Source organism: Catelliglobosispora koreensis DSM 44566 (genome assembly GCF_000379685.1).
Taxonomy (GTDB): domain Bacteria; phylum Actinomycetota; class Actinomycetes; order Mycobacteriales; family Micromonosporaceae; genus Catelliglobosispora; species Catelliglobosispora koreensis.
Genome location: NZ_KB903259.1, coordinates 1 through 90131 on the forward strand (window position 1 = coordinate 1; position 90131 = coordinate 90131).

At 64.6% G+C, this 90131-nt stretch carries 75 protein-coding genes, 1 tRNA gene and 1 pseudogene; 49 read left to right on the plus strand and 28 right to left on the minus strand.

The features are described 5' to 3' along the window. The first annotated feature begins 463 nt into the window (after positions 1-463). Both A3E1_RS0118630 and A3E1_RS0118635 read left to right on the plus strand, forming a co-directional pair. Complete coding sequence (locus A3E1_RS0118630) at positions 464-3832, plus strand: discoidin domain-containing protein (RefSeq protein ID WP_026208577.1); 3369 nt, start codon at positions 464-466, stop codon at positions 3830-3832. A gap of 79 nt (positions 3833-3911) precedes the next feature. After that, the gene (locus A3E1_RS0118635; protein ID WP_020522312.1) at positions 3912-4964 is read left to right on the plus strand and encodes a LacI family DNA-binding transcriptional regulator; all 1053 of its coding nucleotides are present in this window, start codon (positions 3912-3914) and stop codon (positions 4962-4964) included. On the opposite strand, the gene A3E1_RS40890 is transcribed toward A3E1_RS0118635, so the two are convergent. Continuing rightward, the gene (locus A3E1_RS40890) at positions 4965-5300 is read right to left on the minus strand and encodes a LysM peptidoglycan-binding domain-containing protein (RefSeq protein ID WP_020522313.1); all 336 of its coding nucleotides are present in this window, start codon (positions 5298-5300) and stop codon (positions 4965-4967) included. Between the two features lie 72 nt (positions 5301-5372). On the opposite strand from A3E1_RS40890, the gene A3E1_RS46195 reads away from it, so the two are divergent. The 14 genes from A3E1_RS46195 to A3E1_RS0118710 all read left to right on the plus strand — a co-directional run bounded on the left by A3E1_RS46195 (position 5373) and on the right by A3E1_RS0118710 (position 19596). Then, a complete protein-coding gene (locus tag A3E1_RS46195; protein ID WP_020522314.1) occupies positions 5373-6491 on the plus strand; it encodes a GyrI-like domain-containing protein in 1119 nt (372 codons plus the stop codon). Between the two features lie 609 nt (positions 6492-7100). Beyond that, positions 7101-7721 carry a DUF305 domain-containing protein gene (locus A3E1_RS44890; protein WP_020522315.1) on the plus strand — a complete coding sequence of 207 codons (621 nt, stop codon included), beginning with the start codon at positions 7101-7103 and terminating at the stop codon, positions 7719-7721. Continuing rightward, a complete protein-coding gene (locus A3E1_RS0118655; protein ID WP_020522316.1) occupies positions 7721-9082 on the plus strand; it encodes a DUF1996 domain-containing protein in 1362 nt (453 codons plus the stop codon). The genes A3E1_RS44890 and A3E1_RS0118655 overlap by 1 nt, the downstream gene beginning before the upstream one ends. Before the next feature lie 80 nt (positions 9083-9162). Then, complete coding sequence (locus tag A3E1_RS0118660; RefSeq protein WP_020522317.1) at positions 9163-9729, plus strand: YceI family protein; 567 nt, start codon at positions 9163-9165, stop codon at positions 9727-9729. An 81-nt stretch (positions 9730-9810) separates the two neighbouring features. After that, positions 9811-11046, plus strand: coding sequence for a serine hydrolase domain-containing protein (locus A3E1_RS0118665; RefSeq protein ID WP_026208579.1), 1236 nt, complete (start codon positions 9811-9813; stop codon positions 11044-11046). A gap of 50 nt (positions 11047-11096) precedes the next feature. Continuing rightward, on the plus strand, positions 11097-11399 hold the full coding sequence (locus tag A3E1_RS0118670; RefSeq protein WP_040391184.1) for an ArsR/SmtB family transcription factor: 303 nt from the start codon (positions 11097-11099) through the stop codon (positions 11397-11399). Positions 11400-11404: 5 nt separating this feature from the next. Further along, the gene (locus tag A3E1_RS0118675; RefSeq protein ID WP_026208580.1) at positions 11405-11905 is read left to right on the plus strand and encodes an SRPBCC family protein; all 501 of its coding nucleotides are present in this window, start codon (positions 11405-11407) and stop codon (positions 11903-11905) included. 51 nt (positions 11906-11956) lie between these two features. Next, on the plus strand, positions 11957-13246 hold the full coding sequence (locus A3E1_RS0118680) for a condensation domain-containing protein (RefSeq protein WP_020522322.1): 1290 nt from the start codon (positions 11957-11959) through the stop codon (positions 13244-13246). A gap of 34 nt (positions 13247-13280) precedes the next feature. After that, positions 13281-14417 carry a tRNA dihydrouridine synthase DusB gene (gene dusB / locus A3E1_RS0118685; RefSeq protein ID WP_026208581.1) on the plus strand — a complete coding sequence of 379 codons (1137 nt, stop codon included), beginning with the start codon at positions 13281-13283 and terminating at the stop codon, positions 14415-14417. 39 nt (positions 14418-14456) lie between these two features. Then, entirely contained in the window at positions 14457-16115 is a 1659-nt protein-coding gene (locus A3E1_RS44895; protein WP_051105068.1) for a serine/threonine protein kinase, read from the plus strand. Positions 16116-16228: 113 nt separating this feature from the next. Then, entirely contained in the window at positions 16229-18301 is a 2073-nt protein-coding gene (locus A3E1_RS40905) for a sensor histidine kinase (protein WP_020522324.1), read from the plus strand. Continuing rightward, positions 18298-18708 (plus strand): roadblock/LC7 domain-containing protein, encoded by a 411-nt coding sequence (locus A3E1_RS0118700; protein WP_020522325.1) that lies wholly within the window; start codon positions 18298-18300, stop codon positions 18706-18708. Before A3E1_RS40905 ends, A3E1_RS0118700 begins: the two co-directional genes overlap by 4 nt. Next, positions 18705-19046, plus strand: a complete 342-nt coding sequence (locus A3E1_RS0118705) for a DUF742 domain-containing protein (RefSeq protein WP_020522326.1) — start codon at positions 18705-18707, stop codon at positions 19044-19046. Before A3E1_RS0118700 ends, A3E1_RS0118705 begins: the two co-directional genes overlap by 4 nt. 16 nt (positions 19047-19062) lie before the next feature. Next, the gene (locus tag A3E1_RS0118710; protein ID WP_020522327.1) at positions 19063-19596 is read left to right on the plus strand and encodes a GTP-binding protein; all 534 of its coding nucleotides are present in this window, start codon (positions 19063-19065) and stop codon (positions 19594-19596) included. Here the strand turns inward: A3E1_RS0118710 and A3E1_RS0118715 are convergent. From A3E1_RS0118715 to A3E1_RS0118725, 3 genes are read right to left on the minus strand one after another with little or no spacing between them, the layout of a single operon-like run. Then, the gene (locus A3E1_RS0118715; protein ID WP_020522328.1) at positions 19574-20143 is read right to left on the minus strand and encodes a TetR/AcrR family transcriptional regulator; all 570 of its coding nucleotides are present in this window, start codon (positions 20141-20143) and stop codon (positions 19574-19576) included. The two genes, A3E1_RS0118710 and A3E1_RS0118715, sit on opposite strands and share 23 nt — an antisense overlap. Then, on the minus strand, positions 20136-20969 hold the full coding sequence (locus A3E1_RS0118720; RefSeq protein WP_020522329.1) for an alpha/beta fold hydrolase: 834 nt from the start codon (positions 20967-20969) through the stop codon (positions 20136-20138). The genes A3E1_RS0118715 and A3E1_RS0118720 overlap by 8 nt, the downstream gene beginning before the upstream one ends. A 27-nt stretch (positions 20970-20996) precedes the next feature. After that, a complete protein-coding gene (locus A3E1_RS0118725) occupies positions 20997-21221 on the minus strand; it encodes a DUF2630 family protein (protein WP_020522330.1) in 225 nt (74 codons plus the stop codon). Positions 21222-21371: 150 nt separating this feature from the next. Here A3E1_RS0118725 and A3E1_RS0118730 point away from each other — a divergent pair, with 150 nt between their 5' ends. Then, positions 21372-22247, plus strand: a complete 876-nt coding sequence (locus A3E1_RS0118730; protein WP_020522331.1) for a hypothetical protein — start codon at positions 21372-21374, stop codon at positions 22245-22247. A 51-nt stretch (positions 22248-22298) separates the two neighbouring features. On the opposite strand, the gene A3E1_RS0118735 is transcribed toward A3E1_RS0118730, so the two are convergent. Then, a complete protein-coding gene (locus A3E1_RS0118735) occupies positions 22299-24914 on the minus strand; it encodes a VWA domain-containing protein (protein ID WP_020522332.1) in 2616 nt (871 codons plus the stop codon). A gap of 60 nt (positions 24915-24974) precedes the next feature. Here A3E1_RS0118735 and A3E1_RS0118740 point away from each other — a divergent pair, with 60 nt between their 5' ends. After that, positions 24975-26177, plus strand: coding sequence for a cation:proton antiporter (locus A3E1_RS0118740; RefSeq protein WP_020522333.1), 1203 nt, complete (start codon positions 24975-24977; stop codon positions 26175-26177). On the opposite strand, the gene A3E1_RS40910 is transcribed toward A3E1_RS0118740, so the two are convergent. Then, positions 26135-27067, minus strand: a complete 933-nt coding sequence (locus A3E1_RS40910; protein ID WP_020522334.1) for a hypothetical protein — start codon at positions 27065-27067, stop codon at positions 26135-26137. The genes A3E1_RS0118740 and A3E1_RS40910 overlap by 43 nt on opposite strands. A 68-nt stretch (positions 27068-27135) precedes the next feature. Here A3E1_RS40910 and A3E1_RS40915 point away from each other — a divergent pair, with 68 nt between their 5' ends. Continuing rightward, positions 27136-27750, plus strand: a complete 615-nt coding sequence (locus A3E1_RS40915) for an HdeD family acid-resistance protein (protein ID WP_020522335.1) — start codon at positions 27136-27138, stop codon at positions 27748-27750. A 201-nt stretch (positions 27751-27951) separates the two neighbouring features. Here A3E1_RS40915 and A3E1_RS0118755 read toward each other — a convergent pair whose 3' ends face one another. Beyond that, complete coding sequence (locus A3E1_RS0118755) at positions 27952-28857, minus strand: hypothetical protein (protein ID WP_157631598.1); 906 nt, start codon at positions 28855-28857, stop codon at positions 27952-27954. Between the two features lie 51 nt (positions 28858-28908). Then, positions 28909-29520, minus strand: coding sequence for a class I SAM-dependent methyltransferase (locus tag A3E1_RS0118760; protein ID WP_020522337.1), 612 nt, complete (start codon positions 29518-29520; stop codon positions 28909-28911). A 134-nt stretch (positions 29521-29654) separates the two neighbouring features. On the opposite strand from A3E1_RS0118760, the gene ppdK reads away from it, so the two are divergent. The 9 genes from ppdK (at position 29655) to A3E1_RS46200 (ending at position 39695) form a co-directional block, all read left to right on the plus strand. Next, complete coding sequence (gene ppdK / locus A3E1_RS0118765; RefSeq protein ID WP_020522338.1) at positions 29655-32216, plus strand: pyruvate, phosphate dikinase; 2562 nt, start codon at positions 29655-29657, stop codon at positions 32214-32216. A gap of 9 nt (positions 32217-32225) precedes the next feature. Further along, positions 32226-32552, plus strand: a complete 327-nt coding sequence (locus tag A3E1_RS0118770; protein ID WP_026208584.1) for a VOC family protein — start codon at positions 32226-32228, stop codon at positions 32550-32552. Between the two features lie 13 nt (positions 32553-32565). Continuing rightward, a complete protein-coding gene (locus A3E1_RS0118775; protein ID WP_020522340.1) occupies positions 32566-33726 on the plus strand; it encodes a deoxyguanosinetriphosphate triphosphohydrolase in 1161 nt (386 codons plus the stop codon). 13 nt (positions 33727-33739) lie between these two features. Next, positions 33740-35587, plus strand: coding sequence for a DNA primase (dnaG, locus tag A3E1_RS0118780; RefSeq protein WP_020522341.1), 1848 nt, complete (start codon positions 33740-33742; stop codon positions 35585-35587). Beyond that, positions 35587-36201 (plus strand): hypothetical protein, encoded by a 615-nt coding sequence (locus tag A3E1_RS40920; protein ID WP_020522342.1) that lies wholly within the window; start codon positions 35587-35589, stop codon positions 36199-36201. Before dnaG ends, A3E1_RS40920 begins: the two co-directional genes overlap by 1 nt. 10 nt (positions 36202-36211) lie before the next feature. Then, positions 36212-37141, plus strand: coding sequence for an ABC transporter ATP-binding protein (locus A3E1_RS0118790; RefSeq protein ID WP_020522343.1), 930 nt, complete (start codon positions 36212-36214; stop codon positions 37139-37141). A gap of 2 nt (positions 37142-37143) precedes the next feature. Further along, positions 37144-37899 carry an ABC transporter permease gene (locus tag A3E1_RS40925; RefSeq protein ID WP_020522344.1) on the plus strand — a complete coding sequence of 252 codons (756 nt, stop codon included), beginning with the start codon at positions 37144-37146 and terminating at the stop codon, positions 37897-37899. 2 nt (positions 37900-37901) lie between these two features. Continuing rightward, the gene (locus A3E1_RS0118800; protein WP_020522345.1) at positions 37902-38714 is read left to right on the plus strand and encodes an ABC transporter permease; all 813 of its coding nucleotides are present in this window, start codon (positions 37902-37904) and stop codon (positions 38712-38714) included. Between the two features lie 147 nt (positions 38715-38861). Continuing rightward, the gene (locus A3E1_RS46200) at positions 38862-39695 is read left to right on the plus strand and encodes an apurinic/apyrimidinic endonuclease family protein (protein ID WP_020522346.1); all 834 of its coding nucleotides are present in this window, start codon (positions 38862-38864) and stop codon (positions 39693-39695) included. Here A3E1_RS46200 and A3E1_RS46205 read toward each other — a convergent pair. Further along, positions 39692-39889, minus strand: coding sequence for a hypothetical protein (locus tag A3E1_RS46205; protein WP_020522347.1), 198 nt, complete (start codon positions 39887-39889; stop codon positions 39692-39694). The genes A3E1_RS46200 and A3E1_RS46205 overlap by 4 nt on opposite strands. 132 nt (positions 39890-40021) lie before the next feature. Here A3E1_RS46205 and A3E1_RS0118815 point away from each other — a divergent pair. Continuing rightward, positions 40022-40094, plus strand: a tRNA-Asn gene (locus tag A3E1_RS0118815). Positions 40095-40377: 283 nt separating this feature from the next. Here the strand turns inward: A3E1_RS0118815 and A3E1_RS0118820 are convergent. From A3E1_RS0118820 to A3E1_RS0118830, 3 genes are all read right to left on the minus strand, one after another. Beyond that, positions 40378-41679: a DUF1254 domain-containing protein gene (locus A3E1_RS0118820; protein WP_020522348.1), complete on the minus strand. Its 1302-nt coding sequence runs from the start codon at positions 41677-41679 to the stop codon at positions 40378-40380. Between the two features lie 1003 nt (positions 41680-42682). After that, entirely contained in the window at positions 42683-43297 is a 615-nt protein-coding gene (locus tag A3E1_RS40940; RefSeq protein WP_020522349.1) for a class I SAM-dependent methyltransferase, read from the minus strand. An 83-nt stretch (positions 43298-43380) separates the two neighbouring features. Then, the gene (locus A3E1_RS0118830) at positions 43381-43707 is read right to left on the minus strand and encodes a hypothetical protein (protein WP_157631599.1); all 327 of its coding nucleotides are present in this window, start codon (positions 43705-43707) and stop codon (positions 43381-43383) included. A 93-nt stretch (positions 43708-43800) separates the two neighbouring features. On the opposite strand from A3E1_RS0118830, the gene A3E1_RS0118835 reads away from it, so the two are divergent. Both A3E1_RS0118835 and A3E1_RS0118845 read left to right on the plus strand, forming a co-directional pair. After that, positions 43801-44226 (plus strand): hypothetical protein, encoded by a 426-nt coding sequence (locus A3E1_RS0118835; RefSeq protein WP_020522351.1) that lies wholly within the window; start codon positions 43801-43803, stop codon positions 44224-44226. 376 nt (positions 44227-44602) lie between these two features. Then, positions 44603-45703: a CapA family protein gene (locus A3E1_RS0118845; protein WP_040391208.1), complete on the plus strand. Its 1101-nt coding sequence runs from the start codon at positions 44603-44605 to the stop codon at positions 45701-45703. A 35-nt stretch (positions 45704-45738) separates the two neighbouring features. On the opposite strand, the gene A3E1_RS0118850 is transcribed toward A3E1_RS0118845, so the two are convergent. Continuing rightward, positions 45739-46560 (minus strand): universal stress protein, encoded by an 822-nt coding sequence (locus A3E1_RS0118850; RefSeq protein ID WP_157631600.1) that lies wholly within the window; start codon positions 46558-46560, stop codon positions 45739-45741. 111 nt (positions 46561-46671) lie between these two features. On the opposite strand from A3E1_RS0118850, the gene A3E1_RS48475 reads away from it, so the two are divergent. Beyond that, entirely contained in the window at positions 46672-46794 is a 123-nt protein-coding gene (locus tag A3E1_RS48475) for a universal stress protein (protein ID WP_245571266.1), read from the plus strand. 106 nt (positions 46795-46900) lie between these two features. On the opposite strand, the gene A3E1_RS0118860 is transcribed toward A3E1_RS48475, so the two are convergent. Further along, entirely contained in the window at positions 46901-48010 is a 1110-nt protein-coding gene (locus A3E1_RS0118860) for a Glu/Leu/Phe/Val family dehydrogenase (protein WP_020522356.1), read from the minus strand. Between the two features lie 207 nt (positions 48011-48217). Between A3E1_RS0118860 and A3E1_RS0118865 the strand changes: the two genes are divergently transcribed. From A3E1_RS0118865 to A3E1_RS40945, 3 genes are all read left to right on the plus strand, one after another. Further along, positions 48218-49072: a universal stress protein gene (locus A3E1_RS0118865; RefSeq protein WP_020522357.1), complete on the plus strand. Its 855-nt coding sequence runs from the start codon at positions 48218-48220 to the stop codon at positions 49070-49072. Between the two features lie 204 nt (positions 49073-49276). After that, positions 49277-49573: a DUF1540 domain-containing protein gene (locus tag A3E1_RS0118870; protein WP_026208586.1), complete on the plus strand. Its 297-nt coding sequence runs from the start codon at positions 49277-49279 to the stop codon at positions 49571-49573. 49 nt (positions 49574-49622) lie between these two features. Further along, a complete protein-coding gene (locus A3E1_RS40945) occupies positions 49623-50324 on the plus strand; it encodes an HhH-GDP family DNA glycosylase (RefSeq protein WP_157631602.1) in 702 nt (233 codons plus the stop codon). Between the two features lie 249 nt (positions 50325-50573). On the opposite strand, the gene A3E1_RS0118880 is transcribed toward A3E1_RS40945, so the two are convergent. Further along, positions 50574-51011: an Hsp20/alpha crystallin family protein gene (locus A3E1_RS0118880; RefSeq protein ID WP_020522360.1), complete on the minus strand. Its 438-nt coding sequence runs from the start codon at positions 51009-51011 to the stop codon at positions 50574-50576. Between the two features lie 150 nt (positions 51012-51161). Further along, on the minus strand, positions 51162-52199 hold the full coding sequence (locus A3E1_RS0118885) for an NAD(P)-dependent alcohol dehydrogenase (protein ID WP_020522361.1): 1038 nt from the start codon (positions 52197-52199) through the stop codon (positions 51162-51164). An 84-nt stretch (positions 52200-52283) separates the two neighbouring features. Between A3E1_RS0118885 and A3E1_RS0118890 the strand changes: the two genes are divergently transcribed. After that, positions 52284-52631, plus strand: a complete 348-nt coding sequence (locus tag A3E1_RS0118890) for a nuclear transport factor 2 family protein (protein ID WP_020522362.1) — start codon at positions 52284-52286, stop codon at positions 52629-52631. Between the two features lie 357 nt (positions 52632-52988). Here the strand turns inward: A3E1_RS0118890 and A3E1_RS48480 are convergent, their stop codons facing one another. The 3 genes and pseudogenes from A3E1_RS48480 to A3E1_RS0118900 all read right to left on the minus strand — a co-directional run bounded on the left by A3E1_RS48480 (position 52989) and on the right by A3E1_RS0118900 (position 54502). Beyond that, complete coding sequence (locus A3E1_RS48480) at positions 52989-53636, minus strand: dienelactone hydrolase family protein (protein ID WP_245571269.1); 648 nt, start codon at positions 53634-53636, stop codon at positions 52989-52991. A 45-nt stretch (positions 53637-53681) separates the two neighbouring features. Beyond that, positions 53682-54299 (minus strand): annotated as a pseudogene (locus A3E1_RS48485) (phosphoribosyltransferase); the annotation flags it as partial. After that, positions 54299-54502: a DUF1918 domain-containing protein gene (locus A3E1_RS0118900; protein WP_020522364.1), complete on the minus strand. Its 204-nt coding sequence runs from the start codon at positions 54500-54502 to the stop codon at positions 54299-54301. The gene A3E1_RS0118900 and the pseudogene A3E1_RS48485, both read right to left, overlap by 1 nt. Positions 54503-54677: 175 nt before the next feature. Between A3E1_RS0118900 and A3E1_RS40950 the strand changes: the two genes are divergently transcribed. The 3 genes from A3E1_RS40950 to fdhF all read left to right on the plus strand — a co-directional run bounded on the left by A3E1_RS40950 (position 54678) and on the right by fdhF (position 60446). Continuing rightward, a complete protein-coding gene (locus A3E1_RS40950) occupies positions 54678-55811 on the plus strand; it encodes a baeRF2 domain-containing protein (RefSeq protein WP_020522365.1) in 1134 nt (377 codons plus the stop codon). 457 nt (positions 55812-56268) lie between these two features. Continuing rightward, positions 56269-57825: an NAD(P)H-dependent oxidoreductase subunit E gene (locus A3E1_RS0118910; RefSeq protein WP_020522366.1), complete on the plus strand. Its 1557-nt coding sequence runs from the start codon at positions 56269-56271 to the stop codon at positions 57823-57825. Then, positions 57822-60446 (plus strand): formate dehydrogenase subunit alpha, encoded by a 2625-nt coding sequence (gene fdhF, locus A3E1_RS0118915; protein WP_020522367.1) that lies wholly within the window; start codon positions 57822-57824, stop codon positions 60444-60446. Before A3E1_RS0118910 ends, fdhF begins: the two co-directional genes overlap by 4 nt. Positions 60447-60532: 86 nt before the next feature. On the opposite strand, the gene A3E1_RS0118920 is transcribed toward fdhF, so the two are convergent. The 4 genes from A3E1_RS0118920 to A3E1_RS0118935 all read right to left on the minus strand — a co-directional run bounded on the left by A3E1_RS0118920 (position 60533) and on the right by A3E1_RS0118935 (position 64917). After that, positions 60533-61207 carry a BON domain-containing protein gene (locus tag A3E1_RS0118920; protein WP_020522368.1) on the minus strand — a complete coding sequence of 225 codons (675 nt, stop codon included), beginning with the start codon at positions 61205-61207 and terminating at the stop codon, positions 60533-60535. Then, positions 61204-61590, minus strand: a complete 387-nt coding sequence (locus A3E1_RS47735) for a hypothetical protein (RefSeq protein WP_020522369.1) — start codon at positions 61588-61590, stop codon at positions 61204-61206. Before A3E1_RS47735 ends, A3E1_RS0118920 begins: the two co-directional genes overlap by 4 nt. 258 nt (positions 61591-61848) lie before the next feature. Then, positions 61849-64710, minus strand: coding sequence for a helix-turn-helix transcriptional regulator (locus A3E1_RS0118930; RefSeq protein WP_020522370.1), 2862 nt, complete (start codon positions 64708-64710; stop codon positions 61849-61851). A 27-nt stretch (positions 64711-64737) separates the two neighbouring features. After that, entirely contained in the window at positions 64738-64917 is a 180-nt protein-coding gene (locus tag A3E1_RS0118935) for a hypothetical protein (protein ID WP_020522371.1), read from the minus strand. A 136-nt stretch (positions 64918-65053) separates the two neighbouring features. On the opposite strand from A3E1_RS0118935, the gene A3E1_RS40955 reads away from it, so the two are divergent. Then, positions 65054-67270: a transglycosylase domain-containing protein gene (locus tag A3E1_RS40955; protein ID WP_051105071.1), complete on the plus strand. Its 2217-nt coding sequence runs from the start codon at positions 65054-65056 to the stop codon at positions 67268-67270. A 3-nt stretch (positions 67271-67273) separates the two neighbouring features. On the opposite strand, the gene A3E1_RS0118945 is transcribed toward A3E1_RS40955, so the two are convergent. Continuing rightward, complete coding sequence (locus A3E1_RS0118945) at positions 67274-68062, minus strand: class I SAM-dependent methyltransferase (protein WP_157631604.1); 789 nt, start codon at positions 68060-68062, stop codon at positions 67274-67276. Between the two features lie 96 nt (positions 68063-68158). On the opposite strand from A3E1_RS0118945, the gene A3E1_RS0118950 reads away from it, so the two are divergent. The 3 genes from A3E1_RS0118950 to A3E1_RS0118960 all read left to right on the plus strand — a co-directional run bounded on the left by A3E1_RS0118950 (position 68159) and on the right by A3E1_RS0118960 (position 76323). Beyond that, complete coding sequence (locus A3E1_RS0118950) at positions 68159-69391, plus strand: MFS transporter (protein ID WP_026208589.1); 1233 nt, start codon at positions 68159-68161, stop codon at positions 69389-69391. A gap of 183 nt (positions 69392-69574) precedes the next feature. After that, entirely contained in the window at positions 69575-75853 is a 6279-nt protein-coding gene (locus tag A3E1_RS40960; RefSeq protein ID WP_157631605.1) for an RHS repeat domain-containing protein, read from the plus strand. 5 nt (positions 75854-75858) lie between these two features. Continuing rightward, the gene (locus A3E1_RS0118960; protein WP_020522374.1) at positions 75859-76323 is read left to right on the plus strand and encodes a hypothetical protein; all 465 of its coding nucleotides are present in this window, start codon (positions 75859-75861) and stop codon (positions 76321-76323) included. A gap of 61 nt (positions 76324-76384) precedes the next feature. On the opposite strand, the gene A3E1_RS0118965 is transcribed toward A3E1_RS0118960, so the two are convergent. Beyond that, positions 76385-77272: a LysR family transcriptional regulator gene (locus tag A3E1_RS0118965; protein WP_020522375.1), complete on the minus strand. Its 888-nt coding sequence runs from the start codon at positions 77270-77272 to the stop codon at positions 76385-76387. 84 nt (positions 77273-77356) lie between these two features. Between A3E1_RS0118965 and metE the strand changes: the two genes are divergently transcribed. From metE to A3E1_RS0118985, 4 genes are all read left to right on the plus strand, one after another. After that, entirely contained in the window at positions 77357-79696 is a 2340-nt protein-coding gene (metE, locus tag A3E1_RS0118970; protein WP_020522376.1) for a 5-methyltetrahydropteroyltriglutamate--homocysteine S-methyltransferase, read from the plus strand. A 94-nt stretch (positions 79697-79790) separates the two neighbouring features. Next, positions 79791-80813 carry a Bug family tripartite tricarboxylate transporter substrate binding protein gene (locus tag A3E1_RS0118975; protein ID WP_020522377.1) on the plus strand — a complete coding sequence of 341 codons (1023 nt, stop codon included), beginning with the start codon at positions 79791-79793 and terminating at the stop codon, positions 80811-80813. Beyond that, positions 80813-81298, plus strand: coding sequence for a tripartite tricarboxylate transporter TctB family protein (locus A3E1_RS44900; RefSeq protein WP_051105073.1), 486 nt, complete (start codon positions 80813-80815; stop codon positions 81296-81298). Before A3E1_RS0118975 ends, A3E1_RS44900 begins: the two co-directional genes overlap by 1 nt. Continuing rightward, positions 81295-82821: a tripartite tricarboxylate transporter permease gene (locus A3E1_RS0118985; RefSeq protein ID WP_020522379.1), complete on the plus strand. Its 1527-nt coding sequence runs from the start codon at positions 81295-81297 to the stop codon at positions 82819-82821. Before A3E1_RS44900 ends, A3E1_RS0118985 begins: the two co-directional genes overlap by 4 nt. On the opposite strand, the gene A3E1_RS0118990 is transcribed toward A3E1_RS0118985, so the two are convergent. Together A3E1_RS0118990 and A3E1_RS0118995 are read right to left on the minus strand one after the other, a co-directional pair. Next, positions 82818-83486: a response regulator gene (locus tag A3E1_RS0118990; protein WP_020522380.1), complete on the minus strand. Its 669-nt coding sequence runs from the start codon at positions 83484-83486 to the stop codon at positions 82818-82820. The two genes, A3E1_RS0118985 and A3E1_RS0118990, sit on opposite strands and share 4 nt — an antisense overlap. Then, positions 83483-85042 carry a sensor histidine kinase gene (locus A3E1_RS0118995; protein WP_020522381.1) on the minus strand — a complete coding sequence of 520 codons (1560 nt, stop codon included), beginning with the start codon at positions 85040-85042 and terminating at the stop codon, positions 83483-83485. The genes A3E1_RS0118990 and A3E1_RS0118995 overlap by 4 nt, the downstream gene beginning before the upstream one ends. A 34-nt stretch (positions 85043-85076) precedes the next feature. Here A3E1_RS0118995 and A3E1_RS0119000 point away from each other — a divergent pair, with 34 nt between their 5' ends. Beyond that, on the plus strand, positions 85077-86033 hold the full coding sequence (locus tag A3E1_RS0119000; RefSeq protein WP_026208591.1) for a Bug family tripartite tricarboxylate transporter substrate binding protein: 957 nt from the start codon (positions 85077-85079) through the stop codon (positions 86031-86033). A 72-nt stretch (positions 86034-86105) separates the two neighbouring features. On the opposite strand, the gene A3E1_RS40970 is transcribed toward A3E1_RS0119000, so the two are convergent. Next, positions 86106-88682, minus strand: a complete 2577-nt coding sequence (locus A3E1_RS40970) for a glycoside hydrolase family 9 protein (RefSeq protein ID WP_083929548.1) — start codon at positions 88680-88682, stop codon at positions 86106-86108. Between the two features lie 83 nt (positions 88683-88765). On the opposite strand from A3E1_RS40970, the gene A3E1_RS0119010 reads away from it, so the two are divergent. Next, positions 88766-89755 carry a hypothetical protein gene (locus A3E1_RS0119010; RefSeq protein ID WP_020522384.1) on the plus strand — a complete coding sequence of 330 codons (990 nt, stop codon included), beginning with the start codon at positions 88766-88768 and terminating at the stop codon, positions 89753-89755. The last annotated feature ends 376 nt before the right edge of the window (positions 89756-90131 follow it).

The following is a 90131-nucleotide window of genomic DNA, read 5'->3' on the forward strand; positions in this document are numbered from 1 at the left end:
CCTTTGCCCGCCCCCCGCCCGCTGACCCGCCGCTGCCCGCCCGCGCCTGCCCCGCCGTCCCACGTGATCCACAGCCTGGGGGACGTGATCAACAGGCAGTTTGATCACGTCCCAGCGGATGTGGATCTCAAGTAGGGATGTGGTTCTTGAGCCGAGGCATACCTGATCACTCGACCCGCCCGCGAAGTGTCGTCATTGGAGCGACGTGTCCAGGACCAAGTAACCGCATTTCGTTGAGGGAGGAAATCCTCCACAGTCAGGCGGAGGTGTGGAGGATTTCCTCCCTCACCAAACTTGTGCCTATAACGCCCGTGCGGCCCTGGCTGTGGATCTCAAAGCGGAGACGGCGGCAGGGCTGGGGAAAGTGCCGCGGGTATTGACATGTACGAAAACCCGGCGTAACACTTCGTGCAAATTGGAGAGCGCTCTCCAAACATCGAAACCGTCCCCAACGGGAGTCTGAGTGAAAAGGAAGCTGTCCCTCGCTGCTGCCGTGCTCACGGTGGCATACATCCTGGTAGCACCGGTGTCAGCGACTGCCGCTGACGTGCTGCTGTCACAAGGAAAGCCCACGACCGCGTCATCGACTCAGGGCACAGGATTGGAGCCGTCCAAGGCCACAGATGGCGACGTGAACTCTAGGTGGTCGAGCCAGTGGAGCGATCCGCAATGGATTCAAGTCGATCTTCAGCAGCCAAACGCGGTCAGTCAAGTGATCCTCAGGTGGGAGGGAGCGTATGGCAGAGCGTTCCAAATCCAGACCAGCCTCAACGGCACCGACTGGACCAACGCGTACACCACCACGACGGGAACCGGTGGCACACAAACGATAGCCATCACCGGCACGGCACGCTATGTCCGGCTCTATGGCACGCAGAGAAACAGTGGTTACGGCTATAGCCTCTGGGAGTTCCAGGTCTACGGAACCACGTCAAGCGAGCCCGGAACGTGTGAAGGCAACGCGGCCCTGAACAAGCCAGCGACGGCCAGCAGCACGGAGAACGCAGCCGCCAACCCGGCCAGTGCCGCGTTCGACGGCGACGCCAGCACCAGGTGGTCCAGTGTCTTCAGCGATCCACAGTGGATCAAGGTCGACCTCGGCACGCCACAGGCCGTCTGCCAGATCGTTCTGCAATGGGAAGGCGCCTACGGCAAGGCTTTCCAGCTGCAGACCAGCAACGACGACGCCACCTGGACCGACATCTACACCACGACGACCGGAACTGGTGGCACGCAAACGATTACGGCAACCGGCACCGGTCGCTATGTCAGGCTTTATGGCACGCAACGGGGAACGGGCTGGGGCTACTCGCTGTGGGAGATGACGGTCCGCACGGGGAACAGCACGCCGCCGGACCCGGGCTGGACGCCGGTCTGGCGCGATGACTTCACCGGTTCAGCCAACACGAGCCCGAGTGCCGCGAACTGGATTCTAAGAACTGGCACGCAGTATCCCGGCGGCCCAGCCAACTGGGGCACGGGTGAAGTCGAGACAATGAGCGCCAGCACCGCCAACGTTTACCTCGATGGCACGGGGAAGCTGAACATCAAAGCGATTCGCGACAGTGCCGGGAACTGGACGTCAGGCAAGGTTGAGACGCAGCGGACAGATTTCCAAGCCGCGCCCGGCGAGCAAGTCAAGTTCACGGCTGTCCTGCAACAGCCCAATCCTGCCAACGGTTTAGGTTACTGGCCCGGTTTCCGCGCGACCGGGGCAGCCTATCGTGGCAACTGGAACAACTGGCCGGGCATCGGCGAGACCGACATCATGACAAACGTCAACGCCCGCGGTCAGCTCAGCCAGACCCTCCACTGTGGAACGGCGCCTGAGGGCGTGTGCGCTGAGTACAACGGCCGGTCGAGCGGATTCGCCAGCTGCACTGGCTGCCAGACCGGCTACCACGAGTACACGCAGGTCATCGACCGCACCAAGACAGACGAAGAGATCAGATTCTATCTCGACGGTGTCCAGACGTGGATCGTCAGGCAGAGCGAAGTTGGCGTCGCTGCCTGGCAAGCCGCCGTGCATCACGGGTTCTACCTGCGCTTCGATCTGGCCATCGGTGGCTCGCTGCCCAACGCGGTCGCGGGACGCACCACGCCCACGGCTGACACGACTAGCGGCGGTGTCCTGAGCATCGACGAAGTCAGCGTGAGCAAGAAGACCGGCACGGCACCGCCAGCGATGACCGACCCGCCGATCCTCAGCGGCCCAAGCGTTGTCAGGGTCACGGGATCGCAGGGCAACTGGCAACTGACCGTCAACGGTTCGCCCTATGAGATCAAAGGCATCACCTACGGACCGCCTCAGCAGTCCCTCGACGCCTACATCCGCGATCTGAAAGCCATGGGCGTCAACACGATTCGCACGTGGGGCGTTGACGACACCAACACACCTATCCTGCTCAACACCGCCGCACGTCATGGCGTCAAAGTGATTGTCGGGCATTGGCTCAATCAGGGCGCCGATTATGTCAACGACACCGCGTACAAGACATCGGTCAAGAATGAGATCGTCGCCCGCGTCAACACGCTCAAGGGATACAACGGCGTTCTCATGTGGGACGTGGGAAATGAAGTTCTGTTGACGATGCAGGATCACGGGCTCCCAGTCGATGTCGTTGAGGCGCGGCGAAACGCTTACGCGGCATTCGTTAACGAGGTGGCGGTCGCCATTCACGCCGCCGACGCGAACCATCCGGTGACGTCAACGGACGCGTGGACCGGTGCCTGGGTCTACTACAAGAATCACTCGCCCGCGCTCGACCTGCTCGCGGTCAATTCCTATGGCGCGATTGGCGGTGTGAAACAAGCCTGGATCGACGGTGGTTACACGAAGCCTTACATTCTCACCGAAGGTGGCCCCGATGGTGAGTGGGAAGTGCCCAATGACATCAATGGGGTACCAACGGAGCCGTCAGATCTCGCGAAGAGAACCGGATACACGGCAAGCTGGAATGCCATCAAGGCACATCCGGGTGTCGCGTTAGGAGCCACGGAGTTTCACTACGGGCTGGAAAACGACTTCGGCGGGGTATGGCTGAACGTCTTCACCGGCGGCTGGCGCCGCCTGGGCTACCACGCCCTGCGGCAGGCCTATACCGGGGCGGCCGCGGCGAATACGCCACCCGAGATCACGAGCATGACGGTCTCGAACCAAACCAATGTGCCCGCGGGCGGACAGTTCACCATCAGCACCGCGGTCACCGATCCGCAAGGCGACGCTATCCGGTACAACCTGATGTTTTCGAATAAGCACGTCAACGGAAACCGGGGCTTCGATCACGTGAAGTTCACCCAGACCGGAAACGGCCAGTTCACGGTCACGGCTCCGGAGCAGATGGGCGTGTGGAAGGTTTACGTCTACGCGTACGACGGTCACGGCAACGTGGGCATCGAGCAGCGGTCGTTCAAAGTGGTGCCGCCGACCGTTCCGGGGACGAATATCGCTCTGGGCAAGCCCGTCACGGCGTCGTCGCATCAGCCGACTGGCCCCACCGGCCCGCAGCTGCCGTCCTATGTCAATGACGGCAACTACAACACCCGCTGGGCAAGTGACTGGAGCGATCCACAATGGATTCAAATCGACCTCGGCAGCGTGCAGACGTTCACTAACGTCCTGCTCGCCTGGGAGGCCGCGCACGCGAGTGGTTACCAGATTCAGGTCTCGAATAACGGCTCGGATTGGTCCACCCTTTATACGACGGCATCAGGCGATGGGGGATTTGATCTCGTCCCGGTTAGCGGGTCGGGCCGGTATGTTCGGATGTATGGCACCACCCGGGCGACCGGATATGGTTACTCTCTCTGGGAATTCGGTATTTATCGGTAAGTGAGACGCGCTCTCCGCTCGGACCTTTACGCGGATCATGAGCGGAGAGCGCTCTCCACTATGTGCTATAAAGGCTGCCATGAGCTCCTCAACCCCTGAGGCTTCACGGTCTCCCACGCTCGAAGACGTGGCGCAAGTCGCCGGCGTCTCGCGGGCGACCGTCTCCCGCGTCATCAACGGCGTGCGCAACGTCGATCCGGAGCTCCATGAAGTCGTGTGGCGTGCGGTCAGCTCGACCGGCTACGTGCCCAACCGCGCGGCCCGTTCCCTGGTCACCCGCAAGACGGGCAACATCGCGCTGGTGCTGTCTGACTCGGAGAGCCACACGGCCAACGATCCGTTCATGGGACGGTTCTTCACCGACCCGTACTTTGGACGGGTCGTCGGCGGCGTGCTCAGTGAACTTCGCCCACGCGGGCTGCACCTGGCTTTGATGCTCGCCGGTGACGATGACCAGCGCGTCAAGGTGGTCGGTGACCTGCGTCAGGGGCACGCCGATGGTGCCGTGGTCATGTCGCTGCACCCGGGCGATCCCTTGCCCGCCCTCATCGCCGAGACGTCCATCCCGGCTGTCCAATTCGGACGCCCCGCTGCTCCCATTCCCATCAGTTACGTGGACGTCGCCAACGACAAGGGTGCGGCAATGGCCGCTGAACTGCTCGTCGAGCGCGGGTGCCAGCAGATCGGCGTGATCGCTGGACCGTTCGAAGTGCCGGCCAGCGCTGACCGTCTCGCGGGGTTCCGGCAGGCAATGGCCCGTCACGGGGTCGCCTATGTGCCCACTGCCGTCGGTGGGTTCACGCACGAGAGCGGCGACAAGGCGATGCGTGAACTCCTCGATCAGTACCCGGATCTGGATGGGGTCTTCGCCTTTAACGACCTCATGGCTCAAGGAGCGGTGGTCGCCCTGCACGACATGGGCAGGCGGATCCCCGAAGACGTTGCGGTGATTGGGTTTGACGACAGCAGCCCAGCACTCGCGGCCCGGCCCGCCTTGACGACGATCCGTCACCCGCTCGAAGACATGGCCGCCGAAGCGATTCGCCTCCTCGTGGCGCGAATCGACGATCCGGCGGCCAAACTGACCTCGGTGATCTTCGAACCTAGGCTGATCAAGCGCGACTCAGCCTGATCAGTCAGGGATCGTCAGCTCCATCCCGATGTTGATGAGGTTCGGGTTCGGAATGTTGTTCGCCTGCGCGATTTTGGTGTACTTGCGGCCATCGCCGTAGTACTCCACCGCGAGATCCCACAGCGTGTCCCCTGAGCGGACCGTGTGCGTGCGCGCGGTCGGCACCGGCGTCGGCTCAGGCGCGGCTGGCGGCGGAGTGGGCGTAGGCTCGGACTGCACGACAGGCGGGTTGGCCTGGGCTTTCTCGGCTTTGGTCTCTTCCTTGTCCTTCTTCTTGCCCCACTTAAAGGGGTTCAGGAAGCCGGCAGCCTCAGGCTGGTTCTTCTGTTCGGTCATGGTTCCCCCAAACCTTGACGATGATCCTCAGCCTAAACCGCTGAGCAATTATTCTAGTGCTAGAATAGAAAGGTGACTCCAGCGGAACTGATCCTGTTAGGCCTGGTCGCCGAGCGCCCACAGCATGGCTACGAGCTCGAAGAGGTCATCGTGGCGCGGGGCATGCGCGAGTGGACCGAGATCGGATTCAGCTCGATCTACTACGTGCTCGGCAAGCTCCGTGAGCGCGGGCTCGTCATCGAGACCTCGGCGCCTTCGGCGAGAGGCAAACCCCGCAAGGTGTACTCGCCGACGCCGGCCGGATTAGCGGAGTTGGCAAAAGCGGCGGAGGCCGCGATCGCCGAACCGCATCCGGTCTATCCCGCCCTGCTCGCCGGTTTGGCGAACTCACCAGCCATCCCGCCCGAGCGTCTCGCTGCCGCACTGGAGACGCGCCGTTCCTTGATTGGGAAGCGCATCGTGACGGTCCGTGCGGCGATTCCGCCTGGGGCGCCTGACTTTGTGCAAGCCATCTTCGATTACAGCCTGGGCCAGCTTGAAGCCGAGCGGGCCTGGTTAACGCACTACCTGGGAGGCAAGACCGTGACAGCATATGACGTCAAGAAGGAACTCAAGGCGTTCTATGCGCCTAAGAACACGTCGTGGGAACTCGTTGAGGTGCCACCGCTTCGCTATATCGGCGTTGATGGTGCGGGCGATCCGAACACGGCACAGTCCTATAAGGACGCTGTCGAAGCGTTGTATCCCGTGGCTTACACGCTGAAGTTCGCTGACAGGGAGCGTCCGTTCACGGTTGCGCCGCTGGAAGGGTTGTGGTGGGCTGACGATCCGTCCACGTTCGTGTCCCGCGATAAGACGGCGTGGAAGTGGACGATGCTCATCAGCTTGCCGCCATGGATCACCGATGCCGACGTTGAGTCGGCTTGCTCTGTCGCGCTGGCGAAGAAGAAACTTCCGGCGATCTCCCTAGTTCGTGTAGTGACTTTGGAGGAAGGGCTCAGTGCCCAGCTGTTGCACACAGGCTCCTATGACGACGAAGGCCCGAAGCTGGCGGATTTGCACGACACGTTCTTTGCCGCTGAAGGCTTGACGTTCAACGGCCGCCATCACGAGATCTACCTCAGCGACCCCAGGCGGACCGAGCCCGCGAAGCTCAAAACGATCCTGCGGCAGCCCGTCAAGAAGGTGTAACCGCTGTTTGCCGCCTGTGCACCGCTCGCCGCTGCGCGAACGGTGCACAGGCTTTTTCGTCGCCGGTGCCGTCCGGCAGTGGAATGGAGAGCGCTCTCCATGTTGGTCCAAAGTGTTACGCGCATGCGACGGTTCGTCAATATGACCGTCCTCTTTGCACAGAAAACTCCCCGTTGACGAGTCGCCCCGCGAAGGCGCACTATCCATTTCGGATAGCGCTCTCCCATCGCGTCACCCGCTCGCTTCCAGCCTGTCCCGCTTCTGCTGGAGCTTGGCCTTGTCGCACTCAGGTCCTTGGGACACGGCCGGGCGGCGGCAGCGGTCGCGTTCGCGCCTTGGGGCTGCAACCGCTGCCGCGCCTCGGCGGCCACGGGTCGCACCTCGGGCCGCGACGGTACCGGGCCGTGTGCGGCAACAGAGCCGCTGCCGCGCCTGATCGTGATCCACATCCACGGGCGTGATCGGCATCCCTGGAGACGTGATCGACAGGCGGTTTGATCACGTCCCCTGGGATGTGGATCTGCAAGAAGGATGTGGATCAAGACGAAGTGTGAGCGGAAGGCGCGAAAGGGGAGGGAAGGAATGTGTTGGCGGGTAAGGAGTTTGGGCGTGCTGCTCACGGTCCTCGTCGCGGTCGTGACGGTCGTCGCCTGCGGCGGCGGGCAAGGCGAGCCGGGCGGTGGGCCGGGCGGTGGGCAAGGCGAGCCGGGCAGTGGGCTGGGCGGTGGGCCGGGCAGTGGGCCGGGGCAGGGCGGCAGCGGCGAGGGGGAGGGGGAGGGGTTTAACGGGACCGATATCGCGTGGATTCAGCTGATGATCGCGATGAACGAGCAGGTGCTGCCGCTACTCGACCTCACCACGGGCGAGCTCAGGACGCCAGCTATGACGGTCCGTGCGGGGCACGTGGAAGAGCTCACAAGGCTGAAAGCACTGCGAAAGCAAGCAGGGCTAAGCGAAGTCAACCTGCACGCGGGACACGTCATGCCGGGACTGGTCACCGAGGATGACCTCAGAGCGAGCGCCACCGACAAAACGAGACTGGTCAGCGAAGTCATCGAGCACTTGGAGCAGCGGATCCTTCTCGCCAAGGGGGTGAGCTCATCTGGTACCAGCAAAGGGGTTAAATCTCTTGCCCAAGCGATTGAGCAAGGGAGCATCGATGCGTTAGCATCTTGGAGAGCGCTCTCCATGGAATGGGTTCCATCCGTCCACCCATCCAAGGAGATCTGATGAAACTCCTGCCGGCCGCAATGACGGCCGTCATCGTCGCGTCTCTGGCGACGATCGCACCAGCGCCAACGGCGGCCCTCGCGGCCGATGTGCTGCTGTCGCAAGGGCGTCCAGCCACCACGTCAAGCAGTCAGGGGCAAGGGCTGGAGCCCTATCTCGCCTTTGACGGCAACAGCAACAGCCGATGGTCAAGTCAGTGGAGCGATCCACAGTGGATCCGGGTCGATCTGGGGGCGGCCGCTCAGGTCAACCAGATCGTGCTGCAGTGGGAGAGCGCTTATGCCAAAGCGTTCCAGCTCCAGACGAGCAACGACGGCACCAACTGGACCACCGTTTACAGCACTGCCAACGGCAACGGTGGCACGCAGACAGTCAACGTGAACTCCAGCGGACGATACGTGCGAATGTATGGCACGCAACGCAACAGCGCCTATGGCTATTCGCTGTGGGAGTTCAAGGTCTACGGTGTCGCGGGCACGCCTCCCATGGGCGGGCCGGGTTATGTGCTGGCGAATCCGCCGGTGACCGGGGTTGTGCCGTCGACCTACAACCCGCCGCACCGCTATTTCCACGAGTTCCAGGCCAACTGCAACGTGACGCGCGATCTGCCGGACGACCCGATTGTCTACCCGGGTCTGGCGGGTGCGTCGCACATGCACACGTTCATGGGTAACACGACCACTAACGCGGGCAGCACCACGGCGAGTCTCCAAAGTGGAGGGACGAGCTGCATCGTGCCAGGGGACAAGTCGGGTTACTGGATGCCGACGATGTACAACGGCAGTCAAGTCGTTTCGCCCATCGGACCGCAGGTGATCTATTACAAGACGGGCGTGAACGACTACACGAGTGTGCGGCCGTGGCCGACCGGGTTGCGGTTCGTCGTGGGGTCGCCGACGGCGAGCGCGAGCGAATTCCTCGACGCGAGTGTTGAGGGCTGGGAGTGCGGGGAGAGCTTCTTCAACGCGGACTTCCCGGCGAACTGTCCCGCGGGCAGCCAGCTCAACGTGCGCTATCAGTCCCCGAGCTGCTGGGACGGGCTGTACCTCGACACTCCCGACCACAAGAGTCACATGGCGTACCCCATCAATGACATCTGCCCGGCGACCCACCCGGTGGCGGTGCCGATGATCGAGTTCAAGATGGCGTTCCCCGTGTCGGGCAACATGTCCCAGGTGAGGCTGTCCAGCGGGCGGGGCTACTCGTTCCACTACGACTTCTTCAACGTCTGGGAGCCAGCCGTACTCGCGCGGATGGTGGGCCACTGCATCGTCGGCGGTTTGCAGTGCGACGCGCGGGGGTATGACCAGTCTCACCCTGAGCGCGGAGCAGCGCTTAACGAGCAATACCAGCTGCCATAGCGGCGTGTCAGTAGTTGACGGTTCAACAACAAGCTGTATAGTGGCAGTTGTTGAACCGTCAACCATTTGGAGTTTGAGCCATGACCACCACCGCAACGCAGCCGTCACTAGCAGAGCTCACCGGCGAGTACGCGCTGGACCCATCTCACTCGCGCCTCGGCTTCGTCGCCCGGCACGCGATGGTGACCAAGGTCCGCGGCGCCTTCAATGACTACGAGGGACACGGCGTCCTCGACGGCTCGGACGTAGCGAAGTCGCGCGTCGAGGTCACGATTCAGGCCGCCAGCATCGACACCCGTAACGAGCAGCGCGACGGCCACCTGCGCAGCAACGACTTCCTCGCGATGGAAGAGTTCCCGACGATCACCTTCACGTCGACCAAGGCCGAGCAGGCTTCGGACAACGTGTTCGAGCTGACCGGTGACCTGACCATCCGTGGCGTCACCCGGTCGATCACCGTTCCGTTCGAGTTCCAGGGTTCGGCTACCGACCCGTTCGGCAACCAGCGCATCGGCTTTGAAGGCTCGGCTGAGATCAGCCGCAAGGACTTTGGCATCACCTGGAACGCGGCCCTCGAGACCGGTGGCGTTCTGGTCAGCGACAAGATCGTGCTGGAGTTCGAAATTTCCGCCATTAAGAAGGCCTAAGACCTCCCCTCGCTGTCATCGCCCGCCGAAGTATTCGGCGGGCGATGGCGTTCTTGTGGGCAAGGCTGCAAGGATCTCCCGGTGCCACTGACTCGCCGTGCGCTCCTGGCTTTGCCCGCTGTCCTATCGGGATGCGGGGGCAGTCCGCCCTCGGCGACGTGGAATGACGCTCATGGCTCGCCGTCCGCCGAGCCGTCATTAGGCGCGAGTGAGATTCCCAGCGCCAGCCCGAGTGCGAGCCGTGCGCCGTCCGCGGTGAAGCTTGCCATGGACAAGGGCTTAGGGATCAAACCTCATCCCTGGTACGCCGGAGCCGTCGTCCTCGCGATGGTCAACGGCAAGGTGACGGTCCATGAGACGGCCGGTGACGCGTTGCGGTTCAAGGCCGGCCCGGTCGAACTCCCCGCAGGGCAACGGATCGCGATGCGCCCCGACACGATCTTCGATCAGGCCTCGGTGACGAAGGTCTACACCGCCGTCCTTGTGTTGCAGCTCGTCGACGAAGGCAAAGTGGCGCTCGACGCAACGGTCAAGTCCTATCTGGACGAATTCCCGCACGGCACCGTCACGGTGCAGATGCTGCTCGCGCACACGAGCGGGCTTCCCGTGGGCGCACCGTCTCGCACCTGGTCAGCGGTCATGACCTGTCCGCTGGTCAGCGGTGCCACTCCGGGCACGGTCTTCCGGTACTCCAGTGTGGGTCTCATGGTCCTGGGCAAGCTGGTGGAAAAGCTGACGGGACAGACCCTCGATCAGGCCGTCAAGAGCCGGATCACGGGACCGCTTGGCTTGAAGGACACGGGCTTTCATCCGCTCAAGTGGGCGCCGAAGGAACGCATCGCGGCCACGGACGCGAGATCTGGCCGCGGTCTGCTGCACGGTGTCGTGCACGACGACGTGTGTAACTCGCTCGGTGGCGTAGCCGGGCACGCCGGCCTGTTCAGCAGCGCGATGGATCTAGCTGTGTTCGGGCAGGCGCTCCTGAACGGTGGCCAGTACCAAGGCACGCGGCTGCTGTCGGCGTCCATAGTGGACAAGATGGTGACCAACGTGAACCCGGGTCTGCCGTCGATTGACGCGGAGCGGCCGTACCGCACGTCTGAGCACGGGCTCGGTGTCGTGCTCAATCAGCCGTGGCTCATGGGCAAGCTCAGTGCGCCGGACACGTTTGGGCACACGGGTTTCGCGGGCACGAGTCTCGTGGTCTCCCGCAAGCGCAAGACCGTGCTAGTCGTGCTCACGAACCGGGCGCACCCGAACTGGAGCTGGGCCAACCCCGACCCGATCCGGCTCGAAGTCGCCAACCTCATGCCTTGAGTTAGCCTCATGCCTTGACAGGCATATAACTAGCAGGGCATATTAGCTGGGTGGATGCATTTACGGTGCTCGCTGAGCCATCAAGGCGGCAGATCTTGCACCATCTGCGCCGTCGCGAACGCAGCGTCAGCGATCTCGTGAACGCGCTGTCGATGACGCAGCCCGCGGTCTCCAAGCACCTCAAGGTGTTGCGCGAGGCCGGTTTCGTGTCCGTGCGGATGGCGGCGCAGCAGCGGATCTACCGGATCGAGCCGGAGCCGTTTCAGGCCATCGAAAAATGGTTAGCACCCTATCGGCGGCTCTGGACGGAAAGCCTTGACGCGCTTGAGCGCCACCTCGACGAGATGAAGTGATCATCATGACTGTCAGTGCACGGGCGACGGGTGAAGACTGGACGCTCACGTTCATGCGCGATCTCAAGCACCCGCCCGAAAAAGTCTGGGAGGCGCTGACCGATCCCGCTCAGGTGAGCAAGTGGGCTCCGTTCATCACGACCGGCGATCTTTCGGTGCCGGGCGAAGCGACGCTCGTGATGGTCGATGGCGACACACAGGAGCCGTCAAAAGCCATCGTTCGCGTCGCCGACAAGCCGTCGTTGCTGATCTACGCGTGGGGTGACGACCTGCTTCGATGGGAATTAACACCCATCCCAGGTGGTACCAGGCTGAGCCTGCACCACACAATGGGCGACCGGGACTGGCTGTCCAAGACGGCCGCTGGCTGGCACCTGTGCGTTGACGTGATGGAACAAATCCTGGCGGGCGAGAGCCCGGAACCGGTCCGGGGACAGGATGCCATGAAGCACGGCTGGCAAGAGCTAAATGACCGATACGCCGAACAGCTCCAAGACATAGGGTGATCCGCATCCGCTCGCTCCAGTTATCAACTCTCCAGCACAGAGGTTGTGGCGATGCATGCTGTTGCGGCGGAACGGATCGTGGTGCCCTTCAAGGGTGAAGGCGCTGGCGTCGATGAGCTTTCGTGGGGCCAGACCGAAAACTGGTCGGCCATCGTGGCACAGAAGACCTGGATCCCTTTAGGTGGCGTAAAACCGCTGCCTCCCACCACGACGATCGAAGAGATCGCTGACGAGCTGGCCTACCTGATGGGCCGCTATCAGCCGATGCGAACGAAACTGCGTTTCGCGCCAGACGGGCACCCGAGGCAAGAAGTGTTCGAGTCAGGCGAGATCGTGCTGTCCATTGTGGACGCTGGCTCCAGCGATCCGTTGACGGTGGCGGAGGCGATCTGCGACGGGTGGCGCGACGACACGCTTGATTTCGCTAGCGAGTGGCCGGTGCGGATGGCCTTGGTGCGCAAGGACGGCGTGCTCACGCACATGTCCGTGCTGATGAGCCACTTCGTGACCGACGCCGCCGGGGCACTGGTCATGATGTCGGAAGTGGCGCAGCGGGTCAGTGCACCGGTCGCCGGAATGCAGCCACTAGAGCAGGCACGCTGGCAGCAGTCGCCAGCCGGACAGCGGCAAAACGAATCGTCGCTGCGGCACTGGGACAACATCCTGCGAACCGTTTCCCCGCACCGGTTTCCGCCGGTCTCGTCGCCAGCGGAGCCCCGTTACTGGCACGGGGAGTTCAGCTCACCGAAGTTGCTCAAAGCGGTGCTGGATATCGCGGACCGTCGCGGGACGGAAACGTCCACGGTGCTGTTCGCCTTGTACGCCGTCGCGCTCAACCAGATCACCGGCATCAGCCCGGTCGTGATCCGTCCCATGGTGAGCAACCGGTTCCGGCCCGGGATGTCCAACGTCGTGTGCACACTCGCTCAGGCGGGCTTGTGCTCATTCGACATCGGCGGACTGTCGTTCCCGGACGCTCTCACAGTGGTGCAACGGTCTGTCATGGCGGCCTACAAGCACGCCTACTTCAACCATCACGACATGGTGGCGTTTCGTGAGCGGATCGCCCTCGAACGCGGACAGGAGATCAACATCGCGTGCTATTTCAACGACCGCCGGTCCTCGTCTAGAGGTTCATCCTTCGTTAGTGACGCCCCAGCGACGTTCCGCTGGGTCGCCTCGCAGGACGCTCCCTCGTTTGAGCCGCTGTTCCTGCATATCGATGACGTTCCCGGCACGGCGCAGATCACGCTCTACCTGGACAGCCATTACTTCTCCCCGGCTGACGGCGAACGCCTCGTACGCCTGATGGAAGAAGGTGGCGCTGAGCACTCGGGTTGAGACCGGGAGTGCCCGGTATGTCATCCTCGAAGACGTGACTTATCCCGCCTTGACGCTCGGCCGGCACGTGGTCGACCCGCCTGTGGTGCTCGCACCGATGGCGGGCATCACGAATGTCGCGTTTCGGCAGCTTTGCCGGGAGCAAGGGGCGGGAATCTACGTCTGCGAGATGATCACGACGGTTGCCCTTCACCATCGCAACCCCAAAACCGACAAGATGATCGAATTTGGGCCGGATGAGCATCCCCGCAGCATGCAGCTGTACGGGGTGGACCCCGATATCACGGCCAAAGCGGTCCGCCGGGTGGTCGACGAGAATCTCGCTGACCACATCGACCTGAACTTCGGGTGCAGCGTCCGCAAGATCACCAGCAAGGGTGGCGGGTCGGCGATTCCCTGGAAGCGAAAGCTCTTCGGTTCGATCGTGAAAGCGGCCGTGGACAACGCGGCCCCGGCGGGAATCCCGGTCACGATCAAGATGCGCAAGGGCATCGACGACGACCACCTGACCTATGTGGAGGCCGGGCTCATCGCCCAGGACGCTGGCGTGGCCTGGGTCGCCCTGCACGCCCGCACGGCCGCTCAGCGTTATTCCGGCGAGGCCGACTGGGAGTCGATCGCGGTTTTGAAGGACGCGCTCGACGTTCCGGTGCTCGGTAACGGTGACATCTGGGAAGCCGAAGACGCGCTGCGCATGGTGAATCAGACCGGATGCGACGGCGTTGTCGTCGGCCGTGGCTGTCTGGGCCGGCCGTGGCTGTTCGCCGACCTGGCCGCTGCTTTCGCCGGCCGGCCGGAACGGGCCATGCCCAGCCTCGGCGAGGTCGCCCACGTGATGCGCCGCCACGCCGAACTGCTCGTGCAGTGGTGGGGCGCCGGTCTTGAGCGCGAAGCCGTTAGCGACTTCCGCAAACACGTCGCCTGGTATCTCAAGGGATTCCCCGTCGGCTCCGAACTACGCCGCTCGATGGCGATGTCATCGTCGCTGATGGAGCTCGACGATCTGCTCGGCAAACTCGACTTCAGCGCGCCCTTCCCGGCAGACATCCTTGGTCAGCCTCGCGGGCGTACCAACGCCCCGGCGAAGGTCGTGCTGCCGCACGGCTGGCTGTCCGATCGCGACGATCTGACCGTTCCGCAAGACGCCGAGCACGACGACTCGGGCGGCTAGGTATCATCACCGCGCACTCATGACGAGGGGGAGCGCTGAGTGAATACTGCCGATGACATCATTTCGACCCTGCCTGTGCTCGGGATTGACCTGATCCCGCTAGGGGAGGGCGATCCCACCGAAGCTGGCGACATCGTCCTGCTCGGCCGCATCGGCGAAGGCGGGATGGGCCAGGTCTACTTAGGCACCACCGTCTCGGGGCGGCCCGTGGCGGTGAAAGTCGTCAAGGCGCCCTTCGCTGACGATCCAGCGTTCCGGGCCCGCTTCGCGAGGGAAGCCGCGATCGCTATGCGGGTCAACGGGATTTTCACCGCACCGGTGCTCAGTCACGACTCCAATGCCGAACGTCCTTGGCTGGCAACAGCTTTCGTGCCCGGGCCCAGCCTCGCTGTCGCCGTCGCGCGGCACGGAACGTTTTCGGCGGATGGGGTGTGGCGGCTAGCGGCCGGCCTTGCCGAAGCGCTGAAGGCGATTCATGCCGCGGGGATCACCCACCGCGACCTCAAACCGGGCAACGTTCTGCTCGCCTCGGACGGTCCACGCGTCATCGACTTCGGCATCTCGCGCGCCGAGGATGAGCTCGACCTCACCCAGACCGGCATGCGGATGGGCACACCGTCCTACATGGCGCCAGAACAATTGCGGGGCGAACGGCCCACTCCGGCGGCCGACGTGTTCTCCCTCGGTGCGGTCATCGCGTTCGCGGCGACGGGCAAGGCACCGTTTCCCGCAGCGAGCCTCGCTGAGCTGGTGAGCCGGGTAATTCAGGGCGAGCCGGATCTCAGCGGCATCACCGATCCCGGCCTGCGGACGCTCGCGGAGTCGTGTTTGGACAAAGATCCGTTGCTGCGCCCAGCGCCACAAGACATCATCACCGCGTACACCCGGCGTTCGGCCAAGCCAGGCGACGCGTGGATTCCGGCTAGCCTCGCCAAGGAGCTGACTCCGGCCAAGCCGGTTATTCCCGAAGCCGCCAGTGTTGTCAAGGAACCCGCGCCAAAGAAGCGCACCAAACGGCGAGTGCTGGCGCTTGCGGCGGCGGCAGCGGTGGTGGTGGTGCTCACGGGAGTTCTCTTCGCGGTGAACGGTCCGCGATCGGGCGCGCCCAGTGCCGCCGGGCAAAGCTCAGCGGCGGTGGCGCCGTCGTCAGCGGGCGCCGTCGTGACGCCCGTGGTGATTAACCCGGGCACGGGCGCGACGGTGGGGACCACGCCAACGCCGGGAAGTCCCCTCGCCTCAGCGCATCCGGGCCCGGCGACCACGAAGCCCACGAACCCGGGCGGACTGCCCAACGGTCCGCTCAACCCGGAGAACATGGTCATCGTCAGCGCGGCGGATGACACCGTGCTGAGCACGACCGGCACGGGCGATGGCGCCGCGATCGTGACCGACGCCTGGAAGGATCAGCCCGGTCAGCGCTGGAAGTTCGAAAAGGCGATCGACGCCGACTGGAGCGACACCAAGATCATCGTGGTGCGCAGCCTGCCCTCCAAACAACTGGGGCTCGACAACTACGGAAACGCCCTGTTGCAGGTGGCTCGCTCCGGCAACTACGCCTGGTACTACGAACCGGCGACCAAGCAGATCCACAACATCAACGGGGTCGGCTGCCTGACCGCCAACGGTGTGGGACGGCAGGCGACTTACGGCTTCTGCGATGGTGCCAATAGCAGTCAGCGGTGGAATGTCGTGTCCTAATGAGACGGCGGCTGCCCGATCGGGTAACCGCGTCTAAGCCGGGTGGACTAGGTTTCCCTCCGTCGCACTAGCGGTGCGATTCGCGCTGCTCGCGCGCTGTTAGAACCGCCAGCGTGCCTTTGAATTACACCGCCCAACCGGGGAAGTCCGCGCTGCGGAAGCGCATTCTCGCTGTGCTCGCGTCCCTCGTGGCGCTGTGGGCGTTCGCCGCCTATGTCACGGTCGGCGAAGGCATCAGCCTCGTGTGGCTCGCCACCTTGGAACAGCAGGTGGCCAAACCCACCGAGACACTGGTCGCCGCGTTGCAACAGGAGCGCCGGGCGGCGGCGGAACGGTCCGGTTTAGACAGTGCCCGCGCGGCCACGGACGCGGCGATCCAGCGGCAGCTAGAGGGCATGCGGGGGCAGGCCGCTCAGTGGGCGACTTCCAGCGCTAGTGACGAACGGCTGGAGATTCTGCTGCGGGCACTGGACGGCCTGCCGGAGATCCGTGCCGCGGAAAACGACGTGACCGATCGCTACACCGCGATCATCCAGTTAGGACTGGACGTCTACGACACGTATACGGCCTGGGACGACGACGAGGTCATCTATCAAACCTCCACCCTGGTGCTGCTAACGCACAGTCAGGAGATGCTGTCGCGAGCCGACGCCTTGCTCTCGCGGGTGATCCTGGGCGGCACCATGAGCGAACAGGACCGCATCCGGTTCAGCGAACTGACCGGGGCACAGCGGTACCTGTCGCGCCAAGTCGTGCAACGGCTGCCCCAGCCGGACAAGAGTGAATACGAGACACTGCTCGGCGGCGCCGCCATGACACAGCTACGAGCGGTCGAAGGCGCTGCCGCGCTTGGTGACTTGCCCACGCGCGAGCAGTGGCGCTCGGCGGTCGAAGCGGTCATCGCCGAGGTGCGCGCCCTCGTGCTCAAGCTCGCTGACCTGACCGTCGAGCGGGTGCGCCCGGCCGCTATCTGGATCTTCGTGCGCCTCATCCTCGCCGCTGGCCTCGGCCTGATCGCTGTCATCGCGAGCATCCGGTTCGCGATCAGGGGATGGCAGTCCCTGCAACGGCAACTGCACGAGCTTCGCGTGGCCGCTCTCGACTTGGCCCAGGTGCGGCTGCCAGCCGTGGTCGACCAGTTGCGTCGCGGTGAGCAGGTGAGCGTGGCACAGGCCGCGCCACCGCTCGCCTACGGCGATGACGACATCGGGCAAGTCGGCCAGGCGTTCAACATGGTGCAGCAGACCGCTATCGAGGCCACGGTCGAGCAAGCCGAGCTGCGGCGCGGGGTGCGTGAAGTGTTCCTCAGCCTGGCGCACCGGATCCAGGCGCTCATCCACCGGCAGCTCAAGCTGATCGACTCGATGGAGCGTCTGTCCACGACGGACAAAGAGCTCGCTGACCTCTACCGCATCGACCACCTAGCGACCCGCATCCGGCGCAACGCGGAGAACCTGATCGTGCTGTCGGGCGCGCCCGCTGGGCGCACGTGGCGTGGGCCTGTGCCGATGGTCGACGTGCTGCGCGGGGCGGTGGCCGAAGTGGAGGACTATCCGCGGGTGCGACTGGAAGCCGTTGCGCCAGCGGCACTTTCCGGGCACGCCGTCGGTGACGTCATCCACCTGCTCGCCGAACTCATGGACAATGCGGCTTCGTTCTCCTCACCGCAATCCCGCGTCATCGTGCGGACTCAGGCGACGCTCGCTGAGTACCAGATAGAGATTGAAGATAGTGGCATTGGCATGACCGACGCGGATCTGGCGCAGGCCAATCAGCAGCTCGCCGACCCGCCGGAATTTCAGCTGTCGGCCACAGCCCGGCTCGGGTTCTTCGTGGTCGGCAAACTTTCCCTGCGCTACGGCATTCGGGTTTCGCTCAAGCCGTCTTCCGGGCGTGGGCTAACGGCCGTGATCCTGATGCCGCAAGCCCTCTTGCGGGACACGGCGCCGCTAGAGCCCACGCCGGAGCTGGTCGTGGCGGCGGCGCCGGCGGCCGTGGCCGTGGCACCGGAAGCCGAATTCACCCCAGCCGGATTGCCTTGGCGGGCAAGGAAAGCCGCTGTCCCCGCGCCACGTGAACCCGGTGTGGAAAACGGACAGTCGCCGGAGGACGTCAGCCGGCGCCTCGCCGCCTTTGCCAGCGCGGTAAAGAAAGCCCCCCTCACGGAAAGAAGAGCAGAACAGTGAATGAGAAAGCCACTGACCTTGCCTGGCTGGTCACCGATCTCGTGCACCGGGTCGCCGAAGCCCACCACGCCGTCCTTCTGTCCACGGATGGACTGCTCATCGCCGCCTCCGATGGCCTGGATCGCGACGATGCCGAACACCTAGCCGCCGCGGCGGCCGGATTGAGCAGCCTCGCCCGCGGGGCTGGGCGTCACTTCGGCCACACGACGGTGCGCCGAACGATGGTGGAGTTCGGCGCCGGCTACCTGTTCGTCACCACAGCCGGGCAGGGCAGCTGTCTCGCCGTCATCAGCGGTGCCGACATTGATGTGGGAGTGGCGGCCTACGAGATGGAAATGCTCGTCGTGCGCGTGGGCCAGTACCTGGCCACGCCGAGCCGCCCGCCTGCCGTAGGTGCCATGGGATGAGTTCCTGGGTTGACAAGGAGGCGGGCCCGATCGTGCGGCCCTATGCGATGACCTCTGGGCGCACGCAGCCTGTGCAGGGCGCATTCGACTTGTTCTCCATGGTCGTCGCGCTAGCGTCACTGTCCATTCAGGACACTCAGCCGGAGTCAGCGGCGATCATGCGCATGTGCCAGAAACCGGTGTCCGTCGCCGAATTGGCGGCACACCTGGACCTGCCGGCTGGCACGGTCAAAGTTCTGCTCGGGGATTTGCTTGCCAGGCAACTGATCGTGACCCGGGCGCCCGATTTCAGCAGCTCGGATCTCGAGGCGGTGATTCATGGGCTCCAGTCCCTCTAAGGTGTTGCCCCGTGCGATGAAGGTTATGGTCGCGGGCCATTTCGGCGTTGGCAAGACCACGATGGTTAGCTCGATTAGTGAAATCAGCTTGTTGCGCACCGAGGAAACGCTGACCGACGCTGGTCTCGGAATCGACGACCTCGCCGGGGTGGAGCAAAAGCGCACCACGACGGTGGCGATGGACTTTGGCCGCATCACCATCAGCGAAGACCTGGTGCTGTACCTGTTTGGCACACCGGGACAGGAGCGGTTCAGCTTCCTGTGGGACGACTTGGTGCTCGGCGCGATCGGAGCGGTAGTCCTGGCCGACACGAGGCGGCTCAAGGAATCCTTTCCGTGCGTTGACTTCTTCGAAGCCCGCACGACGCCGTTCATGGTGGCCGTCAACTGTTTCGCCGACGGGAAAACCTATACACCGCAGGACGTTCAGCTGGCGCTCAACCTGGATCCTGAAGTGCCCGTGATGCTTTGCGACGCACGTGACCGGCTCTCGGTCAAGGCAGTGCTCATTACCTTGCTGCAGCACGTTATCCAGCGTCAGCGGCAATAGGCAGTCCCTGGATGAGCATCCGCACCATGAGGCGATAGGTGACGTCGGCGTCCTCGGGCAGGCCGAATCCGTGGCCGGCCTCGATGCTGACAAAGCCGTGGCAGGAAGCGCGCAGAATCCGGGCGGCATGGATCGCCGCGGGGCCATGCAAGCCGTAGCCCCGCAAGACGGCGAGAAACACGTCGAGCATCCGCGCGGCGACTTCGGCGGCCGGTGTTCCCGGCGCCGGAGCCTGGGCGAGCACGAGGGCCCGCTGCGGGTGGCGGCGTGCGTAGTGACGAAACGCCATCGTCAGCGCGTGAACGGCATCATCGCCAGACCGTCCTACACAGACCGCCGCTAGCTCGTGGGTCATGTCCTCCAGCACCCGCGCGGCGACGAGCTGATTGAGCTCCGACAGATTGCGGACGTGCTTGTAAAGCGCTGGAACGGCGACGCCCGCCCGCTCGGCGACCTTCGTCAGGGTGAGCGAGCCGAGGCCGTCACTGTCCACAAGAGACAGTGACAGCTCGACGAGAGCGGCTGGGGTTAGGCCCGCTCTAGGCATCGGCGTGAGCGGCGAGGAACGGCAGCACCACGCTGGCCACCTGCTCGGGGGTCTGCGTGTGCGGGTAGTGGCCAGCGCCATCGATGACCGCGGCGGTGCCCAGACCGCCCGGCATGGCCGCGACGATGCCGTCAGCTTCGGCTTGTGGGCTGGGGAAGTCAGGATCGAGCGAACCCATCACCACGAGGGCGGGGCAGGCGATCGCGGGCAGTTTCACCTCAGCGTCCGCGGGCGAAGAGAAGATCATTTTAGCGGTCGCGGCCATCCGGCCCGGTTCCCGCAGATTCGCCAGCAGAGAGCTCAGGGCACCTTCAAAATCATTGGGGGTACTCGGGTAAGCGTGCCGAAGATACCGATCCCACAGCTTCGGGCTGCGGAACAGCCCGGTGCCCAGGATCAGCGAGATCCCCTTGACGAACCGCCCGTTGATGTCGCCGAGCTTGAGCTTCGGTGTGCGTGTGCCAGGCGCGACTTGAATGATCGCGGTCACGAGCTCGGGGTGCTCCGCCGCGACGATGGCCGCGGCGCCACCGCCGTAGGAGTGCCCAATGATCACGGCCGGCCCACCGAGGTGACGGATGAGCGCCGCGATGTCGCCAGCCACGTCGGTCCGCGTATACGACGGCCAAACCGCCGTGGACTGACCATGCCCGCGCAGGTCCATCGACGCCACCCGGAATCCGGCGGCGGCCAGCCGCGGCATGAGGAACCGGAAGGCGGCACGGTTGTCGCCGAGGCCGTGTGCGAGCAGCACGAGCGGGCCTTCTCCGGTGACTTCGTGGGCAAGGCGGCCGTGGGGCAGGTCGAGATATTGGCTAACTCCCATAGCCAATAAGTTAATGCCTTTAACCGACTATTGCAAGTACCCCTCAACTTGATCTATTGGCGCGGGTTTCGCCGCGTCCGGATTGGCTCCGGCTTCCCGCAGCGCTCCGCGCCGGCGCAGCAAGTCCCAGCACTGGTCCAGCGTTTCTTCCAGGTGCCGCAACCGGGCCGGGTCGGGACTGTCCGTGGAACGCAACTGGTGCTCTTCGGCGACCAGGGCATCGATCTGATGAAGGATCGTCTTGTCGTCCATGGTTCTAGCCAAGCACAAGCGCTACCAGGCGCGCAGTCCATTGTGGCCATCTCGCGACACGACAAAGCCAATTATCTGATTGCGGCCCAACACCGCCGGTGGTTCGGTGTCTTCACATTTAGAACCACGTCAATTGATCGGACATTTGCGGTGATTGTTCTCCTAAGCGCTGTAGCGCTGCTGCTTCTGATCTCAGTGGTCGTTTTCGTCAAGGTGGCCATATTCGACCGCCGTCCACAGAAGACTGGCCTGCTTTACGCACTGCTGTCCGCCCCGCTGTTCCTGGTCTACTACGCGGACCGGTGGCCGGCGGCCTGGGGTGAGCTGCCGATGCGGCGAGCCGCGGTGGTGCTGGAACGCTTTCAGGGCGCCGATATCAACTTCGTCTCCGACGCCGCGCCCGCGTTCATCATCGGCGGTTTGCTGCTGGTGCACCTGATCGTCTTGCAGCGCGTCGCCGTTCGCAAGAAGCTGGAAAAGCTGCAGAACCCGATCGCGAACTTCTTCTCCAGCGCGATTCTCGCCACGCTCGTCGGTGGCATCATCGTGTCGACCTTCCACTGGGGCTGGGTCGGCTCGATCCTCGTCGGCGTCGCCTACACGCTGATTTACCTTGGCGTGCTTGCGCTTTTGGCGGCCGTGCTGGAAATCGTCGTTGAGCTCGCCAAGCTGATCCTGGTCTGGCTCAAGCGTCAGGCGTTCGCGATCGCCACCATGATTACCCGTGGGTCGAGCTTCGTCTCGTCCCTGGCTGGCCGCCTCGGCTTGACCTCCATGGCAGACCGGCTGCGGGCTGCCCGCACGGGGCAAGAGCAGACGTTCCTTGTCGAGCAGGACCGCCAGGACAAGGAACTGTTCGAAGCGTTCCTGCGTGACCGCGCCTCCCAGCGCCGGATGGCCGGGCGCAGCAAGGAAGAGGTCGACGCGGAAATCGCGGCTCTGTCAACGTCCACTCAGGACGTCAAGGAGGAACTCGACGCGCTCAACGCTGTCGCCGAGCCCGCCCCCAACCAGGCCACGGCATAGCGGAAGGCCCCGCAGCCGGTGCGGGCTGCGGGGCCATCCTCGCGCTGGGCACTAAGCCCGGCGGAAGCGGGCTAGCCCGAGGAGGCCGAGGCCGGCCACGATGAGCAACCCTCCGGTTTGGAGCATCCCGCTCACAGCTGTTCCCGTGGCCGGCAGATCAGGCTGCGGCGTGGGCGTTGGCGGCGGCGATGGTGCCTTGTCCTGGTTGACGAACGTGCACGTGACGTCCTGCCCGAACTCCAGCCGCAGTTGCCCTCCCGGTGTGGCAACCGGTGTCGTGGTTCCCGTCTCTACACACTCGGGCACGCCCACCTGTTCGTAATTGGCCGGCCCACTGTTCTCGGACAAGCTGTATAGCAGATGCGGAATAGCCTGGGCGTTGATCACTGACGGCTCTCCGTCGCGGCCGGAAATGGTGGAGCCACCGGTGTCCTTCGTCGCCGGTTCCGCCACGAGGATCCAGTCGGCCGGAACGGCTGTGCCGCCGTGGGCGTTGGTGACCGACTTCTTCAGGGTCAGCTTCGGCTTGATGGGCTCGTTCTTGGCCGTACACTCCGCCCGGCGTCCAATCTGGACGGTCACGGTGCCGTTGAGGCCGTCGAATTCCGTTGACGTGCTTCCGTCCCGCAACTTCAGCACACAGTGCCAAGTGCCGGTCGCGGGTGGCGTGATCGTGGCGTCGTCGTCGATCTCCTGGGCATAGCCAGGCACCGTCGTCTCGGCGAGGCTGTAGGTCACCCCAGCGGTAACCACGCCGTTGACACCGGTCGGCCCGTTGAGAATCGGCGCGCCTCCGTCAGGCGGGATCGCCTTTAGGGTCCACTCCGTGAGCGCGGCTTGCGGTGGGCCGTAAGGGTTGACGATTTCCTTGAGCAGCTTCAGCCGCGTCTCGCAGGTGACGGTGTTGAGCACCTCGAAGGTGTTGAGCCCGGCTGCCAAGGTGTGCTCGCCCAAGTCGCCGCTTTCGGCGTTGGCGCAGCCGACCGGAAGCTCAGTCATGTCAATGGTTTCCGCGATGGTGACGGAATCGCCTTCGACATAACCGCCGTAGGTCTGCCCCCATTCGGCTGCCGCGTTGCCATCAAGGACGAGGCTGGCCTGAAACTCGGCCGGCTGGCTGCCCTGGTTGTAGTCTGTCCCGTTGATCTTCCACTTCTTCTTGACGACCACTTCGGCCGGCGGAAACGGCGCTCTGTTGTAGACGGTGCACGTGACGATGGCGTTGCGCAGGGCATCGACCGTGAAGCCGAGCGTTCCCACGTTGACAGACGTCACCGGATTTCCGTCGGAGGTGCACGTCGCGTTGCGGCCGCCATCCTGCACGAGGGTGTACCCGGTCTGCTGAGTCTCGGTGATAGTCACCGGCAGCGAGGACGCCCCGTCGAGATCGGCGGTGAAGCTCAGGGCACCGGAACCGGCGGCGGTCTGGCCGCTGGAGGGTGTCACGTCTGGCGTGGCGGTGCCGAACGTCCAGCCACCGGCCGGAGTCGCGTCCGCGATGGTTCCCGCCGGCGGGATGACCTTCTTGACCACGCTGACCGTGCCCGCGCACGTGCGCAGGGCGATCTCGCGGAACACCGCTGCCAGCTCGTCATACCCGGTCTGCACATAGTCTGTTCCCGCGATGGGACCGGAAACCGCCTTGAGGTTGTCCGGCGCACCGCTGATGCCGTCGCCGACGCCGACCGCGACTACCTTGGTGCCCAGGGCTTTCAGCGCGTTAGCGGAAAAGATACCGTTCTCGATCTCCCGGAACCGCGTCACGTTGCCTGGTCCGCCCACGGGAGGCGGCCCGTAGAAGGTCGGGTTGCCATCGGTCAGGAACACAACGGCGTCGAAAGTCGTTGGTGCGGCAGCGATCTGGAACAAGCCGGCGTCCCAGTTCGTCCCGCCACCAGAGCTTAGAGCGTTGATGGCGTTCTTCACCGTCGTCGCTCCAGCGGCGTCGGAAACGGCGGTCGGCCCCAGGTTCGCCGCCGCGTTCGTGGCGAAACTATAAAGAGCGATCATCGAGGGCGTACCCGTAAGCGCGTCCACGAACCCGTTCGCCGCTGTCTTCACGGTCCCCAGGAATGGCGTGATCGAGCCGGAAACGTCCATGAGCAACGCGATGTTGAGCCCACAGTCGCCCGGCAGTGCCGGGTTATCCCGGATGTCGGCCATGATGTTGCCGCGTGCTTGCAGGTTGCCGCTGCCCGTGTCGGCCTGGGGAAACGTGTAAGCGACGTTGTTCGAGACGTTGCCAGTGAAGATGCCGTTGTAGACCGTTGGTGTGGTGGGGACACCGCCGATGGCTAGTGTCGTGGGGATGCTGTAGCCCGCGGGAGCGGTCCGTTCGACGATCCAGTAGCCGAGCGTGCCACCGCCCGTGCCTCCGGTCCGGCCGGGAAGGTCCACACTGCACTGTCCACTCGCGGCTGTCGTGCAGCTGCGCACCGCCCCGGGTGAGCCTGCGGCTGGGGGCGGGCCTGCTTGCGTACCCTCATAAAAATCGAATGTGGCGCCCGCTAGGCCGCTGACGGCCTGCGGCCCTGTTCTGTTGCCGCCCTTGTTGATGGTCAGGGTGGTGTTGGTCTGGGTCGGAGCCGCTTGTGCCGGATCTATGAATGTCAGCGTGCTCGCGGTCACCAGCGCGACCGTAGCTAACCGCCAGATTGATGAAGCCATGTCCGCCAGTTTGCGGCCACTGTGCGTAGTTATCGTGCTACGACGCGTTAACTTAGCGATATGTCATCCGCCGCTTCGCTGCTCATGGTGCTCGTCTTAGCTTTCGTGGCCCCGCTCCTGTCGGACCTCATCCGGCGGGTGATCGTCCCGGTCGCTGTCGTCGAAGTATTGCTGGGCATCGCCTTTGGGCCGCAGGGATTCGGGCTGATCAAACTGGATCCTGTCGTGATGGCCCTGTCGACGTTCGGGCTGCTGTTCTTGTTCTTCCTAGCCGGTCTAGAGGTGGACTTCGACAAGATCGCCGGGCGGCCGCTGCGGATGGCGGGGCTTGGCTGGGTCATCTCTTTCGCGCTCGCCTTGGTAGCAGCAGCTTTGCTTCACGCGGTGGGCCTGCGAGCGGCGATCCTGTTCGCAGGGCTGGCCATGTGCACGACAGCTCTGGGCACGCTCTTGCCGATCCTCGGCGACACCGGCCAAGGCGACTCCGCGCTCGGCCGTTACGTGATGGCGGCTGGCGCGGTCGGTGAGTTCGTGCCGATCGTGCTTTACGCGGTTCTGCTCAACCCGCATGGCAAACCGCTGAGTGCCGTGATCGCGCTCAATCTGTTCGTCATCATCGTCCTGTTTGGACTGTGGGCGGCCCGCAGGTGGAATCCAGAGAACCTGACCCGGGTCATCCGCGACACCATGCACACGTCAGGTCAGGTCGCCGTGCGGCTTTCCATGGTGCTGCTCGCGGGCTCGGCCTTCGTCGCGGTGCGCTTTGGCCTCGAGTCGTTGCTCGGAGCGTTCGCCGCAGGCGTGCTGGTGGCGCAAGTGTTGCGCCGCATAGACAAACCGGCTGAGGTCAAAGCGGTCTTCACCAAATATGAAGCCGTCGGCTTTGGACTGCTGATCCCGTTCTACTTCATCATCACCGGCGCGAAGTTCGACCTCAACGCGCTGCTGGCCTCACCATGGCTGTTCGCGTTGGCAGGGCTGTTCGTGGTGCTGTTCTTCGTCATCCGCGGCTTGCCCACCGCGCTGCTCGCCCGCGCCGATGTCGGCGGGTCCGTGCGGCCGCTCGGACTGCTTGTGGCCACACAGCTTCCGCTTGTTGTCACCATCACCGATGAGGCGGTGAAAGACGGTCACATGTCACCGGGCGTCGCCTCCGCCATGGTGGGCGCCGCGATGCTCAGTGTGCTGCTGTTCCCGACGCTCGCCCTAAGCCGTGGCCGTCAGCTGGCCTCGGCCCCGGCTGGCCTGGACGGGCGCAGATAGCGGTAAAGCCACGTCAGGCCGGCGACGATGAGAGCGATGCCAAGGGCCCAGCGGATGTCCGTCCGCAGCGGGCCAACGAGCGTGTCATAGACGGTGCCTGCGGTGTTGGGCGCCACGATTGCGCGTGCCGCGTACGTCGCCGCGCCAAGCAGGATCATGGCGACGACGATGCCGAGCGCGGTGATCAGGAGGGTCCGCAAGCGGTTGGGGGACAGGAGAAGGGCGATCAGCAGCAGCACGGCAGCGAGCACGGGAACCGCCCACCGCAGCACTTGAAAGATGCCGAACCATTGCTGTGCCTTGCCGATCGAGGGCGATGTCACGACGGTGTATTGCGTTTGGACGGCTGGAATCCGTTCCGCGAGCTGAAAGCCCGCCGCGACAAGACGGTTCTTGGCTGCCGCCACGATCGGCCCGATGTCGATGGTGATGCTGTCCCCGCTGGTGCCGACAATCCCACGCTCACCCTGTCCGGTCAGGACGGCCAAGAATCCAGCGTGCGCCGCCCGGTTGGCGTCGGTCCAGATCTGCGCGAACGTGCCGCTGGACACCACGCTCTGCACGGTGTTCTGCACGAAAGTCTGCAGGGCGCTTTCGATCGGGCCTTCTAAGGCGAGCAGCCCCCTCGTCGCCGTGGGCGGAAGGTCAGCGGTCATCGAGGTGAGCAATGAGGACAGGTCGAGGTGGCTCATCACCTCAGTGGTCACCCGGGTCGTGACAGCGGTCTGCACGTCGGGGTCGCCGGCCAGTGGTGCGACGGTCGCCACGTAGCGGTCAGCGTTGAGCACGTCGCGATTGACCCACACGAGCAGGACGGACGGAATGGCGAGCACAGCCACTAGCACCGCGAGGACGGTCGCGGTTACGGTCCGCCCGGTCGATTTACTCATATTTCTACCTTAGGAACAAAAACCGCATAGCCTGGCGAAAGTAGCACTTAATCGTGGAGGTGTGGCGAATGAGCCAGACAGCGGCACAGGTAGGTGAGCCAGAGCGCGAAGCCGGAAAGTGGTGGTGGGTATTCCTTGTCACCGGTGTGCTCTGGTTGATCATCTCCCTCATCATCCTGAGGTTCGACACGACTTCGATCGTCACGATCGGTGTCCTTGTTGGAGCGGTGATTCTTGCGGCTGGAGTCAACGAGTTCATCACCGGGGCCCTGACCAAGTCAGGCTGGCGCTGGCTGAACTTCGTGCTTGGCGCGATCTTCGTGGTGTTCGGAACGATCGCGATGTTCAGCCCCGGCCGCACGTTCTGGGCGATGGCCGCGATCATCGGCTGGTTCCTGCTGTTCAAGGGCACCTTCGACATCGTCATGGCGTTCGTGACGAAGCACGAGAACGAACTGTGGTGGCTGCTGCTCGGCGTCGGGATCATCGAGCTGCTGCTCGCGTTCTGGGCCGCCGGCGGGTTTGGCCGCAAGGTCCTGCTGCTCGTGGTCTGGGCGGCGGCGGCCGCGCTAGCCCGGGGCATCACCGAGATCATCACAGCGTTCCGGCTTCGCAAGCTTCACAAGGGCAGTGAGGTCCCGCCCGCGGCACCGACCGGCCGGATGACGCCGGCCGCTATCTAAAGCGGACTGTCCCAAGGACACGAAGGCACCGGGAAGGCCCCGGTGCCTTCGTAACATTCCGTTAATCCTACCTTGCACATAGGATATATATGCTTTTCCCATGAGCATCACCAAGCCGGATTGCCGGTCAAGTGACTGTCCGAAAACGACAAAAGGCCCCGCCGTGCGGGGCCTCATGTTATCCGTCGCGAAAGGACGCCACTATGCCATTGCTTCCTCGCCCTCCATGGCCTGCTCGTCGATCCTGTCGTGATCGTCAGCCCGGTGCGGCTCGTCATCGTCGAACGTGACGTCTTGGGTGAACGGGATGGGCTCGCGCGGCCGGATGATCGGGTAGAGCGCCGTCGCCTCGTTGGAGTTGGCCACGTGGCTGCGCAGCTCTTCCATCGCCGCTTCGCTGACGGAGGCCTCGGCCTGCTCCAGCTTTTCGACGATCTGGGCGGACATCTTGCGAGTGAGCGTGGCCCGGCTGGTTTTGACACTGTCTTCGGGCTCGAGCTGAGCGTCGCGTTCCTCGGTTAGCGAACGGCCCCATAGGCTCGCCGCCGCGGCGATGACCACGATCTCGGCCACGTTGAGCTTCTTGGCCAGCTTGGCTTCGGCTTCGCCGGCGCCCTCTTCGGCTCGCTTGAGTGCCCGGACGTCGACGTCGCCAAGGCCAGCCCGGGTGATCTCACGCATCTTCTCGGCAGCCTGAACCACGGGCGACGGTGCCGCCGCGTCAGCGTCGGCCGGGTCCGGCAGGTCGAGATCGAGGAAAGGCCTCCGGAACGGCGTCGCTGTGATGACTTCCCGCAGGTAGGACGGGCTAAGTGAGGTGCCCGGCACCGGTTCGCCGAGGTGGATGGACGCGTCCCCGAGGAAGAGATCAGACAGGCTGATCCGGTGCCCGAGGGCGCTGCTCAGCACGAAGGGCAACGCAATGAGCTGCTCGGCGGTGAGAGCTTTCTGCCCCTTCTCGACACCAGTCACCCAGGCTGGAGTCCAGGACAAGCCAAAGTTCGTGGCAGCCCTGGCAATATCTTCGGGCCCGACGCCAGCGGTAGCAGAGCGAAGCCTTTGAATATTTGCGGCTATGAGTTCGCGCAGGTTCTTCGGGTGGTTCACGTCTGGACGCTACCGAGTGACAGCGTGTCAAATCAATGTCAGTTTTCCTACCTAGATCCGTTTGCGCAGCACAAGCGTCCGTTTGGATGAGGTGTCTTCTACGTCACGATTCACTGGCACATCGTAATCAGCGACTACCTCGAATCCTTCTTTTGGTGCATATGCCCGCCCGGGATCGCCGACAAGCACCAGACTCACCGCACTTCGGTCCAAGAACGCCAGAATCCGCTCTGACATCTCCCGGCTATAGAAGATGTCACCCGCGAGAATGACGTCGGCGTCCGAAGTGGACCCGAGGAGATCACCGAGCTCGAACTTGACCTCCACGCCGTTGGCCTTCGCGTTGACCGTGGTCGCGCTTTCGGCGTACCCATCGATGTCATTTGCGGTGACCGAAGCGGCGCCGGACCTGGCCGCGGCGATGGCCACGAGCCCGGATCCGGAGGCTAGATCGAGCACCCGCTGGCCGGCCACCAAGGCGGGGTTATCCAGGACATAGCGGGCGAGCGCCTGGCCCCCAGCCCACGCGAAGGCCCAGAACGGCGGCGCCTCGAGTTCGGATTTCTCCCAGATCGGGACGACCTCGTCAGCCAAGTGCAGCTGGATCTCCGGAACGAACGGCAACTGCGTCAACTTGGTATGACTAAGCACGAATGTGTGCATGGAAACGCTCCCGGGAAAAGGTACGAACAGCTCAGGTGCCAATTAGTGTGCCAAACCTCACGAGCTCTAACGCCGAACCTAAGCGAGCGTTTAGCTTTCGCGAAACACTGGAAAAGCGGAAGCGGAGGTGCTCGATGACGAAGTATGTGTACGACTTCTCCGAGGGTCACAAGGGTCTCAAGGACCTGCTCGGTGGCAAGGGCGCGAACCTGGCCGAGATGGTCCGCCTTGGACTGCCAGTTCCCCCAGGTTTCATCATCACCACCGAGGCGTGCCGGACTTATCTGCACGATGGTAAGCCGCCCGTCTCGCTGGAGTCCGAGGTGGACGAGCACCTGTCCGCGCTTGAGCGCAGCATGGGCCGCAAACTGGGCGACCCGCAAGATCCGTTGCTGGTGTCGGTGCGCTCGGGCGCGAAGTTCTCGATGCCCGGCATGATGGAGACGGTGCTCAATGTCGGCCTGACCGATGAGTCGGTGCGGGGATTGGCCCGCGTGAGCGGCAACGAGCGCTTCGCGTGGGACTCCTACCGCAGGCTCATTCAGATGTTCGGCAAGACGGTGTGCGGGGTGCCGGAGTTTCCGGCGATGGACGATCCGCGCGAGGCCGTCACCGAGTACAAGCGGATCTTTCGTGAGCACACCGGGCGTGACTTCCCGCAGGACCCCCGCGAGCAGATGGAGATGGCGATCTCTGCCGTCTTCGACTCGTGGAACACCGAGCGTGCCGTCATCTACCGGCGCCAGGAGCGCATCCCCGCCGATCTCGGCACCGCGGTGAGCATCGTCGCGATGGTGTTCGGAAACCTCAGCGACGACTCGGGCACCGGCGTGGCGTTCACGCGTGACCCCGCGACCGGGCAGAAGGGCGTTTACGGCGACTACCTGGCCAACGCGCAGGGCGAGGATGTCGTGGCCGGCATCCGCAATACCGTTGCGCTAGACCAGATGCCCGCCGCTTGCTACACCGAGCTGCGCTCCATCATGTCCACATTGGAGAATCACTACCGCGATCTTTGCGACATCGAGTTCACCGTCGAGCGCGGCAAGCTCTGGATGCTGCAGACCCGCGTGGGCAAGCGAACCGCCGCCGCCGCGTTCACCATCGCGTGCCAGCTGGTTGACGAGGGCATCATCACGCTCGATGAGGCACTGTCGCGAGTGACCGGGGCCCGGCTGGCCCAGCTGATGTTCCCCACGTTCGACATGTCGTCGGACCCGTCACCCATAGCGTCTGGCGTTCCGGCTTCACCCGGGGCCGCGGTGGGCAAGGCCGTGTTCACGTCACAGGCCGCGGTCGCCGCTAAAGAGCCAGTCATCCTGGTACGCCGTGAGACCAACCCCGATGACCTGCCTGGAATGATTGCGGCCCAGGGGATTCTCACCTCCCGGGGCGGCAAGACGTCACACGCCGCGGTGGTGGCGCGGGGCATGGGCAAGACCTGCGTGTGTGGCGCTGACGCGATGCAGGTCGGGCCAACCTCGTTCACCGCCAACGGTGTCACCGTGAACGAGGGTGACGTCATCTCCATCGACGGCACGACGGGCGCCGTTTACGTTGGTGCGATTCCGGTTTCAGCGTCGGAAGTCGTGCAGTACTTCGAGGGAACGCTGGAGCCCACGGCCACTCCGCTCGTGGCGGCGGTCGACCGGCTGATGACCCACGCGGACAGCCGGCGTCGGCTAGCCGTGCGCACCAACGCCGACAACGGCGAGGACGCGGCGCGGGCGCGGCGCTTTGGGGCGCAAGGGATTGGGCTGACGCGCACGGAACACATGTTCCTTGGTGAGCGCCGCGAGATGGTGGAGCGGCTGGTCCTGGCGACCTCACCGGCTGAGCAACGGCGGGCGCTTGAAGAGCTGCTTCCGTTGCAGCGCGACGACTTCGTGTCGATCTTTAAGGCGATGGGACCGCTGCCGGTGACGATCCGGCTCATCGACCCGCCGCTGCACGAATTCCTTCCCCCGCTTGAGGAACTGGCCGTCAAGGCGGCTCTTGGGGAGGCGTCGGAGCACGAGAAGGAACTGCTGAGCGCGGTCCGCCGGATGCACGAGCAGAACCCGATGCTCGGGCTGCGCGGCGTTCGTCTCGGGCTCGTCATCCCTGGCCTGTTCGAGATGCAGGTGCGGGCGATCGCCCAGGCGGTCCGCCAGGTGCCGGGCGCTCAGCCGGAAATCATGGTGCCCTTGGTGGGCGCGGTTCAGGAGCTCGAAGCCGTGCGCGCGGCGGCGATCTCGATCCTCGTGGACGAAGGCGCGCCCAACCTGCCGATCGGCACGATGATCGAGGTGCCCCGGGCGGCGCTGACCGCCGGGCAGATCGCTCAGGCGGCCGACTTCTTCTCCTTCGGCACCAACGATCTGACCCAGATGGGCTGGGGCTTCTCGCGCGACGACGTGGAGGGCTCGTTCTTCAGCCGCTATCTGGAGCTGGGCATTTTCGGCGTCTCTCCATTTGAGACACTCGACAACGAGGGGATCGGCCGGCTAGTCAAGATCGCGGTCGAGGAAGGCCGGGCAGCCAAGCCTGACTTGAAGATCGGGGTCTGTGGCGAGCACGGTGGCGACCCGGCATCGGTGCATTTCTTCCACGCGTCCGGATTGGACTACGTGTCGTGTTCACCCTTCCGGGTCCCGGTCGCCCGACTGGAAGCTGGCCGCGCTGTCCTTCTGGCGGAAGGCAATGTAGACGAATAGGCTTCATCAATGGGACTGCGCTGGCATGGAACAGGGGTAGCTGCCATGGATCCGGCCCGGCTCGGTCGGTGGTGGGCCGAGGTGCTGGGAGTGCGCGTGGTCTACGAGAAGCCCGATATGGTGGCGCTTCCGGGCCTGATCTTCGTGCGGGCGACCGAACCGAAGGCAGGCCCGAATCGCCTCCACATTGAACTGACGTGCGATGACCTCAGAGCCGATGTCGAGCGGCTGCTCGACATGGGCGCGCGTCACGTGCAGACCAATCCCGTGCCCGCCTCCATCGTGCTCGCCGACCCGGAAGGCAACGAGTTCTGCGTTCTAGCCCCGTTGAGCTAGTAGTGTGAGGAAGGTGGCTGACGACGAACGGTTCGCCCCCGAGCCCGCGAAAGACACCGTGCGCGGGCCTTATGAACGCGACCGGGCCCGGGTGCTGCACTCGGCCGGTTTCCGCCGCCTAGCCGCCAAGACCCAGGTCCATACCGCCGGCACGGATGACTTTCTGCGCACGAGACTCACCCATTCCCTTGAGGTGGCTCAAATCGCCCGTGAGATGGGCTCCCGGCTGGGCTGCGATCCCGACGTCGTCGACGTCGCCGGCCTCGCGCACGATCTCGGGCACCCGCCCTTTGGCCACAACGGTGAGGATGCTCTCGACGTGGTCGCCCAGCCTTGCGGCGGGTTTGAGGGCAACGCCCAGACGTTGCGTGTGCTGACCCGGCTGGAAGCCAAAGTGGAGGGTGCCGGGCTCAACTTGACCCGTGCCTCACTGGACGCCACGTGTAAATACCCGTGGCTGCGCCAGCCAGGCGAGCGCAAGTTTGGTGCGTATGCCGACGACGAGCCCGTTTTCGACTGGCTGCGCGAAGGGCGCGGGCCGGACCAGAAGTGCCTTGAGGCGCAGGTCATGGACTGGGCCGACGACGTGGCCTATTCCGTGCACGACGTTGAGGACGGCATCTTCTCCGGATTCATCGACGTGGGCAAACTACTGTCCGATCCGGACGAACGAGCCGCCTTCGAGGACGCCCCGCTAGCGGAATTGCTTGCTGACCCTGCTTTCTCGGTGCTCGCGCACTACGACGGGTCGCACAAGGCGCAGATCGCCCTCAAGACGTTCACGAGTCACACGACGGGCCGTTTCGTGGCGGCCGCCGTCAACGCGACGCGGCTTAAGTACGGCTTCAACCCGTTGCGCCGCTACGACGCTGACCTGATCATCCCGCCCGCCGAGCGAGCCCACTGCGCGCTGCTCAAGGCGATAGCGGTCCGTTACGTGATGCGCCGCCGGGGCATGGAGCCGTGGTACGAGCAGCAGCGCCAGATCCTGACCGAGCTCGTGGAAGTGTTGTCCGAGCGGGCACCGGAGGGTCTCGATCCCGTGTTCGGGCCGCTCTACAAAGAGGCAGCCGACGATGCCGCCCGGTTGCGCGTCGTCATCGATCAGGTCGCTTGCCTGACCGACCCCGCCGCCATCCAGTGGCACCGTGAACTGACCGCCAAACGCGCCTGACAGAATAGGAAGCATGGCTGGTGGAGGCAGGATTCGCGATGAGGATATCGCCCTCGTCCGGGAGCGCAGCTCTATCGTGGATGTGGCCTCAGAGCAGGTAACTCTTAAGCCAGCTGGCGGCGGCAACCTCAAGGGCCTGTGCCCTTTCCACGATGAGAAGACGCCTTCGTTCACCGTCGCCCAGGCCCGCAATGTGTATTTCTGCCACGGTTGTGGGGCCGGCGGCGATGTCATCAACTTCGTCCAGAAGATCGACCACCTGACCTTTATGGAAGCCGTTGAGCGGCTGGCCGACCGGGCGGGCATTCAGCTGCGCCGGATGGAAGGCGGGTCGGCTCCGGTCAAGCAGGCCGGGCAGCGCCAGCGCCTGGTCGAAGCGCACAAGGCCGCGGCGGCCTTCTATGCCGAGCAACTCCTCACGCCCGGGGCACGGGCTGCCCGGGAGTTCCTGGCACAGCGGGGTTTCGACCGGGCGGCGGCTGAGAAGTACGGCTGCGGTTTCGCTCCTGACGGCTGGGATCTGCTCACCAAACACTTGCGCCAGTTGGGGTTCACTACCGCCGAGCTGGAGACCGCCGGGCTCGCGAAGCCGGCTCGCTCGGGCAGCCTGATCGACCGGTTCCGCCGGCGGCTGCTGTGGCCGATCCGCGACGTGAGCGGCGATGTCATTGGCTTCGGGGCCAGGAAACTGTTCGACGACGATGACGGCCCAAAATACCTCAACACCCCGGAAACGCCGCTATATAAGAAGTCCCACGTGCTCTACGGCGTCGACCTGGCCAAGCGGGAGATCGCCAAGCAGGGGCGTGCCGTCATCGTCGAGGGCTACACCGACGTCATGGCCTGCCACCTCGCGGGCGTCACCACGGCCGTCGCCACTTGCGGCACAGCCTTCGGTAACGATCACATCGGCGTGCTGCGGCGGCTCCTGCTCGACAGCGACACCTTCGCCGGCGAGGTCATCTTCACCTTCGACGGTGACGCGGCCGGGCAGAAGGCCGCGCTGCGGGCCTTCGCCGACGATCAGCGGTTCGTGGGCCAGACCTTCATCGCGGTCAGCCCCGACAACATGGACCCGTGTGAATTGCGTCTGGCCAAGGGAGATCTGGCCGTGCGGGATCTGGTCGCCTCGCGTGAGCCGCTCATCGCCTTCGCCCTGCGCTCGACCATGGCGCGCTTCGATCTGGACACCGTGGAGGGCCGCGTCGCCGCGCTGCGTGCCACCGCGCCGATGGTCTCCAAAATCAAAGACAAGAGCCTCCTCAATGGGTACGCCATGCGCCTAGCCGGAGACCTCGGCGTTGAGGTTGACGAGGTCCGGCGGGCCGTGGCCACGGCAGCGGGCAAGGAAACGGCACAGGCCCCCAAGCCCCGTCAGCCCGCCGCTGGCGACCCGAGACTGGTCGTCGAGCGGGAGGCGCTCAAGCTCGCCATCCAGTCGCCTGTGCTCGCTGGGCCGGTCTTTGACGCCGTGGACGGTTCTTACTACTCCCACATTCCACATCAGATGGTGCGCGCCGCGATCGCCGAAGCCGGGGGAGCGGTGGCCGGCGTGAGCGGGCCCGGCTGGATCAACAGCGTGCGCGACCTGTGCCCCGACCTCGCCGCGCAGGTGCTCGTGATGGAGCTGGCCGTCGAGCCGGTCCACTATGACAGCGAACCCGACTCGGCCTATGTCAACGTCGTGCTGGCCCGGCTGCAGCTCGCTGGGCTCAAGCAACGCATCGATGACGTTAAGTCGAAGCTGCAGCGCATCAACCCCGTCACCGAAAAGGATGAGTACCACAGCAGATTCGCCGATCTGCTCGCCCTCGAGCAGCACTCCCGTGCGCTCAAAGAGACGGCCGCGGGAGGGCTGTGATGGTTTTCGGGTTCCTGAAGCGGCGCATCCTGCCCCGTGAGCACCGGCCGCCGCTGTCGCGTGATGAGCGCGTGCTCGCCTGGGCGTTCACTTCCGGCGGGGTGCCCACGAGAGGACGGGACACGGCGGAACCTGAGCCGGATTCCCGGCGGAACGGAGGCGAGACGGGCGCTGCCCAGAATTCCGGCGACCCGATCGTGGCGACCAACCTCGGGCTTTGGGTGCGCGGGACGCGCACGGACTGGCATGACATTGCCAAAGCGGTGTGGGACGGCAGTGTTCTCTCGGTGATCGTTTCCACGCCGGTCGTGGCCCGGGACGGTTATGTCGTCGTGGCTGACGCTGAGCCCGTGCGCTATCCGGTTTCCGAGCCGGGGCACTTGCCGCACCAGGTGCGCCTGCGGGTCACCAACTCGGTGCGCAACGCCTCGCATCACGGGCTGCCCGGGGGAGGCGGGGTGTGGATCGCGGCTCGCCGAGTACCAGGAAAAGATGGGTTGTCCTGGATCGTTCGCTATGACGCCGGGACGGATGCCGATGATCCAGCGGTGACACTGGCGACCGACGAGATCTTTAGGGAAACCCATTGGAGAACTGTCGGAGGGTCCGAGTAGCGTCGCTTTTGTGACACAGGAACCTCTTATCTATGCCCGTGACCTGGTCAAAAAGTTCGGGGATTTCACCGCCGTCAATGGGATTGATTTGGAAGTCGCGCCTGGAGAGGCGTTCGGGTTCCTAGGGCCAAACGGGGCCGGAAAATCCTCAACGATGCGCATGATCGGCTGCGTCTCCACGCCGACCTCCGGTGAGCTGCGCATCCTCGGCATGGATCCGGTGCGCGACGGCTCGCGCATCCGGGGCAGGCTTGGCGTGTGCCCCCAGCTCGACAACCTTGACCCTGACCTGACCGTGTTCGAAAACCTCACGACCTACGCGCGCTATTTCGGGATCCCGCGCTCCGAGGGGCGCCGCCGGGCGGCCGAGCTGCTGGAGTTCGTGCAGCTGACCGAGAAGGCCGACGGCAAGGTCGAGCCGCTGTCCGGTGGCATGAAGCGCCGCCTGACCATCGCCCGCGCGATGGTCAATGAGCCCGATCTGGTGCTGCTCGACGAGCCGACGACCGGGCTCGATCCGCAAGCCCGGCATCTGTTGTGGGAGCGGCTGTTCCGCCTCAAACAGGCCGGCACGACGCTCGTGCTCACGACCCACTACATGGACGAGGCGGAGCAGCTGTGCGACCGGCTCGTCGTCATGGATGGCGGAAAGATCGTGGCCGAGGGCTCGCCACGGCATCTCATCGATACCTACTCCACCAAGGAAGTGGTGGAGCTGCGGTTCGGCTCCGACACGCCAGCGTCCTATGTGGACAAACTTGAGGGCATCGGCGACCGGCTCGACCCGCTGCCCGACCGGCTGCTGCTCTACAGCGCTGACGGCGAGGGCGCGGTGAGCGAGGTGCACCGCCGCGGTTACACGCCGTCGAGCGTCCTCGTGCGGCGCTCCACTTTGGAGGATGTGTTCCTCATCCTCACCGGCCGGACGCTGGTGGATTAGCCATGGCCGGAACGCTCGCCATCCTCGAACGGCACCTGACCATCTACAAACGCAACTGGTATGCCTCGGTCTTCTCGTCGTTCATCCTGCCGGTGCTGTTCGTCATCAGCATCGGCATCGGCGTAGGCAGCTACGTCGGCACGGTCGACGGCTGGGAATACTTGTCCTACATCGTGCCTGGCGTGCTCGCCTCGGGCGCGTTCCAGACGGCGATCGGGGAGTCGACCTTCCCGGTGCTTGGCGACTTCAAGTGGAGCCGGGCCTATCACGCGATGCGGGCCACCCCGTTACGCATCAAGGACATGATCTTTGGCTGGCAGCTCTACATCCAGATCCGTGTCTTCATCGCCTCGGTCATCTTCCTCGTCGTGAGTGCGATTTTCGGTGCCGTGCACTCGCCGTGGGTCGTGGTCACCCCGCTCATCTGCGCCCTCGTGGCGCTAGCGACAGCAGCACCGGTAAGCGCGTTTTCGGCCGGCCTCGAAAACGACTCCTATTTCGCGCTGCTGTTCCGCTTCATCGTCATCCCGTCCACGTTGTTCGCTGGAGTGTTCTTCCCAGTGACGCAACTGCCGCTGCTCGTGCGCCCGCTCGCCTACGCCTCACCGCTGTGGCACGCGGTGGAGCTGTGCCGGGCCGCGATGCTGGGCACCCCGCCGCCCTGGCCGGTGGCCGTGCACGTGGGCTACCTGATCGTTCTCGCCGTCGGCGGCCTCTACTGGGCAGACCGCGCCTACTCCAAACGACTCAAGGACTGACGATGGTCACGACATATGCCGTCGTTCGCGGCACCGAGTTGTCCACGCCCTCCCGCGTGGCGTCCATCCTCAACCGCAACGTCTCCGCGCTGCGGTCAGGGCCGTCCTACTGGCTTGTCCTGTTCTCCGGGTTCTTCGAGCCGGTGCTCTATCTGCTGTCCATCGGCGTGGGCGTTGGTGCCCTGATCGGCAACATCGAGATCGGCGACAAGGCCCTCGGCTACGCGGCGTTCGTGGCGCCCGCGATGCTGGCCGTTTCGGCGATGTCGGGCGCGCTGGCCGAGACGACCTTCAATTTCTTCTTCAAGTTCAAATACGTCAAGACCTATGACGGCATGCTCGCCACCCCGCTCAAGCCAACGGATATCGCGATCGGCGAGCTCGGCTGGGCCATGCTGCGGGGCTCCCTTTACACCGGGTGCTTCCTGATCGTCATGATCGCGATGAATCTGACCACTCCGTTCTGGGCATTGGCCGCGTTTCCGGCGACGATGCTCGTCGGTTTAGCCTTCGGCGCGGTCGGCATGGCGATCAGCACGATGATCCGTGGATGGCAAGATTTTGACCTCGTGTTCACGGGGCAGTTCGCGATGTTCCTGTTCTCCGGGACCTTCTCGCCGGTGCAGAACTACCCGCTCGCGGTCGAGATTCTCATCGGCCTCACCCCGCTGTATCACGCGGTCGAATTGGTTCGCGGTTTGGCGACCGGGGTGCTGGGCTGGGGAATGCTCGTGAATGTCGCCTATCTGGCGCTCATGACAGTGGCGGGTTTGATGGTGGCAAGCCGCCGTATGGCAAAGATGCTACTGGCCTAATGCATTTGCAGGTACGTGAATGAGTCGGTGAGGTGATCTTCGCTTCATCGACTCATTTGTTACGATCGATTTGTCTGATGTGGAGGGTGCCGGTACTTTCTCGACCATTAACTTTTGGCGTTCCAGCCGTTCGGGTGGAGGTGGCCGATGCGTTTGCTGCACCCAGATGGGCAAACCGTCTACGTAGCCGAAATTCTCCCTGCGCGCCCAGAGAACGATTTGCGTTCTCTGATAGGCGAAATCGAGAATTATTCGGGCGACGTGTCGAGCCTTAGCCTGTCCCTCGGCACCTCACTGGCTTCCGACCTAGCCGGCTCGGTTGGCATGCGCCGCCGTCTCCAGGCCGCCCTCGCGGCTCGCGACTTAGAGGTCGTCACGTTCCGCGCTTCGGTGCCGCACCGCACTTGGCGCACTTGGTGGACCTATCTGCTCGATCTGGCCCGGGTGCTGGCCGACTTACTGCACGAAGACACCACCCACGGATCGATATCAACAACCGTCCCGGCCATCGGGGAAGATCCGTGGGAAGCCGCGGCGCGCGAACTCGACGACCTCGGCAGCGGGCTGACCGAGATCGCGTGGCACACGGGCAGCTTCGTGCGGGTCGGCTGCGAACTCGGCGAAGGCACCCTGCTGACTACGGTCGACGAAGCTGTCCAGCTGCTCGGCCAGGTCGACCCGGCCCGCATCGGGCTCTGCCTCGACCCGGGGCCACTGCTTGACGCTGGAGACACGGCCCCTCAAGCGCTAGTCAAGCTGCGGCGAGCCAACCTGAGCGTGGTCAAAGTTCACCTCGACGGGAACGCCTCGTCGCGAGCGCTTCTCGGCGCCCTCCTCGGCGGCGGCCATCCCCTGTGCGACCACTACGAGGTGTCCACACCCAAGGCACTGGTCGCGGCGCAGGAGGAATTCGCGGTCCTCGGCCTCGACGGCGCCGGTGACCGGCCCATGCCAGGGCGGGGCCGGCCAGCAGCCGCCTAGCTCAGCTTGCGCTTGCCTTCGTCGACCAAGCGCTCGGCCTGCTCCTGAACCACACCGGCTACTTCCTGCACGGTCGGGTGGTCCCAGACCTTCCGCGCCCCGGCTACAAGATCGTCATATGCCTTCCGCCCGCCTTTGGCGCCCACGACATATCCGATCGCCAGGCCAGCGCCAAACAACAGCAGCTTTCGCATCCGTGTCTCCTTCGTCATCCCCGCGTGGTACGTCCTATCCTGCCCTTTCCTGCCCCGGGAGAAACACACCGCCACGTGCCGGGTACCCGTTTGCAGGTCCGAGATCCGGTCCTGTAATCTATTGCAGGCCATTCCCCTGTAGCTCAATTGGCAGAGCAGCCGGCTGTTAACCGGCAGGTTCTTGGTTCGAGTCCAAGTGGGGGAGCAAGTCATTAAATGTCCGGATTCGTCCGGACATTTTCCTTTGGGCGATGGCTCCCCGACACCAACCGAGCGGGCGCAATATGCGAGGAATGCTTTGGCGCTCGGTCTGAAGCCGACTTCAGAGCCCGGAGTGCCTCTGCGTGGGAAGAGACGTCACGGGACGGCATAACATGGCACGAAACTGAGACCCAGGGACGTTCGGAAGCTGCGGCTTGACCACTCGGGAGCCTCTCCGGCGGGGGGATGGGGGATTCCGCCAGCGACGTGTTGCTTCTGAACGAGGTTCAGGCTTTGCGGACCGGTGGTGGAGTCCAGCCGCCGTTGATGACTTCGGGTCTGGGTGCGTACAGGCGCATGGTGACGCCGAGTGGTCCTGGACCAGCGGGCAGCCAGTTGGATTCACGGTCCGGTCCGGGGCTTGTGCTGCGTAGGTAGAGGTCGAGTGAGCCGTCGGGATTGTAGGTCAGCGGATCCCGGTCGCCGAGGGCGAATCTGTTGATGGCGTTGGGGATCTGGAAACCCTGTGCGTCGTACATGGTGACCGACCAGAACGCGTCGACTGGCGGGAGCCGGTCGGCGTCGAAATGCAGTACGTAGTCGTGTTCGCCGGTGAGCGGTTCCCCGTCGGCGTCGGCATCCAGGATCGGGTACACCGCGTCCTCAGGCGGGTTAGCGCCCAGCCCGATGAGCGTGACGACCGCGCGTTGCAGGTAAGAGTTACCGTACACACCGATGGTGCTGTTGAAGATGGTCCAGCCGTTCGTTTTGGAGCCCAGCCCCGGAAGGGCTTGCTGCATCGCGGCGAGCGCATCCTTAGCCCCGGCGTCGATCGCGGCGGCATTCTGTGGGCTTGGCGGATCGAAGGGCTTACCTGGGATGATGCCCATGCCGGCGATTCGGGCCAGGATCGCGAAATCGGTTGGGTGCGGTGGGTTGTTCATCAGCACCTTTGCTGCCCGGGTGAAGAATTCCACCCCGCTCATCCGGTTGACCTGCACGAGTGCTTCCGTCGCGACATCGACATCCGGGCCGGGGATGTGCTCGACCGGCACACCAAGCGGCGTCAGGGTGAAGCCGTCCTGGATGGCATTGACCGCAGCATAATCGGCTGGGCCATTGGTCTGGGTGCGGGCGATTATCCACACATATGGTGTGGGGGCCTGAATCACGGCGTGCCCGGGTGGGAGTTCGCCGGTGAAGCCCGGTCCAGTTATCACATATTCGGTCTCGGAGGTGCCGGTGCTGCGTTTGCCGACGGTGGCGAACACGTCGGTCCACATGTCCAGCATCGGCAGCAGGTAGTACCGGTCTGCGGTGTCTGGGACGTGAAGCTTGAGCGGGCCGCGGGTCAGGTCAAGCCAGGCAACGGAATACAGCGTGTCGAAGTTGATCCGGACCACCGACCGCTCCTCAGCGGGCGGGAAGGTGCGCATGTGATTGAACTGATTAGGCGGCCCGAAACCCGGCCGCACCCCTGCTGCCAGGCCCGTACCCTGCCCACGCGTGATATCCATCGTCACCAGCGGATACAGATAGATGTAAGCCTCACGGCTCAGCGTTGCCAGATCATCGGCCAGCTTGCCCACGCCTATGCCCCCGTCATCAGCAACCGCAAGTAATCACCAACGACCTCATGGACCCGAGGCCTGTCCACGTGAGTCTTACATGCCGCCGCGCCGCGCTAACGAGGAATCAACAAAGCTGGTGACTCCCGGGCCGCTCGTTTGGGTCGGCCGCCATACCCACAATCCGTCGTACGCAAAGCCGCTAGCCCGGATGAGACAGAAAGGAAGCCGGTGGCAGACCGGCGAGGTTAGGTAGCGGAAGCAGCCGTAATGATCCCCGCAACGTATACGTTGCGCGGGTTCTGAATGAGGCTGGCACCGGCACGCTGTTGTTGGGCTTGCTGGCTCGTCCCGGTGACCCGGTCAGTACGCCGACAGCCATGGCCAGCCGGGTGGCGCATCGGCTTGTTTGGTGCGAGCGCTGGAGGCGCAGCCGAGCTCTGGGTCGCCGGTAAGGCAAGTGCCGACGGCATGAACTGATGGTTGTTGCGGGCGCGTCGCACCTGTTCGAGGATCCAGGCACGCTCCGCCGCTATGCGCCGGCGGCGCCATGCGGGACGGCATGATGGCCGTACCTGCCCGGTGCCTGCCTCGGCCCAGGCTGCCGGTGGTGCCTGTGTCAGGGTGAGTAACCGCTTCGCATTCATCGCCGCCTCCACTCAGCTAATCGCTTGCCTCGATCATCTGCCCGGAAACCCGCTGCTAGGAGGTACCCGGACCACAACGGGTGGGACCTTGGACTCTTTCCCGCCAGTTGGGGTACCGGCCTACCCGGATAAGAAGGGGGTGGCGACGTGAAATACACCATCGAGGAACACACTGTGTCGTTACAGCCGACAGCGGCGATTCATGCCAGCGTGCCCCTGGCAGATGTGGGGTGGTGGATTGCGCATCTTGGGCAGCGCTACGACGCCTTTATCTGGTGTGAGCAAACAACTGCGGTGCACCCGCTGCACACGCAGCCCGCACACGGCGAACTGGAGACCTACCCTCAGGCGTCTAGGCCGGCACCTCGGGCACCAGGTCAGGCGCGGGAACGACAGCGCGCGTACACGTACGATCCAGGCGCCTGTCCCTCATAGACTGAAATCTCGATGCTGGTGAACCCCGTTCGGCTCAGGACAACCCGCAGCTGCTCTCGCGGGTAGGCGGTGAACGGAATCAGCGAGTCCAGATACCTGCGCGGCTCCAAGTCGCAGTCGCCCTCCAGCATCCCCATCAGTAACGCACCACCTGGCTTTAGCTGCTGGGAGATCGCTGACAGCATTCCCGCCACCTGGGCTCTCGGCTGTCCCTGCCAGCCGAACAAGCTCACCGCCCCGGCGAAGCGGGACCCCACGGGATGCAGGCCATCCAGATCGTGCAGGTCGCGTTCGGCGAAGATGGCGTCAGGCGCCTCATGGCGGGCGATGTCGAGCAAGACCGGTGACGGCTCAACACCTACGACCGTATACCCAGCATGGGTCAGCCTCGCAGCGGTGGCTCCCGTCCCGCAGCCCACCTCAATGACAGCAGTCGCCGGGCCGCCTGGGCCAAGCGCGGACTCAAACCAGGCAAGTTCGGCGCCATAGCCTGGATTTGCGGCCAGTGGAGCACCGGACAGTAAGCCAGCCAGGTCCGGGCGGATATCGCTGTTCACACTTACATGGTCGCAGCCCGTCAGGCGCCGCGAATGTCATTCCGCGACCATGCGCGTACGTTGCCAGCGCGCTACCTGGCTGGCTACCAGGCGCCACCGCCAAGTTCACGTTCTGGATACAGCCCGATTCTGGCTAGCGCCTCCCGGCGTTCCTGCCACATCGCATTCTCATGTTGCTGGAGCAAGGCGTACTGGGCACGTTCCTGGTCGGCCGGCACGCTGGTAAATCCCGCAACGAAAGCGTCTGTAGAGCGCACCGCGGCGACGTAGGCGCCCGAAGCCACAACCGCTTCGGCCACTAGCGGATCTCGCTGCTCTGATTCAATCGTAAGTGCGGCTAATGGGGCCTCGTCCTCGGCCGCGGCCTTGTATTCAGCGCTCTCCTCGACCGGCCTTACCGGCTCACTCATGGTGCCTCCCTCCCAGCTGATGGGATCAGTAAAGGTGATCAGGACCGCCGGGAAGAAGGGCCGATTGGCCCGGTTCATCGGTAATAACAGCCTGTGGGTCACGCCGGGGCTTATGGCTGGCTCACCTGGAGGCGGGTGCGCCCTGCCCCTCCTACGGGCGGCAGCCGGCTGGACCTGGGCCATCTGCTGGGCATCGGATCCGGTATCGCGGTGGCGTCGTTCGTGGTGCGCGTATGGTTCCCGCTCGGCTCCTCTCAGTACGGCGAACTCCACCTGAGCCAATGGCCGCAATATGTTGCCCTGTTCAGCTTAGGCATCGCGGCCGGGCGGCGCGGATGGCTCGATCCAGTGCCAGGTAAGCTTCGCCGTCACTGCGGTGCCGCCGCTTTGGCTGCTGCTCTTGCCATCGGAGCCTTCGCCGTCATCGTCGCCTCCGTTGACGTGCCGGCTGAAGAATTTCTCGGCGGCGGCAGAGGCCGTCCATCGGTGTGGCGCTCGCCGAAGGCATTCTGGCAGTAACCGTCTCCATATGGCTGCTCGGCACCGCGCAGCGCCGGCTAAACCGCACTTGGGGCAACGGTCATGCCGCGCGCAGCGCATATGCCGCATTCGTGTTGCAGGGCTTCGTGCTAGTCGGTTTGGCGTTGCTGATGCGGCCGTTGGCGGTACCGGCTGAGGTGACGGCTGCGTGGTCAGCATCCTGGGAGTCCTGCTGACCTTCCGCCTGGCATGAGTTCTTGTAACCCGCACACCGCTGGCGCGCATCCTGTGACGGCAGGGTCTTTCGCCTCTACACCCGCATTGGGTGCCAGACGACGCTGGCTGTTATGAGGATTCTGCCCAGAACCAGGGGGCGCCGCTGGTCATCGGGCATCGTCAGCCGGCTGGTGTTTCCATGCTGACAAGCAGACGGCAAGTCGCGCTGGTTTGCTGCGGCGATGTGATGACCGGCCGGGGTGTGGACCAGATCCTGGCCCATCCGGGCGACCCAGCGCTGCGTGAACCGCTGGTCAAAGACGCCCGCGTGTATGTTGGCTTGGCCGAGGAAATCAACGGTGCTATCCCGCGCCCGGTGGACCCGTGGTGGTTGTGGGGTGACGCCCTCGCGGTAATCGAAGCAACTCGGCCTGACCTGCGGCTGATCAATCTGGAGACTTCGATAACCATCAGTGACGACTTCGCCCCCGGCAAGGCCGTGCACTACCGGATGCACCCGGCCAACATAGGCTGCCTCACCGTCGCCCGTCCCGATATCTGCACTCTGGCCAACAACCACATACTGGACTTCGGTGTGCGGGGTCTGCGGGAAACGCTTACAACGCTGGCGTCTGCTGGCATCACTGCGGTGGGTGCCGGGCTGAACTCGTGGGAAGCAGCGCACCCGGCAACGGTGCGGGCCGCAAACGGTACCCGGATGACGGTCTTAGGTTTGGCCATGCTCTCAAGCGGCGTCCCGCAGTCATGGGCGTCCACCCTGGACCGGCCCGGTATCAATCTCCAGTCCACCACGGCGATCGCGAGGACCGTTGCGGGCATCCGAGAGGCCAAGGCTGCCAGCGACATTGTGGTGGTATCCGTCCACTGGGGATCGAACTGGGGGTACGAAATACCGCCGGATCAGATCCGGCTGGCACACGAGCTCGTTGATGCTGGCGCCGACTTCATCCACGGCCACTCCTCGCACCATCCCCGCCCGGCCGAGGTCTATCGCGGCCGGCTGATCCTTTATGGCTGTGGCGATTTCATCACCGACTACGAAGGCATAGGCGGTCATCACGAATACCGCGAAGATCTGAGACTGCTTTATCTGCCGGTGTTTGAGGCCACGGGCGAGTTCGCCGCGATGACCATCGTTGTGCTGCAAGCCCGCCAGATGCGGCTGGACCGCGCCGGGGCGAGAGATCTGCGATGGACACAGTCCACTTTGGACAGAATAAGCCGGCCCCTCGGTGCACGAATCCGTCACGGCCAGGACGGGACGCTCGACTGCCGCTAACCAGGGCACGCAGGATCCCGGATCGCAACGTCACGTTAGGACGCATGCACGATGGCCACTGGCCCGGCGCCTTCGCGAACGAGATGCTGGCTCACCGAACCAAGCAGGAGGGCCAGGTAACCAGCGTGGCCGTGTGAGCCGACCACGGTCAGGCTGGCATGCTCAGACTCGTCGGCCATGACATATTCCGGGCTGGCACTGTGGATGGGGCGAATGACGGTCTTTAGCTGGGGAAAGGCGTGTTCCCATATCATGAGGGATGTGCTTAGTAGCCCATCGGCTTCATTTGCCAAACCCGTATAGACGTTGATGGCTACCAGCGGCACGTCCAGTGCGAGCGCTTGGCTAACCGCGAACCCTAGGGCCGCCTGCCCCGGGCGGGAGCCATCGACACCGGCGATCACTGGGCCGCCGTCTCGCCCACCGGCGTTGACGACGATGATGCCGTGGTGGCCGTGTGCAGCGACGGTTGCCGGGATCGAGTGTGGGCTGGTGGCGTGGTTTTGCCTTTCTGGGGCCGGGCCGAGGACGGTTATCGCCGCCTGCCTGGATTCTGCGGACAACACCCGCGCGACCTCTCCTTCGCTCACCTCCGCTGTCACGGTGAGGCCGGGCCACGCTAGCCGTTGCTGCCTCGCGGTTTCCTCCGCCAAGGCGACTGCCTTTGCGCGTGCGCCCGGTTCGGCAATGGTGGTACCGCCGGCTGCGGAATGCGGCCGGTAGCCGAGAAACGGTTCCTCGTAGATGTGCAGCAGGTGCAGTTCGGCACCGTGAGCGCTGGCAAGGTGTGCCGCGTAGGTGACCGCGGAACGGGACCCGGCCGAGTCTTCAACCCCAGCAAGAATTCGCATTCCCATATGCCCAACAGTGCCCGCAGGAAAGCGCGGCGGGATAGGTGGCAAGGGCCTGCGCGCCGGGACTTTAGTCCCGTTGCCGTAGCCGGGATCCCCGGGTCAATCCTTACCATCGTGGGATCTCGCGGCCTCGGCGGTTTCACCGGCCAGGCGCTTATCCACCACGCGGGCTGCCCCGTGGTCATCGCCCGGTTGCGGCGCGGTGAGCACGGCGCGTGGGCGCATCTGCCGTCCTAGGCGCCCGGGATTGAACGCGACTCTCTGGGAGGACTTGCGGGCCCGTCAACAGCGAGGCAGTTGCGTTCAACAGGATTGCGCCGACTGGCCGAACCGGCTTGCCGGTCTAGAACTTGCGCTTGAGTTCGCGCGCAGCCGCCAGGCGCTGCCAAGCCATGGCGTTAGCAGCGTGCCGTGGTGTGCCGTCGGACAGGCGCATACGGTCAAGCAGCTCGGCACTGTTAGCCCGGATCCGCCCATCGATGGTACTGAGCGCCTGGGTCTTGTCGCTGCCGCGGTATTCGGCCCAGGCACAAATAACGCCACCCGCGTTGGCCAGGAAGTCTGGCATACAAAGGATTCCGCGTTTGTGCAAGGTAAGCTCCGCAGATTCGGTGACGGCAATATTGGCCCCGGGCAAAACCACTTTGGCGAGTACCCGGTCAGCGTTGCCATCGTGGATGACGTCAGGCTGCGCGGCCGGCACCAGAACCTCGCAGGTGAGGGTCAACAGTTCGTCGCCCGAGATGTGCTGGGCATCGGGAGTCATGGCCAGTGGCCGGCCCTGCTTCTTGGCGAGGGCCAATGCGTTGACGTCGAGACCGGCCGGGTCGGTAATGGCGCCGCTGCGATCCGACACAGCGACGACGCGGGCACCCAGGCCTTGCAGGAAACAAGCTGCGGCCCGGCCAACAGACCCGAACCCCTGCACCGCAACACGTGCACCGGCCAGGTCGAACTTGCCTGCCGCAGCCAGCGCCTGGGCGCAGGCAGCAAGCCCATAGCCGGTGGCCCCGATCTCGTCTAGCGCAAGACCACCCAACACCGCCGGAAGGCCAACGGCCCGGCCGGTCTCATCGTGTATCCACGCCATCGCGGTCTCATCGGTCCCCATGTCCGGACCAGGAATGTAGTCACGCAGGTCCCGGATGGCACAGGCGAACGCGCGGATCACCGGCTCTTTCCGTTCCGCAGGAAAGTCTTGCGGTACAAGGATTCCCGCCTTCCCGCCACCAAACGGCAGGCCGGAAATCGCGTTCTTCAACGTCATCGCCCGGGCCAGCCGGCTAACGTCACTGGCAGTCACCTCACTGCTCATACGCACACCACCTGCGGCCGGGCCGAGTGATGTGTCGTCGATGGCGACCATCCCGCGGCAGCCCGACGGGAGCTTCAGGACGGTCATTGAAGCGGGCCCGAAGTCGTCGGCCATCCAGGTGACGTTGACAGGTTCCATGTCTTCACCCTTGCCCGCAAAATCATGCAGCGGCAGAGCACTGCGTCGCCTGCCCTGGGACCTTCGGCCTGGTCTGCCCCCGGAGTTGGCTGAGGTCAAGATCCGCGTCGGCTGTGTGGATGTTGAGGTGGGCGTGTGAAGCGGAACTCGGCAAGTCCGGGACTAAATGCCCCTGTGACATCGCCGCAAGGGGCATAACCTCAGACCATGCAGGCTGCATCAAAGCGCCTAGCACCCATCACCGTCGGCTCGGTCGTCATCGGCTACGACGGATCCACATCCGGCGATCTGGCACTGCGCTGGGCGATGTGCGAAGGCAAGCTGCGCAGCCTCCCGGTGCATGTGATGCACATCGTGCAGTGGCCCGTCAGCGTGATACCCGGCGAAACAGAATGGCTGAGCGCGGAACAGCGCGCCATTATCGGCAAAGACATTGACGAAGCAATCGCGGCAGCCGGATGCGCGCGGCCCGAAGTGTCCATTGTGGAAGGTCCCGTCGCCGGTACCTTATGCGACTACTCAGATCAAGCCAGCATGATCGTGCTCGGAGCCCGGGGAAGAGGCGGGTTTTCCGGACTGCTCCTCGGCTCGGTCGGCCTGTCCGTTGCTGTGCACGCGCACTGCCCTGTAATCGTTGTCCGCGGCCAGGAACACGCCGACCTTCCTGACCGGCACGTGGCCGTCGGTGTTGATGATTCGCCACAGGCCGTGGCCGCCGTTGATTTCGCACTCGCGGAGGCAGCCAGTCGCGGATGTGCGGTCGTGGCGGTGCGGGCCTGGCAACCACCCTCCAACGTGCGCGAGGCCGGCGAGCTAGAGGCAGCTAAACACCGTACGCTGCACCAGATTCTTGAACAGCGCCGCACACGCTATCCAGATGTTGAAGTGTCCACCCGGCTGGTCTGCGGTCCCGCCGCCGCTATGCTCGTCGAGGCGTCAATGCAAGCCCAGCTGATCGTGGTCGGCGCGCGCGGCAGAGGCGGCTTCGCCGGCCTGCTGCTCGGCTCGGTCGGCGAGCAGCTGCTGCACCACGCCGAATGCCCCGTGGCGATCATCCGTTAGCCCGCAGCGGCCGACTGTGGCGTTTTGCCAGCACACTGCGAGAAAACAGCCGACAATAGGTGAGTCCCGGGGCCGCAGGTTAGTCGCAGTGGAAGCCTGGCAGGGATTGACACAAATCGAGCCTATGGCCGCCCACCGAACGCCTGCGGACAGTACGAGGCGAGGGGCCCCTGCTGGGACGCCAACGAAAGTGGGGTGTGGGAGATGGAGATGCCCGTGGTGAACAACTGCGCGGCTGGGCAGTGTGCATACAACATCGCCAAGGTGTGCCACGCACTGGCGATCACTGTCGGCAACAAAGGCCAGGCCAGCTGCGAGACGTACTTCGGGGTCGCGATGAAGGGCGGGGACCGTTCCACCCCCGGCCACGTCGGTGCCTGCAAGATGCTGGACTGCGCGCACAACGTCGATCTGGAGTGCCAGGCGCCAGGTATCTCCGTGGGCATGCAGGCAGACCTGCCCAGCTGCGTGACCTACCAGCCCGTTCTCCAGCCCGTGTGATGCCTTCCAGGCCCTCACGGGGCCAGTTGCCGCGTACTGGGCTGAGGCCATGTCAATGCATGCTCGCCAGCGCATGGCGCTAGCGCGAAAGGTCGTGGACGTCTTCGGGGGCCGGGTATCGTGCACGCTCGGCATCGATGTTGACGGCGGCGACGATGAGGTGGAGCGGTGGTTTCTGGCAGCCACGCTGTTCGGCGCCCGCATCTCGGCCAGGATTGTGGGGCAGGCGTTTCATGAGCTTGACCGGGCCGGTCTCGTCAGAGTCGATCAGGCCAGGCATCTATTGTGGGCGGATCTTGTCCGCCTCCTGGACCAGGGCGGTTACGTCCGCTACGACTTCCGGACGGCAACCAGGCTGCTGGACCTTTCCGAACGTGTTCACGAGCGATACGGCGGGCGGGTATCGGCCATTGCCCGCGAGGCGGACACCTATCCAGCGTTACATGCCGCCCTCGACGCACTGCCGGGCTGGGGACCCGTCACCGCCGGTATTTTCCTGCGTGAGCTGCGCGGGGTCTGGGACGGTGCCGACCCGCCGCTGGACGAGCACGCGCTGGCCGCCGCTCACCATCTGCGTCTGCTCACGGACACGGACCCGCCGCTGACGCAAATCACTGGACTCGCCCACGCCGCAGGGCTGGATCCACGGGATCTAGAAGGCGGCCTGGTTCAGCTTGCCCTTCGCCACGCCGCACACATGGGCGGATGTCCGGGCGGCCCCGCATGCGCCGCAATTAATCAGGGGCAGTGAATGGGTGCGCCACAGCGGTCCCCCAGCCGGCCTGTTCATCACATCCCTGGCCTGTATCAGCACTTCCTTATCCGAAACGCCCGGGCTGCCGAATACGGTTTCCGCCCACCCATGCAGGCGCCAGCGTCAGGCACAGGCGGCCCCGCGCCACGATATGTGCCTCGCGGCTGTCATCATGCTCTGCCTAACCGTGGCCGACGCTACTCCCCGCACAGACTATTCAGGCCGAAGTTGATGACCGCCGGCCATTCACTTGCGGTTGGCGGAAACGGCCTTTGGTTTGCCGGCACTGGATTCTGGCTTGGCTGTTTCGATCGCGATCGTGCGGCCCGCTGGAGCCTTCTTGGCCACGGGGATGGTGACTTCCAGGATCCCCTTGTCGTAGCTGGCGTGAATGTTGGCCTCGTCGGCGCCCGGTGGCAGCGTCGCCGACCGGTGCAGTGCGCCGTACCGGAATTCGGTGCGGTGGTTTCCTTTCTTGTGCTTGGTGCGTTCGGCATCGATGCTGAGCATGCCGTGGTCCACGGAGACCTTGATGTCAGCAGGCTCCATGCCAGGCAGCTCGGCGCGGATCTTGTAGGCGTTGTCTTCGACGCTTTCCTCTACCCGGATCAGGTGCGTGTGCGCGGGATCCCAATCCAGCAGATCATCCAGCCGCCCAAATAGGCGTGGTACCAGCGTAGTCATCACTCTTCCCCCATGCCTGAGTCCAAAACCCTTCAATCACATCTCATCAGACGATTGCCGGTCACCTGGGCCAAACCACAGATGAGCCCGACCCGGCTCGGCCTTGAAATGTGCACGGTTCGACAAGGCGCACCGGCGGTGAGGCGCTGTCTAGGTGAGGCGATCAGGGATCAGGATGCCGCGGCCACGCAGGCGCCCGGCGTCGAGATCGTCCATGGCGTCGTTGACCGCGTCGAGTGGGTACTGGTGGGTCAGCAGCTTCACTTGCCCGGTTGCGGCCAGTGCCATCAGCTCAGCGAGGTCGTTGTAGGAGCCGACGAGGTTGCCGATGACGTTGCGTTCAGTGGAGATGACGTCAATCGCGGGCAGCTGGATGGTGCCACCGTATCCGATGACGTAGTGACTGCCGGCGCGCCTGGTCATGGCCCACGAGTCTTGCTCGGCGCCACGTTCGCCCACAAAGTCGAGGACTACTTCGGCGCCTTTGCCGTCGGTGAGTTCCAGTACCCGTTGGACGTGTGTGCCGTCAGCGAGGATGGTTTCGCTGGCGCCCCAGTCAGGCGTAAGTGCGAGTGCTTCCTCGTTCGGGTCCAGGACCACGATGCGTGTCGCGGTCAGCGCCCGAAGGCACTGGACGCCGATGTGCCCCAAGCCGCCGGCGCCCACGACGACACAGGTCGTTCCTGGGTACAGGTGCGGCACGGCTTTCTTGACCGCGTGGTAGGCCGTCAGGCCTGCGTCGGCGAGTGCCGCGACATCGGCCGGGCTGATGTGCGGTGGCAGCTTGACGACCGAGCGGGCAGTCGTGCGCAGAACCTGCGCCATTCCGCCGTCGGTGTCGATGCCCGGGAACTTGCTGGCCTGGCAGTGGACGTCGTCACCGGCCCGGCAAGCCCGGCAGAAGCCGCAGGTGATTAGCGGATGCAAAATGACGGTGTCACCAGGCCGCAAATGCTCCACCGCCGGGCCGGCCTGCCGGACCCAGCCGGCGTTCTCATGGCCCAGCGTGTACGGCAGCCGGACATGGCTACGATCGGCCCACTGCCCTTCGACGATGTGTAAGTCGGTGCGGCACAAGCCGGCGCCACCGATATCGACCAGAACGTCATACGGCGATTCGATCGCCGGGATGGTGATTTGTTCCAGGCGTGGACGCTCATGGTAAGCGTGGAGCCGGACGGCCTTCACCGCTTCAGCCTAGTCGATATCGCTGCCCCGGCCGCCGCACACATGGAGAATCAAAGTGAGCATCCTGATCCGCCGGGGGTAGCCATGACAGCAATGCGCAGTGCCGAGGAAGTGTTCACGCACCACGGGCAAGCCCTGGGTGCCGAGAACCTCGAAGATATCGTCTCCGATTACGCCGACGACGCCATCCTTGTGGTGCAAGGCAAGATCTACCGGGGCAAAGACGGCGCAAGGGCCGTCTTCACCCAGCTCCTGCAAGATGTGCCGCAGGCGGCATGGGACCTTGACACCGTCTTCGCCGACGACGTGCTGTACCTGGAATGGAAGGCACGCAGCAAAGGCCGTCACGTCGACGACGGAGTCGATACATTCATCTTTCACAACGGTCAAATCCGTGTTCAGACCGTCAAATACACCGTTCAGCAAGACTAATTGGGCACGCAAAAGGCGTAAGCCTCAACGCATCGCATTCGAGGCCGGGGCGGCCGAACGCCGGTGAGCGTAATAGCCGGCCTCAATGCACGGCAGAAGAACTCGGTGCCGAACCCACTGCGGCAACGGGTGTCCCTGATGTCCGCGGGGCTACCGGAAGAGACGAGTAAGCATGCGCCGCAGCTTGCGGCTGTAATGCGGCTGAGCCCGGTTGCCGGCCTCCATAACGCGGTGGTCGCCTCGTCCCTGCCGGCCCGAGGGCCACAACTGCTGCCATCCCTGGCGTAGCCATGGCAGCTTCGCCGAAAGCCTCATCAGATCCTCCATTCCGGGGAGTTAGCCGATCGGCTGAAGGTGTCAAATGGTGCCTGTCGCGTGTTTGAGATGCTGGGTGAACCAGTCGCGGGCCAGATGTGCCATCGAGGCAAGGGTTCCCGGCTCCTCAAACAGGTGTGTCGCCTCCGCAACGACGGAAAGCTCGTGCGGGCACCGCAGTTCGTCAGCCGCTTCACGGTTGAGCTCAAGCACCATGTCGTCGGCGCCGCCGACGATGAGCAGCGTGGGTGCGCGTACGGCAGACAGGCGGCTCATCGCGAGGTCTGGCCGTCCGCCCCGGGAAACGACAGCAGCCACATCAGCACCGGGCTCGGCTGCGGCCCACAGCGCAGCACCGCCGCCGGTGCTGGCGCCGAACCAGCCGATCGGCAGCGTGGCCGCCCACGGCTGGGCGCGCACCCACGCGGTTACCGCAGTTAGCCGCCCGGCGAGCAGTTCGATGTCGAAAACGTTCGCCCGGTTTGCCTCTTCGCCGGTGGTGAGCAGATCGAACAGAAGCGTGGCGATACCCGCTTCGTTAAGCACCTGGGCAACGTAGGTGTTGCGGGGGCTGTGGCGGCTGCTGCCACTGCCGTGCACGAAGATGACCACACTTGACGCGCCCGCCGGCACGGTGAGGTTCCCGGCCAGAGCAACGGCTCCCGCGTTCACCTGCACCTCACCTTCGATCGTGGAAGGCAAGCCGGATGAACCGGCCGGTCCTGTTGTCGCCTTGGAGAGCAAGGCGACAACATCGTCGTCGGAAACCTGGCGGAAGTCGGCATACCATTCGCCGACAGCCTGAAACCGCAGTGGCGTATGGGCGCATACGACTTCGTCAGCGGTGGCGCGAAGCCTGTCGAGCGCGTCGGCGGAAGCGACTGGTACCGCAAGGACAACCTTTGCCGCACCGTAGGCCCTGGCCACTTGGCAGGCCGCCGCGGCGGTGGATCCCGTGGCGATGCCGTCGTCGACGATGACAGCGATCCGCCCGGCCAGCGCTACAGGTGCCCGGCCGGAGCGAAACAGGGTTGCCCGCCGGTGCACCTGCCCGGTTTCAGCGTGCTGGGCGCTGGCCAGTTCTTCCTCAGTCACCCCGGCCATCCGGATCACCGGCAGGTTGAGAACCAGCACGTCTCCTTCGCCAACGGCGCCCATGGCCAGTTCCGGCTGCCCGGGCACGCCAAGTTTTCGCACCACAATGACATCCAGCGGGGCCTGCAAAGCTTGCGCGACTTCGAAAGCCACGGGTACCCCGCCACGGGGCAGGCCCAGGATCACCACATCCTGTCCCCGCAACCCCGACAGCCGTCTGGCAAGTTCCTGTCCAGCGTGGCGGCGATCGGCGAACATCACGCCTGCCCGCCAGAGGGTTTGAATTCGATATGACAGTCAGGCCCAGGGACATACAGCGCCTCATGCGCGGTGTCGAGCCACCGGACCCAGTACGGTGGGCTGCCGTCCTCGTGCTGCAGGCGCGTCACGACGCCTACCCTGCGCGCGACGTCAAGCTGATGGCTTTCCAGCACCAGTCTGTCTCCGACTTTTGCCTTCATGATCAGTCCCTTAGATGGCCGGCGAATGCTGCTCCCCGCTTCACTGTGAGCCTGACTTGCGCCAGGCCGGTAGGGACCTTGGACCCTTATGCCCGGGTATTGACGGGCGAAGGTCACCGCACCGCAGGCCGGATGGCACTGAATCCGGTCAGGCGCTAAGCGAAGGCTTGCAGGTATGACTACCGCATCGATCGCCCCTGCCGATTTACTTGACCTGGTACGTGACTTGCAGCCACGTGCAAGCGTGTTCCTTCACGCAGTACCGAAAGCTGTGGACCTCGACATCGGAGAAGACCTGCGAACCCGCTGGCGGAAGCTGGCAGAGCAACTGCGTGCGCAGGGCATCGACAAACCAACCCTGGCCGTTATTGAGCAACATATCGCCGCGCTGGCTGTCACACCTGTGGCGGCGGCCGGGTACGCGTTGCTGGCCTCAGCGGGGACCATCCACTTGGCGCAGCCTATGCCTGGTGTAGTGACAGCCGACCGGGCCCGGTATTCAGCGCCGCCGGAGCTGCTGCCGCTGCTGGCCTGGTGGCAGCAACATCCCGCCTACGTATCTGTGCTTATCGATCGTGCGGGCGCCGAGGTGACGGCCGTACCCGCCGCAGCGCTCGCGGGTAACACCGTCACGGTGACCGGGCCCGACGATGAGATCGAACGCAACGCCCCCGGCGGCTGGGCTCAGGCCCGCTACCAGCGGCGTGCGGAAGACTCGTGGCACCACAACGCCGTGGCCGTCGCCCAGTCGGCTGTCGAAGCATTTGACGCGGTCAAAGCCGACCTGCTGGTGATCGCAGGCGATGTGCGGGCCGTCCAGATGCTCCGCGACCACCTGCACAAACACGTGCGACGCGACCTGCACGTGAGCGTGGTACGCGGCGGGCGCAGCCCAGATGGCTCGACGCAGGCACACCTGCGCGCCGTCGCCGATGCCGTCGCCGAGTATGCCAACACCCGCACCGCGGCGCTACTAGACCAAAGCACCTCCAGCCCCATCGGAGATGCCGTGGAGGGTGTGCCCGCCACACTGGCAGCGCTGGCTGAAGGTCGGCTGCAAACGCTGTTCGTCACCGGCGAACCCGCTAGCGAACGGCAGGCCTGGGCCGGGCCAGGCATCTTGTGTACCGAGCGTCCGCAAGCCACACCAGACGTGCCGCTGATCGCCGGAGGGCTGGCAGATATCGCCGTTCGGGCAGCGCTGCTCACCGGCGCCAGCGTGCACGTGCTCACCGCCGCCCAAGCCGCGGCATTCGACGGCCACATTGGCGGGCTATGCCGCTATCGCCCGGCGCCCGCCGTGAGCTGATGCGTGCCGTAGACCAAAACGGGGCGAGTTACGGCGGGGTGCTGCCGGGTGGGGTCTACCGCGCCGGACCCGTTGGGCATCCCCGAACCCCGCACCCGTTGCCTGATCCCATCCGGGCGTGCGGCAAACCGCGGGCTCGCCGATCGGGCCGGGAAAGCCTGCGCGCTGGGGCCGGGAACCAGGCTAAGTCAGCGTCTAGACGCCGGCCGGCGTCGCGTACTTCCCCGGCTGGGCCGATGTGCCTTAGGCGCCGTCCGGAGCGCATCATCGTCACTACCACGCCAGCGCCGTCATATTTGACGTAGATGGTTGCGATAACGAGCCAATCCTGTACGCCCGGGTATAGCTCACTCACGCCGCGGATCCTGTGGAGAGTCTGGGACCTGTTCGTCCGTTGTTGACCCGGTGGGCCGGGTGCTTGATATGACAATGGAGGTATCGAAGTAGGGAGTTGGTGGTGGGGGAGTTCGCTGCTGGGCATCGCGTGACGGAGGGCCTTCGCAGTGCTCAGGCCTGGCCTGGCGTCATCACGGCGCCGGGTGAGCAGGACCTTGCCCGTGTGCTTGAGGTGCCGGTGGCCGTCGTGCATGGGGCCGCTTCGTATTATGCGGACTTCGCGGGGCGGTGGGGCCGTCGGCATATCCGCGTTTGCACCGGAACGGCGTGCTTTGCCGCTAGCGGTGGTGGCGGGCATGTCCGTGACGTGGAGAATGCCGTGCAGGTCACGGTGGGCGGGTGTTCGGCCGACGGTGAGGTTTCGCTGCAGGGTGTGCATTGTCTTGGCTATTGCTATGCCGGCCCGGCCGCGCTCGATGGTGAAACCCCTTGCGCTGGGCCAGATTTGGCGGCCCAGCTTGCCGGGCAGGCGCCCCGGAAGGCACCGGCGGTCCCGGTGAGTGTCCTTTCGCATCCGTCGCTCATCGACTCGGCGCCGCCGTGGACGGCTTGGAGCCAGGTGCGCAGCTCGGGTGGCAAGTATCAGGTGCTGCGTGAGGTCGCGGTCGCCGGGTTGCGGGGGCGTGGTGGAGCGGGCTTTTCCACGGCGAAGAAGTGGCAGGCGGTCGCGGGGTTTCCCGGGGTGCGCTATGTGGTGGCGAATGGCGATGAGGGCGATCCGGGATCGTTTTCAGACCGTCTGCTGATGGAGCGGTACCCGGAGAAGGTTCTTGAAGGTCTTGCTCTTGCCGGTCTGGCCTGTGGGGCGAAGGAGGGCTTCGTTTACGTCCGTTCGGAGTATCCCGCCGCGTTCGTGTCGATGACGTCGGCAGTGAAGCGGGCTCGGGACTCCGGGTTCCTCACTCCAGAAGTGTTTGAGGTGATGGTGATACGTGGCGCGGGTTCCTATGTGGCTGGAGAGGAGACATCGTTGCTGCGGTCGCTGGCGGGACGGCGGGCGACCGTGACAGCCAAGCCGCCATACCCCGCGCAGCAAGGAGTCGCGGTCAATAACGTGGAGACCTTGGCCAGTGTTCCCACCATCGTCAGCGGCGGTGGCGCAGCCTATGCCCGCCTCGGGCAGGCACCGGAAACAGGAACGATCCTGGTGTGCCTCAGCGAAATGTTCCGCCGGCCGGGGGCTTACGAGGTGGAGTTGGGGTCAGTGACGGTCCGCCAGCTTGTCGAGGACCTTGGTGGAGGACTGCGAGATGGGTTGCGCTTGGCCGCGGTGCAGATCGGCGGGCCGCTTGGCGGATTCCTTGGCCTGCACCAGCTTGACGTTCCGTTGCTCGACTCGGCCTTAACCGCCGCCGGTGCCGCCCTCGGGCATGGCGGGATCGTCGCTATCGATGAGCGGGTTTCACCTGTGGCACTGGAGCATCATCTGTGGGAGTTCGCGGCCTCAGAAAGCTGCGGCACATGTACGCCGTGCCGGGAAGGCACCGCACTGGGTGCCGCTGACCCGGCGGCTGCGGAGAAATACCTGGGCCTGATGGAAAAAGCGAGTCTGTGCGCGTTTGGCCGCGGCGTCCCGCGTGCGGTGCGCAGCTTGCGGAAAGCTCTGGGGCAGCGATGAAACTCACCGTCGACGGGAAGCCGGTGACCGTGCCCGATGGAGCATCCATTCTGGACGCCGTCCGGATTGCCGGTCATGACGTGGCAACGGTTTGCCACGATGACAGACTAAAACCCACCGGCGCCTGCCGTGTGTGCCTGGTCAAGACTGACCAGCAGGGGGTTGTGGCGGCGTGCGTTACGCGTGCCTCGGAGGCGCTGAACATCAGCACCGCCGATACGCAGACCGTGGCGCTGGTCCGCCAGACACTTGAGCTCATGGTGTCACGGCTGCCCGCGTCCGCGCTGGGTATGCCGACCGAACTGGCGCGGGCATGCCGGAAGCTGGGTGTTACCACGGCTGGTACGGCGCGAGGGCAGGGTGTCGACGAAACCCATCCGTATGTCCATCTCGACCGGGATCTGTGTGTCGCATGTGGACGGTGTGTGCGCATGTGCGATGAGGTACAGGGTACGTTCGCGCTCACGCTGGCGGGGCGCGGCGCGCACGCCGTCGTTGCGCCTGGCCCGGGGTCGTGGGCGCAGTCAGACTGTGTGGCCTGCGGGGCATGCGTTGACTCTTGCCCGTCCGGTGCGCTCACCAGCCCGGGATCGCTGGACGAAGCATCCCGGGTGGTGACGACGACGTGTGGCTATTGCGGTGTCGGATGCTCGGTCGATGTCCACCTTGGAGGCAACGGCATCACGCAGATCACGCCGCACCGCAACGGGCCGGTAAACCGTGGCCATGCCTGCGTCAAAGGACGATTCGCCTTCGGCTTTGTGACCTCACCTGACCGGCTGACCACACCGCTGATTCGCCGCGACGGAAGTCTGCGGCCGGCCTCGTGGGACGAGGCCATAGCCTATACGGCGCAACGGCTTCGGCAAATCATCGCCGATCACGGGCCAGACTCGGTGGCGGTCATCTCCTCGGCGCGGGCGACGAACGAAGAGAACTACCTGATGCAGAAACTGGCCCGGGTCGCCATCGGCACCAACAACATCGACAACTGCTCGCGGATCTGCCATGCGCCGTCTGCGGCCGGGCTCACCGCATCATTCGGGCTCGCCGGGGGCACCAATGCCGCCGAAGACATCGACAAGGCGGACTGTTTCCTGATCGTCGGCGCCAATCCCACCGAAGCGCATCCCGTCATCGGTGCCCGCATCAAGCAACGCGTCCTGGCGGGCGCCAAGCTTGTTGTGATCGACCCTCGCCGCACGGAACTCGCCCGCATGGCGGATGTGCATGTGCGCTGTGCCCCCGGAGACAACGTTGCCGTGTTCAACGGGCTGGCTCACCTGCTATGGGAGAACGGCTGGATCGACCGGGAGTTCCTTGAAACCCGTGCCGAGGGGCTTGAGGAGCTTTGTGAGCTGCTTTCCGCGTACCCCGAAAAGGAACTGCCCACAGGGGAGCTGGAGCGGGCCGCGCAACTGTATGGCACGGCGGCCTTCCCGATGATCTTCTATGGCCTTGGGGTGACCGAGCACGCGCACGGCACCGACGGTGTGCGGACGCTGGCCAACCTCGCCATCCTGCGCGGTGCCGTCGGAACGGCCAGCGGTGGCGGGGCGAATCCCTTGCGGGGCCAGAACAATGTGCAGGGTGCTTCAGATATGGGTGCGCTGCCCGACTTGCTCCCGGGCTACCAGCCGGTGGCTGATGCCCAACTGCGGGCAGCAGTTGAATCGTGTTGGGGGTCAAGCATTCCGGCGACTCCGGGGCTCCGGATTCCGCAGATGTTCGACGCGGCGATGGCCGGCCAGCTCAAGGCACTGTGGGTTTTCGGTGAGAACATCCTGCAAACTGATCCTGACGCCGGCCACGTGAGGGCGGCCTTGAACGCCTGCGATCTCGTGATAAGCCAGGAGATCTTCCTGTCTGACACCGCGGCCGTGGCAGACGTCGTGCTGCCCGGAGCTTCCTTCCTGGAAAAAGACGGCACGTTCGTCAACTTTGACCGGCGCTTCCAGCGCGTCCGCCCGGCCCTCGCCTCAGCCCACACCGACTTCGACGTGATCCACGCAATGGCCGCAGCACTCGGAGCCGACCTCGGCTGCCGCACACCCGCCGACGCGATGGACGAATGCGCCCGCATAGCCCCCCTATTTCGCGGCGTTAGCCATGCCCGGCTCGACCATGAAGGTGCCCTGCACTGGCCTTGCCCGCACCCGGAAGCGGCAGGGGAGGCGCAGCTATACCGGGACAGGTTCGCCACGCCGACCGGCCGGGCACGCCTAGCGGCACGCCCCTGGCTCCCCCCAGGCGAACAGCCGAGCGCGGAGTTCCCTTTCACCTTGATAACGGGAAGGCGGCTCGTGCATTACAACGCTGGCACCATGACCCGCCGCACACCCAACCTGGGCCTGCTCAGCGGCGAAACGATCGACATCCACCCTTCGGACGGCGCCAAGCTGGGCATCACCGACGGAACCATCGTGCGAATTTCGAGCCGCCGGGGCATCGTCTGGGTGCCTGCCCGGCTGACCGATCAGGTAGCACCCGGACAGGTTTTCATGGCGTTTCACTTCCCAGACGTAGCTACAAACCTGCTCACGTCGGATTGCCGTGACGAGGTCACCTCATGCCCCGAATTCAAGGTGACGGCGGTAAGCCTGGAAGGTGATCTGGCTTAGCGGGTGCAGCGCTATTTCTGTGATGGGCTGGCCGCCGCCGCAAGAATAGTCATTTGGGCGGCGGCGGTCGGTAAGTGTCCCTGTTGCTACGGGTTGACGTGCAATTGGTTGCTGAGGCTTGTCACGCCGGGGACGTTCCAGGCGGCATGCTCGGCCTGTCGGTGTTCGGCCCAGGACCGTACGGTGCCGTGCAGGACCAGGTGGTGATCCTTGACCTCAACGGTGATGTTGCTGGCATCAATCTGGGCATTGCGCTGGAAAGCCGATTCGATCGCTTCTTTGACACCTTTGACCGAGATCGGCTGGTCGAGAGTGATCTGGTTGTCCACGGCGACGAGTCCGCGCAGGTACCGGACGCAGCGTTCAGCGGCACGGCGCTGATAGTCCCAGCGGACCTTGCCGGTCAGGGTGAGCACCTGATTACGGACTTTGGCCTGCACGGAGTCTGGAGGGACGTCAACGGCCGAGTCCAGGTTGGCGACTGCGGCCTGGGCGATATCGATATCGGAGGTACCGACCGTGCCGGGCAGCCTGACGATAATCTCGTCAGCCACCGCCTTGACACCGCTGACACGCAACGCGGCCCGTTCGGCCGCCAGACGTTCAGGCAGGCTGTCGACCTCACCCGACAGGGTAATCACGCCATCGTTTGCGGACACACCAACGTGGGCGTGATTCACCTCGGAGGTAAACGCCAGCTCGTCGAGCACGTCCGCCTGCAGATCACCATCCTTGATGGTGACGCTCTTCTGGATAGTCATACCGTTACCGTCCTGTCCCGGCCATCGGTTCGGGCAGTGCCAAACGGCCCTTCGTGGCAGGACTTCCGCCGCTGACCACCCTCTATGTATCTGGTGGCTGCTTCGGTGAAGCAGTCGAAGAATATCCATCCTGGGCTGGAAGGTGTTGCGTAGCAAGGGATACGTTTGCCTATTATCAGGCTCGGCGGCCCGAACAGATGCTCGGCCTCGCTGCGGCGGACATCATGGCCATCGAACTGCTTACGCAGGTCGCCATTGAGTAGATCCCACTCGGCCTCATTCAGTAGCCGGTCGACGGGCAGGTAGCCGAGCTGGTGGAACTGTTCGGCGTATACCGACGCCACCTCTTCAACGCAGCGGCGCTCTTTACCGAATACAGCCATGAATGGTCCCGCGACGCCCAGTTTGCAAACGCGCCAAGGACTTTCGTCACTCCGTCGTAGCCGGCATCGCGGCCGTCAAGGAAACACAGGTCATCCATGAGGCCACGCGCCTGTATGTCGAAACCCTGCCCAGTCGTTGCCCACATCCCCGGCCTTGTCAAAAGCATGGGGAGCCGTTCAAGCCAGCGCTGCCGAAGATCCTCCGCTGAACGCACCCGGCCACGCTACCGAACCGGCGGACGCTGTTTAGAACAAGCGCTACGCCGTGCCGGGTTGCTCGCTGAGCATTTCCGCGAGGTGGTGGCGTGAGCTGACGTTGAGCTTGCGATAGATGTTGCCCAAGTGGACTTCGACGGTCTTTGGCGTGATGAAGAGCGCCTGCGGGATCTGGCGGTTCGTCTGTCCGGTGACGGCCAGTTCGGCGACACGCCATTCGCTTGGGGTGAGCACGGTTTCGGCGCTGGCGGCATGTTTGCCGGGATGTCCTCCAGCGGCGAGGAGTTCCGTGCGCACGCGTTCGAAAAGCGTTGTGGCACCACACTGTTCGGCGACCTCTAGGGCCAGCGTCAGATGTTCGCGGGCTTCTTTGCGCTGACCGCTGCGGCGGATCGCCGCGCCCAAGTCATAGAGCGCGTGAGCGTAGTCCAGCCGGGCGGGGGAGGCGGCCAGGTCGCTGACGGCCTCGTCGAGCAGGGCTAGACCGTCTGACTCGCCGAGCCGCGCTAGGGCGAGAACGTGTTTGGCGTGGCCGATCGGCCGGTTCGCGCGCCACTTGACGGCTAGGTCCAGTTCTCGCGACGCGTACTCGGCGGCCTCTTCTTTCTTCCCCAAGGCGATCAGATTCAGAGCGGCTTCACTGCGCCACGGCACGATCGCGGGATTGAACCCGCCCAAGGCCTCGTCGGAGTTTCCGGCTCGGAGCGCCGCTTCACAGGCGCCGAGGTGGTCGCCCCGCGCACGCAACAGCCGCGCGTGGCACAGCAAGGTCTGATACCCCACCGGCTGGTACTCGAGGTTGACGATGCCTTCGGGCGTGGCGACCTGAGCGAGCACTTGAGCCGCCTCGTCAACGCGGCCCTGTGCTAGGAGCGCCTCGGCAAGGGTAGTCACGACCTGTGCTTGCGCCGAGGCCATGTGGGTCGACTCCACGAGTGCCAGCGCTTGGCGGGCATCGAGTTCCGCGTCGCGCAGCGCCCCGCGCCATAGCCAGCCGAGCGCACGGAACATTGTCGCGAGGGCGGCACCGGTCGACGATCCGCGACGGTGCACATCGGCGACCGCGTCATTGAGGATCGCCATGACCTCAGGGGCATCGGCTGCCAGCAGCGTCATCCAGATCGGGAAGATCGCCTCGGAGGAACGGTCGATTTGGACGGCTCCACCTTCTAGGGCACGGCGAGCCCGGTCGACCGCATGCGGTTCCAGTGCGTGGCATTCCCACAGCGCGAGGATGCCGTCGAGCACTTTGCCGCCATAGGTCGGCACGGGTGTCAGTGCCCGGCACTGGTCGATGAACTCAGGTATCCCGTTCTCGTGCGGAACCATCAGCATCACAACCGCTTGAGCGGCGAAGCACCGGCGGCGGGTGTCCTGTTCGGACGATGGGAGCAGCGTGATCGCCTCAGCCAGATAGGACCGGCCGTCGACGTAACGGCCCGCGCGCAGCAGTCCGACGCCTAATTCCGTTGCGGTGCGGGCTTTTTCGGTCCGGTCAGTCTCCAGCTCGTACGCTTCCCGTGCCCGCGCGACGAAACTTGTCAGGTCGACACGGTAAACCGCGGCCCGTGCCCGGTGCAGCAGACTCAGGCGCTGACCTGACGTGAGCGGCTCCGCTAGCGCGCGGTTGAGGTACTGGTACGCGTTTTGGTTGGCGCCACGCGCGAGTGCTTGAGTCGCCGCGCTCTCCAAGCTGTGCACTACGGCGGGATCGTCCTGTGGGGGCAATCGCAAGAGATGCGCCGCGACAGCTTCGGCCGGCTGGTGGCTCGACTCCAGCAGGCGCCATGCCCGGCGGTGCTCCTCAATGCGTTGTGTCGCCGGGATGTTGCCGTAGATCGTGGCCTGGACGAGGGGGTGAACAAACTGGCAGGAGTTGGGTGCCTTGGCGGAATCCGGCGCGAGGATGTTCGCCGCTTGAAGGCGCCTCACCGCATCTAGGACCGCGGTTTCGCCGAGATCGGATAGCTTGGCGGCGAACGGGATCGAGGCACTGTCCCCGAGCACGGCGACGGCTTCGGCGACCCGGGTGCATTCGGCTGGCAGCGCCCGCAGCCAAGACCGCACCCGCCGGTTGAGCAAACCGTTGGCGCCCTTGGTAATGAGTTCCTTATTCGCGGAGGTGGGCGAGAAGCCCTGCTGCTTGGCGGCTTCGGCACATTCCAGTAGGAGCAGCGGATTGCCGCGGCTAGCCGTGTGGCACGTGGCGATGAAATCACCGTCCGGTGTGGAGTCCAGCATGGCCTCGATCAGGGCTGAAGTGGACGCGACCGACAGAGGGCCCGGCCGGACCGTCACACATGCCGGGTCAGACACGATCATGTCCAAGAGCGGGCTGCTGTCGTCAACTGTGGCTGGCCGCAGTCCGGCGAAGACGGCCGCCGGCAACTCGCCAAGGCGCGGCAAGAGATAGGCCAAGAACCGAAGCGACGGTTCGTCGGCCCAGTGCAGGTCGTCGCAGATAAGCGTGAGCGGGCCGTCCTGGCAGAGGTTGACCGTGAGCCAGTAGAGCCCATGCAGCACGGCGAAGTCTCCGACCGGCTGCGTGGCGAGGCTCTCTGGCCCGATCACGGCCGTGGCCTGACTGGCCGTGCCGTTGAGCCAGCGGCTGCGCTGATCGTTGTCCGCGGCCATCAGCAACGGGTCGAAGAGCTGGCGGACCAGACCATAGCTGTGTGCGCGCTCCAGCTCAGAGGCCCGAGCCGTGCGCACGAGAGATCCAGCCACGCCTGATAGCACTGCGGCTTCACTGAGGAGACGGCTCTTACCCATGCCGGCCGGGCCCTCGAAAGCGATGAACCCGCCATCGCCCGCCACAGAGGCCGCGACCGCATCCTGGATGATCGCGAGCTCAGCGGCCCGGTCGTACAAATGGGCGTTTTCGGGGTCTTTGGGCTGCCCCATACCCATAAGCATAGAGCTCGCTCTGCGTTATTCGCGGACCGACTCCGCGTCGTCTTGGATCAGAACGACCGCCACGAGACCCGCGACCACCAGGCTAAATAACCATGTCGCATCTTCGAGGAGCCGTGCGGCGGCGATGCCGTTGCCGATCAGCAGAACAAAACTTGTCCACAGCAGCCGGCGCTGTGCCTTGCTCAGAAAACCCATAGCGCACCCACCCGGAAAGTGTGCCGGGGGATACTAGCGGTGCCCTCCACCGATCATCCGAATTCGGCAGCGACAAAAGAGCCGCTTTTGGGGTATGTGTGTTGGCAAACGCCCCCGACTGAGATGGTGCCCCCCGATGAATCTGCAGTCCCAGGTAGCGAAATGGCTGGCCGACAACCCCGCGGCCGGCGAATTCTGGCGCCGGTTCCGCAGACGGCTCACCGGCCGTCACAAGAAGCGGGTCGTGATGCTCGCCGTTGCTGGCATCGTCGCCGGTGGCGGGCTCATCGGAGGCGCCTACTTCTACGACTCGGTGCAGGAGCCGGGCGAGCTGAACTTGACGAACAACACAGAGATCTTCGCACGCGACAACGCGACCCAGCTGGCCCGGCTCGGCTCTCAAAACCGGGTCGAAGTGCCGCTGGAGAAACTCACGCCTCAGGTGCAGAAGGCGCTGATCGCGGGCGAGGACAAGCATTTCTACGAGCACGACGGCATCGATCTCGGCGGCATCGCCCGCGCCGCGTGGAACAACTTCACCGGCGGTGAGACACAGGGTGGTTCCACGATTACGCAGCAGTATGCACGCCAGGCCGCTGGTGACTTGGAGATCTCATACGCGCGCAAGCTTCGCGAAGCCATCATGGCTCGCAAGTTAGAGGACAACTACTCCAAGGAGCAGATCCTCAGCTTCTACCTCAACACCGTCTACTTTGGACGGGGAGCTCACGGGATTGGGGCGGCGGCCGAGACGTATTTCGCTATCCCGCCGGACAAGCTCGAGACGCTCACGGTCGCTCAAGCGGCGGTGCTCGGCGCGGTGCTGCGCCAGCCCGAAGGCAAAGACGGCTATGACCCGGCTCAGAACCCGCAGAACGCGCAAGACCGCTGGGCCTACGTCCTGAACAACATGATCGAGATGGATTGGCTGTCCCAGCAGGACCGCGACGCCATGAAGTATCCAGCGCCCGCCGACCCCAAGGCTCCCAAGGCCGGTGAGCTGCAAAGCCCAGAGAGTGCCAAGTCGGCGGCCTGGGGCTACAACGACCGTGCCACGGGACACATCATCAAATACATCGAGGCCGAGCTGGAACAGCGTGGTGTCAAGCAAGAGCTGCGTGACCGCGGCCTTAACGACTGGATGAGCGCGGGCCTGCGCATCGTGACCACGATTGACCCGCGGGCTCAGGCGGCACTCGAAGCACAGCTCAACCGGGGCGCGGAGGGTTCGCCCATGCGGGCGCAAAAGGACAACCTGCTCGCCGCGGGAGTCGCGATCGAGCCCGGCAATGGGCGTGTGCTGGCCTATTACGGCGGCAACAACAAGGGCACCGACACCGACTGGGCCAGCGATGCCGAGCCACACCCGCCGGCCTCGTCGTTCAAGCCCTACACGCTGGCAGCGGCACTGGCCGCCAACATCTCGACACAGTCCATTTGGGACGCCAGTGAGATGAAGAAGGGCGTCAACGGCGCACAGTTTGACGTGGCGAACGCGGGCCGCGAGAACAGCTCGCTGTCCTGCGGAACGCGCTGCACCTTGGAAACCTTGATGATTCAGTCGTTCAACGTGGCGTTCTTCAAAGTCGCGCAGAAGATCGGCCCGGACAAGGTCGCCACGATGGCCAAGAACGCTGGCGTCAAGACAATGTGGACAACCGCGCCGTTCCAGCCAGTGCATCTAGACAAGGGTGTACCGGCCGGGCGCAGCACCTTCGATTACCACGTTGGCTTCGGGCAGTACCCGGTGTCGGTGATCGATCATGCCAGTGGCATGGCGACACTGGCCGGGCACGGCGTGTATGCCACACCGCACTTCCTGCTGTCGGTCGACCGCAAGAACCGCCAGACCGGCGCCTGGGAGAAGATGGCGTCAGGTGACGAGCGGCTGGCTCCCAAGCAGACCATCCCGCGGGCGGTCGCCGATGAGGTGACCTATGTGCTCAAGAAGGTGCCGTCGACGCAAGGACACACCCTGAGCGGACGTCAGGTCGCCTCCAAGAGCGGCACGTGGGAAAACGGCCAGAACGCGGGCACCAACGCGCACGCTTGGTATGTCGGCTACACCGAGCAGATCGCTACGGCGATTTGGGTTGGCAGCCGTGACCACAATGCCACGCCCATCAAAGATCCAAAGGGCAACAACATCTTTGGCTCCGGGTTGCCCGGCCAGATGTGGGAGAACTTTATGAACGAAGCCCACAAGGTGTTGCAACTGCCCGCTAAGCGGATGACCGATGGCACGGGCGGAAGACTCGGCGACCGCAACGCGGGCGAATTCCCCGCCACCTTCGGCCGCGACCGCGAGTGGCCCAAGCCTGACCGCAGCAAGCCGCCGCGCTGGCCGAGGTAGCCGCTAGACCGTCGCGCGGATCGCCCAGGCACGGGCGGTCAGCGCGATCGTGCCGTCAGCGGCGACAGGAAGACGTTCCCGGAGGAGATCGCGCAGGGCATCGCGATCTTTGTCCGGCAACGACATCGTGTATGCCGGCGCTGGCCCTTGCCCGCCGAGGAACGGCGTCCAGTAGTCGTCGAAGTGCTTGAAAACGGTAGGGATCTCAATCGCCGTGACGGTGATGTCAGCCAGCCCGGCGTCAGACCACAGCTGCCGCAACGGTTCTGGCCGGCACAACGGAAACCGCAGTCCCTCGTCAACATTGGCCTTGCGGGGATCGAGTTCGCCTGCGGCATTCCAGAAGTGCCGCATCATCTCCATGCCCTCGGCATAGTCCCAAACGTAAGCCGCCATAACGCCTTCGGGTTTCAGCACACGGGCGAATTCTTCAAGAGCAAGAGCGGGTTCTGGTACGAAGTTGAGGACGAGCCCGCAAACGGCGACGTCCGCACTGCGGTCCGCCAACGGCAACTCCTGTGCGTTGCCAACGTGAAACGTGGCCCGTGGATCGGTGACCGTCTCACGGGCCACGGAGATGAACCCAGCTGACGGGTCAACACCCGTGATACTCGCCGGCTCGCCGTGCGTGAGAATCGTCTCGGTGAGGGCGCCTGTCCCGCAACCGGCATCGAGCCAGTGCTGACCCGACGGCACCCGCACCCATCGCACGAACTTTTGCGCGACCAGACGGCTCCACCGGCCCACATACCGCTCATAGGCCTGCCCGTCAGCCCAGATCCGCTCACTCATGACCGTCAACATATCGTGCGGCGGCCATTGGCTGACGAGGTCAGACGTGAAATCGCGTTTGCGTTCACGGTGTGGGCGGCATAGGGTCACGATCTTGTGACAAGGCTTAGTGAGACGCTCGTGCCTCATCGGCTCGGAACTGGTTTCCGCTGGCTGATGGCGTCCTCGTGGGCATCTAACCTGGGCGATGGAATCGCGATCGCCGCCGGCCCGTTGCTCATGGCCACTCTTACGGATGACCCTTTCCTGATCTCGATGGCCGCCCTGCTGCGCTGGGCGCCACCTCTCGTGTTCGGCCTCTATGCCGGTGTTTTGTCGGACCGGTTCAACCGGCGCCGGATCATCATCGTGGCCAACCTTTTCCGCCTTGCCGTGCTGGCGGGGCTTGTCGCCACCATCGCGACCGATGTCGTCACCGGGACGCTGGTTCTCATCGCGCTCGGCCTGATCTCGACCGCTGAAGTGTTTGTGGACAATACCGCCGGGACGCTGACCCCGATGCTGGTGTCCCGGGCCGATCTGTCGGTCGCCAACCAGCGGCTGCAGACCGGATTCCTGACCTTGAACCAGCTCGCGGGCCCGCCCATTGGTGCGGCTCTGTTCGCTGCCGGTGCCGTCTGGCCGTTCGCGGGTGAGGCCCTTTTGGTCGCCGCCGCGGTGCTGCTCGTGTCGCGAGTCTCCTTGCCTCCCAAGGACGATGGCGAGGAGAAGAAGCCGGTAAGCCTGCGCCGTGATATCGCCGAAGGTATCGCTTGGACGATCCGGCATCCCGCGGTGCGTACCCTCTCGCTTACGATCTTGATCTTCAATGTCACGTTCGGGGCGGCTTGGTCGATCCTGGTGCTCTACGCCCAAGACCGGCTCGGCATGGGTGCGGTTGGATTCGGTCTACTCACGACGGTATCCGCCCTTGGCGGCCTCGCCGGGACGGCGTCCTACGGCTGGATCACGCGGCGGATGAGCCTCGGCAACGTCATGCGGGTCGGCCTGATCATCGAGACGCTGACGCACCTGTGCCTGGCCATCACGACGTCGGCCTGGTTCGCCTCCGTCGTCATGTTCATCTTCGGCGCGCACGCCTTCATCTGGGGCACCACGTCGATTACCGTCCGGCAACGGGCCGTTCCCGCGCACCTGCAGGGCCGGGTCAACAGCGTCAACACCATCAGTGTCTACGGCGGACTCGTCGTGGGCTCGGCGATCGGCGGTCTGCTGGCCACGCGTTTCGGTGTCACAGCACCGTTCTGGTTCGCCTTCGGCGGTTCGGTGGTCTTCGTGCTGCTGCTGTGGCGTGAACTGACCCGCATCGCGCACTCCGACGAGACCTGAGTTCAGTCGACCATCAGCAGCCCCAGGCGGGAATCGCCTGGGGCTGCTGCGTTTCCACCATATGCACTCACAGTGCGAAAAATATGCATTCATTGTGCGTACCGTGTGCGGCCCGTAGGCATCCTCTGGACAACACGTGTGCGGCATGAGTGCCGTTAACACGCATCCAAATTGGAGGATGTCTTGTTACGAAGATGGGTCGCCGCTTTGCCGCTGGCGCTCACGGCGACACTGCTCATCGGGTCGCCGGGAGTCGCCGCGCCGCAACAGTTGCAGGCGCAGCAACCGGAATCGGTCAAGTCGTTTCCGGTCACGGGGCAGGGACGCCCCAAGGATTTGTCACAAGGTGCCAGCGAGTCTGGCGCGATACTTCGCAAGCTGATTCGCTGGCCCGGCGCGGGAAGTGCCGAGGTGCGACTCGACGCGCAAAGCCGTCAGGCCGGGCAGCTGCCGGTTTCCTTCGGCGCGGCGAAACAGCCGGGCAAGGTGAGGGTGGAAGTGCTCGACCGGGCGACGCTGCCCGGCGGCTGGCGCAACGGCGTGGTCTTCCGTGTCACCGGGTCGACGGACGCTGAGGTCAGCGTCGACTACTCCGGCTTCGAAACGGCATTCGGCGGTGACTGGGCCGGGCGGCTCAAGCTCTACCAGCTGCCCGAGTGCGCACTGTCCACCCCGGAGGCCGCGGACTGCCAGGCCAAGCCCGTCAAGAGCAGCAACAACCGGGCGGCCAAGAAGGTCACTTCCGCAGCCGGTGCGCTGCAAGCTAAGCCAGCGGCGGGCGTGGAACTGCAGTCAGCCGCGCCAAGCGGAATGCTCATGGCGATGACGGCTGGAACATCAAGCGAGACAGGAGATTACGCGGCGACGAAACTCCAGGCGTCTTCGACGTGGACAGCGGGGGGTTCATCCGGCGATTTCTCATGGAACTATCCACTCGGTATGCCGCCGTCGCTCGGTGGGCCGTCACCGACGATCGCGCTCGGCTACTCCTCATCGGCCGTTGACGGGCGGACCAAGGCCACGAACAACCAGCCGTCATGGATTGGCCAGGGGTTCGAATACGACCCGGGGCACATCGCCCGGCAGTACACCCCCTGTGCCGATGACATGGGCACCTCGGGTGCCAACAACACCACCAAGACCGGGGATCTGTGCTTCGGCATGGACAACGCCAGCTTCAGCCTCAACGGCCGGGGCGGGGAACTGGTCAAGGATGATGTCTCGGGCAAGTGGCGGCTAAAGAGTGACGACGGATCGCGCATCGAGCGGCTCGACGACACATCAGTGCCGGGTGACAACACCGTCAACGGGGCATGGAGCAACGAGTACTGGAAGGTCACCACTCCCGATGGCACGCAATACTTCTTCGGCCTCAACCGGCTGACCGGCTGGGCGTCCGGGAACGCCGTCACCAACTCGGTGCTGACCGTTCCGGTGGCGGGCAACAACCCCGGCGAGCGGTGCAAGCAGACGCTGTTCAAGGACAGCTTCTGCGCGCAGGCACACCGCTGGAACCTGGACTACGTGATCGACCCGCACGGCAACACGATGTCGTACTGGTACACGAAGTCCACCAACAAGTATGCGAAGAACCAGAGCACGACTGAGGCCACCTCGTATGACCGTGAGGGTGTGCTGACGCGCATCGACTACGGCACGGACAACCGTTCCGGCGTCGACACCGTTTACACGGCCACGAAAGCGCCGATGCAGGTGGACTTCTCCACCAGCAACCGGTGCCTCACCACCTCATGCGGCACCAAGGACGAGGTGAACTGGCCGGACACGCCATGGGATCAGGAGTGCACGGGCACGACGTGTCTCGGGCTCGCCTCACCGTCGTTCTTCTCAACGGTCCGTCTGACGGGTGTCACCACGAAAGTCTGGGGTGGCTCGGCTTACCGGCCCGTCGACTCGTGGGCGTTCACCCATCAGTTCCCGCCGACGGGATCTGGTACCCCCAAGGGTCTTTGGCTGGAATCGATTGTCCGCACCGGGCACATCGGCACGCCAATCGCGATGCCCGAGGTGAACTTCGACTGGGTCGCGCTGGAGAACCGGGTCGACACCTATAACGGCACGAAGCCCACGATGAACTGGCACCGGATGAGCACCATCTGGACCGAAACCGGTGGCAAGATTAGCGTTCGCTACACCGACAAGCAGTGCGCGCCAGGCAACCTCCCGAGTGCGGCGCACACCAACACGATGCGCTGCTACCCGGTGCTGTTTGAGGAAGACGACGTCATGAAGACGGAGTATTTCCACAAGTATCTGGTGACGGAACTTTACGAAGCGGACCTGACCGGTGGGGGCACCGACAAGGTCACCAAGTATGAGTACCCAGGCACTCCCGCTTGGCGCTTCGCTGATGACAACGGCATCACGAAGGACAAGTTCCGCACGTGGGCCGATTACCGGGGCTACGACCGGGTTCTGATGAAGACGGGAGCGCCGGGCCAGGAAACGCTGACGGAGACGAAGTATTTCCGCGGCATGCACGGCAGCAAGGACACCCCGAGCGGGGGCAGCCGTGCGGTCAACGTCGCGGCTTCCATCGGCGCGTCCGTCCCCGACGAGGACGCCTATTCCGGAAAGGCGAGGGAGCAAACGACTTTCAACGGCTCGGAGACGGCACCGGTGACGCGGACCGTTAATGTGCCGTGGCAGTCGGCCGCGACGGCCAGCCAGGACCTGGGTGACACGACGAACCACGCCCGGTTCACCGCTGACGACGCCATTGTCTACTCGTCGGTCTTCCTCGACGGCGGCCGGGGCTGGCTCACCACCAAGAAGTCGAGCACCTTCGACGCGATGGGACTGGTCGACTTCGGCACCGATCACGGGAAGGTGAGCGCGGATGGGCTGACCGAGGTCTCCGGTGACGAGACGTGCAGCGACAACACCTATGTGCACAACACCACCAAGAACATCATCGGCCTGATTTCCCGTACGCAGTCGTTCGCGTTGGCCTGCACCGTGAACGGGGCACCGACACCGTCCACAAAGGACGACGTCATCGGCGATGAACGGACCGCCTTCGACGGGCTCGGCTTTGGCGCGACCCCGCTCAAGGGTCTGATCACTCAGACCGACGAGCTGAAGAGCTGGGCTTCCGGAACCGGAACGTCTTGGCTGACAACAGGAGTGGTCACGTATGACGTTTACGGCCGGCAGAAGCAACTCACCGACGTGCGCGGCAACATCACCACGACGACGTACACGCCGGAGCTCGGCGGGCCACTGACCAAAGTGGACACAGCCACTGCGCTGGGAACGGCGACGGAAGAACGCGAACCGGCGTGGGGTGTTCCAACCGCTTCCATTGACATCAACGGCAAGCGCACGGATATGGAGTATGACGCGCTCGGGCGGCTCGCCAATGTCTGGCTGCCGAACCGGCTCAAGAGCGGCAACCCTACTTCGCCCAGCATCAAGCACACATATCTCATCCGTAACACGGGAGGCGTTAACGCTGTCACGTCAAGCAGACTGAATGCCGCTGGCAACTATGTGCACTCGTATGCCCTCTACGACGGGCTGCTGCGCACACGCCAGACACAGGCCGCCGCGCAAGCCGGGGGCGGGACGGTGTTCACCGAAATCAAGTACGACGCGGCCGGGCGCGAGAGCGTTTCCAACGCCTTCTTCTACGACGCGACAGTAGCGCCGGGAACGGGGCTGCGGACCATCCTGGACTGGCAGCACAAGGCGCAAACGGTCACCGAATACGACCGGGCGAGCCGCGTGGTCGCCAAGGTGGTCAAGGCTTCCGGAGCGGAGAAGTTCCGCACCAGCACTAGCTATGGCGGTGACCGCAACTACGTTACCCCGCCGGCCGGTGCGACGCCGCTGACCACACTCACCGACGCCAGGGGACGCAAAACCGAGCTGCGCCAGCACTACGGCGGCTCACTGTCGGGTTCCTTTGACGCCACCACTTATGAGTACGACCGCAAGGGTCAGCTCATCAAGATCCTGGACGCCGCGAACAATGAGTGGCGGACGGAATATGGCATGCAGGGTCAGGTCCTGGCCAATGTGGACCCGGACAAGGGCCGCACCGAGTACAAGTACAACGACTACGGCGACCAGACCGAAGTGCTGGACGCGAGGGGCGAGAAGCTCGTCGTCGAATACGACACGCTCGGCCGTAAGCTCGCCGTTTACGACGACGCCATCAGCCCGGCCAAGAAGCGGTCGTCCTGGGCCTACGACCCCACAGGGTTCAAGGGTCAGCTGGCTTCGGCGAGCCGGTGGACCGGAACGAACCGTGAACACGAGTACAAACTACGGTTCCGCGGGTACACACCGCTTTACGCCTCAACGGGTGAGGACTACATCATCCCGGCCGTGGAGACCGGCCTCAGCGGTACGTACACGTTCACGCGAACCTACAAAGTGGACGGTAGCCCGGCCACGGTCGGCTACCCGAACGCTGGTGGCCTCGGTGGCGAAACCGTGACCTACACCTACGACAGCACGACTGGCCTGCCCGAGCAGGTGCAGACGAACTGGCCGGGTGCGGGGCAGTACATCACCAACATCGACCACACCGCGTTCGGTGAAGTCGGGTTCATGCAGTATCAGCAGACCGCGGGCAGCTGGCTCCAGCGTTCCCTCGTACACGACGAGACCACTCGCCGTGTCGTGCAGGACACGACGATTCGCCAGACCGCCCCGCAGTCGATTTCTGATGTGCACTACACCTTCGACGCTGTCGGAGCGGTCAAGAAGATCGCTGACACGGCCTCCAACGACACCCAGTGCTTCACGTCCGACGACCTCGGACGGCTGCAGTGGGCGTGGACACCGTCCAATGGAGACTGTGGTCCGGCTCCGGCCACGGCTGCCCTCGGCGGACCGGCGCCCTACCGGTACAAGTGGGATGTCAACAAGGTCGGCAACCGCACCAAGCAAACGGGAGAAGGAACCGAATCCACCTACACCTACCCGGCGGCGACGCAGGCGCGTCCGCACGCGGCCACCTCGGTGACCACGACGGGGTCAGGCGCGGGCACGAAGAACTACGCGTTCGACGTGGCCGGTTTCATGACCTGCCGCCCAGCGGCCGGCGCGCTGAGCAACACGTGCGGCGGAGCCAACAGCCAGGATCTTGTCTGGGACGCCGAAGGGCGCCTGGAGAGTGCGGCTAACGCCACGAACACCTACCTTTACACCGCTGACGGGGCGCGGCTCATCGCCCGCGATCCGTCGGGAACGACGCTGTATCTGTCCAACATGGAACTTCGGCGCCCGTCTAGCGGAGCGGTCACGGCCACTCGTTTCTACGCGCAGGGCGGGGCGACCTTCGCTCAGCGCACGAGCGGTGGCGTGGCCTGGCTCGCGGGCGATCACCAAGGGACGCAATCGATTTCGGTGGCGGCTGGCAATCAGGCTGTCACACAGCGACGGCAAACCCCTTACGGTGAAGACCGCGGAAGTGCCGTTACCTGGCCGAACAGCAAGGGTTTCGTGGGCGGGGACAAGGACCCGACCGGCCTGACCCATATCGGCGCCCGCGAGTACGACCCCGTACTGGGCAAGTTCACCAGCGTGGACCCGTTGTTCAACTCTGACGAACCGCAGACGATGAACAACTACGCCTACGCGAACAACAATCCGGTGACGCGCTCGGACCCGTCTGGAGCCTGTATCCCCGACGATGACAACCCTGGCCGCTGCATCCCCGGAACCCACGGGCGCAGCACACCGCCGGCACCGCTGCCAGAACAGAAATGCACCCCGTCCACCAGGAACTACTGCCACCCCCCGGGCGGCAATAAGACGACCACGCGGGAACTGGTGTTCGCCTGGATAACGGGTGCGATGCTGGGATGCCGGGGCAAGGGCTTGTCGAGTGGGCCGAACGATAGCTGTTACCTCACCGAGTACTTCCGCGACGGTGATGACTTCACCAAGAAGATCCAGGCTCTGCCGCACTTGGCCTACGCTCGCGCGGTCATTGCCGAACAGCTGCGAAACGGCGGGAAGGCGGCCTACGGGCACGAGCCCGGCGAGGTCCACAACCACAACAAGGACAAGAACGCCGTAGAGAAGATAGACACCTTGATCGGTGACATGCTCGGCATCGCCTCGTGGGGCGGCGTCGGTCACGAGGATCCCGCCTTCTTCCTCGGCTCCTTCGACCTCAACTGGGAAGTCGTGGGACATAGCGCCAACGGCGACCCGGTGGTTGAATTCCACTTGCTCAACGCGACGACGCAGGAGTCGGGCTCGCTGAAGCCGTCCAAGCTATGGAAATACAGCGCGGGCGGATTGGCGGGCGACGGTAACGACGCCAAGCCAGGCGAACGGTGGCTACAGCAGAGCGTGCGGTGGCGGGAAACCATCGACATGACGGTCCGGCCACTGCCGACACCGATGCCGGGGCCACCGTCGTCAACGGCACCGACCATCCTCGGGACGCCCAACCCGACGCCAGGCCCTGCGGTCAGATAGGAGAGATGACGATGCGCCGATGGTGGTGCCTAGCCCTGGTGCTGTTCGCCCTCACGGGATGCGGGCTGCTCAAGGACACCAGGATCGATGCTAAGCAGAGCGACGTGACGGGAACCTGGCGCGATCCAGACACCGGCATCGAACTCGTGCTCAGCGAGGCGATGACCTTCGAAACCAGCGACGCCGCACTGTACTTCCGGGGCTGCACCTCCTGCCTCCCGGAAGGTTTTACGGGCACGGTCAAGGGATCGGGGACCTGGGAGCTAGGCCCACCTACCGGCAAGAAGTCCGGGCCGAAGAACTACGTCCACCTGACCTTCACGAAGGTGGAAAACGATCACTTGGCTAAGTACATCCCGAGCACACTGGGTGTGCGCGTAGAACGTGACCCCGAGGGGACGCTTGTGCTTTCCGCTTACGACGGCAATGCCGAAACGGGATACGGGCACATTCTTTATAAAACCTCTTAGTGGGTACGCGGTGAGCGCCCCGTTCCCGGCCATCGCGGCCGGGGCGGGGCGTTCGCCGTTGTCAGCGCCGCAGATGGGCCTGGATCGCTTGCACCACAGCGAGTGTCTGCGCCGTGGCGTGCTCAGCTGACCAGACGATGCCATAGGTCAGCGACATACCCAGGTCGAACGGCACGAACACCACATCAGGGCGGCGAACCATCTCGGCCAAGGGTGCCGGAGCAGGCAGCACGCCACGGCGCGCCGCGACAAGGTCGAGTGCCGTGCTCCAGCTGTCGTGCTCATCGCCCTCGCGAAAGCCAACGCCTTCGGCCTGAAGGCGGCTGAGGAACTGGGCCCAGAAACTGCCCGGTGGCCGGTGCCGTGGCATCAGGAGGGTCCGGCGGGCTAACTGTCCGATGTGGACACGGGTCGCGGCGGCCAGCGGATCGACGGCTGGCACGGCCAGATGAGCGACAGGAATGTGGAAGCGGCCGGTCGTGGAATAGCCCGCTGGCAACGGCGTCGTCATGATCGCGACGGCGTCGCGGCCCAGTTCGGCTGTCGCTGAACTCCAGTCGGCGGGACGCAGCTCCACATTGATCGGTGGGGTCCGGCGGCCGAGCCACTGGGCGATCTGGGCCGCCAGGGTGCCCGTCAATGGGCAATAAGCCAGGCGAATAGTTTCCCCGGTCTCCACGGCCAGGCGCGTGGCTTCGGCGGTGAACGACTGAGCCCAGTCCAGCAGCTCCTCAGCATGTGGCAGGAGCATCTTGCCCGCCTCGGTGAGCTGCACGAAGCGGCTGCTGCGGTCAAAGAGCCGAAGATCCAGGGTGCGCTCAAGCCGCGCGATGGTCTGGCTGACCGCCGACTGGGACATGCCAAGCTCAGTGGCCGCCTTGGAAAAGCTCATGCGCTGTGCCACCAGCACGTAGCAGGCGATGTCCCGAAGCGGTGGGCCCGTCTCCATCGCCACAGTATGCCCAGGCCAAGCGGCTATAAGCGAGCGTGATAGTCGCCGCAGGCCCGGGCGGCCGGCCGGCACAATGCCGCTGTGACGATCTCCAACTACACCTCGACCGTGCTTGGCTATCCGAGGATCGGGCCGCGGCGAGAACTCAAACGCGCCCTGGAGTCCTATTGGGACGGCTCGCTCGATGTTGGGCAACTCCACGCCACGGCCCGCTCGCTGCGTCGGCAAACGTGGACCCAGCTGCGCGATCTGGGCCTGGATCTGTTGCCCTCTAACACGTTTTCTTACTACGACCAGGTGCTTGACACCGCTGTGCTGCTGGACCTGATTCCGGACCGGCACCGGGTGGGCGATGACCTGGCCAGCTACTTCGCGATGGCACGCGGAACCAAGGAGGTCGCCCCGCTGCCGATGACGAAGTGGTTCGACACCAACTACCACTACATCGTGCCAGAGATCGGCGCCGCGACGACGGTGAAGCTGAACGCGGCCAAGGTGCTCGGGGAGCTCGCCGAGGCACGCGAGCTGGGCCTGGAAACCCGGCCGGTGCTCGTTGGCCCGGTGACGTTCCTCCTGCTGTCGGACCCTTCGCCCGGGAGCGCCCCGGGATTCACGCCTTTGGACCGGCTAGACGATGTGCTCGCGATCTATGCCGAGCTGCTGGCCCTGCTGGCCGCCGAGGGAGTCGGCTGGGTGCAACTGGACGAACCGTCGCTCGTGACAGATCTGTCCGACCGTGAACTAGCCGCGGTCACTCAGGCCTATTCGTTTTTGGGCGGATTGCCCACGCGGCCCCAGCTCCTTGTCGCCAGCTACTTTGGCTCGCTGGGCGAGGCACTGCCCGCGCTAGCGAGCACAGCTATCGACGCGGTCGCCGTTGACCTGGTTCGCGGAACGACCGACAGCCTGGACCTGTTGGCAGGCAAGACCATCGTGGCCGGTGTCGTTTCCGGGCGTGACGTCTGGCGCACCGATCTCGCCCGAGCCTCGGAAACCTTGCGCGGCCTCGGATCTGACGTCATCGTCAGCACTTCGTGCTCGCTTTTGCACGTTCCCTACGACGTCGACGCTGAGTCAAATCTCGACCCCGCTTTGGCTTCGCGCCTCGCCTTCGCCCGGCAGAAGGTCGCCGAAGTCGTCGCCCTCGCCCGGGGCGAAGTAACCGCCTTGCGGGCCGAAGACGCGGCCAGGGCCGGCGCCGCGGCGCGGGAAGGGGTGACGCGGGAGGGCGTGGCGTCGGAAGGGGTGGCATCAGAACGCGTGGCGCGGGAAGGCGCGGCACGGGAACGCGTGGCAGCGGCAGGGGAAGGCTTCGCGCCGGCGGGCCCGGCCAGCGAGCCTGTGCGGGAGTGGGTGCCGCGCAAGGCGGAGCGGCGGAGTCCTTATACGACACGGGCCGCCGCGCAGGCCGCGCACTTGAACTTGCCCGTGCTGCCGGTGACGACGATCGGGTCGTTTCCGCAAACGGGAGACCTGCGGGCGGTCCGGGCAGGGGCGGTGGCTGGGCGGGTGAACGAACAGCAATACGAAGCCGCCATCGAGGACGAGATCGCCAAGGTGATCCGGCTTCAGGAAGAGCTGGGCCTCGACGTCCTCGTGCACGGGGAACCCGAGCGCAACGACATGGTGCAGTACTTCGCTGAGCGCCTAGAAGGATTCGCCACGACGCAGCACGGCTGGGTCCAGTCCTACGGCTCACGCTGCACCCGGCCACCGATCATGCACGGTGACGTGAGCCGTCCCGTACCAATGACGGTCCGCTGGGCCCGCTATGCCCAGTCACGCACGAGCAAACCGGTCAAGGGCATGCTGACCGGCCCGGTCACGATCGTCGCGTGGTCGTTCAAACGGGCCGACATCACGCTCGCGGAGTCGGTTTGGCAAGTGGCGCAAGCACTTCGCGATGAGGTGCGTGACCTTGAGGACGCCGGCATCTCGATCATCCAAGTGGACGAGCCGGCCCTGCGGGAGCTTCTGCCCCTGCGACGGTCCGCCCAAGCCGCGTATCTGGACTGGGCGGTCGAGGCTTACCGGCACACCACCTCGGGCGCCGCTGACCGTACCCAGATCCACACGCACCTGTGTTACTCCGACGCGGGAACGGTATTCGCCGCTATCGACGCCCTCGACGCCGATGTCACCACGATCGAATCGGCTCGTTCACATGGCCGGATTCTGGGCGGCGCGGCGGAATTCGAACGTGGCCTCGGCCCCGGCGTGTACGACATCCACTCGCCCCGCGTGCCCACGCTCGATGAAGTCACGGCCTCGGTCGCGGCCGCCGCGAAGGTGATCCCGCGTGAACGGTTGTGGGTCAATCCTGACTGTGGTCTCAAGACCAGGACCTATCCACAGGTCGAGGCGTCATTGAAGCATCTGGTCACGGCGGCACGGGCCGCCCGCGACCAAAAAGACCAATAAGCCTTCTGCATTCACAAGCGTGACCGCGGTCACGCCGTGGGGCATGGTGCGTAACACGCTTGCCATCTTTTCGTGACAAGGAGCCATGCCCCTCATGTTTAAGCGCATTCTCGCCGCGGCCGTGCCGGCACTCATGCTGGTGACGGCCGCGGCCTGTGCCGAGCAATCCGTCGGAGAGGCGAACCCGGGCGCATCAGCCGTCGCCTATCCGAGCAAGACACTGCAAATCATGGCACCGGCCGGAGCCGGTGGCGGCTGGGACCTGACGGCCCGTTCCATGCAGAAGGCGTTGCAGGAGGCGAACCTCCTCAACGGACAGTCGGCTGAAGTCCGCAATGTCACGGGGGCGGCGGGCACGATCGGGCTCGCGGAACTCGTGACGAGCCACGCCAAGGACGCGCACCAGCTCATGGTCACGGGTCTGGTCATGGTCGGTGGCGTCGTAACCAACAAGGCTCAGGTCGACCTGACGAAGACCACCCCGATCGCGACGCTGACCGCTGAGGCCGAAGTTATCGTGGTGCGCAACGATTCCAAATACACCAGCCTCAAGCAGCTCGTCGATGACGTGAAGGCCAACCCAACGTCGGTCAAGTGGGGCGGCGGTTCGGCCGGTGGCACCGACCAGATTCTTGTTGGCCTGCTAGCCAAAGCCGCCGGCGCTGACACCAAAACGGTAGCCAAGCAATACGTCGCCTACTCAGGCGGCGGGGAAACCAAGGCCGCCTTGCTTTCCGGTGACGTGAGCGTCGCGGTTTCGGGCGTCAGCGAATTCGCCGATCTGGTCAAGGCCGGCACCGTGCGGGCACTGGCCGTTTCCGGTGCCAGCAAGCAGGACGCGGGCAACGGCACGCCCGCACCGACCATTAAGGACGCCGGCTATGCCGTCGAGCTGATGAACTGGCGCGGAATCGTCGCCGCTCCTGGCATCAGCGACGCGGAACGCAAAGCCGTGATCGCGATGATCGACAAGCTGCACACCTCGGCCCAGTGGAAGCAGACGCTCACCGACAAGAAGTGGGACGACTTCTACAAGTCCGGTGACGAGGCCAAGGCGTTCTTCGAGTCGGAGACAACACGCATCAAGACAGTGCTGACCGAGATCGGTCTCGGCTAGTGACCGCGCCAACTCCGGGGGCGGCTAAGGCCGCCCCCGGTCCCTTGATCGCCGGGGTAGTCCTGCTCGGTGCTGGCGTTTACCTTCTCGTGCACGCGTTGTCGGCCGGGGACTTGACGCTTGGCGGGCCGGGGCTAGCGCCCGTCATCGTGACGGGTCTATGGGTCGCGGTGGCGGCATGTTATGTCGTGACAGCGTTTCTTGAACGGATCGCGGAAGCGGAAGACAAACCACGGTGGCTGACGCCTTTCCTGCTTTTGGGCGGGCTCATCGCGTACTCGCTGATATTGAAATTCACGGTTGTCGGCTATGTCCTGGCGACGGTGGTGTTCTTCGTGGGCTCCGCGCGGCTGCTGAGCGTTCGCCCTTGGCGTGAAGTGATAGTGCGCGACGTGAGTGTCGCGATAGGACTCTCGCTCGCCATCTACTTCGTCTTCACCCGATTGCTGGGCATCGCGTTGCCAGCGGGGGTGCTGCCGCTATGAGCGCGTTCACTGATCTGCTCAATGGGTTCGCGACCGTGCTGAGTCCGCAGAACCTGCTCTACGCGGCCATTGGTGTCACGATCGGCACGCTCATCGGGGTGCTGCCAGGCATCGGGCCCGCGCTGACGATCGCCTTGCTGCTGCCGGTGGCACTCAAGCTCGATGACCCCACGGGCACGCTCATCATGTTCGCCGGGATCTATTACGGCGCTATGTATGGCGGGTCAACGACGTCCATCCTGCTTAATACGCCGGGCGAATCCGCTTCTGTGGCAACCTCCATTGAGGGGTACCAGATGGCGCGCCGCGGCCGGGCGAGAGCCGCCTTGGCGACCGCCGCGATCGGCTCTTTTGTCGCGGGAACGATTTCCACGATCCTGCTGACGTTCGCCGCGGGCCCGATGGCGAGCCTCGCCGTGACGTTTCGCGCGTCGGACTACTTCGCGCTCGCGGTGCTGGCCATGGTGACGGTCACCGCGATGGTCGGCACGTCAATGGTCCGGGGCTTGATGTCACTGACGTTCGGGCTTTTTCTCGGCCTGATCGGCATCGATTCGCTAACGGGCCAAGCGCGGTTCACCTTCGGCATGCCGGAACTCCTTGATGGCGTGGACATTGTCGTCGTCATCGTCGGCCTGTTCGCGATCGGGGAGACGCTTTACATCGCGTCCCGGTTGCGCGAATTGCCCGCGAAGGTAGCGCCGCTGGAACCACCAGCGCACGGTGGGTTCGCGTGGATGAGCCGTCAAGACTGGTCGCGTTCGTGGCGGCCCTGGTTGCGGGGGACGGCGATTGGATTCCCCTTTGGCGCCTTGCCCTCCGGGGGAGCGGAGATCCCCACGTTCCTGTCCTACACCTACGAGAAGCGCCGCTCCAAGCACAGCAAGGAGTTTGGCGAAGGAGCGATCGAAGGTGTCGCTGGACCCGAGGCGGCCAACAACGCCTCGTTCTCCGGCGTGCTCGTTCCGTTGCTGACACTTGGCATTCCGACCTCGGCCACGGCGGCCGTGCTGCTCGCCGCGTTCGGCTACTTCGATCTGTCACCCGGGCCGCAGCTGTTCGAGAAGTCCCCGACGCTTGTGTGGGCACTGATCGCGTCGCTGTTCGTCGGCAATCTGATGCTGCTCGCCCTGAACCTGCCGATGATCCGGATCTGGGTTAAGGTGTTGCAGGTTCCCCGGCCCGTGCTGTACACCGGCATTCTCGTTTTCGCGACGCTGGGCGTTTACGCCGTGTCGGGCAACATCATCGACGTCATCATCGCCTTCGCGCTCGGTGTCATCGCGATGTTCATGCGGCACTTCAACTTCCCGTTAGCACCGGTGATTCTCGGGGTGATCCTGGGACCGATGATGGAGACCCAATTCCGGCGGGCGCTACTGCTGTCGGACAACGACCTTTCCATCTTCGTCAAGCGCCCGCTCACGCTCACCTTGCTGGTGCTCGCGGTGCTGGCGTTCGCGCTGCCGCACGTGCCGAAGCTGTTCAGACGCAAGCGGCTCGCCTTCGGGGAGGAAGACTAGCGAATCCAGCTGTAGCGGTGTTCTGGGCGGCCCGTCCCGCCGTAGCGTAAGCGCACCATGGCTTTTCCCGACTGCACCAGGTATTCGAGGTACCGCCTGGTGCTCACGCGGGAAAGCCCGGCGCGCTCAGCGCACTCGGCAGCGGACAGGTCGCCCTCGGCTTGCCTTAGCACGCCGACGACAAGCTCGGCCGTCGCGCCCGTGAGTCCCTTGGGCAGCGCGGTTTCGCCCGGCCGGAGCGTGCCAAACAGCCGGTCCACATCGGATTGTGCCGCTTCACCGGTGCCCTCAAGGCGGTTGAGCGCGGCCGCGTATCGTTCGAGCCGGTCGCGCAATGTCTCGAAGGTGAACGGCTTGATGATGTAGTGCACGACCCCGCCACGCAGCGCCGCCCGGATCGTGTCCACGTCGCGTGCGGCCGTGATCGCCAGGACGTCCACTTGGCTTGAGTCTTCGCGCAAGCGCTGCAACACTTCCAGCCCTGACATGTCGGGCAGGTAGATGTCGAGGAGCGCCAGATCTGGTTTCAGCTTCGCGGCCGCTTCGAGTGCCTCGGCCCCAGTGTGGGCGACCGCGGCCACGGTGAAGCCCGGGATGCGCTCGACGAATCCTTTGTGGATGCGCGCCACCATGAAATCGTCATCGACGACGAGCACCCGGGTCATGGCTTCGCCTTGCGGGGAAGGGGAATCCGGGCCGTGAACACGGCACCGTTCACATGCGCCTGGCCGCCGCGGGCGGCGCAGATGCGGCTCACCAGGGCCAGCCCGATGCCGCGGTGGCCGTCGGCATCCTTGGTCGTAAAGCCGCTGCGGAACACGTGCCCAGCGAGGGTCTCGTCCACGCCATGGCCGGAGTCGGTCACCTCCACGGTGACCGCGTCATCGTCTTGTGAGATAAGCACTTTCACCCATCCACCCGGCCCGGCCGCGTCAATGGCATTGTCCACCAGGTTTCCGGTCACCGTCACCAAATCGGCCGACAGGTGCTCGCCCGCTTGACCTGCCAGGCGGGAAGCCGGATCCACGATCAGTTCGACGCGCTGTTCGGCGGCCACGCTGGCCTTCGCGATCACGAGCGCCGCCAATGACGGATCACCGATGCGGGACTGGACGTCATGGCTGAGCGCTTCGTGTGTCTCGCCCGCCTGCACGATGAAACTGACCGCCTCGTCGTACTGACCGAGCTGCATGAGGCCGGCGATGGTGTGCAGGCGGTTGGTGAACTCGTGCGCCTGTGCCCGCAAGGTGTCGGTGGTCGTGCGGCTGACGTCAAGCTCGCGCTCCAGTGACGTCAGCTCGGTCTGGTCTCTGAGCGTCGTCACCGATCCGACCGTACGCCCGCGTACGACCACGGGCATCCGGTTCAGCACGAGCACACGGGAGTCGTGCACGACAACGTGGTCTGGTTCCCCCGAACCCTGCGTCAGCAGAGCGGACAGTTCCGGCCCGAGTCCCAGCGCGGTCACCGCCTTGCCCGCGGCGTCGCGCGGAAGGTTAAGCAGGCGAAGGGCTTCATCGTTGGCCAGGGTCACCCGCCCGGTGGCGTCAAGGCTGATCAGCCCTTCCTTGATGCCGTGCAGCATGGCTTCGCGGTGTTCCACCAAACCAGCGATCTCGGCCGGTTCCAGCCCAAGGGTCTGCCGCTTGATTCGGCGCGCCAGCAGCCACGAGCCCGTCACGCCAAGCGCGGACCCGAGCAGCAGATAGGTCACGAGGTCGGGCGCCGCGTTACCCAGCAGTTCCGGCAAGGAGGGGTATTCCTTGCCCACGATCACAATGCCGAGAAACTTGCCGGTTCCCGCTTCGAGCACTGGCGCGTGTGCCACGAGCGCTTTGGTGCCGTCCTCGATGACTCCAGTCCACGACTTGCCTTCGAGCGCTTCACTGTCAGCCAGCTGCGCCGGCCGTCCTCTGAGCTGACCCGTCACGACGATGCCGTGGGTGTCCGCCACCATCACGAAGTTCGCGCCTGAGGTGCCACGGGTCATTTCCGCGGCGGCCGCGAGGGGGCCGTACCAGACACTGCCTGCCATCCCGTGCCGCACGGTGTCATTGGTGGCGAGGCTCTCGGCGTGCAGCAGAAGCTTCTTGCCTTCGTCCCGGCGGAACGCCGCGTCGGACTGAGCCACGGACACAGCCGCGACCGCGAGCACGGCCAGGAGCACGATGCCAAGCTGAAGCAGCAGGATCTGCCGTGCCAGCGACAGCTGCCAGCGCATAGCGGCTCCTTCCCGGGCTGGTTACTGTTGGCGGGTGCTTCGCCGTACGGTACTCGCTGCACCGCTGCTAACGCTCCTCGCAGCGGCAGGATGCCGGTCCAGCGAAGAGGGCGATTTGCGGATTATGGTGCCCAATGCCCCTGGCAGTGGGTACGACATAACCGCTCGCACGATCGCCACAGCGCTCGACATGTCGAAGATCCGGCAGGGCATCGAGGTCTTCAACCTTCCCGGCGGCGGTGGCATGGCGGGGCTACAGCGCATGGTTTACGAGCGGGGCAACGGCTCGCTGCTGATGCTCATGGGACTGGGCCTCGTCGGCGTGCAGCACACGTCCCAAGCGGCGGTCACCCTCAACGAGGTGACCCCGATCGCGCGGCTCATCGAGGAACCCGAAATCGTCGTTGTCACCCCGGACTCTCCAATGCGGACACTCGCCGACCTCATGCGGGCGTGGACCGCTGACCCGGCTGCTCTTGCCGTGGGCGGCGGATCGGCTCCGGGCGGCCCAGACCATCTCGCCCCGATGCTGATGGCCAAGGCGGCCGGCATCGCCCCAACGGAAGTTCGCTACAAGCAATACGACGGCGGCGGCGCCTTGCTCGCGGCTGTTTTGTCCAAGCAGGTGACCTTCGCCGTGTCGAGCCTTGGCGAATATGCCGAGCAGGTCGACTCCGGTCAGCTGCGCGTCCTGGCGGTCACCAGCGGTCAGGCGTCGCCGGGCGTTGACGCGCCAACGTTGCGGGAAGCGGGCCTCGACGTGGTGTTCGCCAACTGGCGTGGTCTCGTCGCCCCGCCCAGACTTTCCGCCGCAGACGCGACGGCCTTGCTCACCTTGGCTGACCGCCTGCACGGCTCGGACGCTTGGCGCCAGGCCATCGCCAGCTACCGCTGGACCGATAGGTTCTTGGCTGGCAAAGACTTTGGGACATTCATGCGCGACGAGAACGCTCGCGTCGAGCAGATCCTTGCCGAGCTCGGGCTTAGATAGCGGTTTTACAGCGCGGCTTCTGGCGACAGTGGTGGCGCCGCCCTCAGACGGCAGACGCCACCACCGTGTCTGTTAGCCGGCCATCGCCTCAGCGGTGGTGCGCACCACCGTGCCGCGTGCGGCTAGCCATTGCACGAGCGCCGTGAAGTCGGCAAGCGTTACCGAATAGGCGTCACAGCGATCGCACACGCGATGGAACACGATCTGCACCCAGCCACCGCCGTTGGTTTCCGCCGCGGTGACGTAGGACTGCATCGTGGCCAAGGTGGTGCCACTCTTCACGTTCGCCGGAGTTCTCGTGGCGAACGCGTCAACCGGTGGCAACGTTTCGGCGAACGTCCGCCGTCCGTCCACTCCAGACACTCCGCGCCCGGTCGTATATCCGCATTCCGCGACGATCTGTTTCGCCGCCGCGTCAAAGGCTCCGAACGGATATGCGAACGAGACCGCCGCATAACCTCGTGACGTGAGAGCCGCCCGGTCGTCACAGACTTGATGCCGCAACGCGTCGGGTTTGAGCTTCTTCAGATTGAGATGGTCCACCGTGTGACCCGTGATCTCGTTTCCGTTGGCGGCCAGTGTCGCGAGCTGTTCCCACGACAGCGAACCTGGTGTGCCGATGGTGCCGCTGTTGACGTAGAACGTCGCTCGCAGTCCGTGCGCGGCAAGCACTTCGTTCACCTGAAACTGGTCGGCCGACCCGTCATCGAACTGCAAACTGACTACTGTTCCAGCTGCCGTTGTCATCAGATTCGGCGTGGCCACTGGCGTCACCGTCTGCCAGGCGAACGCCAGCGGTGAGGCGGCCGTCAAGTCGATCGCCGGTTCGATGTTCGGATAGGACTCGACGTTGTCGAGGAACTTGCTTCCGTGCCCGTCAAAGGCACCGAAACGGTTAGCCCCGCCCGGGGGACAGGCCCGTGTTCCGGTGACAGACCCGCGTCCCGTGATCGAGTTGGGTCCTTCCACCGCCGCGCCAACGAGTTGCGGCGCCGTGCCATCGAGCGTTCCCGCCAAGTTGGCGAGCTGATGATGCGGACAGTGTGGCCACACCTGTCCCGTACCGATGATGAACGACGAGCCCCAGGCGTTGGCGCCCAAGATGTTCCCGAGCCAGCGGTTGGCGTACACGCTATAGGAGTTGTTTCCCGTCAACGCGCCATACTCGGCCGCCATGACGGACAGGCCGGCACCGTGACTGGTCGTGTCCCAGGTGTTCCAAGGGAATCCGAACCCGAAGGGCTCCGTGCCGCCCTGTGCGACGGCGCGGTCTAGGGCCGCCTTCAAGTCGGCCACGAGAGCGGCTCGCGTGACGGGCAAACCCACTTCCGAGCCAGCGGTGGTGATAGCGCGGTGCAACTCGTAGTGCGCGAGGCCCGAAACGTCGTACAAATTAAGGGAATCTTTGGTTGTCACTCCAATATAGGCATTGGCCCAATGTGCCGCCTTCTGGAGGTAGAAAGCCGGATCGTTGTGGGGCAGTCCCGCTGGCGGCGGTCCAGCTTGCAGTGCGCGGGCAAGCTCGGCCGCACCCAGCTCCAGGTCATCACGCCACTCCGTCTCGGGATAGAACGAGAACGGGATGACGGTCACCAGATTGCCGGACGGGTTCGTGTTCGCGAGATCGAAAATGTGCTGCCCTTTGAGCAGACACGAGTTCGCGTAGACTGGGTCGCTGACGCGCCAGATCTGATAGCACAGAGCGAACGCTGCGGCCATTCTTCCGGCGAGGTTAGGGCTGATGAGGGTACCGGGTGAGTTGCTCCGGAAGACCGGCCGGTTGCGCAGATAGCGGTAACGCGGATCCGTTCCGCCGTAAGTGTCGTCGGCCTGCGGCAGCCGCCACACATCGTGATCGCCGTAGGTCTTCGCGTTCCCGCTGCCGATACCAACCTGATAGTAGAGCACGCCGTTGGCGTCGTCCCACATCTTCAGCAGCCAGTCGTTGCCGTGCCTGACCTCGTTGGTGAAACTCCCCATCGCGGCAGGGAAATCGCGGACTCCCACGGCTAGCAGATCCACCGTGTACGACGCTCCGTGCAGGAACTTCAAGTAATCGCCAGCGTCAGCCCAGCCGCCCGAGGCGTCGAGCGTCGCTCCGGTTGGCGTCAGATCGCCGGAGAACCGCCCAGAGGAGTTGACGTTGGGCGTGACGTAGGCCTTACCGTTCAGATCATTGAGATGCCCCGCAGCGGTCCGCAAAGCACTGGGGATGTAGTTCGGCCCGTCCCGCTGCACTTCGTAGTACTTCCGCGCGTTCGACAACGCCGTGGCATAGACAGCCGCTCCACTGCCGACAGTTACCGGCAGCGATGTCGCCGGAACACTGCCTGTGGTGCTGATGACGTATGTCCCGGCTGTGGTCACGGCGTCGAAGTCGATCGGGTGAACCGCTGGGAAAGCGCTGCTCCAGCTGCCAAGCGACGCGCCAACGGTTCCGGTTAGGACGGTCGTCCCCGAACTGGTCTTCACCGTGAACGGTGCTCCCGCCTGACTGGCCGAGGCCATCAGGTAGGCGCGTTTGGGGCCGGTCGCCGAGTACCCCACCTGGTTGATCCTGATGTGCGCGGCATCCGCGGCGGCCGCTGGGACAGCGACCAGGAACGAAGCGGATAAGGCCATCAGGACGACTATGGGCAATTTCCTCATGGTGCCTCCTAATAATTAGGCAGACTGACTAACAATTAAGGCATTCATGAAGATCTTTAGCAAGAGCGGTTTAAAGTGGCCAGGTGCGAGAGCTTGCAGACCTCGACCTCATCGACTGGTCCGAATTGGAGCACGCCTACGGCGAGGCCGCCGACGTCCCGGACCTATTGCGATCACTCGACGGCGACCCCGAAGCGTTCGGTGACCTGCTAGGAGCCTTATGCCACCAGGGCCACCGCTACTCCGCCAGCGCCGCCGCCGTGCCCTTCCTCGCCGGCCTAGTCTCGAAGACGGATGATCCGCCTTTCGTCCTATCTGTACTGATGTCGCTCGGCTACCTCGCCATCGGCGAAGACGACATCAACTCCTTCCCCGCCACCTGGGAAGCCCAAGGCACCGCCGACGCCGACGCGACAGCCGCCTACCTCGCCGTCCAACCCGAGATCCCATCGCTTGCCGCTTTCATCGCCCACCCCGACGGCATGGTCTCGTCGGCCGCCATCTGGCTCGTCTCCTGGTTCCCAGCCTTGACCAGCCAAACGCTGCCCCTCGTCACCGCCGCACCCGCCTCCACCCCCCGCACCATCGCCCGCGGCCTCCTCCGCGACCCTTCCATCCTTCTAACCGATGCGATTGCGCCAGACAGCGTGCCCTTCACCGAACCGGGCGCACAGGCCCGCGCTGTAACCGACCCGCTTCACCTTTCTCCGCTTGGCGACGTTCTGCTCTCGGGCTCAGGGCTTTCGGCGTCGGGCGAGCCAGTCGACAGTGCCGATCCCGAAGTTGCTGGCGAAGCCTGGCCTGAGGCAGTGGCAGCGATGTGTGTGGACCCAAGCGAGTCGTCATTCGACCGTCTTGCTGCTTGTGCTCGCCTTCTGCGGGAACCGGAACTCACCGATCCCACGATTCCTTACATGCAAGGCGATGTAGCCAAGATTCTGGCCGCTGCTTTGCGTCTCGCACCGGCATCACGCCATTCTGAAGCCAAGCAAGCGATCCGCATCATCGCGAGCAGGCTGAAGGGATCAGGCACCGTTCACCTAACCCGCATCCTTGAGGAACTCACGCCCTAGCCGAACGATCACGTTCGTAAGTGGTAGAGGTTGCGTTGTGGTCTTTGTGTCGGGTCGGGCCATGCCGGTGGGGTGAATTCGGGGTGGCCGTTGTTGGTGATGGTGACGTGCCATTCGTTGTGGTGTAGGAGTCGGTGGTGGAAGCCGCAGATGAGGACGCTGTTGTTTAGGNTNGTNNNNCCGCCGTCGATCCAGTGGTTGATGTGGTGTGCGTGGCACCATTTGGGTGGGCGGTCGCAGCCGGGGAAGGCGCATCCTTTGTCGCGCAGGGTGAGGGCGCGGCGTAGTGGGCCGGTGATGAGGCGGCGTTCGCGGCCGAGGTCGAGTGGGACGCTGTTGGTGTCCAGGATGGACGGGATGATCCCGGCGTCGCAGG

Bases quoted from the DNA above. Each gene is read 5' to 3' on its own strand.
- A3E1_RS0118635 (WP_020522312.1), top strand. From the start codon at position 3,912: ATGAGCTCCTCAACCCCTGAGGCTTCACGGTCTCCCACGCTCGAAGAC.
- A3E1_RS40890 (WP_020522313.1), bottom strand. From the start codon at position 5,300: ATGACCGAACAGAAGAACCAGCCTGAGGCTGCCGGCTTCCTGAACCCC.
- A3E1_RS0118655 (WP_020522316.1), top strand. From the start codon at position 7,721: ATGAAACTCCTGCCGGCCGCAATGACGGCCGTCATCGTCGCGTCTCTG.
- A3E1_RS0118660 (WP_020522317.1), top strand. From the start codon at position 9,163: ATGACCACCACCGCAACGCAGCCGTCACTAGCAGAGCTCACCGGCGAG.
- A3E1_RS0118675 (WP_026208580.1), top strand. From the start codon at position 11,405: ATGACTGTCAGTGCACGGGCGACGGGTGAAGACTGGACGCTCACGTTC.
- A3E1_RS0118680 (WP_020522322.1), top strand. From the start codon at position 11,957: ATGCATGCTGTTGCGGCGGAACGGATCGTGGTGCCCTTCAAGGGTGAA.
- A3E1_RS0118705 (WP_020522326.1), top strand. From the start codon at position 18,705: ATGAGTTCCTGGGTTGACAAGGAGGCGGGCCCGATCGTGCGGCCCTAT.
- A3E1_RS0118710 (WP_020522327.1), top strand. From the start codon at position 19,063: ATGAAGGTTATGGTCGCGGGCCATTTCGGCGTTGGCAAGACCACGATG.
- A3E1_RS0118715 (WP_020522328.1), bottom strand. From the start codon at position 20,143: ATGCCTAGAGCGGGCCTAACCCCAGCCGCTCTCGTCGAGCTGTCACTG.
- A3E1_RS0118720 (WP_020522329.1), bottom strand. From the start codon at position 20,969: ATGGGAGTTAGCCAATATCTCGACCTGCCCCACGGCCGCCTTGCCCAC.
- A3E1_RS0118725 (WP_020522330.1), bottom strand. From the start codon at position 21,221: ATGGACGACAAGACGATCCTTCATCAGATCGATGCCCTGGTCGCCGAA.
- A3E1_RS0118735 (WP_020522332.1), bottom strand. From the start codon at position 24,914: ATGGCTTCATCAATCTGGCGGTTAGCTACGGTCGCGCTGGTGACCGCG.
- A3E1_RS0118740 (WP_020522333.1), top strand. From the start codon at position 24,975: ATGTCATCCGCCGCTTCGCTGCTCATGGTGCTCGTCTTAGCTTTCGTG.
- A3E1_RS40910 (WP_020522334.1), bottom strand. From the start codon at position 27,067: ATGAGTAAATCGACCGGGCGGACCGTAACCGCGACCGTCCTCGCGGTG.
- A3E1_RS40915 (WP_020522335.1), top strand. From the start codon at position 27,136: ATGAGCCAGACAGCGGCACAGGTAGGTGAGCCAGAGCGCGAAGCCGGA.
- A3E1_RS0118760 (WP_020522337.1), bottom strand. From the start codon at position 29,520: ATGCACACATTCGTGCTTAGTCATACCAAGTTGACGCAGTTGCCGTTC.
- ppdK (WP_020522338.1), top strand. From the start codon at position 29,655: ATGACGAAGTATGTGTACGACTTCTCCGAGGGTCACAAGGGTCTCAAG.
- A3E1_RS0118770 (WP_026208584.1), top strand. From the start codon at position 32,226: ATGGGACTGCGCTGGCATGGAACAGGGGTAGCTGCCATGGATCCGGCC.
- dnaG (WP_020522341.1), top strand. From the start codon at position 33,740: ATGGCTGGTGGAGGCAGGATTCGCGATGAGGATATCGCCCTCGTCCGG.
- A3E1_RS40920 (WP_020522342.1), top strand. From the start codon at position 35,587: ATGGTTTTCGGGTTCCTGAAGCGGCGCATCCTGCCCCGTGAGCACCGG.
- A3E1_RS40925 (WP_020522344.1), top strand. From the start codon at position 37,144: ATGGCCGGAACGCTCGCCATCCTCGAACGGCACCTGACCATCTACAAA.
- A3E1_RS0118800 (WP_020522345.1), top strand. From the start codon at position 37,902: ATGGTCACGACATATGCCGTCGTTCGCGGCACCGAGTTGTCCACGCCC.
- A3E1_RS46200 (WP_020522346.1), top strand. From the start codon at position 38,862: ATGCGTTTGCTGCACCCAGATGGGCAAACCGTCTACGTAGCCGAAATT.
- A3E1_RS46205 (WP_020522347.1), bottom strand. From the start codon at position 39,889: ATGCGAAAGCTGCTGTTGTTTGGCGCTGGCCTGGCGATCGGATATGTC.
- A3E1_RS0118830 (WP_157631599.1), bottom strand. From the start codon at position 43,707: ATGAGTGAGCCGGTAAGGCCGGTCGAGGAGAGCGCTGAATACAAGGCC.
- A3E1_RS0118845 (WP_040391208.1), top strand. From the start codon at position 44,603: ATGCTGACAAGCAGACGGCAAGTCGCGCTGGTTTGCTGCGGCGATGTG.
- A3E1_RS0118850 (WP_157631600.1), bottom strand. From the start codon at position 46,560: ATGGGAATGCGAATTCTTGCTGGGGTTGAAGACTCGGCCGGGTCCCGT.
- A3E1_RS0118860 (WP_020522356.1), bottom strand. From the start codon at position 48,010: ATGGAACCTGTCAACGTCACCTGGATGGCCGACGACTTCGGGCCCGCT.
- A3E1_RS0118865 (WP_020522357.1), top strand. From the start codon at position 48,218: ATGCAGGCTGCATCAAAGCGCCTAGCACCCATCACCGTCGGCTCGGTC.
- A3E1_RS0118870 (WP_026208586.1), top strand. From the start codon at position 49,277: ATGGAGATGCCCGTGGTGAACAACTGCGCGGCTGGGCAGTGTGCATAC.
- A3E1_RS40945 (WP_157631602.1), top strand. From the start codon at position 49,623: ATGTCAATGCATGCTCGCCAGCGCATGGCGCTAGCGCGAAAGGTCGTG.
- A3E1_RS0118880 (WP_020522360.1), bottom strand. From the start codon at position 51,011: ATGACTACGCTGGTACCACGCCTATTTGGGCGGCTGGATGATCTGCTG.
- A3E1_RS0118890 (WP_020522362.1), top strand. From the start codon at position 52,284: ATGACAGCAATGCGCAGTGCCGAGGAAGTGTTCACGCACCACGGGCAA.
- A3E1_RS0118900 (WP_020522364.1), bottom strand. From the start codon at position 54,502: ATGAAGGCAAAAGTCGGAGACAGACTGGTGCTGGAAAGCCATCAGCTT.
- A3E1_RS40950 (WP_020522365.1), top strand. From the start codon at position 54,678: ATGACTACCGCATCGATCGCCCCTGCCGATTTACTTGACCTGGTACGT.
- fdhF (WP_020522367.1), top strand. From the start codon at position 57,822: ATGAAACTCACCGTCGACGGGAAGCCGGTGACCGTGCCCGATGGAGCA.
- A3E1_RS0118920 (WP_020522368.1), bottom strand. From the start codon at position 61,207: ATGACTATCCAGAAGAGCGTCACCATCAAGGATGGTGATCTGCAGGCG.
- A3E1_RS47735 (WP_020522369.1), bottom strand. From the start codon at position 61,590: ATGGCTGTATTCGGTAAAGAGCGCCGCTGCGTTGAAGAGGTGGCGTCG.
- A3E1_RS0118930 (WP_020522370.1), bottom strand. From the start codon at position 64,710: ATGGGGCAGCCCAAAGACCCCGAAAACGCCCATTTGTACGACCGGGCC.
- A3E1_RS0118935 (WP_020522371.1), bottom strand. From the start codon at position 64,917: ATGGGTTTTCTGAGCAAGGCACAGCGCCGGCTGCTGTGGACAAGTTTT.
- A3E1_RS40955 (WP_051105071.1), top strand. From the start codon at position 65,054: ATGAATCTGCAGTCCCAGGTAGCGAAATGGCTGGCCGACAACCCCGCG.
- A3E1_RS0118945 (WP_157631604.1), bottom strand. From the start codon at position 68,062: ATGAGTGAGCGGATCTGGGCTGACGGGCAGGCCTATGAGCGGTATGTG.
- A3E1_RS0118960 (WP_020522374.1), top strand. From the start codon at position 75,859: ATGACGATGCGCCGATGGTGGTGCCTAGCCCTGGTGCTGTTCGCCCTC.
- A3E1_RS0118965 (WP_020522375.1), bottom strand. From the start codon at position 77,272: ATGGAGACGGGCCCACCGCTTCGGGACATCGCCTGCTACGTGCTGGTG.
- A3E1_RS0118975 (WP_020522377.1), top strand. From the start codon at position 79,791: ATGTTTAAGCGCATTCTCGCCGCGGCCGTGCCGGCACTCATGCTGGTG.
- A3E1_RS0118985 (WP_020522379.1), top strand. From the start codon at position 81,295: ATGAGCGCGTTCACTGATCTGCTCAATGGGTTCGCGACCGTGCTGAGT.
- A3E1_RS0118990 (WP_020522380.1), bottom strand. From the start codon at position 83,486: ATGACCCGGGTGCTCGTCGTCGATGACGATTTCATGGTGGCGCGCATC.
- A3E1_RS0118995 (WP_020522381.1), bottom strand. From the start codon at position 85,042: ATGCGCTGGCAGCTGTCGCTGGCACGGCAGATCCTGCTGCTTCAGCTT.
- A3E1_RS40970 (WP_083929548.1), bottom strand. From the start codon at position 88,682: ATGAGGAAATTGCCCATAGTCGTCCTGATGGCCTTATCCGCTTCGTTC.